The following is a 115,343-nucleotide window of genomic DNA, read 5'->3' as shown; positions in this document are numbered from 1 at the left end:
GAGCATTGTCGTGCCATCCTGGTAGAACAGCGTGTTGTCGATGCCGGCATAGCCGGAGCCGAGCGAGCGCTTGACGAAGAGTTTGCGGCAGGTGCTGAAAAGCGGGTTGTTGTTGTCCCTTGGAGGCTCCGCCCTCGGCGCCTCGGCGGCAGGGATCACCGTCCCCGCGCAATCGAAAGAGCCAACCTGACATTTGGTCCAGAATTTTCTGCTGACGAGCCGGGGAATCCGGACGGTACAGCGGCTGAGGCGGACTTATGATTGTTCATACGGAAACAGATCCCCGCCAAAATAAGGACGAAGCGCATGACCACTTTCCGCCCAAAATACATCACCTTCGACTGCCACGGCACGCTGATCAACTTTCAGATGGCGGAGGCGGCACGCGATCTTTACGGCGACCGCATGAGCGAGCAGAAGATGCTGCAATTCATCGCGGACTTCTCGGCGTACCGACTCGATGAAGTCATGGCCGCCTGGAAGCCCTATGCGGAGGTGGTCCATAACGCACTGGCGAGGACCTGCAAACGCAACGGCGTCGACTTCAAGGACGAAGACGCCCAGATGGTATACGAACGCGTTCCCACCTGGGGGCCGCATCCGGACGTTCCGGCTGGGCTTGCCAAGGTGGCCAAGGAGATTCCGCTGGTCATCCTGTCAAATGCAATGAACTCGCAGATCATGTCCAACGTCGAGAAGCTCGGCGCGCCTTTCCACGCCGTTTACACCGCCGAAGAGGCTCAGGCCTACAAGCCGCACTTCCGGGCCTTCGAATATATGCTCGACATGCTTGGCTGCGGTCCGGAGGACATACTGCATTGCTCCTCCTCGTTCCGCTACGATCTGATGTCCGCTCATGACCTCGGGATCAAGAATAAGGTTTGGGTCAATCGCGGTCACGAGCCGGCCAATCCCTATTACGGTTATACCGAGATCGCCGGCATCTCGGAATTGCCAGGCGTTGTCGGGCTCTGAGGAAGCCTGAATTACATCTGAAAACCTCTCTTCCAGCGGCCCGATAACGAACCTCGGTTTGCCGGAGTGTCGAGGGGTCGAGAAGGACCATTACGGTGCCGCCATGTTCGGCGGTGGCATCACGGGCCCAGCGCGAGCGAGGTAATTCCCAGAGCTGGGACCGAGACAATCGTGCTGAAGGCGGGACGGTGGTCCGCCCGCCTTCAGCAGAAATCGCCCGACCTTATCAGGGCTGGGTGTCGCGGAATGGATGCCATCTCGACGGTCGCTTCTCGGATGCCGCAGAGCATGCCGCTCCAAACAGTGCGAGGTCTCAATCTTGGATGCTTGTAACGATGCGCTTCCGGACGACGGCGAGGGTCATCTCGACGGCACCCAGTCGGTCGGCATGCCTTTCACTGAAGTGTATTTTCGGGCCGCCGCCGCTATTCTGACGACAAAGCCAAGCGCGGCGGAAGCGCGCGTGTCGGGTGAGCTGCTACTACGCCACTACGGTCTGACGGGAACGATCATGGTCCTGTCCTCGGAAGTCGAGTGTACCGCGGACGTCACCCTGTCCAACGGCGGTCGGTTGATCCTCAAAACGTCAGCGCGGCCGGAAGGAAGAGACAGTTTCCGCTTCCAGGTTGCGGCCCTCGCAGGGCTGGAAGGCGCTTCCGGTTTTGCAGCACCTCACATTGTGCGTACCAGCGGCGGTACGCTCATGTTCGAAGAGAAGGAGATTTGCGGCTACCTGCAGACCCGACTTCCGGGGGTGCCGCTGCACCAGGCGAACGCAACTCCGGACGTCCTTTACCGGGTCGGCACGGCGCTCGGCAGGCTCAGTTTGGCTCTCGAGCCTCTGAAGTTGCCCGCCATGCACCGCCCGGTCCTTTGGCATGTCGGATGTTGGCCGAGGCTGATGCAACTGGAGGAGCATCTGCCTTCAGGACCCGTTGCAGATTCCGTGCGTCTTGCCATGCGCAATTATGTCGAGCTTATCGAGCCGCAACTGCGCGAGGTAGCATGGCAGGTCACACACAATGACCCCAGCCCGTTCAACGCGCTCCTGACCGATAATGGAGTCGCGTTCATCGATTTCGGCGACGGTTGCTGGGGCCCACGGATCCAGGATCTCGCGATTGCGGCAAGCCACGTCGTGACGGACCCGTCTTTGGCTCTGGGGGGCGCAGAAAATCTCATCGCTGGTTATGCTTCGGTGCGCCCGCTTTCCGCACTTGAGGCAAAACTGCTCGTCGGGCTGATACAGGCGCGGCAAAGCGCCCTCATCCTGATCAACTACTGGCGAGCCGGGCTGTTTCCGGCCGAGGCAGCATATATCAAGAAGAACGTGGCCCGGGCCGAGCGCGGGCTCGCTATCCTATCGGCGTTAGGCGTCGGGGAGGCGGAGATGGCTGTGCATCGCGCGGTGCCTTAGTTCGGCGTTGCCGAAGGCACTCCGAGTGTTTCGTCACTCGCCTTGGAATGAGTACGGTAACTCGCGACCTTCTCGCGGTGGAAACTTAAGCAGGATCAAAGCTATGTCCACAGATCTCATGCCCAACCGCTTTACCCCCGGGGAAGCCACAATTCCCCCCCGCGAATCTGAGCTGATCGCCCGGCGCGACAGCGTACTCGGAGCCTCCTACAGGCTCCAATACCGCCGACCGGTACATTTCGTTCGCGGCGAGGGCATATGGCTCTACGACCCCGACGGACGTCGCTATCTGGATTTCTATAACAATGTGCCCTCTCTTGGGCATTGCAATCCAGAGATCAACGCTGCCATGGCGGAACAAGCCAGCCGAATTAGCGCAAATACCCGCTATCTCGAGCCGAGGCTTGTCGATTACGCCGAACGGCTCGTGGCCACCTTTCCCGAGGAGCTGAACCGCGTTGTCTTCACCTGCACGGGTAGCGAGTCGAACGATCTGGCGCTCCGGATCGCCCGGCTGACCAGCGGCAGCGAGGGCGTGATTGTCTCTTCCCATGCCTATCACGGCACCAGCGCGGCCACGGCGATGGCGTCGCCCAATCTGGGCGACGCCATCAAGCTCAGTCCTGCCGTTCGTATGGTGTCGCTGCACGGTCCCGCGGGCGTGCCGGACCGGCAAGCTGCGGAATTTTTTGAAGAACAGGTTCGCTCCGCTATCGCCGATTTGAATCGGCGTGGCATTGGCGTCGCGGCCCTCCTCATCGACAGCATTTTCTCCAGCGACGGCGTCTGGGTAGACCCGCCTGGTTTCATCGCCGGCGGAGTCAAGGCGGTGCAGGAGGCGGGTGGCCTCGTGATTGCCGATGAAGTTCAGCCGGGATTCGGGCGGACGGGCACACATATGTGGGGTTTTGAGCGACACGAAGTTGTTCCGGACCTCGTTACCCTCGGCAAGCCCATGGGCAATGGATTTCCAATCGGCGCGGTTGTTGGCCGCAAGGCACCGATGGATCGCTTTGGCGCTACTGCCCGGTATTCAAACACCTTCGGTGGCAATACTGTCGGGATCGCGGCAGCCGACGCCGTCCTGACTATTTTGCATCGGGATCGGATCCCCGAGCATGCGCTTGCCATGAGCGAGCGCCTGCGGGTGGGGTTGGAGCATCTTGCCAAGCTGCACCCCGGTATTCGCGGCGTCCGAAACGCCGGGCTGTTCTTCGGCGTCGACATCGGGTTGGATGGAGCGGGAGAGGCCAGCCGGCGAGCCATGGCTTTGGATATCGTAAACCTGATGCGTGACGATGGCGTTCTCATCAGCACTACGGGCGCCAACGAGGATACGCTGAAGGTGCGTCCCCCACTGATCTGCCAGGCGGAGCATGTGGATCGGTTCCTCGAAGCCATGGAAAGCGCGCTCAAGAAGGCCGTTGCGCAGGTGTAACGTCGGCTGCCTCGGCAGCCGAATACGCTCGCTATTCTCATCAGCGAAAGCTAGGTCCATGAAACTAGATCGGATCGACATCAAGATCCTGCACGTGCTGCAGCAGCATGGCCGAATGACAAATGTGGAGCTTTCGGAGGTGGTGAATCTATCGCCGAGCCCCTGCCTCATGCGCGTGAAGAAGCTGCAGTCGGAGGGCTATATCGAGGGCTATTCGGCGCAGATCAATGTCGGCAAGTTGGGACAGACGTTAACGGTGTTCACCGAGGTGACGCTGAAGAACCACCGGCAGATCGACTTTACACGCTTCCTCGCCGCCGTCGAGAAGATCGATCAACTAATCGAATGCCATGTGGTCTCGGGCGGCTACGACTACCTCCTGAAATTCGTGACCGCCGGGATCGGCGAATATCAAGAGATCATGGAGCGGCTGGTCGAGTTGGAGGTCGGCATAGACAAGTATTTCAGCTTCGTCGTGCTGAAATCGCCGGTCGTGAAGAGGCACCTGCCGCTGACGAACCTGTTTCGGCCATAGAATCTCATCAACACTTCGCCTGCTACGACCGGGCTGAGGGCAGCGAGCAAGCGCACCGCCATGAAATTCCTGTCCTACTGGCACGACACCGCCCCGGCCTTCGCACCCGTCTATGGCTATTACGACGTCGCGGTGATCGGCGGTGGCTTCACCGGCCTCGGCGCCGCCCGGCAGCTCGCTAGGGCACGCGCCAAGGTCGCCGTGCTGGAGGCGAAAAAGGTCGGCTGGGGCGCCTCCGGCCGCAATGGCGGGCATTTGAACAACGGGCTCGCGCGCAGCTATCTTAGGTTCGGGTAGGTACTTCTGCCCCTGTTCGTGAAAACCATCGATGGCGAGGTGGCTCGAACCGTCGACGTGAGGCGAGACGGGGATCCTACTTGCATGCTCAGAGCGCCTGCCACGTGCATTCTCCATTATTGCGCGGCTAACGCTTTCGCCTGGTTCTTTATGGAGTTGATCGCCAGTAGCTGATGAGTCAAGCCTGGAATGACCGCAGGGAAGCGGCCTTCGAGAGCGGCGGTGCCGACCGTAAAGCCGGCGGCCCGGCCGCTGACGACGGCGTGGATGCGCTCGGCGCGGTCGATCGAACCTGCGACGATGACGGGCTTCGCGACGGCGTCGCAGACGGCGCGGATGAGGTCAGCGACATCGACATCGGCGCGATAGGCGAGGAGATCGAGGCCGTGCACGCCCTCGCGGGCGGCAAGCTCTTTTGCGCTTGCAACGATCTCCGCTTGGGAACCCTCCAGAACGCTGGGATGGCCCGCGATGCGGCCGGGGAAGGGGTAGTAGCGGATACCACTTCCCTTGAGGAGGGGAAGGACGTCGTCGACATGGGTGCCGCCAAGCAGATAGTCAACGCCGAGCGTGAGGCCGGCGAGCACCGACTCGATTTCGCTGGCGCGGTCGAGTGAGACCACTTCGAGATAACTCTTCGCGCCTGCGGCCCGGATTTCCCGGTTAAGCTCGGAAAGCACCTCAAAGGGCAGGCCGATATCCTTGAAGCCGATATGACGGACACCCGCAGAAAGCACCAGGGGAAGCTGCGCCAGCGCATCCGGGATCGTCCGGTCATTGCGGGTCAGCATGAAGATGAAATCGAGCGGGGTCATGTCAATCCTCCTGGTCGCACGGTGCCTTCGCCAGTCGGCGGGCGTAGTCGAGCGCTGTTTCGAGACTTCTCGGATCGGCAATGCCACGGCCGGCGATATCGAAGGCGGTGCCGTGGTCGGGGCTTGTGCGCACGAAGGGCAGGCCGAGCGTGATGTTCACGCCCCTTTCCAGACCGAGATATTTGACCGGGATAAGTCCCTGGTCGTGATATTGCGCGACGACCACGTCGAACCGGCCGTTTCGCGCCTGCATGAAAACCGTATCGCCGGGCCAGGGGCCGCTGGCGTCTATGCCTTCCGCGCGGGCGGCCGCGATGGCGGGCGCGATAATGCGGATTTCCTCGTCTCCGAAGAGACCACCTTCGCCAGCATGCGGATTGAGCCCCGCAACGGCGATGCGGGGGCGGGCGATTCCCAACGCACGACCCCCCTGGTGGGCGAGGCGTATCGCGGACATCTGTGCGGGAAGGTCCGCCCGGCGGATCGCGTCTGCCAGCGAACAGTGGATCGTCACCAGAACGGTGCGAATATCGTCATTGGCGAGCATCATCGCCACCCGCCCGGCGCCACCTTTTTCCGCGAGGATTTCCGTGTGGCCGGGGTATGAAAGCCCCGCAGCGGCGAGCGCCTCCTTGTGGATCGGCGCCGTCACGATCCCGGCGACTTTGCCCGCCCTGGCGAGATCGATCGCCGCAACGATGGCATCATAGGCCATACGGCCGCTGGTGGCGCTCACCCTGCCGAGTGCGGGTGGGGTTTCGATGCGGGAGGCGGCGAGGATATTCAGGGCGCCATCCGGCTTCGCGTCGGCGATGTCATGGATCTCGTTCAATTGCAGACCGCCGCCGAGGCTGGCGATGGCCTTCGTCATCACGGCCGGATCGCCAATGACGACACTGCGACGGAGGTCGGTGCGGGCAAGCATCGTCTTTGCCACGATCTCCGGCCCGATGCCGGATGGATCGCCCATGGTGACGGCGAGCGGCAGGGAGGTGTTCATGCGGGCTCCTTTCCAATTCGGCGGATGGCCTCGGCGGCATTGTGCAGCGTCATGGCGGAACCGAATCCGCCTGCTTTCATGGCGAGCAGCATCATTCGTCCATCGGCAAGAGGAGCGCAGCCGAGGGGAAAGCCGGGCTCGAGTTCGCGGATCAAATCGAAAGCGTGAATGGAGAGCCGTTCCAAAAGGGCGTGCATCGTTTCTCCGCCCGTTGCGACGATGGCGTCGTATCGATGCCGGGATAAAGCGATCTCTGCCTCGTCCACCAGTATGGCGAGAGGCTTCGCCGGGTCGCTGGTTCGGATCTGTGGTGTACGGATGCAGACGACAGAAGCTGCCTCGTCGATATCCGTCGCACGCATTGCGACTGAAGCACCTGTCGCGGCCAATGCGTCGCACTGGGAATGGCTGACGGGGTTTGCGCTGCCGACAAGCACGAGAACACGGCGCGGCGTGGCTTCGGGCGTGAAGGTGTGCCGGCCTGTGCACCGCTCGACTACCGTCGCCAGCGCTTCCGCCATGCCCGGCGAGCCGACCCACAGCACCGGGCCGTGTTTCGCGATCTCCGCAACCCGACGATTCAGCATCACCTGGTCGCATGCATCCACGATGACCACCGGAGCGCTGCCAATGGCCTTCCCGATCTCGCCGTCCTCGGTGTGCTCCGAAATTTTAGCGATGCGGCCGAGGCTGGGCTCGATCAAGTCTTCGATGCGAGACGTGTGGGCGGGATGGACAGGGTCGCGGCTGTACGCCGTTTGGGCAACCGGCTCGCCGTGCAGCAACTGAATCCCGTCGATCGTCGTTCGCCCGGCAGCGGGAAAAGCAGGCGCGACGACCAACCGTGCTCGGCCGCTGGCCACAAATGCGGCGGCAATTTCCACGCGGATATGGCCCCGCAGAGTGGAGTCAATCGTCTTATACAGGAACGGCCTGTCTGCGAGCCTGGTTACCGCTTGGCGCGTCACATGCGCGGCATCGGTTTCACCGAGCGTGCGACTGCCGGTGTCGATGGAGACGAGACTGACATGGGTGTTCTCCGATCCCATTCTGCATATACGAGGGATATAGCCGCGTTCCAGGAAAGCGATTGCCCCATCCGCCGCGCTTGTTAGGTCGTCTGCGACGACGCCAACGTGTTTGATCTGGTCAATGGTTTCTGCCATGACCACAAGGCTACTCTCCAAGTTATAAGAGAAAAATCGATATGATCTAACGTGTATTGGTGATAGGTTGTCACCGATGAAGCGTTCGGACCTTCCTTCCCTCGATGATCTGCGGGCCTTTGAGGTCGTTGCCCGCCTGGGTTCCGTGCGTGCGGCCGCGTCTGAGTTAAACCTGACGCATGGTGCCGTCAGCCGGCGCGTATCCAAACTTTCCGAACACCTCCAAACGAGTTTGCTGGAACCCGATGGGCGCGGCCTGAGGCTTACGGGAGAGGGTACGCGCCTCGCGCAGGCGACGACGAACGCTCTGGCGCTCGTTGCGTCGGCGTTGGAGGATATTCGCAAAGTCGACGCGTCACCACCGATCGTCGTTTCCTGCGAACGGTCCATCGCCATGCGCTGGCTGATCCCGCGACTCTCGGAGTTCCAGGATCGCCATCCCGAGATCGACCTTCACCTCTCCGTCGGTGGTGGGGGCTTCGATTTTGCGCGCGACCGTATCACACTCGCGATCCGCAGGCTGGATTTCGCCATCGATGCGAACTGGCAGGTCGAACGGCTGATCGAAGAGCAAGTCGGTCCTGTCATGCATCCCGCCATGACGGATCGGTTTGCGGCCGGTGATTATGTCGCGCTTGCCGCAAACACCCGGCCGGATGCTTGGCGGAAGTGGACCGTCGCCAATCCCGACGCGCCGAAGCCGCGCTCGACGCGCTTTCTCGACCATCATTTCCTGATGGTGGAGGCGGCAGCCGGCGGTCTGGGTGTGGCCATGTGCCCCGAGATCATTGCCCTTGACGATATCCGCAAAGGCCGCCTCGCCGCGCCACTCGGCTTTCAGTCAGATGGCTCACATTACGGCATCATCCGGTCAGCGCTGGCAAAGAAGTCGGCTGGGGTCGACCCATTTGTATCTTGGCTTCTCGCCACCATTCAACAGGATTTCCATGCTGCGTCTTGAGCGGCCTTGCGGCGCGTGGATCGCATTGGAACCCCATCCTCACAACGTGAAGACGCCGCAACACGCTTCAATCAGGATCGCTGTCTGGTGCTCAGGTATTTGGGCCAAGTATATTCGCTCTCGCTTCGACGATGTGGTCGTACATGTTTCGCTCGGCCTCTCTGCTGTCGCGATCTTTGATGGCGTCAAGAGTGGCCTGATGCTTGGCGATATAGGCCTTCATGCGCTCAGGGGTTAGTGACTGCTCCTTCATTTTCCCCCAGAGGTTTCCCGCTCGTACTGTGTGAATGCCCTCATAGAGCGAGGCGAGAAGACCGTTGCGCGCGGCTCCGACGATGATGCGGTGAAAGACGGCGTCCCATTTCTCGAATTCGACCAGTGTTTCCGCCGCGCTGCCCCGATCGATCGATTTCTGCATTTCGTCGATTTCCTGGCTGGTCGCCCGTAACGCCGCCAAGGCGGCGATCTTGGGCTCCATGATCAGCCGAGCCTCGAAGACTTCGGCCGGATAGGTGCGCAACGTATCTCCCGTACTGCCTGGCGGGCGACGCAGGGCCGTCGAGGTAACCCCGCTGCCAGCGATAAAGGTCCCCCTGCCCACGTGCCTGATGAGGCGGCCCTCCTTCTCAAGAGAAGCAAGCATCCGTCGAAGTGCAGTGCGGGGCAGCCCGAGTTTAACCGCCAGATCGCGCTCAGGCGGTAACCGATCCCCGGGCTCCAGACCTTCCGCCTCGATGAAGTCCTTCAAGACCACGCTCATGAGTCCTCGCTAATTATTTTGCCCCAACCAAATTGATCTATATTGACACCAATTGCAATACCAATCTTATATTGATTGCGCGACAAACCAAAATTGGTAGCGAGGGCGCTGAAGTACAGGGAGTGCATGCTGCGCCTGTTTCAGATCGATTGGCGCATAAGCGCGCATAACCGCGAGTAAAATTGCAAGGTAACGGCTCCGTTGAAAAGGGAGGAATCTCGATGGCTGCTGGAACAGAGGCTGTTTCTGGAGAGGACACAGCGCTTTCGGTGCGTGGCCTGACGGTCGACCTGCCGAAAGGCATGGAACGGACCCATGCCGTCGAGAACATCTCGTTTGATCTCAAGCGGGGCCAGATTCTGTGCATTATCGGCGAGTCAGGCTCAGGCAAGTCGGTGACGGCGAACACAATCATGGGGCTTTTGCCGAAGCTGATCCCGGTCTCGTCCGGCGCCATTCATCTCGATGGCACAGCCATCATCGGCGCACCGGCGAAGAAGCTGCGAGGACTGCGCGGCCGCGTCGTATCGATGATTTTCCAGGATCCGCTTTCGGCGCTCAACCCGCTGATGACGGTTGGCGAGCAGATTACCGAAGTTCTGACGGCTCATGGCGTGGGCACCAAGGCGTCGCGGCGCAATCGCGCCATCGAGCTGCTGACGGAAGTCGGGTTGCCCGATCCGGAACTCATGTACTACCAGTATCCGTTCCGGCTGTCGGGCGGGCAACGTCAGCGCGTCATGATCGCCATGGCGCTCGCTCTCGAACCCACCGTTCTGATCGCGGACGAGCCGACCACGGCCCTCGATGTCACCACACAGGCGCAGATCCTGAAGCTGATCCGTGACATTCAGCGCCGCAAGGGCATGAGCGTGATGTTCATCACCCATGACTTCGGTGTCGTGGCTGAGATCGCCGACAGTGTCGTGGTGATGGAAAAGGGCCGCGTTGTCGAGCAAGGTACCGCCGAACAGATTCTCAAATCCCCGACCCACCCCTATACACAGCGCCTGATCGCCGCCGTCCCGCACCTGACGGGCAAGGATCGAGCAGTTCAGGAGAAGGCGAGCAACGAGACGATCCTGAAGGTTGAAGGATTGTCCAAGACCTATCGCAGCGGCAGCGTCCTGTTCGGCAGCCAGCGTATCGTGCCCGCTGTCAAGGATGTTTCGTTCGAACTGGCCGCAGGACGCACGCTCGGTGTTGTCGGCGAAAGCGGCTCCGGCAAATCATCGCTGGGACGGCTTCTGATCAAGCTGCAAGACAGCGATGGCGGTCGCATTCTGTTCGAGGGCCGCGACATCGCCAAGCTTTCGGAATCCGAATTTCGTCCGCTGCGGCCGCGGATCCAGATGATTTTCCAGGATCCCTTCGCGTCGCTCAACCCGCGTTCGACCATTGGACAAATCCTGACCGTAGGCCCCGTCGCGCACGGCATGCCTTATGCTCAGGCGCGTGAGGAGGCGCGAGCGTTGCTGGCCCATGTCGGTCTCGATGCCGGCGCTTTCGGACGTTATCCGCACGAGTTTTCCGGTGGGCAACGCCAGCGCATCGGCATCGCCCGGGCCTTGATGTTCAAGCCCAAGCTGCTGGTTGCCGACGAGGCAGTCTCTGCGCTCGACGTGTCCATCCAGGCCCAGATCCTCAAGCTGCTAGACCAGATCCAGCGGGAAACCGGCGTTTCGATGATCTTCATCACCCATGATCTGCGCGTCGCCAGCCAGATCTGCGACGAAATCGCAGTGATGCAGAAAGGGGAGATCGTCGAGCGCGGCCCGCCATCTCAAATCTTTCTGGACCCGCAATCGGCCTACACGCGCGAGTTGGTGGCGGCGATTCCCGGGGAGCGACCGAGGCACACTCGACCGATTGCCGTTAACTTTTGAGAGCTACGGCCGAAATACAACTAGGGAGGAAATATCATGACGAAAGATTCTACAACGAAATCGGGCTATTCTCGACGCGACGCGCTACGCCTCATGGCAGCGGGCGGCATTGCGTGCTTTGCCGCTCCCAACCTGCTCGGCAAGCCTGCCTTTGCCGATACTGCTAGCCCAACCGGTCGCGTCGTCGTCGGGCTTTCGCAGGAACCCACCGTCTTCCATCCGCTGATGGCCCATATCGAGGTAGACGATGCGGTCCATTTTTCCCTATTCGACGCCCTCTTCCGCATGGATCCGAAGGGTGGTCTTCAGCCCAATCTTGCCGCCGAAGTGCCAACACAGCAGAACGGCGGCATTTCGGAGGACGGTCTGAAGTGGCGCGTCCGCCTGCGTGATGACGTTCGCTGGCACGATGGCGAGCCCTTCACCGCCGAGGATGTGAAGTTCACTCTCGAGCTCATAACCAACCCGAACTTCCGCGCCTGGCGCACGGGCGGGCATTCACTGGTACGAGATATCACGGTGGTTTCGCCGACTGAGCTTACCTGGCGGATGGAGGAGGCTTTCGCCCCTTATCTGTCGTTCCTCACCGAAACCTTTATGGTGCCCAAGCACATTCTTGAGAAAGAGGCCGATCCCAACGCTGCCGCCTTCAATCAGGCACCTGTCGGCACCGGTGCATTCAAATGGGCGCAGCGCGTCGCGGGCGATCATCTCGAGCTGGTCGCGAACCCTCAATATTTTGGGGATGGCCCCTATGTCGAGCGGCTCGTCTTCAAGTACATCCCTGACATGACCGTGCTCTATACCCAATTCAAGAGCGGCGACATCGACCTTACAGACCAGGCATACATCACCGCCGACCACTATGATGAAGCTAAGACATTGCCGGGCCGTGTGGTGACGCTGGTATCTGGGGCATCAGTCGAGTCGATCTATCTCAATCTCGAGAAGCCGCAATTCAAGGACCCGGCTGTCCGCAAGGCGCTCTATGCCGCGATGGACAGAAAAGCAATTATCGACGCGATCTATTACGGCGTCGGCACGCTCACCGAGACGTTCATGCCACGGACGTCCTACTATTACAATCCGAACCTGCCGGCGCAGGAGTTCAACCTTGACCGGGCGCGACAGATCCTCGACGAGGCGGGCTGGGTTCCGGGGCCGGATGGAATACGTGCCAAGGATGGGGTGCGGCTGTCGTTCGCCAATTCGACGACGTCGGGCAACAATCTGCGCGAACAAGTGCAGCAGTTCCTGCAGCAGACATTCGCGGAGATTGGCGTCGAGATGACGATATCCAATCTGCCGGCGGCCGTGATGTTTGGTGAGTTCTGGCTCAAGTCGCAATTCGACTCGGCGATCGCGGGTGTTACCCATCTCATTGCGGCGGATCCGGACGCCACTAACCGCCTCGCTACCAGCGCAATTGCTGCCAAGGGCGGAAAAGGCTCGAATGTCGGCCAGTATTCCAATCCAGAAGTTGACGCGCTGCTCAAGAAAGGTGCCCAAACCTTCGATCCTGAGGCGCGTCGCGAGATCTACTCCCGTATTCAGGAAATCGTTCGTGAGGACCTGCCGTTCCTGCCGTTGTTTGCCGCTACCTATGTCGTCGGTCGCAAGGAAGGTCTCGAGGGGTGGGAGCCCAATTCCAACACCCGCACGGCCTCCTGGCATGCCGCCGGATGGCGTTGGCAAAGCTGACATACGCTGCCGCCGTCGCGAGTTGCGGCGGCGGCATATCCATTGATGCTGTCATGAAGGAGGAGAGCCAATGCGCGGCTTCCTGCTCAATCGCCTTTCACAAAGCCTCGTCCTGCTCCTGATCGTTTCGGTCATCGGGTTCGTCGTCCTGAATCTCATTCCGGGCGGCCCGTTGGCGCAATTCGGGCTTGATCCCAGCATGACCCAGGATGATCTCAATCGTCTGAAGGAGCAGCTGGGGCTCAACCGCCCGCTGTGGATGCAGTATCTCGACTGGGCCTGGCGCCTCGTACAGGGCGACTGGGGTCACTCCTTCCGCGACGGCGCGCCGGTCTTGGATGTGATTGGCCGCCACCTTGTTGCAACGCTGTTGTTGATGGGTTCATCTACCGTCATCGCGATCGCCATCGGCACGTGGATCGGCATCCGCGGCGCCACGCACCGCTATTCTGTTTTCGACTATCTGGCGACGGTCGGGGCGATGGTGGCGCTGTCGATCCCGACTTTCTGGTTCGGCCTTGTCGGCATATATGTGTTTTCGCTCCGACTCGGCTGGTTGCCGGCCGGCAACATGTACACGATAGGCGACGGTTCGGTTCTGAACCATATCCATCACCTGATCATGCCGAGCATCGTGCTGGCGCTGGTACATGTCGCCATCTGGAGCCGTTACATGCGAACGGCGACGCTTGATGTTATCAGCCAGGAATTCGTCAAGACCGCCCGTGCCAAGGGATTGAGCGAGCGCCGGATCTTGATGAAGCATGTCGTCGGCAATGCGCTGCTGCCAATGATCACACTGGCAGGGATGCAGCTTCCCAGTGTGCTGACGGGTGCTCTGGTCACCGAGACGGTGTTTACCTGGCCGGGGATGGGCCGGCTGTTCCTCGACAGCCTCGGCTACAGCGACTACCCGGTGGTGATGGGACTGCTCATGTTCTCGGCCATCCTCGTCGTGCTTTGCAACCTGATCGCCGACATCGTCGTCGCCATCATCGATCCTCGTATTCGTCTGAGCTAAGCGCCTCATGGACGCTCAACAGGAGGCCACCATTATGACCGCCATTGTCGCAAATTCACGCCAGGAGCGTTGGTGGAACAGCCGAACGGCACACCGCTTCATGAACCACCATCTGGCCCTCCTCGGGATGGTGATGATCGCCGTCCTGACGCTGGCGTGCGTCCTGGGCCCGTACCTGCTGCCCTATGATTCACTCTACATCGATCTGCGCGCCCGCTTTGCTCCGCCCTTCACCGGCCACCACTATATGGGCACCGATCCGCTGGGACGGGACTTGGCGGCGCGGCTGTTCATGGCGGGGCGGGTTTCCCTGCTGGTCGGTTTCTCCGCGATGCTGTTGTCGACGCTGATCGGAACCCTTGTCGGCGTGCTCGCGGGATACCGGGGCGGCTGGCTCGGCACGACGCTGATGCGCACGGTGGATGGGTTCCTGTCATTCCCGTCGATTTTCCTGGTGCTGGCGCTTGCCGCAGCGCTGAAGCCCAGCCCGATGATGATCACCGTCGTCATCGCAGCCACCAGCTGGATGGAAGTGGCCAGGATCGTCGAGGCCGAGGTCCGCTCCCTTCGCGAGCGCGAATTCGTCCAGGCCGGTCGCATGCTGGGGTTGAGCGGAACGCATATCATGTTCCGCGAGATCCTTCCCAATGCGATGGGCCCGATCATCGTCGCGGCCACCCTGACCGTCGCCCGCGCCATCCTCATGGAGGCCTATATCAGCTTTCTCGGCTATGGAATTCAGCCGCCGCTGCCCAGCTGGGGCAACATGCTGAACGGCGCGCAGCAATATCTGGGGAGCGCACCGTGGCTGGCAATCATTCCCGGTGCAGCCATTACCATCGCCGTAACCAGCTTCAACTTCATCGGCGACGGGCTGCGCGATGCGCTCGATGTTCGCGGTGATCACACCTGAGGGGAATGCGAGCCCGGGGCCGTGGTCACAACATCAGGGGGAAGACCGTACCCGCTCGTCGATCGTTTTCGAAGGGCGATGTGCGAACCGTAGTTGCCGGCGGTCGTACCCCGTCTCTCATTTTGTCAGTAATCGCAGAAGGCCTGGCCAAGCGCAACGAGAAGTCGGTTCCATGGAAGACTCTAGAATCGCAGACAAGAACACGCCCTATTGGTGGGAAGAGGCACCGGTCAGACCGCTGCCGCGGCAGCCGCTGGCCAAAAAGCTCGACGTGGCGATCATTGGCGCCGGATACACCGGGTTATCGGCGGGTCTCGTTCTGGCGCGCGAGGGCCGTTCGGTTGCGGCCTTCGATGCAATGAACCCGGGCGAAGGAGCCTCGACGCGCAACGGCGGAATCACCAGCGGAAGCATTCGGCCGGATTACGCCACGATTACCCGGCGCTTCGGCGAAGAAAGGGCCATCGCAATCGAGGCCGAGGGCAAGATCGCCCGCGAATTTCTTTACGACTTCATCAGGACCGAAGGGCTCGATTGCGACTTTCAGCTGGTTGGCCAGTTCAAGGGCGTAATCGGCTATGACGATTACGAGAAGACCGCGCGGAGCGCCGAAGTGCTGGCGAAGCGACTGGGGATCGATGCCTATGCTGTGCCGTACGCCGAACAGCACAATTACATCGGCACGGACTTCTATCGCGGCGGCATGGCGCGGATGGATATCGGTGGGTTGCACCCGGCCAAGTTCCACGCTGAACTCCTGCGGGTGGCGTTGGCTTCGGGACTGACCGTCCACGCAGGTACGCGCGTGACTTCGGTAGCGAGGGATGGGGCCGAGTTTCGTGTGGTGACGGAGGCGGGCACCGTGCAGGCCCGCCAGGTGCTGGTCTGCACTGACGGCTATACCGACGGCGCGGTTCCCTTCCTGCGCCGGCGGCTGGTCCCGGTTCGCAGCCGGATCATCGTCACCGAGGAGCTCGCGCCAGAAGTGATGGCGCGGCTTATGCCGAAGCGGATGATGATGATCGAGGGCCGGCAACTTGGGTTCTACTACCGCCCGACACCCGACGGAAAGCGCATTCTGTTGGGAGGCCGCGACAGCTCTCGCGTCGGCGATCCAACCGCGCCGAAGCTGTTTCTGCGTCGGGGCCTAGTGAACCTTTTCCCAGAACTGGAGAACGTTCGCCTGTCGCACACCTGGTTTGGCAATGTGGCGATGCACCGGGACATGCTGCCCCGCATCTTCGAGAAGGACGGCTTGGTCTATGCCACCGGTTTCTGCGGTTCGGGCGTCGTCTGGGCGCCATGGATCGGAACGCGCGCGGCTCACAAGCTACTGGGCCATGCCGCGCAAGCGCGCACGGCGTTCGACTTCCGGCCGCCTGCGTCCATCCCCCTTTACCGGGGCAATCCCTGGTTCATGCCGGCCATCATCCAGGGCTTTCGAATGCAGGACCGCATCGCCCTGTACCGCGCGCGTCGATAGAGCTTAACCGTTTGAGGATTCCAGCGCTCCTGCGGGGGCGCTGTTCGAGAATCTCATGCACTATTGCAGAGGAATACAGATTATGCCGGTCGACGTTCAGAAAGTCCGTGACAGTGCCTCTTTTCCAACCCAGGTGGATGTCGTCGTCATAGGGGCAGGGATCGTCGGTACATGCACGGCCTATGAACTCTCCCGACAAGGGGTCTCCGTTGCTCTGCTCGAAAAGGGCATCGTTGGCGGCGAACAGTCAAGCCGCAACTGGGGGTGGGTGCGTCAGCAGAACCGCGATCTCCATGAGCTTGCCCTTGCCATGTACAGTCTGCGGCGCTGGGAGGAATTGGGCACCGAGATCGGCCGCGATCTCGGGTTTCGTCGAACCGGGATACTCTACTGCACCAAGAACGAGGCGGATGTCGCCCGCTGGCAAAAGTGGGGCCAGGCCGCACGCGTCCAGGGATTTCACAGCGAGATACTCACGGCTTCCGAGGCGAACGAGCGGGCCTCGGGCGGCACATCCTCCTGGGTCGGCGGCGTCTGGTCTCCGACCGACGGGAGAGCGGAACCGAGCCTTGCCGTGCCTGCCGTCGCCGAGGCCGCCAAGGAAAGGGGCGTGTCGCTCCATCAGAACTGCGCCGTTCGCGGCCTCGACATTACCAATGGCCGGGTAACAGGGGTATGGACGGAGCGGGGAATTGTGAAAGCGAGCACCGTTGTTTGCGCCGGCGGGGCATGGGCTTCCCGCTTTTCTCATCGCTACGGCATCGAACTTCCAGTCGCCAACATCGCCGGGACGGCGATCAAGACAACCCCGGCGCCCGAAATCGTTCAGGCAGGATGTCTATCGGCTTCGAACTTCGTGTTGCGGCGTCGGACCGACGGCTCCTACACCATTGCCGTACCCGGGCGCGGTACGCTCGACATCACGCCGCGAGGAATGCGATACGCTTTCAAGTTCTACGAGATGTATCGCAGCAAGATCGGCAAGAAACTCAAATACCGCCTCAACAGCAGCTTCTGGAATGGTCCCGATGCCTTCGGCAGCTGGGAGAACGACGAGATCTCGCCGTTTGAAAAGAGCCGCATTCTGGACCCGGCGCCCGACGCGGAACTCGTCAAGCTCGCAGTGAAGAACCTCGAAAGCGAGTACCCGGCGCTGAAGGGGATCGGGGTCGAACGCGCGTGGGGCGGGCTCATCGATACCTCCCCAGACCTCGTGCCTGTTATCTCGAGAGTGGAGGAACTCCCCGGCTATGTGATCGCCGCGGGCTTCAGCGGACACGGCTTCGCGATCGGACCCGGGGCCGGCCGTCTGGTGAGCGAGATCGTCATGAATAAAGAGCCACTGACCGACATTTCGCCTTACAGGCTGAGCCGGTTCAGCGATGGCTCGGCGATCCGACGGCCGGAAATGATGTAGCCGTCAGATCGGCTGCCGTTTGGAACCCGAGGGATTATTGCCACCGAGCCTCGTCCGCTGACGAAACTCCAATCGCTCATGCAAAGGTCGTGGCAACAACCGGGTGGGCGCACATGAAACTGGACAGAATTGACATCAAGATCCTCTCCGAGCTTCAGAAGAACGGACGGATGACGTATGTCGAGCTCGCCGAGCTCGTGAACCTGTCCGCAACACCTTGTCTCGTGCGGGTGAAGAGGCTGCAGGCAGAAGGCTATATCGGCGGCTATTCCGCGATGATCAACATGGGAAAGCTTGGGCAGGTTCTCACTGTCTTCACAGAGATTACCCTGAGGAACCATCGCCAGGCCGACATCGCCCGCTTCATGTCGGCCATCCAGAATATTGAGCAAGTAATCGAATGCCACGTCGTCTCAGGTGACTACGACTATCTCGTCAAGTTCGTGGCGAGCAGCATAGGAGAATACCAGTCACTCATGGAGCGGCTGATAGAAATGGACATCGGAATCGAGAAATACTTCAGCTTCGTTGTACTCAAATCTCCGATCACCAAGTACCACGTGCCGCTGACTGACCTGTTTGACATTTAGTGTAGCCGTGGACGGACAGCATACAAACTCGCCCGCAAGGCGAAGCCAACCGCCGTACCAGACAGCAGACCTGCTTGCGCTGACCGAAACAGAGCTCAGAAGGCAGCAAGGTCGATTGGCAGCGCAAAGCCGACCTTCACTCTGTCCATTATCACCATTGTCTTGAATCCCTTGATATCCGGATTCTCATAGAAGAACTTTCGCGTGAATATCTCGTAGTCCTCCATGCTTCGTGCTGTCACGATCAAGACAAAGTCCGACTCGCCGGTAATATAATAACCGTTCATCACCTCCGGTGTTTGGCGGATGGATTGCTTGAAGCGGTCCACTATGTCGGCGCGTTCCCGCTCTAAGGACACGAGCACCAGCATGGCGATCGGCCGGCCGATCATCTTCGGCTTCACGATCGAGACATCCGCCTCGATGACCCCCTTCTCCCTCAGGCGTCTTACACGCCTCTGCACGGCCGTCGGCGACAGCCCCACCAGTTCTCCGAGCACCTCATAGTTGTGCCGGTTGTTTGTCTGCAAAACGCTCAGGAGGCGAGCGTCTAGCCTGTCGAGTTCCACCAAACCCTCCCTACGCAGTTTATCTTCGCTTGAGCCCGACAAAAGCAGGATTCCTGCGAGCGGGCACCTTAGTCCGTTAAAATCGATCGCTCGGATGCACATAAGCTCTCGCTCATTGGACACGCCAATCCGAGAGAAAAATGCTGAATAACGGGCTGTCGGCGCGGGACGCGCTGAAAATAAGGAGCAATGCGACGCTTTTCTGCACCCGGGCTTTTGTCGCGGGAAGATGGCATGGGTCGGGTGCCGCCGCGGTCGTCGATCCTGCTGGCGAACGGCAATCACCGATGTCGACGGCTGAGACCTTCGCCTCTTCAGCGCGCGATCGAGCGCGGCCCGCACACGCGGTGCCTCTCTGCAGCAGCACTGAACGGGCGATGGGCCTGTCTTCGGCGAGGTCAGAGTCAACGCGGCGATGCGCGCACCGACCCCTTCAGCTTTTTGAAGCAATCGGGTCCCGGCAGGCATTCATCAAACCTGAATATGTGTGTTTCGGCGGTCGCGCCGCCTGAGGAAGCCGCAATGAAAACTGTTGTCGAAATAAGCGAAATGGATCGGCGATCTGTTCTACATCCATTCACATATCTGAAGGACTACGCCGAAGGTCAGACCGCGCCGACCATTGTGGAAACCGGCAAGGGCGTTCGCATCAAGGATGCGAGTGGGCGCGAATATATCGACGGTTTTGCCGGTCTTTACTGCGTAAACGTCGGCTATGGCCGAACCGAGGTCGCCGAAGCCATTGCTCGTCAGGCGTACAAGCTGGCCTATTATCACTCCTACGCCGCCCATACCACGGAAGAACTCGCCAAGCTTTCCGATCGGCTTGTGAAAATGTCACCCGGGCGCATGTCCAAGGTCTTCTTTGGCCTTTCCGGATCGGACGCCAATGAGACGCAAGCTAAGATCGTTTGGTATTACAACAATCTTCGCGGCAAGCCCGCGAAGAAGAAGATCATTGCGCGCGAACGCGGCTATCACGGATGCTCCGTCGTGTCGGGCTCGATGACCGGGCTCAGCTTCTACCACGACCACATGGACCTGCCGGTCGCCGGCATACTGCGCGCCGGCCTGCCCCATCATTATCGCGGCGCATTACCGGGCGAGACGGAAGAAGCGTTTTCTGAACGTCGCGCGCATGAGCTTGAAGCACTTATTCTGGCCGAAGGCCCGGAAACGGTGGCCGCACTCATCGCTGAACCGGTGCTCGGCACCGGCGGCATTATCCCGCCGCCGTCAGGCTACTGGCCAAAAATCCAGGCGGTGCTGAAGAAGTACGACGTCCTGTTGATTGCGGACGAGGTGATCTGCGGTTTTGGCCGCACGGGAGCAATGTTCGGCTCCGATTTGTACGGCATGGTCCCGGACCTCGTCACGGTCGCGAAGGGGCTGACATCGGCATACGTGCCGCTTTCGGCCGCGATCGTATCCGAACAGGTTTACGACGTCATGCAGGAGGCTACGCCTCAAGTGGGCGCCTTCTCGCACGGCTACACCTATTCCGGCCACCCGATCGGCGCAGCGGCCGCAAACGCGGTTCTTGACATCGTAGAGCGCGACGACCTCCCCGGGCAGGCGGCGAAGAAGGGAGCCTATCTCCTGGGCCGGCTCAAAGCCGAATTTGAACAGAACCCAATCGTCGGCGAAGTGCGCGGCGTCGGCATGATGGCGGCGATCGAATTTGTCCCGGACCGCGGCGCGAAGATGCCATTCAGTCCCGCGTTGAAGGTCGGCGGGCGAATTTCTCAGGCCGCGCGCAACCGAAACCTTATCGCTCGCGCCATGCCCCATGGCGATATCCTGGGCTTCGCACCACCGCTCACGATGAGCGAAGCGGAGATCGATGAGATGGTCTTCATCGCAAAGGCTGCGGTGGATGAAGTTCTACGCGAACTTTTCGCGCAGGGTGCGGTGAAAGGCTGAGGACACGGCATTGGTTATGACAGGAAATGTCCTGAAGGTCCGTGAACTCTGCAAGACTTTTGGGTCGACCAAGGTTTTGAACGGCGTCAGCTTTCGAATGACCGAGGGCGAGGTCATTTCGCTGGTTGGGTCGTCCGGTTCAGGCAAGAGCACGGCGCTACGCTGCGCGAATTTGCTTGAGACGCCGACCTCCGGTGAAATCGAGGTTATGGGTCACACCGTTTCGGCGGTCGTGAACGATCATGGCAAGACCGAGATCCACAGTGCTCACCACATAAAGAACTTCCGTCGCCGCATCGGCATGGTGTTCCAGAATTTCAATCTGTGGCCGCACCAGACTGTCCTCGGCAACGTGACCCTGGCGCTGCTCTACGCCCTGGGAAAGAACAAGCGCGACGCGAAGGAGATCGCGCTCTCGGCACTTTCGAAGGTCGGCATGGCCGATTTTCGCGACCGATATCCCCATCAACTCTCCGGCGGCCAGCAACAGCGTGTTGCGATCGCCCGCGTGCTCGCGATGAGCCCGAAGATCATGCTTTTCGACGAACCCACCTCCGCACTTGATCCGGAGTTGGTGGGGGAGGTTCTGAGGGTCATCAGAGGGCTAGCAGATGAGGGAGCCACCATCCTTCTCGTCACCCACGAGATGCGGTTCGCGAGAGACGTCTCGAACCGAATGATCTTCCTGCACAAAGGTGAAATTGAGCAGGACGGTACGCCGGAAGAATTGCTTCGCAATCCAGCGTCGGACGCTGTGGCGCGATTCCTTTCCAGCGTGATGCCACTGGCCGCCTGACGGCTGTTATCAAACGAAAAAGAGGGGTAACTCCAATGTCGACGATCACGAAACTTCGCTCAATTCTCGCATCCGGCCTCTTCCTGTTCTCAGCCGCGGCATCGCAAGCCGAAGAAGGGGTCCTGCGCATCGGCACTGAAGGAGACGCGCCGCTGTTCAGCATGGCTGACGCTAACGGCAACGTAACCGGTTTCGATGCCGATATAGCCAACAGCATTTGCGCTGAACTCAAGTTGAAGTGCAAGTTCGTCGTCCAATCCTTCAGCACGCTCGTGCCTTCGATGGACAGCGACCGGTTCGACGTCATCATCTCCGGTTTGGGCATCACGGCGGAACGCCAAAAGAAAATCGACTACTCCATTCCGTATGCCACCACGCCCCTCTATTTCGTGGTGGCGAAGGATTCGCCTCTTGCAGGTCTCAAGAGCCTGGACGAGATCGTAAAAGCGCTCGACGGCAAAAGCCTGGGCGTGGTCACCGGAACCACATATGCCAAGTTCATCCAAAAACACGTCCCCAGCGCAGATCTGAAAACCTACGACGCAACGACGCAGCAGACGGCTGACCTCGCTGCAGGCCGCCTTGATGCCGCCTTCGGCGACTCCCCGACCTGGGCGGATTTCCTCGCCACTCCGGACGGAGCAGGGTTCACCCGAGTGAACGTCAAGATCATGGCGACGGACGATCCAGCATCGCTCGGTCACGGCATGGGCGTCGGTATGCGCAAGGGCAATGCCGAACTCAAGGCAAAACTGGATGCGGCGCTCTGCAAGATGATCACAGAAGGCAAGGTGAAGAATGCCAGCCTCAATTGGTTCAAGGACGATTACACCATTCCCTGCACGAAGTGAGGCTGAGATCGACACGTCGTCGCGGCCGGAATCGCGACGACGTCACGGGAGATATGTCCGATGTCTTTTGACCTATGGGTTCTTCTGGTTGAGCGGGGGTGGGGATTTGCCCTTCTCCGCGGCGCTATGGTGACACTGGCGGTCGGCCTGCTCGGGATGCTCGCCGGGGTTATCGCGGCGGTGCCCCTGGCGCTGTTGCGGTGGCGGCGCCTTCCCGTACTCTCGCAGGCGGTGGATGGCTACAGCATTCTAGTGCGCGGGGTTCCCGGGCTGCTCGTCATCTACCTCCTGTTCTTCGGCTCGATCGAGTGGGTTCAAAGGCTGGCAACCGCTTTCGGCTATCAAGATAGCGCCGACAGCGCTTATCCCTTCGTCATCGGCGTTGTTGCGATCGCGGCAATATCATGTGCCTATTCGATCGAAGTGTTCCGCGGCGCGCTTGACGCCGTGCCGGTGGGCTTGCTGGAAGCGGCAAAATCCCTTGCCCTGCCGACCCACGTCACTTTCTTGCGCGTCACTCTGCCTATCGCTCTGCGACTAGCACTCGGCGGCCTCAACAATGTTTGGCAGATGACCATCAAGGACACCTCGCTGGTGTCGGTCGTGGGCATGCAGGAATTGATGCGCTCCGCGGCAATCGCCGCCGGCATTACTCGTTCTCCGCTCTTGTTCTACTGCGCTGCTGCCGGGATGTTTTTTGCGTTGACGGCAATCAGTCAGACGCTCTTCAGTCATACGGAGCGGTTCTTCAACCGTGGCTTCAGTCGGGGATAAGATGGAACTAGACCTTGTCACATATGCGGTTCCGTTCCTTCTGGTAGGTGCCAAAACGACCTTGCTGATCAGCGTCTTCGGCGTTGCTCTGGGATTGCCGTTCGGCATTGCATTAGCTGTCATCCGCACATCCAGGAACCGGATAGTGAGCAGGAGCGCGGATATCTACTGCGCGATCTTCCGCGGCACGCCCATGCTGGTGCAGATCTTCGTGATCTACTACGGACTAGGCCAGCTCAGTGCCATTCGCACTAATCCCGTGATCTGGTGGATCGTCGGCGACAGCCTGCATGCGGCGATCCTGGCCGTCGTACTCAACACCGGTGCCTATACAGCGGAAATCTTCCGGACCGCACTCCTTTCCCTTCCGCGGGGTCTGATCGAGGCGTCGCAAGCCTGTGGCCTGTCGGTGTGGGCCACTTTTCGCCACGTCAAGTTTCCGCTGGCGGTCAGGCAAGCCTTGCCTGCCTATAGCAGTGAAGTTGCCATCATCGTCAAGGAATCAAGCCTCGCATCGACGATCACGGTCCTCGAGATCACCGGCTATGCCAAACGGTTGATGAGCGAAACCTTCGCCATCATGGACATCTTCATTGTCACATCGGCGTTTTACCTGATGATGAACGTAATTAGCTTAGTTTCTCTAAAGTTGATCGAAAGAAAACTGTCTTTCGGAAAATAATCGTCACAGTAGAAAGGTGATCTATGCCAAAACTAACCTTCATCGACCAGAAAAATCTCCCAATGCCGCGGAAGGGCGCGCCGCCTCCCGAGCGGCTGGTCGATGGACTGCCGCAATTTCTTACATGGGACATCGCCGCTACCGCAGACGGAAAGATGCGGACGGGCGTATGGGAGGCAACTCCGGGCGCCTACCGTTCGATCAAGGGTGAGACCTTTGAATTCTGCGTCATTCTCTCCGGAGTGTCCGAACTCACTGAGGACGGAGGCGAGCCCCGCAGGATCAGCGCTGGTGACGCTTTTGTGATGCACCCCGGCTTCGTCGGCACATGGCGGGTTATCGAGACCACACGCAAGCTTTGGGTCGCGCGCGACTGATCGCGCCGACATCCGCGCAAATCGGTGAAGTGCGCGCGACCGCCAGCTTTGTGAAATGGCGGCGCGCGCAATAACCTTACCTGTTTCTGCAGCAGGCTCCTGATTGTGATTCACATAGCATCTGGCTGTTCGACGGTGCCACCAACTCGGTGGCGTACGATGAACTGGGCGGTCGCGCCGAGTTGCTGCGTCATCACCTCCGATGAGGAGCCGGGACCACTCCGCCGATCATGACCGGTTTAAGCAGGTGAAATATAACGGAATGATTAGCCATGACCTGATCAAGCAGGCACGTGAGCGCATCGCCAGTCACGTCCTCCGTACTCCTCTGACGATATCGACATCGCTTTCCGAACGCACCGGAGTGCAGGTCAGCTTGAAGCTCGAGCATCGCCAATCGACCGGTAGCTTTAAGCTCCGGGGTGCAACAAATGCAGTTCTTCAACTCAGCCAGTTGGAGCGCGACCGCGGCGTCATCGCAGCCTCAACCGGCAATCACGGAAGGGCACTTTCCCTTGCTGCCCGGGCAGTCGGATCCGGCGCGACCATTTGCATGTCGCGTCTGGTACCCGAAAACAAGGTCTCGGAAATCCGACGGCTGGGCGCAACAGTACGGATAGTGGGTTCTTCGCAGGACGACGCACAAGCGGAAGTCGAACGGCTGGTTGCAGAGGAAGGGCTCAGCATGATCCCGCCTTTTGATCATCCTCACGTCATCACCGGCCAGGGAACGGTCGGGCTTGAAATCGTCGAGGAGATGCCCGAGGTCGCGACCGTTCTTGTTCCTCTTTCTGGAGGTGGGTTGGCCGCAGGCGTCGCGGCAGCCGTAAAGGCCATGCGACCCCAGGCCAAGGTAATCGGCGTCACTATGGACCGGGGGGCAGCCATGAAGGCTAGCATCGACGCCGGCCACCCGGTGCAGGTGAAGGAGTATCGCAGTCTGGCCGACTCGCTCGGCGGTGGAATCGGCTTGGGTAACGCCTGGACTTTCCCGATGTGCAAAACCCTTCTCGACGACATCGTCCTCGTCAATGAACGCGAGATAGCTGCCGGTGTGCGGCACGCGTACGAGCAAGAGCGTGAGATTGTCGAAGGCGCTGGCGCAGTTGGTATCGCGGCGCTGCTTTCCGGCAAGCTGGCTCATCTTAAAGGTCCGGCAGCAGTCATATTGTCGGGTCAGAATATCGACATGACGTTGCATCGAAAAATCATCAACGGACGCATATAGCAACTGAGGTGGGCTGATGCCTATTATTAGAATACTTACCGAGCCTGAGCTCAGACAGATCATTCCGCTCGACGTCGATGCGGTTAAGTGCACGGAAGGCGCGTTTCGCGCGCTGGCGGTCGACAATGCGGTGGAGATGCCGCCCATTCTGCGTCTGGATGTGCCTGAGAGCAGAGGCGAAGTCGATGTGAAAACCGCGTATATTCCAGGCTTGAGCGGCTTCGCGATCAAAATCAGCCCTGGTTTCTTTGACAATCCGAAGCTCGGCCTTGCGAGTACAAACGGGATGATGGTTTTGCTCTCAAGTAAAACCGGGCTGATTCAGGCACTGCTTCTCGACAATGGCTACCTGACCGACGTCAGGACAGCTGCCGCCGGTGCAGTCGCGGCAAAACACCTGTCGAGACACGATGCTTCCATCGCAACCATCTTCGGCGCCGGAGTACAGGCAAGGCTGCAACTCCAAGCACTCACTCTGGTGAGACCAATCCAGGAAGTCCGTATATGGGCGCGTGATTACTCCAAGGCGGAGGCGCTCGTCGAACAATTGAAACTCGAGCACAGCATGCCGGTTACAGCATTCGCGGATCCAAAGGAAGCGGTGTCGGGTTCCCATATCATTGTGACAACGACACCCGCGGGCCGCCCGATTCTTGATGCCTCCTGGCTCGAACCCGGGCAGCACGTGACGGCCATGGGCTCCGATGCCGAACATAAAAACGAGATCGACCCGGTCTCCATTGCGCGCGCAGACATTTATGTGGCGGACAGCCTGAAACAGACGCGGAGGCTGGGTGAACTTCATCATGCCATGGAGGCTGGGCTATTTGCGAGCGACACGGACTTTCCGGAGCTAGGCCAAATTATTGCCGGCCGGAAGGTCGGACGCACTCGCGATGCAGACATCACAATAGCCGATCTCACCGGTACAGGTGTCCAGGACACTGCAATTGCCACGTTGGCCTTTCAGCGCGCTGAGGAACTCAGTGCAGGCAGGATGTTCGAGTGCTGAGGCGGTTTGTGTCTTAGAGTAGCGCTCATGCTCGGACACCCACCGACCTCGGCCTCAAAGGCTCAAAAGTTGCAGCCACGTTCATGAGCCTCGCAATTTTCAATGCAACCAATTTGATCTATATTGACACCAATCGTGAGACCAATCTTATATTGATCGTGTGTCAACCTGATTGGTAGCAAAGGTGCTGAACGTGAAACCAACTCCCGCGCAAAAAACTACTCCGCTTATCACTCCCGCCTCGGCTGCCGTAGTTCGCGATGCTCCTACGCAACTGTTCATCGGCGGCGAATGGGTTTCGGCAAAAGAAAACCGCACATTTGAAGTGGTCGACCCCTCGACTGGAGATATAGTCGCCAGCGTTTCCGATGGCGATGTTGCCGATGGTATATCCGCGGTCGATGCAGCGGAAAAGGCCTCTGCGGCTTGGAAGGCAACTTCGCCGCGGCATCGCTCGGACGTTTTGATGAAGTGTTTTCATCTTGTGCTCGAAAAGGCGGAATGGCTGGCGCAACTCATCACCGTGGAGAACGGCAAGGCACTTGCGGACGCCAGGTCGGAGGTCGCCTACGCGGCCGAGTTTTTCCGCTGGTACGCCGAGGAAGCTGTACGGACGCCGGGCGAATTCGGACCTGCGCCCTCTGGCGCCAACCATATCATCGTCAACCATGAGCCGATTGGTATCGCCGTATTGGTGACGCCCTGGAACTTCCCCGCGGCAATGGCGACCCGGAAGATCGCGCCCGCACTGGCCGCGGGCTGCACATGCATCCTGAAGCCCGCAGCTGAGACCCCACTGACGGCGCTCGCGGTCGGCGAGATCATGCGGCAGGCCGGCGTTCCGGCCGGGGTGGTCAACATCGTGACAACGAAGAAGGCCGGACCCGTGGTCAGCGCCATGCTGCATGACAAGCGGGTACGGAAGCTGTCGTTTACCGGCTCGACAGGCGTCGGTCGGACGTTGCTGCGCGAGGCTGCGGACCAGGTCGTCAGTTGTTCCATGGAACTCGGCGGCAATGCGCCCTTCGTTGTTTTCGACGATGCCGACCTGGAGACGGCGGTCGCCGGAGCAATGGTTGCCAAGATGCGCAACGGCGGCGAGGCATGCACTGCCGCGAATCGCTTCTATGTGCAGAAGGGGATTCTGGCGGAGTTCACGCGGCGGTTCGCGGAAGAGATGGCCGCACTCAAGGTCGGACCAGGACTGGCTTCGGAGACGCAGCTCGGGCCACTGATCACCGAGGCCGCGGTCGCCAAGGTGGAACGCCTGGTGGACGACGCCATTGCCAAGGGGGCCCGCCTGGTTACCGGCGGCAGCCGCTTGGACCGCGACGGCTTTTACTACCCCCCTACCGTACTGGCTGACGTTTCTCCTGATGCCGAGATCCTTCGCGAAGAAATCTTCGGACCGGTTGCGCCAGTCATTGCATTTGAAACCGAGGACGAGGTCGTCCAGATGGCCAACGACACCGAATACGGCCTGGTTTCCTATGTGTTCAGCAGCGACCTCAAACGCGCGCTTTCGGTCGCCGGACGGCTGGAAAGCGGCATGGTCGGAATCAACCGAGGCGTCGTCTCCGACGCTGCCGCACCGTTTGGCGGCATGAAGCAGAGCGGCCTCGGCCGAGAAGGAAGCCACCACGGCATGCTTGAATATCTCGAAACAAAATACATCGCCGCAAGCTGGTAGGTACCCGGCGCTTCCGACCGCTTCCTTCTACCGCAATGACAATCTCGTAGCGCGGTCGGAGCCGACATCACATCCATCTTGACTAACTTACGACGCGAATTTTCTTTCACTCTGATAAATTGGAGAACTGGATGTCACTACTCAAATCGATCGACCCAAATCCTTCGTTCGAACCGAAGCACGCGACCCCCGCGCCGGATCGCCTTATCGCCGGTGCACCCGCCTTCAAGACCTGGGCGCAGGACAGCGACAAAGAGGGCAAGGTGAATACCGGCGTCTGGGAGGCCACTCCCGGCGAGACGCACTCCATCAAGGGCGAAACCTTTGAATTCTGCCACATCCTGCAGGGAGTGGTCGAGCTGACAGAGAAGGGCAAGGACCCGGTCATTTATCGCGCGGGCGACAGCTTCGTGATGAAGCCCGGCTATGTCGGGGTCTGGAAAACAATCGAGACGGTACGGAAAATCTACGTCACCATCACTTAATTGTTGCACCGAAAAGACCGTTCCGACGCACATTACTCAATTTCCATGCGGGTTGGAGTGCCTTGGCAGGGGAGGTCTGCCGGTCCGCAACGCCCGAAAATGGGCTGGGCGATTATTCGCCCAGCCCAACTCGTGCTTCCAGCAGTATGCCCTTTAACAAAGAGCTTGCGCTTCATTGTTGTCGCAGTACAGCCTGAGATCTCATCGCTCACCCGAGGCGGTAAAACCCTGCCGTTGTTTCCAAGGTGAGCGTGGATACCAATGAAACGGATCAACCCATGCAAACCGAAACGTTCGCTCTCGCGCCTTTCGAGGCTCACCATTTGGATGGTGCTTTGGCTCTGTCACGTGCAGCGGGCTGGGCACACAGGAGAGAAGATTGGGAGATGATATGGTCGCTGAGCGAGGGGCGGGTTGCCCTTGTGGGTGATCGTGTCGTAGGCACAGCTCTCATGACTCCCTTCGGCGACACCTGCTCAGCCATCAACATGATTATAGTCGATGAAAGCCAGCGGGGCCGGGGACTCGGAAGACAATTGACCAGCGCCGTGATGGAACTCGCCGGTGATCGGGAATGCCGTTTGACCGCAACAAGTGACGGCTTACCTCTTTACGAAAAGCTGGGGTTCGTTACGACGCATCAAATCGTCCGCCACCAGGGCGTTATTGGCCGCGTCGATACACCTGAAAATGTCGCGTGGATCGGGCCCGACGCCCTGCCGGCAATCAAAGCGCTCGATCGCGCGGCTTTCGGCGCCGACCGCAATGCGCTCCACGATGCGCTGGTGAAGGAGGGTCCCTTCGCCGTTATCCGGAACGATGGCGATATCGTCGCCTTCGCGGCCACGCGTTTTTTCGGGATGGGTGAAGTCATCGGCCCGGTCGTGGCAGAAAACGCGGCACAGGCGAGGGATTTGATTGCCTTCATCCTCTCCGGCAAGGAAGGTCGTTTCGTGCGCATCGACATCCCTGAACAAAGCGGCCTTTCCTCATTGCTCGAAGGCTGCGGGCTGCCTCACGAGGGCGGAGTCATTGCGATGGTTCGGGGTGCAAAAGGCCGGTCTCAGATATCGGCGGTTCGAACTTTCTGCTTGGCGAGCCAGGCTATTGGCTGACTGCACATTTGAGGAGGCCGTTGTCACTGAAACGGATATTGCGGATTCTGTGGCGGAACAGGGGGCTGGAGGGGAAATCGACAAAATTCTTCGATCGGGGGGAGCGCAGTGGAAACCCTGACTGAACTCTACACGCTACCCCGTCATCTTTGGAGCGGCTGGTAGCGACCCGCTCGCCTGCCTCCATTCGGGAGTTCATGCTGGCGTGCAGTCACCAACCAGCTCAAGGCTTCCGGAGGAGGCGGACGTAGGATTGCTTAGGTATGACCGACGAGCGCCGCTTCCGACTCTCATAGGATCCCAAGAAGGCAGGAATCTGAAATCCATGCTGCTAAACAGGAGGTTGGCAATGGGTTCAGCGGTTTTGTTGCTTTCGACGGTGCAGCTCTTCGGCAACTTGCACGGCAGGCGAAGGATGCCAATCAGTCCTGGCGGTTGCTGGCTCTTGCAACAATTTATGACGGCGGCTCGGGTACTGCGCGGATCGGCAGCGTGGCTCTGCAGATCGTGCGGGATTGGGTCCTGCGCTTCAACACGCGCGGCCCCGACGGACTTGCGTATCGCAAGGGCCCCGCGGTCGGGCGAAGTTGAACCACGCGCAGCGCCAGGCGCTGGCGAAGATCGTCGAGAGCGGGCGGATCCCTCGCTCCGCGGTGTCGTCCGCTGGCGGCGCAAGGATCTGGTGCAGTGGATCTTTCAGGAATTCCGCATCTCGATCGGTGAGACGACGGTCGGGCGTGAGTTGAAGGCGTTCGGCTTCGCCAAGCTCTCGGCCCGCCCAGGCCACAACGCGCAGAACGACATCGAGGCGGCCGCTTCTAAAAAAGACTTCCCCGCCCCTCTGGCAGAAATCAGAGCCAAGCTCCCGCAGGGCACGGACATCGACTGTGGTGGGCCGACGAAGCGCGGATAGGCCGAAGAACTGGATTACGCGGCGTTGGGCGCGTCGCGGAACCCGGCCATCCGCGTCCGCGGACCAGCGAACCATGTGGGCCTACATCTTCGGCGCCATCTGTCCGGGAAGGGCAAGGGCGTCGGCCTCGTGCTACCTTGGCGCGACACCGAAGCCATGCAGGGGCACCTCGCCGAAATCAGCCGGGCCGTAATCTGGCCGGATGGCACGTCACGCCGAAGCTCAAGGTACCCGACAACATTACCATGATGTTCCTGCCGCCGCGCTCGCCGGAACTGAACCCCGTAGAGAACGTCTGGCAGTTCATGCGCGACAACTGGCTCTCGAACCGCATCTTCAAGGACTACAACGATATCGTCGCCCATTGCTGCGCTGCATGGAACAAGCTCATCCAGCCGTGGCGCATCATGTCCATCGGACTGAACCAGCGGGCCCATGGTGCTGCTCAATGCGCCTTGGTATCAGTTCTCGGTCACAATAAACCGTCGCGCCAGTCGTCAATCGAGGAAATACTGATCGCCTCATTGGTGATCCTGCATCACCAAAAGCCGTCAGCAAAATTCGATAGCCCGGCCCAGTCGTTTGGCTGTATCACCAAGACAGCCGCACCCAGGGACCTGGACTATGCAAACACCTGTCATCCGCCTTGATTTCCGTTCCGATACGGTCACCCGTCCAACCCTTGGCATGCGTGCGGCGATGGCTGCCGCCGAGGTGGGCGACGATGTCCTTGGCGACGATCCCACGATCAAGGCGCTCGAGGCCCGACTTGCCGCACTGTTCGGCAAGGAAGCGGGACTGTTCATGCCAACCGGCACCATGTCCAATCTCGCTGCGATCATGAGCCATTGCCAGCGCGGCGAGGAATTTCTCTGCGCAACCGGAGCTCATACCTATCTGTGGGAAGCCGGAGGCGCTGCGGTGCTGGGCTCGGTCCAGCCGCAACCCTTGCCGGTGCGCGCCGACGGGACAATCCCCATCGAGGACCTTCACGCCGCGGTGAAGGACGACGATCCGCATTTTGCGATCACGCGACTGGTCACCATCGAGAACACGTTCGCCGGGCGGGTCCTGCCGCGCGATCATCTGGCCGAGGTCCTCGAATTTGCGCGGGAGCGGAAGCTCGCCACCCATCTCGATGGTGCGCGGCTGTTCAACGCGGCTGCGGCGCTCGGCGTTGATGTCGGGTACCTGGCAGAGGGCTTCGATAGCGTGTCGCTGTGCCTTTCAAAGGGGCTGGGGGCGCCGCTCGGATCAGTGCTGGTCGGCGATGCCCCATTGATCGCCAGTGCGCGCCGGTGGCGGAAGATGCTTGGCGGCGGAATGCGGCAGGCAGGGATAATTGCGGCGGCTGGGCTGTACGCGCTCGACCACCACGTCGACCGGCTGGCCGAGGACCACGCCAATGCTCGGGTGCTCGCGCAAGCATTTGCGGGAATTGAGGGGCTGAAGGTGACCCCGCCGCAATCAAACGTGGTCTTTGTCGAGCTCGCGCCCTATCTGGCGACCCGGCTGTCCGAGGCGCTACGTGAACTCGGCATCGCGGCGAGTTTCTGGCCCGGTGGGCGCATGCGCTGGGTCACCCATCTCGATGTCAACCGTGCCGCTGTCGACGAGGCCATCGCGGCAGTGCGCGAGATCACTGAGGGCCGGACATGAGAGGCGTCATCGATCCACAATTGATCGTCAGAATAACAAGCGCCACTGTCGCACCAAACAGCCCCTGCGCCGCCATAGCCCCATGACTGCGCCGGCCCGAAGGGGTTTTGGAGAGCGTGCAGACCGGAATGGGCGGTCGGGACTGGCGGAAAGAGTGCCAAGGCAGGGGCGCTTCCCATATTTACCTGAAGAAGCGCCGATATTGTAGGTGGGGTCTGGTGCGCCGCCAAGGCGTTCCGCCTGGCGGGTCCGAACCTGAGAAGCTGATGCAATACTCAGGCAAAGTAGACGTGGAGATGCCGTAGGTGGCAGAGACCTTCACCACGTTATTGGACTGATAAACGACGCTGGTTACGCGTCGAAGAAACATGGAAGCAAGGCATGCATCTGTTCGCACGCAAGGACCTCGAGGAAGCCGCCGCACTCGTTTACCGGCATATGTCACCTACACCGCAATACGTGTGGCCGCAGATCTCGGAAATGGCAGGGGCCGTGGTCTGGATCAAGCACGAGAACCATACGCCGGCCGGCGCTTTCAAGGTCCGCGGCGGAATCACCTTTATGGATTGGCTCCGCCGCAGCGGGCGTTCGACCAGGGGAATCGTCACGGCAACGCGCGGGAATCATGGCCAGAGCCAGGCCCGTGCTGCGCGGGCAGCCGGTCTTGCCGCCAAAATCGTTGTCCCGCACGGCAATTCGGTCGAGAAGAACGCAGCCATGCGGGCCTTTGGCGGCGAGGTCATCGAGTACGGCCGCGACTTCGACGAGGCCCGTACCGAAGCCCGGCGCCTTGCCGCCGAAACCGGCCTATTCCTGGTACCGCCCTTTCACGAGGAGATCGTCCGGGGTGTCTCAAGCTATGGGTTGGAACTCTTCACCGCGGTGCCCGATCTCGATGCCGTCTATGTGCCCATCGGCTGCGGCTCGGGGATTTGCGGCGTCATCACCGCGCGCGAGGCCCTGGGCCTGAAGACGGAAGTGATCGGCGTAGTTTCGACGCACGCGCCGGCCGCGAAGCTCTCCTTCGAGGCCGGACGGCTGATCGAAACCGAAACGGCGCTGACGTTCGCCGACGGCATGGCCGTGCGCATTCCCGTCGAAGAAGCTTTCGCAATGTACTCGAAGGGCGCCTCACGGATCGTCGCCGTCAGCGACGAGGAGGTCGCCGAAGCGATGCGCCTCATCTACCGCGCGACCCACAATGTCGCCGAGGGTGCCGGCGCCGCGTCACTTGCGGCGCTGCTTAAGGAAGCCTCTGTCATGCGCGGCAGAAAAGTCGGCCTTATCTTGAGCGGCGCAAATGTGGACGCCGAGGTCTTCCAGAAAGTACTGGGCGGGGAGACACCACCGGTGGCGACGTAAGGAAGTGACAGTCGGCGGCACGAGAGCTTAAGGCAGAGTTTTCACTATGGCTATCTCGTCGAAGCCGGCCGATGGTGTGAAGGGCCTTTACCTGGCCGCGGGCGGCTCCGGCCACGGCTTCGGGCTCGGGCCGGTATCGGCCGCTTGGCTGCCGACCTGGTTGCCAATGATACCCCGTGTGTCGACCCCAGCTCCTTCCGCCTGTCGCGTGTCGTTGATGGTTCAAAAGTCAAAGTCGGCGCAATCTGATCGGGGGGCCAGATCCAGAGGAAGCCGTTGGGGAGACGCGCAGAGGGAAGCTAGCGGAATGGATGACGATGCATCCTTTTTCTAGCGACGACGCGGATATCACTTTCACTCAGGTAAATAATGGAGAACTAGATGTCCTACTGAAAACCGTCGACCGAATCCATCATTTGAACCGAAGCGTAGAACTGCCGACCCGGATCGCCTCACCGCGGGCAGCCCCGCTTTCAAGACCTGGTTGCAGGACACCGCCAAGGAGAGCAGAGTCAACACCGGCGTCTTCGAGGCGACGCCCGGCGAAACGCACTCCATCAAGGGCGAAACGTTTGAATTTTGCCATCTCGTCCATGGCGTGATCGAATTGACCGAAAAGGGTAAGGAGCCGGTTATTTATCGCGCGGGCGACAGCTTCGTCATGAAGCCCGGCGATGTCGGAGTTTGGAAGACAATCGAGACGGTGCGGAAAATCTCGTCACAGTCACCTGATCATTCGAGGGAGCGATGCCGTTTCGAGGTGCATTGTCTCCTCGTTTCGCGGGAATGGAGCGAGCCGGCAGGCAAGCCCTTCCGATCGGCTCCATCCCCGAATTGAATTGGCGGTTTTATTCGCCCGTGGCGACGCGCAGGGCGAAGCTGGCGGACTGGACTACGAGGAAATCGCCATCGGCGGCGAGCTCGCAGGCATGTCCATAGCTTGGCGCCCTTCGAAGGGCCAAAGCGTTGCAGCCGCCGACGAGGCCGATCCGGGCTACACGGCGAGCGCCCGGTCGAATTTCGGTCTCCTATGGAGCTAGAGCAATTGCTGCCGCCAACACCGCCACTAGAGCTTATCCAAGGTGCGTTGATCCCGACCCATTGTCGATACCGTTTGCTGACGAGGAGGAGTGGCGAAGGCGATGTGGTGCATCGTCGGGCGGCTCCGACGAAGGCCAGCGGGCGGAACCGACTCACGCCGTTTCATATCCGAGTTGGCGCCCGCGTCGCTGGCGAACAGGTGACGCTTCGGGCTCCTCGCCTAGGCGATCAAGTCGAAATCTGTTGCGCCGCCCTCACGCGCGTCATCTTATCGGACATCATCAAATCCCGCCCACCTTGATTCTGGAGCCATCAAAGAAGCGCGACAGCCGGAAGGGCGTGGGGTCAACGCAAGGCTTATCGTTAGCAACCAAGTCAGCTGCCAGGCGGCCGATACCCGGTCCGAGTCCGAAGCCGTGGCCGGAGCCACCCGCGGCCAGGTATAGGCCCTTCACACCATCGGCCGGCGAGATGACCGGCACCGCGTCCGGCGTGCAATCCACATAGGCTCCCCAACTGTCGGCGACTTCGATGCCCGCCAGCGCAGGGAACTGCTCCGTGACACCTTTCAGAATAGCCGCGATCGTACGGCGGCTCGGCGTTGGGTCGAGAACGCGCATTCGCTCGAAGGGCGATTGCGTATCCTTGTTCCAACTCGCGAGCGCTTCCGGTCCACGGAACATGGATTTGCCGACACCGATCTGGATCGCTTTCAGACGCGCCAGGAACATCGGCATGAACCAGCGGGCGTAGCGAATGCCTTGCGGGGTGATGTCGAGCATCGCCCTGCCGCTGATCGCAAGCGTGTAGCTGCCATCCAACCGACGGGTCAACGCACACTGCGGCGTATAGATCGCCTCACCCAGATCCCTTGTGGGTCGCGTACGAAGCGCCGTCTGACGCACGCTCGCCTGCGGAAACAGAACTCCGTACTGGCGACAAAACATCGACGTCCAGGCGCCGCCGGCGCAGAGAACGGCTTGTGTCCGGATGGTTCCTTTTTCGGTGATCACCCCGGCCACCGCGCCATTGACCAGATCGAGCCCTCGGGCGGCGCACTCCTGGTGGATGGTCGCCCCGAATTTGCGAGCGCCATCCGCGATCGTCGGCGCGGCGATGGCGGGTTCGGCCTTGCCGTCATCGATCGAATGCACTCCGCCGAGCCATCGGCGGCCGTTCGCCGGAATCGCGGCAGCCGCTTCCTTGGCGCTCAGCATCCTGGTATTGACGTTGAACGGGCGAGCCATGTCACGCCATGCTTCCCATTCCGCCAGCTGCCGCGGATCATCGGTAGCGTAGAGCAGGCCGCATCGGCGGAAGCCGACGTCCTCTCCGATCTTCGCCGCAAACTCATCCCAAACTTGCAAAGCGACGCCCGAGAGCGGCAGCTCGCGCTCGTCCCGGTTCTGCCGCCGGCACCAGCCCCAGTTGCGGCTCGACTGCTCGCCTCCGACATGGCCCTTTTCGACCAGGGCGACGGACAGTCCCCGCTCCGCGAGAAGGAAAGCTGCCGTTGCGCCGACGATGCCGCCGCCGATGACCACGGCATCCGCCTTGGCGGGAAGCTCTTGATCGTTCTGTATGCGTTTGACAATTGGAGACATGGGGCTGACCTGAACTTTGGCGGCCGATTTATACGGCCCTGTTTCCTGCCCCTCCGGCAGGAGCATCTGAGGCAATGACGGCTATCGCATCGACTTCGACGAGATAGCCATAGTGAAGTTCCGGCACCGGAACGACGGTACGAGCCGGACGGGAATCCCCTAGTCGCGCCGCATAAACCTGGTTGAAGCGAGGCCAATTGGCCACGCCGACGATGTAGGCGGTCACCCTAACGAGATCGGCCGCGGTTCCGCCTGCGGCTTCCAGAATCGCCAGCAAGTTGTCGAGGGCCTGCGCCGCCTGGGTCTCGAAGCTGTTATCCGCCAGGGCCTCTCCACCCGTGCGGATCGGGAGCTGACCCGAAATGTAGAGATGCTGACCGACGAGCTTCGCTTGTGAGTAGTGGCCCGCCGGGCTTGGTGCTCGATCGGTATTCACAGTCATGGACTTGGGCATCACCAGCCTCCGAAGCGGGTCCAGCGGGTCTCGACAGCGTGCGAGCGGCCGCGGACCACGTGATAGGTTTCGTGCTGCGCAGCGGTCGCACAGGCGTGGTTTGGCAGGATCCGCACCCGGTCTCCGACCGCCAAATCCGGCAGACGTGCGTTCGATCCGGGACGCACGGCGACGATTCCGTGTTCCTGGTTCGCGTCGGCAACGATGACGTCTTGATAGGGCGTGCCATCCACGTCACAGACCAGACCATAGCCCTGGTCGACGGCCTGCTTACCAGTGCCACGGTCCCGCGACAGCGACATCCATCCGCCATCAGTTATGATCCACCCTTTCTCGCGCTGGTGTCCGATGACGGTCGCAAGCACGCTGAGTGCGATGTCTTCGATTTGGCAGACACCGAGCCCAGCCATCACCAGGTCGAAGAAGACGAAGACGCCCGCGCGGACTTCCGTCACTCCAGCGAGATCCGTCGCGTGATGGGCCGTCGGTGTCGAGCCGACGCTGACGACCGGGCAGGGCAGCCCCGCGGTCCGCAGAATGCGCGCCGCCTCCACGACGGCCGATCGTTCCGTCCCCGCGGAGAGCCGCAGCGCCTCGACACCTCCGCCCTTATAGCTGTCGCCGGCGTGGGTGAGGACTCCACGCAGCTCAGCACCTGCCGTCAGCGCCTGCCCGATTTCCACCAGCTGCGCCTGGTTAGTGGGTCGCACACCGGAGCGGTGGCCGTCGCAATCGATCTCGATCATGGCCGGGATGCGCGTCCCGGACCGCCGAGACGCCTCGGCCACCGCTCGCGCCTGCTGAACAGTATCCAGAGTGACCACGAGATCGACGCCGCTTGCGCGCAGCTCCGCGACACGCGCGAGCTTCGCTGGAGCGATGCCGACTGCATAGATCATGTCCCGGACGCCTGCCGCCGCGAACTGTTCAGCCTCCTTCAGGGTAGAGACAGTTGCCGGTCCCGCCGGCGAGCTCATCACCCGCCGTGCCACTTCGATCGACTTGGCGGTCTTCAAATGCGGCCGGAGTGCCACTCCCATGGCGTCAAGTCGGCTTCTGAGCCGCTGAACATTCCTGTCCATTCGGCCAGCGTCCAGGACCAAGCAGGGTGTTTCCAGGTCCTCAAGGCTGGTCGAGGCGGCCAGCCGGGGTGTGGGCTCGATCGTCGCTTGGACCATGATCTGATCTCCAATTCGGGATTTCACCTTGCAGTCAAACCATAAAGATGACAATTAATGACAAGTGAATGTTTGCTTCAGGTGTTCATTAATGTTGACGTCCGATGACCTTGCCTTCTTTTCGGTGCTGACAGGCTCGAAATCTCTCGCGGAAAGCGCGAGAAAGCTGAACGTCACGCCTCCGGCAGTGACACAGCGCCTGCGAGCGCTGGAAGAGAAGGTCGGGGTGCGGCTGATCGATCGGTCCGGACGGCGGCTGCGCCTCACGGAAGAGGGCTCGTTGGTTGCTTCTCACAGCGTTATCGTCAGCGAGACCATCGATTCGCTTGCCGAAGCCCTAGCTGATCGCAGAGGCGCGGTTCGCGGGCACCTCAGGGTCGCCGCACCACACGGCTTTGGACGGCTCTATGTGGCCCCGGTCGTGGAAGCGTTCGCACGAGAGCACGGCGGCGCGACCGCTACGCTGCAGTTGTCCGATCATCCGGCGGCTCTGCTCGTCGAAAGCTATGATGTCGTTGTTCACATTGGGGCGCCGGGGCATCTGGACCAGGTCGTCACGACACTGGCGCCGAACCCTCGAATACTCTGCGCAAGTCCGAGGTACCTCGACTCGGCACCGCCCATTTCAGCGCCCGCCGATCTTGCTCAACATCGCTGTCTTGCCGTTCGGGAAAACGACGAGGACGTGACGCTGTGGCGCTTCAAGGGGCCGCGACAGGAGATGGCGACGGTGCGCGTCAATCCGGTCATGTCGAGCAACGATGGTGCCGTCATCCGCGAGTGGGCGCTTGCCGGTCAGGGCATCATGATCCGTTCCGAGTGGAACGTGGCAGAAGATCTCGCTGACGGACGGCTGCAGCAGGTGCTGCCCAACTGGAAGCTCCCACCGGCCGACATCGTCGCGATGCTCGGCTCGCGTCACGGGCGAAGCGCCCGGACTACTGCCTTCCTAACGATGCTTCGACAAGCGCTGAAGCCGCCGCCCTGGCAAGCGGCTTGTTCGGAACCGGGTGGTCAATAGCCCAGGATGGACTTCGTCTCGAGATACTCCTCAAGCCCGTGCACGCCATATTCGCGCCCATTGCCCGAGTGCTTGTAGCCACCGAACGCGGCCGTCCCGTCCCACGCCGGATAGTTGATGTGAACCTGCCCGGCGCGGATCCGCGCGGCGACTCGTCGAGCCCGCTCCGGATCCGGGGACTGGACATGGGCTCCCAGTCCATAGACCGTGTCGTTGGCGATCGTGATTGCCTCTTCTTCGTCCCGGTAGGGCATGATCGCAAGGACCGGCCCAAAGATCTCCTCGCGAGCGACGCGCATCTCTGGCCGAACCTCGGAAAAAATCGTCGGCTGCGTGAAGAAGCCTCGATCGAGACCTGCCGGGCGTCCCAGTCCGCCGCACAGGAGCTTCGCGCCTTCGTCGATTCCCGCCCGGATCATGGTCTGCACCCGCTCATACTGGGCGCGATTGGCGATGGGCCCCATCGTGGTCGCCGGATCCCTCGGATCGCCGACGCGGATGGCATGTGCGGTTTTGCTGGCCAGATCCTCGACCTCGGCGAGCCGATGGGCGGGCACGAGCATGCGTGTCGGGGCGCTGCACGACTGGCCGACATTGCGCATTCCGGCAAGGACGCCTTTCGGTACCGCCTCGGCGAAATCAGCATCATCGAGCAGGATGTTGGGTGATTTGCCGCCAAGTTCCTGGACCACCCGCTTGACCGTCGGGGCCGCCGCCTGCGCGACGAGTACCCCCGCACGCGTCGAGCCGGTGATTGAGATCATGTCGACCTCTGGGTGGCTGGAGAGAGCTGCGCCGACACTCTCTCCAGTGCCATTGACCAGGTTGAACACGCCTGGCGGAGTGCCGGCATCATGCATCAGTTGGGCGAAGAGCAAGGCGCTGTAGGGGGACAGCTCGCTAGGTTTGAGGACGACGGTGCAGCCCGCCGCGATGGCCGGGGCGGCCTTGGCGGTGATCTGGTAGAGTGGCCAGTTCCACGGGGTGATCAGGGCGCAAACGCCGATCGGCTCCTTGGCCGTTGCGGTGCGCCCATCGACCGTCACGAACCGGTAGTTCTCGAGCACCTCCATCTGGACACGAATGTGTTCCGCGGCAAAAGGAACCTGCGAGGCCCGCGCAAAGCTGATCGCCGCCCCCATCTCCATCACGAGCGCTTCGGCGAACAGCTCCGCTCTCTCCTTCAGGAGCGAATGCACCCTGCCGAGGAGCTCAAGCCTCTCGGGCACAGATGATTGAGAGAAGGCCGGGAAGGCCTTGCGCGCTGCCGCAACCGCGAGATCGACGTGGTTTGCCTCTCCGGCGGCGATATGTCCGACAATCCGTTCCGAGGCGGGATCAACGACGGGCAGACTCGTTGCGTCCGCGTGTTCTTGCCACTCCCCGCCAATATAGAACTGGGTTCCTCGTTCGGTTATCGTCATTTGAACCTCTTGGTAGTGCCATGCGGCCGGGGCGGGCCTGCGTCAGAAGCATGCCTCATTTCACCTGAAGGCGACAATTTATCTCGCCTGAATGTCGGCTTAAGAAGGGCGTTAACAAACCCATCCACGCGCTCGATGTCGAGGCACAGCTGATCCTTTCGGGCGACGTCAAAACAAGATGTGCCTTTGTTTGCGGCGCTCTATTTTCGGATTACCGAGGAGAGAGCAAAGGCAGTCAGTGTATCGCGCACCCCGGGCATCTCAGCTATCAGCTGCCAAATCTGCCGGATGCGATCAGCCTCGGGAGACTCGACCCTGACGAGGAGATCGAAGTCGCCGGTCATAACGTCGCAAGCGACGACTTCCGGGATTTTCCGCAGCGCCTGGATGACGTCGCCGCCCCTCATGCGATCGTGCCGGTAAACGAAGATCAGTGCGGTCGTAACGTGTTGGCTACTCCCATCGCCGGTCACGATCGTATATCCTTTGATGAAGCCTTGTCGCTCCAGTCGCTCGATCCGCACTCGCACGGCGTTGCGCGAAAGATTCACCTTCGCCGACAACTCCGCGTGCGAGATCCGGGCGTTGGCTTTCAATTCGACGAGTATCTGTTCGTCAGTTCGATCGAGAAGATATTTCATGGGGTTGAAGCCGGTCGATCAGCCTAGAATGTCGGGCGTTACTGACCGATAAGCTACCATGGCGATTTCCGGTAGGAAGGTTTTTTCCTTTTGGCTTGCCAAACGCTTCGATGTTGAAGCCATTATGAAACCCGGCAATGCCTCTTTTTCCGCGCCGGTCAGTCTTCGGACCTCTTCATAACCCTGCAGTAGCGCGCGCGCCCGCTCTTTGTTCAGTTCTCCGTTGGATTCCCCCGCCCAACCGACAATCACATCCGCAACCTCCGACAACAGCGTATCATCGTGCCGCAGTCTGAAGTTAATGACCCCGCTTACTTCATCTCCAAGGAAAAAGATATTCTCGTGGACCAACGCGCCGTGAATAGCCCCAGACGGTAGATCTGTTGATGTGCACTTCGCCTTTCGTTCCAAAACAGTATGGACTTGAGCCATCACACGACCCAGGTTTCGGCATTTTGCCGCGCCTGCAATGCTGGACGAGGAGCCCGGTACGAAGCTGACGACCGCAACCAATCGACCTGCGGCCCGGCACGTGGCGTTGCCGTCGTGGGTGCGCAGCGGCTTGGGGCAGGGGACGCCCTTTCGATAGAGCGCCTCCATCGTTTCGAAAGCTCTTTCCAGATCTAAAGGCTGGGCTCCGTTCTCGAAAAGCGTAACGATGAATTCGCCTTCCTTGGCGCGAAACAGGTAGGTCGTCTCGCTGTCGCCGTCAGCGATCCCAATCACTGACAAAAGCGACCTAAACCCATAGGCTGCAGTGATCGACTGGCGATCTTCATCAGAAAGCTCGGTAAAAACAGCCATTTTCCTACCCTATCAGGCCGACGAACTCAGGGACGTTTTGCGAACGCTGCCTTCAAAGAGCTCGTCAATTTGGCCAGGCGCCAAAATTCCTTCCTCTTCCACAACCTGCCGCAATTCCCGCTTTTCAGTCAGCGCCTTTTTGGAAAGATACGCTGCCTTGCTATACCCGATAAGCATTGCCAACGGCGTCGCGAGCACGAGAGACTGGTCTAGGAGGGCCTTGCAGCGGTCGACGTCGACTTCAATACCCTCGATGCATCGCTGCTTAAAAATCTCCATCCCCCGCGTCAGCATCCGCATGGACTGAAGGATGTTGAGAACCATCACTGGCTCCATTGCATTCAGTTGCAACTGCCCCGCGCTGGCCGCGAGCGTTACCGTGAGATCATTTCCGATAACCTGGAACCCGATCTGGTTCATCATTTCCGGAATGACGGGATTGACTTTGCCGGGCATGATTGAGGATCCCGCTTGCACAGGCGGCAGTCGGATTTCACCCAGGCCCCCGCGAGGCCCACTGCTCAAGAGACGCAAATCATTGCAGATCTTGGTCAGCTTCACTGCAATTCGTTTCAGAACGCCGGAGAACGAAACGAACCCGCCCGCATCAGATGTGGCCTCAATCAGGTTTCGGGCTGGAATGACGTGGATCCCCGAAATCTGCGCCAGGTGCACGCAAGCTGCGGCGGAAAAACCGGGAGGCACGTTGATTGAGGTGCCGATCGCAGATCCACCGAGATTGACTTCTTTCAACAGCTTGGAAGCCGACTGCAGTTGGATGATATCTTCGTCGATGAGCTCCGCGAATGCTTCAAATTCCTGCCCAACTGTCATCGGAACAGCATCCTGCAACTGAGTGCGGCCGACCTTCAGCGCAGTCGCATATTCACTCGCCCTTGCACGGAATGCGTCGCGCAAGCCGACCTGGGACGCTATCAGTCCGTCACAAGCGCGAAGAATAGTCAGACGGAGCGCGGTGGGATAGACATCGTTGGTCGACTGGGAAAGGTTCACATCATCATTGGGATGCAACTTTGCGTAGTCGCCCACATTGGCCCCGAGCTTCAAGAGCGCGAGGTTAGTTACAACCTCATTAACATTCATATTCGTGGACGTGCCAGCGCCGCCCTGCATCATATCGATCGGGAAGTTCTCATCGACACCCTTCAGCTCGATGAGATCATCGCAGGCCTCGGAGATCGCCGATGCTTTTTCCACCGGGAGAAGACCAAGCTCATCGTTCGCGAGCGCTGCCGCTTTCTTGACCATAGCCATAGATTGGATAAGTTCGGGAAAGTCTTTCAGCCGAAGACCCGAAACGTCAAAGTTGAGCTCGGCTCGACGGGTGTGGACGCCGTACAGAACATTGCTAGGGATCGGAAGGGACCCGATCAAGTCGGCCTCTATGCGTTCAGTTCCCATTCTCTACTCTCCCTGATCCAGAATTCCGGCGTGGTGCATTGCATCAGTGATTGCCTTTTGAGCAGGCGGGCTCAACTAGACGCATCGATGAGCTGAGCTGAAGGAAGCGGCGCCTGTCACCGCTTCAGCCGATTGATGCAGACGACCTTCGGCTGGGTCATGTCTTCATAGGCAAACCGAACGCCTTCACGTCCCATGCTGCCGTATTTGAAGCCGCCAAAGGGCATCGCGTCGAACCGATAGTCGGACGAGTCATTGATCATGACGCCCCCGGCGTCGATTTGATTGGCGGCATCGAGAGCCTCCTCCAGATCATTGGTGAAGATACCAGCGTGGAGGCTGTATTCCGGGCTGTTTGCCAGCTGGATTGCCTCATCCAGTTCATCGAACGGCTGCAGGATGACAATCGGTGCAAAGACCTCCTCAATCCACAGGTCGCACGTTGCTGGCGCATTCTCCAGTATTGTTGGCGGGTAGAGAGTGCCGGAGGGCTTGTGCCCGCAAACGAGCGTAGCGCCAGCGGCGATTGCGCGCTCGACCATGGCAGCAGCTCGGGCGACCGCCTTTTCGGAAATCATTGGCCCCACGTCGGTATCTACGTCCATCGGATTACCGGTCTTGAGCTTTGCAGTCCGATCGACGAAGTCTGCCTTGAACCGCTCATAGATGGGGCGCTGGACCAGAATTCGCTGCGTGCCGATGCAGTTCTGGCCGGCCGCCCAGTAGGCACCCGACACGCATCCTTCAACCGCCGCGTCAAAGTCGCTGTTTCCCATAACGATAACCGGTGCATTTCCGCCGAGATCCATCGCGAGCTTCTTGATGCCGGCACTCTTCGCAATGGCCTCGCCGGTCTTAAAACCACCCGTGAAGGAGATCATCCGAACGTCCCTGGCCGAAACGAGCGATTTGCCCAGGTCTGCCCCGCCGACAGCTACCGTGATGACTGCCTCCGGCAACCCACTTTCGAGTAGCACTTCCACCAGCTTGATGGCCGACAAAGGCGTAAGCTCCGACGGCTTCAGGAGTACGGCATTGCCGCCGGCGATCGCGGGCCCGAGCTTGTGGGCCACGAGATTGAGCGGGTCGTTGTAAGGCGTGATCGCAGTGATGATGCCGAGCGGCTCCCGTGTGTACCAGCCCTGACGGGATTCCGACCCGGCATAGGAATCAAAGGGGATCACCTCGCCAGCATTTCGCTTCGCTTCATCCGCCGAAAGCTTCAACGTATTGACACACCGCGTAGCCTCCTTGCGGGCCTGGGTGATTGTCTTCCCGGCTTCCCGCACGATTAGGAGTGCAAATTCCTCCTTTCGGGCTTCAACAGCTGCTGCCGCCTTTTCGAGAATTGCGGAGCGCTCATGGCGGGTCAGGGATCGTGCGATCTGCGCACCCCGATTGGCGCGCTCGAGCAGCAGGTTCACGCTGTCCGTGCTGGTCTCAGAAACCGTTCCGACAAAGCTGCCGTCGAACGGATTGCTGATAATGATCTCGTCTACGGAGGTCTTCTTGCTGAGAGCGAGGCTCTGCATCATGCGGCCTCCTTCGTAGCGGTGCCTGCCTGGGCTTTGTGAATGGCGACGATATCGGACAGCAGCGCATAAGCGGTCTCAACCCGGCCGGCCCCAGGGCCGGTGATGGTGACGCGACCGAGTAGTTCGGTGTCAAGCGATACCGCATTGGACGCGCCGTTTACACCGGCGAGTGGATGCTCGAAGGGAAGCTGCTTCGGAGAAACGCTGCTAGTTACCGTCCCGTCTTCATTCCGAACCGCCGATCCGATTAACTTCCAACGGCTATTTGCTGCGGCTGCGGCTTCGATATCGGAAGGACAAAGCCTGGAGATGCCCGTGCACGTGACTTCTTCGGGCTTGAGGCTTGCCCCCAGCAACTCGTTTGCCAGGATCACCACCTTGAGGCGAACGTCAAAGCCTTCCACATCGGCGGTTGGATCGGCTTCCGCATAGCCGAGTATCTGGGCTTCCCTGACCGCAGTGGCGAAGTCAAGGCCGCATTCCATGCGGCCGAGGACGAAGTTCGAAGTACCGTTCAAGATCCCCTCGAAACCCTTCACCTCTGCGCCGACGAGCGTCTTTTCCGCCATGCGGATGACAGGGGTTCCACTCATGACGGAGCCTTCATATTCGAAATGAACGCCGTTCGCCTTTGCAAGGGCCTTCAGTTCCTGGGCAGCGATCGCGACCGGCCCTTTGTTCGTGGTGACGACATGCTTGCCGGACTGCAGCGCCCAGCGGCAGTGCGAAACAGCTGGCTCGCCGTCCTTCGGGTTTGTAAATGTCGCTTCCACGATGATGTCGGCAGGCGCCGTCTTGATGATGGCCTCGTTGTCGGCTTCCGCGGTGCCGCCAGAAAGCTGCCCGAACCCGCCTTTCGCGAAGTTCGCTTCAACCAGGGTCTTGGCATCGAGGCCGTTCGGCGAAATAACGGACCCGAGATAGAGGTCGCTGACAGCTACGATGTTCAGGCGGAACCCGAGGTCTCGTTCCCAGAGAGGGTTCTTCGTAGCAATGAGTTCGGTGAGAGCGCGATTGACGCCACCAAATCCGATAAGAGCAATGTTGTAGATTGTCATTTGGATTCTCCGGTGAAGCATTGTGTTCCGCAATGATGAGATGCAGACCGCTTCGTCGGAACGGCACAAACAGACCAATCTGCTGTGCGCTTTGCTCATTCCACCGCCGTCTTGCATGATGGCCTGGGGTTGATGATTGAGACACTCAACCCTCAGCCAGGACGGCAAACCCGCAAACGGGCTCAGATCATCGCTGCACCCTCACCACGGGCGACAGTGCCGCGCGAGCGGCATCATCCTCGTACTAAAAGCGGATACTAGTTTCAGCAACAGTATTTCCTGGGCCAGATCATCATCGAGCTTGACGCGTGGAAAAAACTGAAATGCGCTACCCTCCGCGGAGCAAGGCGCCAGTTGGGGTGCTTGTATTTCAGCTCAACGCATGGCCGGCCAAGCCATAGACCCACGGCTCGTTGTCTTTTCGGTTCAGGAACCGGCGGCCCTTGGACATGGTCGTATCCGTCTCGGAAACCGCGAGTCGGCACTGCTGCAGAAATTCGGCAAAGGCCGCCTTGTCACGCGTGTCGATGCGAGCGAACTGTCCTGCAAGCCGCTTCAAATGCACGGCTGTGAGATGGATTGCGTCATGATCATTGCTTGCCACTATTGGGCCGACGACATGGCCGCGCCCGAACTCGTGACGCATGGAATAGCCGACAATTTCGCCACCTCGTCGCAATATAGAAGTTGAAGCATTTTCCGAAAGCAGTGCGAGCAGCTTGCCGCGATCTATGCCGAAGGCCCGCGCATCGAGAGCGGTGATCTCATCGAGTTCGTCGCTTGATGGTTCGCTCAATTCACCGTTCAGGGGCGGCAGAGTCGGAAGCGTCGGTGCGACGTCCCCCTGGTACTGGTATACGATTGCTTCCTTCTTGAAGCCGAGCGACAGGTACAGCTTATAGGCCGCATCGGTCGAGTTTAGGCTTAAGTTGCGGCCGGCGCAGCGTTCAAACACCTGTTCCATGAGCCATCGGGCGTTTCCCTGCGCTTGCGTGCGGGGCGATGTGATCACCAGGCCGACGGTGGCGAAGTCGTCACCGTGCGGAAACCACATCGCGCTTCCGAACACACGTCCGATACCATCCACGGCGACGATGCCGTGGCCGGCGCGGCGCAGGAAATCCCAATCCTTTGGCCGGTGTGGCCAACCAACCCCGATCGACAGCGCGTGAAGCAAGCTCACGTCGACATCGTTGATATCCCGCGCTGTCAATTCAAAGGATTTCAGGCGCACTGATCTTTGCATTTCAGTTCAATCCGCTCCGTTCATCGGAGGCCAACTCTCGAGCAAACAGCGTCTTTGATTCCACCGCCGATTGCAACATAGGTACACTATTGCACGCAGTGGCCTGCAGGTTTCACTTGTTCGCGGCAACTATGCGAAATCTTCAGCCGAACCGAAGCTATGTTCGGCAGAGAAAACTCCTGCCTCGGCTTAACCTGACTGTCACGGGTCAACTCTGAAGGCAAGGTCCCCATGAACGTCGAAGAGATCCTCGCAAGGTTGATCGCATTTCCCTCTGTCGTGGGCACTCCAAACAGCGCGATTGTCGATTGGATTTGTTCGTACTGTCTGGCAGCGGGGGCTGAAGTGACGGTCCACCCCGGCCCCGAAGGTGGCCGGTCTAATCTGTTTGCCACCATCGGGCCGCGCGAGGGCAGGGGTTATATTCTGTCTGGCCACATGGATGTCGTGCCGGCCGGCGAACGGGAATGGAGTTCGGATCCTTTCGTCCTGCGCAGGGGGATAAGCTTTACGGCCGCGGCACGTCCGACATGAAAGGTTTTCTCGCCTGTGCTTTGGCCGCATTGCCGAAGCTTGCAGGCATGAACCTACAGCGGCCGGTCGATCTTGCCTTTTCCTATGACGAAGAGGCGGGCGCCCGCGGTGTGCCACAGTTGACGGGGCACGAGCCGCTTGCGGCAGTGAGCTATGGCACCGAGGCGGGGCTTTATCAGCAGGCCGGCATCGACGCGATTTGCGGCCCGGGGAATATCGACCGCGCCCATCGTCCCAATGAATACATTGAGACCGGCGAACTCGCGGGGTGCCAGAAGATGGTCGAGGATCTCGGCAAGCACCTTGCCGCATGATGAAAGAGGGTGAATTACATGGCATTTCTCTTCAATTCCGATGCCGCACGCGGGGCAGTTTTTCGTGAGCTCTTTGCGCGCGAGCTCCCGGATGTGGAATTTTTTCATCACAGCGAAACCGTAGACCCGGACAAGGTGCGTTATCTCCTGACTTGGACTGTTCCCGCTGACATCTCGCGCTATCGCAATCTGGAAGTACTGTTTTCCATCGGCGCAGGCGTCGACCAGTTCAACCAGGACGGCGTCCCTGATCATGTAAAAATCGTTCGCATGGTCGAGGATGGCATCATTCGGATGATGCAGGAATTCGTTGCCCTCGGTGTACTGACGCTGCACCGGGAGTTGCCTGCCTATCGGGAGCTGCAGAAACGCCATATGTGGCAGGCTCTTGCCGCTCCGCAGGCGACCGAACGACGAGTGGGCTTCCTGGGTCTCGGTATGTTGGCCCAGGCGGCAATCGAACGCTTGAAGCCGTTTCAGTTTCCGCTATCCGGATGGAGCCGCGGCAGAAAGAAGCTGGACGGCGTCACCTGCTTCCATGGAGCAGATGAGCTTGCCCGCTTTCTGATGCAGACGGATATTCTCGTCTGTCTGCTGCCGCTGACCGACGAGACTCGCGGCATTCTCAATGCCGAGCTCTTCTCGCTGCTGCCGGTGGGCGCGCGGCTGCTGCATGTTGGCCGAGGCCCACAGCTTGACCAGACCGCCCTTATCGAGGCGCTCGACAGCGATCATCTGGCCGCAGCAATGCTCGACGTGACGGATCCCGAGCCGCTACCCGAAAACCATCCACTCTGGTCCCATCCGAAGGTGGTGTTAACGCCGCATATCGCCTCCGTGACGCAACCGCATACGGCAGCACAAGCGGTCATAGAAAACGTCCGACGACACCGCGCCGGAGAAAATCTGGTCGGCCTCGTCGATCGGACACGCGGCTACTGAAGTGCACGCCGCGGAGTTTACCCGCAAACAGAAGATCCTGTGGTTTGCGCCACTAAACGCAGGTAGTTGTTGCGAAACAAGAACGTTTGTGCCGCTGCTCATCCGCAGAAGCGGGCGTACACTCTACTATCCGAACCGGGCTTAGATGAGCATGAAGGGTGTGCATCGATGAAATTCGCCTCCTACTGGCATGAAACCTCCGTTCCATTCGCCGGGGGCGTGGTCGGGCCTGTCTCAGGTGACTTCGAGGTCGCGGTGATCGGTGCCGGCTTCACCGGCCTCAGTGCCGCGCGCAAGCTCGCGAAGTCCGGGGTGAAAGTCGCTTTGCTCGAAGCGGAGCATGTCGGCTATGGCGCGTCTGGCCGCAATGGCGGGCACCTCAACAGCGGGCATTTCGCGAGCTTCAGTGCCGCCAAGCGCCATTTCGGGGAAATCCAGGCGCGCCGGTTGTGGCGTGCCTACGATGACTCGATCGACATGATCGAAGCACTCATCGAGGAGGAAAAGATCGACTGCAACTTCCGCAGAGGCGGAAAACTCAAGCTCGCATCCAAGCCTTCTCACGTCGGAAAGCTGCAGGCGATCTTTGAAGAGATCCGCCGCGAGGTCGATCCGTCGGCTGAATGGCTCACTCGTGAGGATCTTCGCAACGAGGTCCGTTCGGGTGCGTTCCACGGAGCGATCCTGTCTCCGAAATCCGCCATGATGCACATGGGCCGCTACGCCAATGGTGTTGCCAATGCCGCCCATCGCTATGGCGCCGCAATCTGGGAGCAGAACCCTGTCATTGGCCGCGAGCGCGCAGCAAATGGTTGGAGGCTCATAACGCCGACCGGTTCGCTTACCGCTCGCCAGGTTATTCTGGCGACTGACGCCTATACATCTGGCGCGTTCGGCTATTTCTCCCGAAGGATGATGCCGATCGCTTCCTTCATCATCGCCACGCGCCCTCTCACCGAACAGGAGATTGCCGCGACTGTTCCGGGAAACCGCAACTTTACAAACTCGCTGAACATCGCGAACTATTTTCGCCTGACGCCGGATAACCGTATGCTGTTCGGCGGCCGGGCGAGATTTTCGGCCGAGTCGAACCAGAAGACCGACGTCAGCTCCGGTCAGCTCTTGCGCAAGCAAATGGTCGGCATATTTCCGCAGCTTGAGAGCGTCGAGATTGACTATTGCTGGGGCGGCCTCGTTGGATGCACCCAAGATCGTTATCCCCGGGCTGGCAGCGCCGACGGTGTGATTTACAGCATGGGCTATTCGGGACACGGAGCTCAGCTGTCGACTTTCATGGGTAACGCCCTGGCCGATATGGCGATGGGGCGAAAGGATGCCAATCCGCTTGAGGGAATGGCTTGGCGCGCCGTGCCGATGCACACCGGCAAGCCTTGGTTCCTGCCAATTGTGGGTGCCTATTACCGGATGAAGGACATGCTTCCCTGAACCATGTTCGCGCCGCGTCAGAGGGCTCGTGGAGCTGGGTTCCGAGAAGATTTTGGCGCGTTCCCCATTTGGAAAGACAAGGGTCTCGAAAACGAGGTTGTCGTCAAAGCTTTGGGCAGATCTGGAATTCGTCGCACAGTTCATCAAAGGCGATCTCGTTGACGCTGTGGCCAAGGTGAGCAGGCAGTGGCTATGCGCAGCGCTAGGCGCTGGCGAAGATCGTCGAGAGCGGGCTGATGCCCGCGATCCATGCTGTCGTCCGCTGGCGGCGCTTGGATCTGGTGCAGTGGATCTTTCAGGAATTCCGCATCTCGATAGATGAGACGACGGTCAGGCGGGAGTTGCCGCCAAAGGTTTGCGTTCGACGCGGTCTGGAGTCTCAGAAAAAATGTGGCTACCGTCGGGGCCAGTTCGACGGCAGCCAGTTTACCCCTGGGAGGAGGGAGAGGGGGCATGCGCGTGGATGGCTTTGATACATTTGGCCTCGGGTCTCCATCCAACGAGTGATATCTTACACAGCTGCATGAGCGGTGGGCTGCGGCGTTTCGGGGGGGTCGCCAGCATGTTGTTCGGTTTGTTGGCCGCTCTGAAGCTAATTTAGCTGAGGCTTGCCTTGTCCGGCTGGCAGCGCGTAGGGGTTCGATCTCCGCCCCACGTTGGAGCGGCCGCAAAATATGCCCGTCAAGGAAGTTCAAAGGCCTGAGCGGCCGCTAGCTAGGCTAGCCAGCAGGGAACTGCGCCAGAAACGGATTGGCGCACGTAACCGCTTTCCACAACGCGTTGCAGCCTTTCCGGATCACGTGCAGGATTGGCCGCTTAGGGCGGTCGTTGCCCAGCTGATCGCCGAATGGCGTGCTTCGAGCCGCATTCCGGACCGGCAGGTTCTTGCTTGGTGATGAGAAGCGCGGACGTTCAACTGCGAACGGGACGCTGAACTGACCGAGGCTGTAACTGATTACCCCGCTGCCTTGTATATCGCGGCAAGATCGCCTAGGTCCCAGTTCCCGCCAGACAACACCGCACAGACTTTTTCGTCGGGCTTGACGTCTATGCTGCCCGCCAACAAGGCTCCAATACCAATCGAGGCGGCTGGTTCAGCGATCAATTTCGCATCCCTGGCAAGAGCACGCATGCCGGCGATGATGTGCTCGTCTTCAACAAGAACAATCTCGTCCACATATCTTTCGATAATCGGGTACGGGTTTTGACCCGGAACACTTAACCTCAAGCCATCCGCAATGGTGTTCTTCAAGGGAAGCGATGTGCGCTCCTTGTTTATCCGGCTGTGAAAATACTTCGGCGTCAACGCAGGCTCTGCCCCGATGACGCGCACCGATGGTTTCGTTTCTTTTATGGCGGTAGCGATTCCCGAGATCAGGCCTCCGCCGCCCACGGGGACAATGACCGTGTCCACATCGTGCAGGTCCTCGAGTATTTCACACCCGATCGTTCCCTGACCGGCCATCACGATGGGGTCCTCAAAAGCGTGAACAGCCGTGTATTTGTTTTCTTCAGCGATTTCATACACCCTTTTCCATCGGGCGGCGGTGTCCCCATCGAAAAGAATGACTTCTGCCCCGAGGGCTTTTGTATTTTCCAGCTTGATTTTGGGCGTGGTGACCGGAAGCACCAATATCGCTTTTACGCCCAGCATCCTGGCGGCATAAGCAAGCCCTTGGGCATGGTTGCCCGACGAGGTCGCGATAATGCCGTTTGCGATCTCTTCTCTCGAGAGCGAGAGAGCCTTGTTCAGGGCGCCGCGGATTTTGAAGGCGCCCGTAATCTGCAGGGTCTCCGGTTTGAGATAGAGCTGACAACCAGCGGCCTTCTCGATTTTCTCCGCACGCAATAGCGGCGTGTGCCTGACGTGCGGCTTCAGCCGTTCCCGAGCTTCACGGATGTCCTGAATGGTGGGGTAATTGCGCATGGTCATTCCTCAAAAAACTGAAAGAAGGTGCCGACGTTATTGGCTATGGCGTTCTGATAGATTTTGCTGGCTGTCGTATTGTCTTGTATGGCCATGCCCGTGGAATCGAAGATCGTGATTTCGTCATCACTTTCTCGTCCGGGCTTCTGTCCCAACAATACCTCGCCGATTTCGCCGTGGATGTCGTTTCTGGTGATGATGTTTCTATCCAATGGGTGCCAGGTCTCGCCCTTTTCTGTGCATTGCGAGATCGAGTCGACGACGAGCTTTGCGTTCCTGAATATCTCCGGATCCAGTTCTTGTTTGCCGCGTTGATCCGTGCCGATGGCAACGATGTGTGTGCCGGGCTTCACCCAATCCGCTTCCACAAGCGACCCTTTCCCGCGGGTCGTCGTGATCAGGATGTCGGCCTGCTCAACGGCTTCTTTCTTGGAGTTGGCCATGATTACAGGAATGCCAAATTCGCTCTCAATATCGGTCTTGTATCTTGAAAGCGTATCCGGGTGATTGTCCCATGCATGGATCTCTTCGATCTTCATGATCTCATTGATCGCCCGGATTTGCATTCTTGCCTGGTTTCCTGTCCCGATCGATGTAATTTTCCTGGCTTCTTTCCTCGCCAGTGCCCTTACGGAAACGGCTCCGGACGCACCGGTTCTGAGACCAAGGATCAAGCTTCCATCCATGACGCAAATCAACGCACCGCTTCTCGCATCAAACAGGAAAATGGTCGCCATGCCATTCGGCACCCCGTGTGCTGTCGGGTTGTCGACGAACCCTCCGGAAGAGGCTTTCATGGAGATCACTTCATTGGCTTTGTAGTACCCAAGCTTGAAGTCGATTTCCCCGCGAGGCGACGGGAGATCTATCCCGATGTAGTCGGGTTGTTCGACCTGATCGCTGTTAAAGCCCTTGTATGCCTCTTCCACCGCGCCGATGACTTCCGTCATGCCGATTAGCCGTCTTACTTCATCCTTCTTAAGCAGCAGCGTTTTCATGCATGACCTCTCTATTTTCTGGCATCGGCACAGCACGCCCAGCACCGTAATCACGATAGTCGGAGAGCGGGGAGATTAGTGGCCGGATTCGCCTCGACCGGAAGCAGATTGTTCTGCGTCGCATAGAAGCTTTGGCAGAGAGTTGCAGCCGGCGCCTTTCCAAGTGCAGGCATCGGCGTATAGATTCCGTCATGGTCGGCACAAGATGCGGCACAGGCGGTAAAGCTTAGCGCGGACGCGTGGCGCATGTCCGTACGTCGGGAGGAACTGCTGTCTTATGCGGGTTACCTTGAACCTTGAAGACACAGGCCGGAACCGCATCATGATCAACCAAGCGATCATTCTCGAGAAGATGACACCAAAGCATCTGGACAGGGCATTGGAATTGTCCCGCCAGGTGCAATGGCCGCATCGGCGCGAGGATTGGGAACTGGTCCAGTCAATCAGCCAGGGAATCGTCGCACTCGAAGAGGATCGCCTCGTCGCGACCATCATGATGACGCCCTATGGCGACGACGCCGCCACCATCAACATGGTCATCGTCGATGCCGCGATGCGCGGCCGCGGCCTCGGCCGGAAGATGTTGGAAGAGGCGCTTGCCAAAGCGGGTGAGCGCACCTGCTATCTGGTGGCGACGCAGGAAGGTCTTCCACTCTACGAGAAAGTGGGTTTTGCTGTGACCGGAGAGACCGTGCAGCACCAGGGCGAGCCGTTGCGGGTCGAGGCACCGGCCCATGTAAAATGGAGCGAGAGCGGCGATCATGCCAGCCTGGTGGCGCTGGATCGCGCGACAAGCGGTCATGACCGTACGGCATTAATGGCGATTCTGCGCGAGCGGGCGAAGTTCGCTGTCATTCGCGATGCCGGCGAGATCCAGGCCTTCGCGGCGATCCGGCCTTTCGGCCGTGGGCTGGTCATCGGACCGGTGGTAGCGAGAAACGCTTCCGAAGCCAGGGCCCTGATCGATTTCCTGCTCGCCCATCACCAGGGCGGGTTCGTCCGTATCGACACGGATGTCTCCACGGATCTTGCAGGATGGCTCACCGCGCGCGGGCTCAACCACGCCGGCTGTGGGATCAAGATGCGACGTCGCGGGGCCGCGTGGGGGCAAAGCAAGCCCACCCATCACCGCAACTACGCGCTGGTCAGTCAGGCACTCGGTTGATCTTGGCGGAAAAAAGGGACTCGCTTGTCGGGTTCGACGGTGCCACCGCTCCATCCGTTCGCCGGCCATTGAAAGCCGTAATGAGACCGGGCTGTCGCAACCGATATAAGGCCGCCGGAACGGTTCCGCGGGTCTGTGGTGTGTCAATGTCGGATATGGGCAGGACGGCATCTCACCCCAACGTCGGGAGCCGCCACTAGAGCGCTTGATACATAACGAAGGCGTCAACATAGCCATGTGTCGGGTGCCTGAACGCGCCGGGCAACGTGCCCACGACTTCAAAACCCATTCTCTGCCATAGCGAAGTGGCGCGCTGGTTGGTGCTCACCACGAAGTTGAACTGCATTGCCCGATACCCGCGGGCGCGGGCGGTTACCAATGAGTGTTCGCACATGGCGCGTGCGACGCCCCTACCGGTCGCATCAGGCGCCGTGACGTATCCGCAGTTGCAAACATGCCGACCACCGCCAGCCTGATTGGGACGCACGTAGTAGGTACCGAGGCTGGCGCCCGCTTGCTCGGCAACGAAGACTTCCTTGTCTGCGCCCAACCAGTAGGCGAGAGCCTCAGCGCGGCTCAGATTGCGATCGAGCGCATATGTTTCTCCCGCTCGGATCACGCGCTCGATGACTGACCAGACTGCGGGCGCGTCAGCGGATGAGGCGGGGCGGATATGCATAGCGGCATGATTACCTTTTGCGGCAGGTGCTGAGAAGCGGGTCATGTTGTTTTTGTCCTTATGGCGGCTCCGCCCTCAGGCCTCGACGGTTGCCTCCGCGCGAAATCGAAAGAGCCAACCTGGCCTTTGGTCGAGAAGTTTCTGCTGACGAGTCGAAGAATCCGGCCGGTTCAGCGGCCGAGGCGCGGCCTACGATTGCTCACAACGGAAACGGATCCCTGTCAACAAAGGGCGAAGCGCATGGCCACTATCCGCCCGAAATTGATGACCTTGGCCTCGGCACGCTGATCAACTTTCAGATGGTGGAGGCGGCACGCGATCTTTACGGCAAGCGAACGAGGGAGCAGAAGATGCTGCAATTCCCCGCTTAGGGCGCTTTGAAATGGCAGGTGCATCTATTCTATAGCCCGCCGGTTCTTCGGTTGTCGTCTCTCATCAATCTACCAGCACGAGATGCCGCCTGCTCATCAATGCGCGGCCGCCACACTGCCCGCATCAAGGTCTGCTACGAGGCTTGGAAAAGGCTTTCCAGCGGCAAATGCGCTTTGACCAGGGGCGATTTCAGGACGACGAAGCTGAAGTACCTGTCAATGCCGATTTCCGAATCGAGGAGCCGCTCCATCAGCGTCTGATACTCTTCGATTCCGGCGGTGACGAATTTTACGAGATAATCGTAGCCTCCGGAAACCAGATGGCACTCGATGACCTGATCGACCTTCTCGATCGCCGTAAGAAATCTCGCGAAGTCCAGTTGACGGTGGTTCTTCAGCGTGATCTCCGTGAACACCGTCAACGTCTGGCCCAGTTTTCCGATATTGATATGGGCAGAATAACCCTCGATATAGCCCTCCGCCTGTAGCTTTTTCACGCGCAACAAACAGGGACTTGGCGAGAGATTGACAATTTCCGAAAGCTCGACATTCGTCATTCGGCCATTCTTCTGCAATGCGTTAAGTATCTTGACGTCGATGCGATCAAGTTTCATTGGCTAGCTCCCGCTGATGAGGATGGCTGACGCCGCGACTCCGCCGAGAAGCAGTCTCTGGCGGAGCCGGAGAGGAAGCTTCCAAGTGGTGCTTGCTCCGCGTCGAACCGGCGGCACCGGCATCGTCAGCGCCGCCTGGCAGGTTATGCTCCCGAGCTGTCAGATTCCGGGGAGCGCTGGTCAACGTTGATCGAGCAACTTGATCTGGAGATCTTCCCAGTGCTCCTGGAACGCCTCCCGCGCCGTATCGTAGTGGCGGCTTCTCAAGCTGTTGATGAGCCGCTCGTGTTCCTCCGCCATTTCTTCGGCAGTGGCGTAGAAATCCTGCCGCTGTGCGAGGAGAAGCTCGATCTCGCCCTCGAGGTCTGAATAGGTTCGCTTCAGTCGAGCGCTGCCGCTAGCCGCGATGATCGCGCGGTGGAAGTCACGGTCCGCGGCAACCAGCAGGGATCTGTCGGAGGAGAGAGTCGACGCGTGCATAACCTCAACCGCCTCCAGCGCCTGAGATGGGATGACGCCGGTCAGCACGATCAGACGAATGGCCTCGCCCTCGATGGCGCCGCGCACGCGTGTGATATCGACAATATCGTCGGGTCCGAATTCGGGCACCACAAAGCCTCGGTTCGGTATCTGACGCAGCAGGCCCTGGGTGACGAGCACCTGGGCTGCTGTACGGAATGTGTGCCGCGAGGTCGAATGCTCCTCGCACATCTTCACGTCGCGAAGGAACTCGCCCGGTCGGAAATCTCCCGACAAGATGCGCCGCCGCAGGGCGTGGGTCAGGATTTCCACAGCGCTAGCGGGCAAGGGCTCGACATTCATCTCAAGATCTTCGGCTTGAGTCTTGGCGTGCAGCGGCGGCATGGCTTTGGCTTTGCTCGTTGTTTTGTTTGCATACCTACGCCACATGCGGCGGCGTAGGGCAAGGGAGACGATATTGCGCCTCCCGGCTGCATGGTGGGTCCTAGATCTGCACGGACCGAAGCGCCTCGTCGACGCCCTCGAGCAGACGCGCCGCATTGGCCGATGTGAAGATGAGCGGGGGCCTAATCTTCAGGATATGCGCGTCCGCTCCGGTCGCGGAAATGAGGATGCGCCGGTCGCGCAAGGCATTAACGGCTGCAAGTGCGCGGTCCATGTCCGGCGTTTTCCGGTCTCTATCCTTGACGAGTTCGACGGCGAAATAGAGGCCGGCCCCGCGAACATCGCCGACGAATTCATATTTCTTCTGTAGGTCCCGGAGGCCGTCGAGGATTTCGCCGCCGACCTTGGCGGCGTTGTCCATCAGGCCCTCTTCGAGGATCGTGTCGAGCACGGCCCTTGCAGCGGCGATAGCGACGGAGTTGCCGCCAAAGGTGTTGAAGTAGCGCATGCTGGATCCGAATTCGGCAACGAGTTCGGGCCGCAGGACTACGCCGGCAACGGGATAGCCGTTGCCCATGGGCTTGCCCATGGTGACGATGTCCGGATCGACCTTGTGGCGGGAGTGACCCCAAAGATGGGTGCCGGTCCGCCCGAATCCGGACTGCACCTCGTCGGCGATGAACAGGCCGCCCGCCTTGCGCACCACTTCCGCCACCGGCGCCAATACGTCCGTCGGATCGACGTAGAGACCATCGGAGGAGAAGACGGAGTCGGCGATGAAGGCCGCTAGGCCGCCGCCATGCCGTTCCATGTCGGCGATCTGCCGCGCGACATCCTCTGCCATCCGCCGGCCGATTTCCTCGGGGGGCAGGCGGTAGGAATCCGGCGCAGCAACTGTGCGAAGATAGGGATCCAGATCCGACTTCTTGCCGAGTGACGGCGATATTGCCGCCACCGCGCCGCTGTTGCCGTGATAGGCTTCGGCCGTAACAATGACGCCGGTCTTGCGTGTGTGGTAGCGCGCGATACGCAAGGCGAGATCGTTGGCTTCCGAGCCGGTGCACGTGAACATCGCGCACCCGGTCCGCCCGAGTTCGCCACCGAACGTATTGATCAGGGCTTCAGCATAGTCCAGCAGGGGCTCCTGCATGTAACGCGTGTGGGTACAGAGTACCTCGAGCTGCTTCTGGATCGCCTCGACGACACGCGGATGAGAGTGCCCCAGGGATACCACGTTGTTGTAAGCGTCGAGATATTCGTTGCCGTGCTTGTCATAGAGGAAGACGCCCTTGGCACGGGAGATCTCAACCGGCGACTTGTAGAAGAGCCGATAAGCGGGCCCGAGCAGCCTTTGCCGCTTGGCGATATGCGCCAGATCTTCACTTGTGAGATGAGACGTGTCCTGAGGATTGAAGCCATTTGGCATGTCGCCACGGAAGCCCTTGGGCAGGGTAGTCGCTTGCTTGGACATTACGGTTCCTATCGTGTCAGAAGATCGGAAATCTGTGCGGTCGAAATCGAGTGGAACCACTCGAGGTGGGCCCAGCCGGCTTCGGTATTGCGCAGGATATAGCGGCTATTCTCGGGGAAGATTTCGGCGCGCCAGCACGTCAGCAGCGCACGGACCGCAAGACGGCCCATCGACAGGAAGGGGATGAGCCGGAGTTCCTCGTCCGTCAGTTCGGCGTGGCGGAGATAGCCGCGCAGAACGTCGCGGGGTTCGTCGAACAGGTCACGCCGGTTCCCATGGTCGAGCGTTTTTGGCATTTGATTCATCAACGCCGTGGAGACATCGACGGCGACAGCGGTACGGACCGCATCGCCGAAGTCGATGACGCCAGTCAGGAACTGCGGGCTGGCATGATCGACGACTAGGTTCGATGTATTGAAGTCGTTGTGGAGCACTTGCCGCCGGCACAGGTCGAGCCTCGGCTTGACTTCGGCAAACCGCTCAAGCGCGCGGACGGTCCAGGCACGCTTGCCGCCCCCGGGGATGAAGCTCAACAGATCGGTGAGATCGAGCAGATGGGTGACGTCCCATGCCAGCGCCCGGCCGTCTGCGGGATGCGAGAAATCGGCCATGGCATGACGCAGCTTTGCCAGGATTTCGCCGATCCGTTCGCGCTGTGGGGCTGTGGCAGATGTCCGGTCGAGCGGAGTACCTTGGAGGAAGGTGATGAGCCGCACCACCCGCCGCTCGCCGGCACTGGTCGTGATGATGGGCAAATCCCCGCCGTCGACGTCGCGAAGTGCACGGGGGACGGGTAGATCTGGCGCCCGCTGCTCGAGATGACGCATCAGCGCGACCTGGAAATCGAGCTCCTCCATCCGCTCGGAAGGATGAGCGATCTTCAGCACAAACTTCCCCCCGGTCGCGCAGTTGAGGAGGAACGTGTCGTCTTTCTCAGTTGCAAAGCGCGTGGCCGAGCCACGCGCGCCATATAGTCGTTCGGCGATTTCTTCGGCTTCCGCTGCGCCCACGGGATGGCACGCCTCGGAAAGCTCAGGGACGCGGGCTGGCCCGCACTGATGCTTGTGACCCATCTTCAACTCATTCAGTTTCTGCCTCGAGAATGGGCAGCTCGATGGCCTCAGTATCTCACGATCCAATTTTTGTACAACAATTTTTTCGATTGGGACCTTTTGCGGTTGGAGGCATCAGTCTTTTTGCTGCCGGATGAACGATTGACGACCGGGCAGAATGCTCCGATGAGCTCTTGTAATCGCTGGAAAAAAGGGAAAACGGGAGGCTTCAGCCGAGAAATTTGTGCTGATGAATAGCGACGTACTCCAGCTGTGGGAAAGTAGCGGGACGACGACCATTCAAAAAATTGTTGGACAATTGCTTGCCATCGCCGCAAAGTTATGCCAGGGTGCTCCCACTGGCCGGAATGCAGTAATCAAGGTGGAGTGCTCCGCCTGGGTGGATTGGCCTGATATAAAAAGGCACAGGAAACGAAACTGATCAGATGCGGACATCTCAAAGATGTCTGCTTCGCTGCCGCATTGCGGTCTATCCGCACCGCGATCTCATGCCCACTACGATGATCTTGTATCGGCACACTGTGCCGTGGAAACTTGGAAGGAATACACGCCATGACCCAATTTCGACCGAAGTACGTCACCTTCGACTGCTACGGCACGCTCACAAATTTCGATATGGCCGGGGCTGCGCGGCGCGTCTACGGCGAGCGTCTCTCCCCAGAAGCGATGGCCGGCTTTGTCGAGGCTTTTAGAGGCTATCGCCTTGACGAGGTGCTAGGGCCATGGAAACCTTTCCTCGAAGTGGTGCACAATTCCGTCGAGCGCAGCTGCAAACGCATCGGTATCCCGTTCAGACCCGAAGACGCGCAACGCATCTATGACGAAGTGCCAACCTGGGGTCCGCACCCGGACGTCCCGGCTGGCCTGTCCAGGGTGGCCGAGGAAATTCCGCTGGTCATCCTGTCGAACTCCATGAACAGCCTGATCATGTCGAACGTGGAAAAGCTGGGCGCGCCCATCCATATGGTCATCACGGCAGAAGAAGTCGGGGCATACAAACCTCTGATGAAGGGCTTCGAATACATGCTCGACAAGCTCGGCTGCGGGCCCGAAGACATTACTCATGTGTCCTCATCCTTCCGCTACGACCTGATGACCGCCTATGACCTGGGCATCAAGAGCAAGGTCTGGGTCAACCGCGGCCATGAGCCGGCCAATCCCTATTACGAATACACCGAGATCAAGGATATCGGCGGGTTAGCCGCCGCTGTTGGCCTGGAGCCAGCCCTCAAGCGCGCCTGAAAAACTAGCGCTCAGGCGCTGTTGCTACGATGAGACCGGGGCGGTTCATTCGCCCCTTCTCCTATAAGGGGAGCAAGCAGGGCCTTTCGGGGAGCACGAGTGACCTGCTCGCGTTAGAGGACGATGTGTTCGAACGTGACGCAACGACACGTTGAACCGCGCTGGCACACCGGCGCCCTCTCTGGTCCTTCGACGCCTAAAGCGGACTCATGGGGCCCACCGCCTTATTTTAAATGTCTACCGTGGGCATGGAGTCCATAACCCCAGCATATAGTCCAACTCGCGCAGCCATACCCACAGCGCCGATGACACACCACGTGGACAGCGACGTGCGGCGCCGAGCAGCATCGCCGTATGGCCGTCATGGCCGCAGGCATGCATGAAGCCGGGATGGCGCGACGCATGGGGCAGGTTCGACTGTTCGGAGATGCGCAGGGCGTCCATGTCGGCCCTGAGCGCAATCGACCGGTTGCCATTGCCCCGCTTCAGTGTCCCGACGACGCCCGTGCCGCCGACTCCTTCGGCGACATCGTCGAGCCCGAACTCCCGAAGCTTTGCGGCGACGAAAGCCGAGGTCTGCCTTTCCTCGAAGCCGAATTCCGGATGGGCGTGAAGGTGGCGGCGCCACTCCCGCATCTCAGAGACCAGTCGCCCGAGATCCATCGCCTATTCCTCCTCCGTCATTTTGCGAACGACATCGAGCAGGATGTTGGCGCCGGCAATCAGGTCATCATCCGCGGTGAAATTCCTTCGGATTATGGCTGATGCCGCCCTTGCTCGGCACGAAGATCATCGCCGTGGGCGCAATCCGCGCGATCATTTGCGCGTCATGGCCGGCGCCCGACGTCATCCGGCGGCAGGGAAGGGCGCGTGCCTCGGCGGCAGCCTCGATGGTCGCGACGATCCTCTCGTCGAACTTCACCGGCTCGAAGCGCGCCAGGCGTTCCACCGATATCGTGACATCCTCTTCGGCTGAAAGCGTTTCGAGGAAGCGGGCAAGGCCTGCTTCTTCCTGCTTCAACCGCTCCTCGTCCGGGTCGCGCAGGTCGACCGTGAATGTCGCGCACGAGGGGATGACGTTGATGGCGTTGGGCTCGAATTCCATGCAGCCGACGGTCGCCACCGTCGGCGTGTTCGACGCCTTCACACGCTCCCGCAGGAAGGTGACGACGCGGGCGGCCGCGTGGCCGGCGTCGCGCCGCATGGAGATCGGCGTCGTCCCGGCATGATTGGCATCACCCTCGATCGTCACCTTCTGCCAGGAAATGCCCTGCAGGTTTTCGACCGCGCCGAGCGGGATGCCCTCGCGCTCCAGGACCGGGCCCTGCTCGATATGCAGTTCGATATAGGCTTGCGGCTTCAAAAAGCCTGGTCCCTTATCACCCGCATAGCCCGTCCGCCGGAGCTCGTCGCCGAGCTTCGATCCGCCGGTTCCGACCGTGGCAAGTGCCGCATCGGCATCGAGTCCGCCGGCATAGACGAGCGACCCCATCATGTCGGGCGCATAGCGCACGCCTTCCTCATTGGTGAAGGTGGCAACGACGATGGGGCGTGACGGCATGAAGCCCGCTTCCTTGAGCGTCTCAATCACCTCGAGGCCCGAAAGCACGCCGTAGCATCCGTCATAGATACCGGCATTGATGACCGTGTCGATGTGCGAACCGAGCATCACCGGCGCGGCATCAGCCATGCCGTCCGCAGCCCAGATGCCGAAGATATTGCCGATCCGGTCGACGGCGACGTCAAGGCCGGCCGCTTCAATCCATGAGACGAGCCGGTCGCGGCCCTCCCTGTCCGCATTGGATGCGGCAAGACGCGTCAGCTGGCCACCTTCGTCGCGGCCGATCGCACCGAGTTCGGAAAGCCGGCCGAGCAGCCGGGCGGAATCGATGGAATGTTTGCTCATGCTGCACCTCGCGTCACGACATCCTCAGGCGAGAGCCCGAGGATCTCTTGGTATTTGCCCGGATCGGTCGCACCCTCCGTATTGACCAGGAAGATGCGCGATTCCGGGCCCATGGAAAGCGCCGCCTTCACTTCGCGATCGGCGACCGCCTTCAGAAAACCGGCGAGGCCGACACCGCCGCTCTCGCCGGCTACGACGGCCGGATCGGTCCCGATCGGATTGGCAAGGCGCCGCATCACCGCAACGGCGTCCTCCTCGTCGACGGTCATGAAGGCATCGGCGACGCGCGACAGGATGCGCCAGGCGACGAGCGACGGCTCGTGGCATTCGAGCATTGCCATGACGGTCGGTTCGCCATGCGGCACCGTCACGGGATGGCCGGCCCGTGCCGTTTCGAACAGGCAGGCGGCGCGGGCGGGATCGACGACGGTAAAGACCGGCCGCCGCTCACCGAGCACGATCGCCAGATGGCCGGCGACCGCAGCGGCGATGCCGCCGACGCCGGACTGGATGAAGACATGGGTCGGCGGCGCCGGCATCTGCCTGAGCGCCTCGCGCACAAGCGCGGTATAGCCTTGCATCACCAGTCCTGGAATGCGCTCGTAACCGGGCCAGGAGGTGTCGGAGACGATCGTCCAGTTGCGTTCATTGGCAACACGCGCGGCCCCCTTGACGGAATCGTCGTAGCTTCCCGCGACACGGATCATCTCGGCCCCGAAGCGCGCAATCGCCGCCACGCGTTCGTCGCTTACGCCGGCATGGACAAAGATCGCCGCCCGCGCGCCGACGAGCTCGGCGCCCTGGGCGACCGACCGGCCATGATTGCCGTCGGTGGCGCAGGCAAAGGTCATGCTACCGGCGATCTTGCGGATCTCAGGGGAATTGAGCTCGGCCATATCGACTGGCCTTCCCAACTTTGCTTCGGCTTCTTCGAGGACGAGACGGATGACGGCATAGGCGCCACCGAGCGCCTTGAAGCTGCCGAGCCCCAGCCGCTGTCCTTCGTTCTTCAGATGAATCGCGGCAACGCCGGTTTCGGCCGCGAGAGCCGGCAGGGAGACGAGCGGCGTCTCGGCATGTTGGTCGCGATAGCCGAGGTGGCGTTCCACGCCCGCCGCCGCGTCCGAGCCGAGGATCGTGGCATGCGCCGTTTCGAGCGGCAGCCGATAATCCGCGTTGCTGTTGGGGATGAACATGAAGACCTCGCTTGTTGTTTGCCGGAAACATATTGCGAAGCGCATGAAAAAGGCGCTGAAAATACGCGCCTCGTTTTGCAAGTTTGTTTCGGGAGTTACCATGCCACCTCCTAACGCGCCGCAGCTCGATGCCTTCGACCGCCAAATCCTCGAGATCCTGCGGCGCGACAACACGACGCCGCAGCGCACGATCGGTGGGGCTGAGCGTTCCGACGTAAAGGTCGCTTTGCACCTCACAAAGTGGGCAAAGCGGCCTCGGTGCAAGCGTGGCGGCCTGTAGGTCTTCCATTGCCCGTCGAGTCAGCTTCGGCGTTCAATGCGGTGCTTGTCAGCCGGCCGTGCTGGGGGGTGTCAGAGCCGCCGCTGGCCTGTTTTTGGCACTGAGGGGAGGCGGAAAGTCTGCGCGGGCGCCGGACGGCCGACATGGAATCCCTGGACCTGGTCGATACGGAATTGTCGCATCAATGCCAGTTGTTCCTCGGTCTCCACGCCTTCCACGAGGATCTTATGGCCGCGATTTCGCACGAGTCCGATAATGTCCTCAAGCATCGCCTTGCCCCGCGGGGTGTCGCAGTCGTGCAGGAAGGAGCGGTCGATCTTCACCGTGTCGAAATCGATCAGCCGCAGCCAGGACAGGCCGGCGAAGCCCGTTCCGAAGTCGTCGAGCCATATCCTGACGCCGAGCGTCTTGAGGTCGCTGATGCAGCGCAGGATATCGGAATGCATCTCCATCTCCAGGCCCTCCGTGATTTCGAGAGCCAGTCGGCCGCCGGCAACGCCGGTTTCGCCGAGAATCGCCGCTACGGAGGCCGCGAAGCCCGGTGATTTCAGCTGGATCGGGGAGACGTTCACACTGACTACGGGCACGTGCTCGGCGGCCAGAAGTTCGCGGCACACCCTCTTGATCGCCCAACGCCCGAGATCCAGGATGGCGCCGGTGCGCTCCGCGACCGGAATGAAGAGGCTGGGGGGCACCGCGGTGCCATCCAGCATTTTCAGCCGCATGAGCGCCTCGACCGCATCGACGCGTCCCGATGCGACGTTTCGAATAGGCTGATAGACGAGCGAGACGAGGTCCTGATCGATGGCAATTTTCAGCAGGGCGGCGATGTTCTCGCTCTCGTCGCTGCTGAGCGGATCATTCGGATCGAAGAGCCGGGCGCAGTTGCGGCCGCTCGCCTTTGCGCCATAAAGCGCCCGATCGGCCTCGTGGATCAGCCTCTCGAGCTTTGAGCCCGTCTGATTTCGGCTGAACGCCGCACCGACGCTGACGGTGACGACCGACATTCCGTCGCGCCGCTGCCCGTGCTCCAGAGCCAGTTTTTCCACGCTGCAACGGATCGCTTCGGCAAGCGCGGCCGCCTCGTCGCTGGTCTCCAGACGGGCGAGCACAATGAACTCTTCGCCGCCGTAGCGGCCGATCGAACCGTTGACCGGCTCGATCGAGTCCTTGAGAGCGCTGGCGACGAGAACGAGACAGCGGTCGCCCTCCTGGTGCCCATAGAAGTCGTTGTATTTCTTGAAGAAGTCCACGTCGATGAGGAACGCGGCGAAACTCGTTCCCTTCTTCTGCCAGTCACTCCAATAGTCGCGGAGCTTCTGGTCGACGGCGCGGCGGTTGTCGAGGCCGGTCAGCGAATCTGTATTCGACAGCCGCAGCAGGGCCCTGCCGCGTTCGGAGGCCTCCTTCTGCTGAATGCGCGCTTCGAAGGCGTTGAGAAAGACCTTGTAGCGCTCCCTGTTGAGCTTCCAGTTCACATAGGAGGTGAAGACGAAGCAGGAGATGTTGAAGGTGCCGAAGGCGAGCCGGTAGGAGACCTCCGCCGGAGAGAAGGACAGCACCGCCGCAAAGAAAATCATCAGGATGGTGACGGATGCGAACAGCGAAACGCGGAACTGGAAGCTGAAGAACAGATTGACGCTCATCATGAAGATCGCGCCGAAGACCATGTAATAGGAGATGCTTTCGGTGTCTGCGGTCATCATCGCCGGATAGAGCCATCCGGCATAGGCGACGACGAGCGCTGCGGCAGCCGTGACGTCGATCGCGTTCGCGCTGGCGTTCAGCCGGATCTGCGCCTCGATCAGCATCAGCGCGACGATCGCAATCGTGAATCGCGCCGCAATCGTATAATGCGCCACATCCGGAACCAGCAGGATGTCGGTAATCGAAAACAACAGATAGACCGCGACAGCGGTCCAGAACCCGTGCCGCGTCGCCTGCTTGCGAGCGCCTTCACCCTCGTTTTCATAGAGCGCGCGCAGCTCGGTCGAGGCCGGTCGCGGCGGCTCTCTGTGAAGGTCGATCTCAACTACGTCGGCCAGCCTGTGCTTCATGCACCGATCCATTGCGTTTGCGTCTTCTTGTAAGCCCGAAGTCTCTCTTCGACGAGTGGCACGGGGGCGTCCTGCACTTGCCGCTTGCTTGGGGAGATACTGAGGGCGCGCAGCATTGTTCGGCACATTAGTTCAGGTCCATTAAGTTTTGCTGAATTGGAAATGGGGCAAAGGTGCACGTAATAGTGTAGCAAAACAGGTCAGTTGGGGCGGTCGTTAACCATAATATTCGAAAGGTTGAAATTGGATTTGGCGCACTCGCGGTTCTTGCGCATAATGTTAACGATCTATTAACGGATGAGTCTCGCGTGACCCAAATTCAGATTGCCTTCGACGGCGAAAGCCTCATTACCCCCACCGCCATCACAACCGAACTCTCGACAGCCAAGACGGATCGCCATGACGAGCAGCTCAGAACCGGCGAAGCCGAGGTCGCTCTGGCGCTGATGATTGCCCAGCAGCAGATCGAGCAGCGCCGCGAGCCGCCGTCGATCATTCACCAGCTGATCGGCGCGCTTCACGAGATACGCCGCAAGTCCGATCCGAGCGTCTGGCAGGAGCTGATCCCGATCGTCCAGAACCATCCGGCGGCGAATTACTTCCATGAGGATCCGTTCACGCGCTGGTCCTTCCGCAAACCGCGCGGCTATTCCGGCGACGCGCAGCTGATCGACTTCATCTACGGCCATCCGAGCGTGTCCGAGGAGATCGCCAAGGCCTCTCCGCTTGGGCGCACGCTTTACGAATACACGAAGAATGCGCCGTCCTCGGTAGCCGTCAGGGAACGCCGCGACCTCTTGACCCGGCATGTCGACGCGATCGCCGCCGAAAAGGGGCCCGAGACGGAAATCCTGACGATCGCGGCCGGTCATCTGCGCGAGGCCGATCGCTCGGTGGCGTTGCAGGAGCGGCGGATCAAGCGCTGGATCGCTCTCGATCAGGACCCATTGAGCGTCGGGTCGATGGTTCGCGACTTCAGGGGAACTTGCGTCGAGGCGATCGACGGTTCCGTTCGCGGCCTTCTGACCAGGTCCCAGGAACTGGGCCAGTTCGACTTCATCTACGCCGCCGGCCTCTATGATTACTTGGCGGACAAGGTGGCGGTGAAGCTCACGCGGCGATGCCTCGAAATGCTGAAGCCGGGAGGGATCTTCCTCTTCGCCAATTTCGCGCAGGACATCAGCGACGACGGTTATATGGAGACGTTGATGAACTGGGCGCTGTTGCTGCGCTCGGAAGCGGACATGTGGAGCATCATCAATGCGAGCGTCGACCGCAACGCGATCGACGCGCGGCTGGAATTCGGCGCCAACCGCAACATCGTCTACGGTATCCTGCAGAAGCGTTCCTAATTACAGCGCCGCGCGTCCTATCAGACGCGCAAAGGTCGCTGTAACACCTTGAAAGGCTGCACGTCTTTGTCCTTAAATCGAGATCGATTCAAGGAGACATGAAGTAGGCGACGCCGAGGGCGTTCGCGGGCTTCAGCCCCGTCGCGACCGGCTTTCGTTTCCGCATCCGGCAGGACGCGCAACAGCACGGAAGCCGCCGTCCCGCTCTGTCGAGCGGGACGGCGAAGCTGATTCCGGGCCCCGCCCGTCAGTGTCTCCGTTTCGAGCCGTGGGGGTCGATCCGGATCGGTCTCGCATGCAGATGGGCGGAGACGCCGGCGGGCACGGAAGGCTTGAGGAGTGCGGCCGGAGGCAGGAGCCGAACGGCTATTGCGGGAGCGGCCGGGGTCTCGCGGGAGCGACGGCCCGCCTGCGCTAGTGGCTTCTGCGGCGTCCGCTTGGTTGCCCTCTGCTCTTCCATCGCCGATCGCAACCGCAGGCGCGACACCGCCTCCCGCGATCTGAGCTTGCATCGGAGATGCTCCGGATCGTCGGAAGCGATGCCTTCGAAACTCAGGAAGGTGGCGATGGCAGCGTCTCTCTGGCCTGCGGCCAGCAGGCAGACGGCCAGTTTGAACCGGACGAGGCCGAGATGCGCGCTTCGGGCAAGCAGATCCTCGAAGGTTTCGCTCGCCTCATGGTAGCGGGCTTGCGCCATCAGGGCGTCGCCCAGCCGGTGCTGGATCTTGTCCGCCTCCGGCATAGCCGAGAGGAGGCCGCGATAAAGATGTTCCGCTTCGGCGTGGTCTCCCCTTTCGGTGCAGAGCTGTGCCAAGCCGTAGCGGGCATAGACATGCTTGGGGGCTGCATGGATCACCTGCCGATACCCGGTCTCCGCTGCGTCCAGCTTGCCTCGGCTGTGCAGCTCCATGGCGCGCTCGAAGACGAAGTCGATGCTGCGCTGATTGAGACAGTCGCGCAGATTGCGGCCGGTGCGCGTCTTGACGAGGAGGCAGCGGACCGGCTGTTCGCAGATATCGGACCCGTCCTCGCCGCCGCCGCCATCCTCGCGGATAAACTGTTCGTCGGCAAAGGCGTCGAGCAAGCGCTCAGTCCGGTCGGAGGCAAGATCGAGATAGTCGAACCGCAGGCTTGCCCAGTTCTCGCGACGAATGATGCTGGCGGATGCATCCGCCGCCTCATTCTCGAGGCCCGGCATGCAAAGCAGGCCGGCGCGGCCGGAGCCGTGATTGCCGATCATCAGAATCTCGTCGCAGAACAGGCCGCTCGTCTTGTCGCGGTAGGTTGCCACGCGAAGCGGCAGAAAGGCGCAGTAATCCGCATCGTCGGGTCGCCTTAGCGCCAGGATAAACCACCGCTCCTGCCGGGGCAGGTACTGGCGCAGCCAATCCCAGGAAAGGCAAGGGTGGGAGTCGGGATCGTTGCGATAAAGCTCGTCCCAGGTTTTGCGGATATTCTCAAAATCCTCAATACGCTCAATAATTTCTGTAAACATAGCTCCTCGCAATGAAATAAGTAATGAAAATAAAATGCGACTATAGGACTTAAATTATCGAAACATAAGCTAGCAATAAGTGAGAATAGTAGCAATTTGCGAGTTATTTTGCAATGGCTAGGCACGTCAAGAGTGTGGACGACTAAGCAAGAATCCGGCCTCCCCGTCCTATCCCTCGGCCGGCAGGCAAGCCGTCCCTTGACTGCCCACAAATGCGGCCGACCCCGGCCAACGCTCGGTGCGTCAGGGGGTCGGCTTCGTGAGGCTTCGCCGGCGTCGACGGTGACTGGCTTAAGGCGGCCGGTTCTAGCGCTCCATGAAGGCGCGCGCCATGCTGTCGCGGATCGGCTTCGTCAGGTAGTCGAAGAAGGTCCGCTCGGCCGTCTGGATGAGAATCTCGGCTGGCATGCCGGGCGTCGGGACGAAGCCGGAGACGCGCGAGACTTCGCTCATCGGCAGGCTCACTCTGGCGAGATAGACTTCCTGCATGCCGTTGGTCGCCGGATCGGGCATGGAGTCGGCGGAGACATAGTAGACCTCGCCGTTCAGCACCGGCGTCGTCCGCTGGTTGAGGGCGGTGAGCCTCACGGTCGCCTTCTGGCCGATCTTGACGCTGTCGATCTGGGTGCGCAGCACCTGCGCTTCGATGATCAGCGGCACGTCCGAAGGAAGGATTTCCATGATCGGCTTGCCGGTTTCGACAACGCCGCCGGGCGTGTGATAGTAGAGCCGCACGACCGTGCCGCTAACTGGGGCGTTTATCGTGGCGCGGCGCAACACGCTGGCGGCTCCCGTCAGCTGCTCGCGAACGGAGTCCAGTTCTGCTTCCACCTTCTGGAGCTCTTCCAGGGCCGCTTCACGATAGCTTTCCTCCGTCTGGCGGATCTGCTGCTCCTGCTTTAGGATTTGCGAGCCGGTTTCGGAGATCTCGGAGCTCAGCCTGCCGACCTGCCCCTCGGCGTCGGCAATCGCCCGCTGAATGCTCTTGATCTCCGTCTTTCGGATCAGGTTCTTGTCGAGCAGCGACTTCTTGCCGGCATATTCTTCCTGGAGGAGCGTATGTTGCTGGCGAACCGCCTCGAGTTGCTGCTGGTAACCTTCGGCACGGAACTGAAAACCCTGGATATTCTGTTTGTACAGGCCGATTTCGCTGTCCAGCTTGCTTTTCCAGGCCCGGAAATTGAGCTCCTGGCTTCGAACCATCGGTTCGACTTCGGGATCCTGCAGATGCGGGGCGAGGATTTCCGGCATTTCAATAGTGTCGGCACCCTCCACCTGAGCCATCAGCCTGGCGACGATCGCCTCGAGCCTGGCGCGGCGCAGAAAGAGCTGGCGTTGATTGGCGAGCGCTGCCGTCTCGTCCAGCCGCATCAGCGGCTGATCGGCGACGACATGATCCCCCTCGCTGACCAGGATGTCCTCGATGATCCCGCCTTCCAGATGCTGGATGATCTTGTTCTGACCGGTGGCGACGAAACTGCCCTGGGCGATGACGGCGGCGGCGAGCGGCGCGGTGAAGGACCAGAGGCCGAAGCCGCCGAATGTGACCGCCATCAGCGCCAGTCCGGCGATTGTCTGTTTCCAGATCGACCGCGGAACCTCTGCATACCATTCGAGATCGTAAACTTTGACTAGGTCCGTCATGGTTTGCCTACGTGAGCTGGTTGTGGTCGAGCGGGTTGCCTTCGAGGTTCATGCCGCGCGAGGCGAGAGCCTTGAGGACGTCCTGACGCATGCCGAAAAGGGCGACGGTGCCGTTCACCAGGAGCAGGACCTTGTCGACGCTGTTGAGCAGCGCGGGCCGCTGGGTGATGGTGATGACGGTGATTTTCTGCTGCTTGGCATGGGCGAGCGCCCGCGTCAGGGCTGCCTCGCCGGCGCTGTCGAGATTGGAATTCGGCTCGTCCAGCACCACCATGCGCGGGTTGCCGAAGAAAGCCCGGGCCAGCGCAACGCGCTGCTTCTGACCACCGGAGAGCGGTGATCCGTCGGCGGCCACGAAGGTCTCGTAGCCATGCGGCAGCAGGGCGATCATGTCGTGCACGTCGGCGAGCTTGGCGGCCGCATAGATGTCGGCGTCGGTGGCGTCTTCCTGCATGCGGGCGATGTTGGCCTTGATCGTTCCCGGAAACAGCTGAACGTCCTGCGGCAGATAGCCGATGCTTTCGCCGAACTGGCGCTGATCCCAGTTCCGCAAATCCATGAGGTCGAGCCGTACGTTGCCGGATGTCGGCAGGATGGAGCCGACGAGCATCTTGCCGAGCGTCGTCTTGCCGGCTCCGGAACTGCCGATCACGGCAAGCGAGTCGCCCGGATTGAGCGCGAAGGTCACGCCGTTCAGGACCACACGCTTGGTGCCGTTGGGCACGAAGAGCAGCCGTTCGACGTCGAGCCGCCCCTCCGGGCGCGGCAGTTTCAGCCGCTCGAAATTCAGCGGCGAGTTCTGGAGCAGCGAAGAGATACGCCCATAGGCGGCGCGCGACTGGACGACCTGGTTCCAGCCTTCGATCGCTCCTTCAATCGGGCCGAGCGCGCGGCCGGCGACAATCGATGCCGCGATGACCATGCCGCCGGTGAGCGCGCCGTCAAGGGCGAGATGGGCGCCCCAGCCGAGCATCATCACCTGGGTGAGCAGCCGAACGGCCTTGGAAAGCGAGGCAAGGGCGATGTTGCGGTCCTGCGCCAGCACTTGAGCTCGGAGCGACCCTGCCATGTCCTTGCCCCAGATGCGGACCGCCTCCGGGATCATTGCGAGCGCGTTGATGATCTGCGAATTGCGCGACATCGAATCCAGATGGAGGTTCGCTTTGCTCTGGAAGCTGTTGGCTTCGCCGAAGGGAGCGGCCGTCGCCTTCTGATTCAAAATGGTGACGACGAGCAGAAGCAGGGCCGAGGCGATGACGATCGAGCCGAGATGCGGGTGGATCAGGAAGACCGCCAGCACGAAGAACGGCGCGATCGGCGCGTCGAGGAAGGAAAGCAGGGTGCTCGACACGAGGAAGGAGCGAAGCTGCTGCAGGTCGCCCAGTGTCTGATACTCGCGCCCGTTGCTGTGGAGCGAGGCTCGGGCGGCCGCACTGAGGATCGGCGCACCGAGTTGGGCGGCAACCTCCACCGCCGTCCGCATCAGGATCATGCGGCGAATTCCGTCGAAAACGGCCTGCAGGATGACCGCACCGACGATCAGCGCGGTCAGCATGACCAGCGTGTCGACCGAGCGGCTGGTCAGCACCCGGTCCGAGATCTGAAACAGATAAACGGGAATAGCGAGCACCAGCACGTTGGTGGCGAGGGTGAAAACCATCACGACCATCAGGTTCTGCTTGATCGCCCTTAGACCGGCCTTGAGGCTGGCCGAAAAATCGACCGGCCCGAGACGTTTATGAAAAACGCCGCCGCCTCCGCCACCATTGCCGCCACCGCCCCCTCCGCCGGAGGAGCCTCCCTTGTCGGGGGACTTGGGCTCGGCCTTGATTGGGCCGCGGTCGCCGTCGATCACCACCATACCCGGGATCGAGGTCTTGTCCTTCATTTCGGCCTTGACCTCGACGGTCGGCTTCTCGAAGCGCGGCTCGGGCTTGCGCGCTTCCTGGACGGGCGGACGCTGGCCGGCGACGCCGCCCTGCGGGCCAGGCACGATTTGCGCGACGTTCGCGTTGTCGGCCGTCAACGGGGGCGTCCGTGTCTGTGGCACGACCTCCGGCGCCGCACGCCGTTCGGATACGGGCGGTGCGGCCTTGTTGACATGATTGGTTTCCTGGCTGGTTCTTGCGGCCGCCGCGCCGCGAAGCTGGTCAATCACCTGGTCGAACTCCTTAACAGTGCGATCCAAAATATCATCCCTGCGGTCTATCCTGCGGAGCAATTGGTGCCCTGCAGCCTCCGCCTTCGGCGTCTGCGGCGAGCTTTGCGCCTCCTCCGCAGCCTCGTTGCCGTTTGTCGTGAAGTGTTTAAAGGACGGATCGCGGTTGTCGGTCATCGTCGCCCCCACGCTCCGCTCAGGCCAGCATGCTGTGCATGGGATCGGCATTCGTCGTATCGAGCGGAGGCGGCGCGTGATCCGCCGGCTGCGGGCCGGGATCGGGCGCCATCATGTCGGCGCCGAGGAACGCAACCGCTTCGCTTACGAGCGCGTCGGGATCCTGGCCGCCAAGGCAAGGTTCGGTCTTGATCAGCTCGGCCTGGACGAGGATTTCGTCCGAATAGGCGGTGCCCCCCGTATAAATGGTCTGGCCGGCGTCGACGTCGATGATCCCGGCGTAGTTGACCAAGGCGTTCGAACCCGTCGAAATCGTCCAGTCCGCATCCGAATTGGCGACAAGCTTGCTCATGGCGAGCGCAATCTGGTCGCTGTCGCCCAGAATGTTGGTTTGCTTGATGTAGTTGAGGTTGACGAGGTCGCCCGAAATATAAAGCACTCGCAGGCCATCCATGCCGGCGAAAGCGCCATCCTTGAGCACGCCGTCCGGCAGCGATTTTTTCCCGCTTGCAAGATCGCCGAGGGCGTCGAGATAGGAATTCGGCATCGGTTTGACGCAGGACGCGCCACCCGCTTCGACGATCCCCGCTTCGTTCCAGAGCAGGTTGCCGTCGGTGGAGACGGAGCCCTTGCCGCTTGTTCCGAAACCCTCGACTGCTCCGACCAGATCGTTGTCGAGCAGGATGTTCATCTGCTGGATGATGTTGGCGTCGTAGACACTGCCGCCGATGAAGATGAGATCGTAGTAATGTCCGAGCTCCGCGAGCGAGACGTTGTTGACCGCCGTATTGTCGCCGGTGATGATCGAAGCCATCGAGCCAGCGGACGCCAAAATGGCCGTGTCTTCATCGGTCATCACGGTGAACTGCTCGAACCAGTTCATGATCAAGAGATCGCCCTTTATCTCGGTGATCGCCCAAGCTGTCGGAAAGCCTCCGGCTCCGGCCTGCTCTTCATTGCTCGGCTCAGGATCGAGATGCTTGAACATCGCGATGTTGAAGGCCTCGGTCGGCTTGCCCGGGTCAAGGTTCCAGCCGTTCAGGGTGGGGCTCAGGAGATCGCTGTCAGACACGACGTTGATCTGAACGACTGCATTGAGTTCGACATGGTCACCGGCAACCGCGAGCACATGCGACTGAAGCCAGTTGTTCGTCAGCTCGACGGAATTGACCAGCGTGTTGCCGCCCGCTTCCAGTTCGACCGATGCCTCGATCGTGACCTTGCCTTGGCCTGCCGCGAACTTGCCGCTGGCTTCGGTGGAGGTGGCTGGTTTCTCTTCCGTCGGTTCTTCCGGTGGAGGCAGGTAGTCATCGAGACTCGGCGCTTCCTCGACGAGTTCTCCGTTGACGAAGGTGCCTTCGACGGTTTCGCTTTTCGCGACGACATTGCCTTCCTGCCCGTCCGGTCCCGAGGCGGCGGCATCAAGCTGCTCGGCGGTCGTGCTGATGAAGGTGGCGATTTCCTCCGACGAACCGGGAATCTCCGCATCGCCGAGCGGCGACAACTGCCGCGCCGCCTCGATGAGATCGTTCATCAGGGCGCTGTTGTCCACCTGCAGGGAAAACTTCAGTCCGTGATCGCCAAGGCTGACGAAGTCGTTGTCCGAAAGCCGGATCTGCTGCGATGCGTAGACCGCCACGGAACCGGGCGGATCGATCTGAAATTCGGGTGCGCTCGCGGATGACGCGCTCGAGCTGCCACGGGTGAATAGGTGGGGGTTGTCGATTTCGGCGGCCGGTTGCGCGATCGGTATCTCCGGGGGACGAAGCCCGGGATAGAAGCTCGGGGTCGGCCCGGTCTCCTCCGGCTCGCCCGAACGGTAGGAAATACCCGGGTCGAAATCCTTGAGCTCGTAGGGTGCCTTCACCGCGACCGGCACGGAAGGGAGCTGCGGCGGTTCCTCCTGCGCTTTCTGATGAGCCTTGAATTCTTCATAGGCGTCGCGCAGGCGAATTTCTTCAAGAGCAATGGCGAACAGGCCGACGAAATGGGCGATCGCCTCGGTCGTCTTGTCGAAATACAGGGTCATTGTCAGCCCCCAATTTTTTTATTTCGGTGCTGTTGGACTGCGCGGGGCGAACCCGCGCAGTCCAGTTCAATGCCCGATTGCGAAGTTGCGAACCGGTAGTGTCGCCTCACCGTTATGCGGCGTCTTCGTCTTCGCCAATGGCCGTCGAGCTGTAATTGCCGCCGACGACCGTCATGTCGATGGTGTTGCCCTGCAGGTTGGCACCAAGCACGATCTGCTGGTTGAAGGCGTTGGTGTCGATCACCGCATCGGCCGATGCCGAGGAGATTCCTTCGAGGAAACTATCATCCCCATTATGGGAACCCCACGTTCCGCCTGAGCCTGCACCGCCGTCGCCGGTCGTAGCGATGCCACCTGCAGCGCCTGCGCCGCCTGCACCGCCTGTGGCTGCACCACCTGCACCGCCGCCAGCAAAGGCATCGCCAGCCCATGCACCCGCGAGAGCAAGGCCGCCATCACCGGCGCCGCCGGTTGCCGCTCCGCCGGTCCCGGCCCCGCCGCCGGCAGCGCCGGTGGATCCGCCGTTTGCAGTGGCACCGCCGCCGCCGCCGCCGCCGCCGCCGTTACCGGCGCCGACACCGGAACCCGTGCCAATGCCAAGGCCTGCACCGAGTGCACCGCCGCCGTCACCGGCATCGTCCGCGCTGCCGCCGTTGGCGTTGCCGGTCTCGCCGACGGCGACGCTGTTGCCGCCGTCGTTGTCGCCGCCGTCGCCGCCGAAGTTCAGGACAGGGATCGCGAAAGCGTCATCTACATCCGAGCCGTCGCCGCCGTCGCCCGCGTCCTCGGCTTCCGCTTCGTCGCTTTCGACGTCACCGGTTTCGCCGCCGTCGCCGGCTTCGTTATCGCCACCTTCACCGCCTTCTGCCGCGCCGACTCCGACGCCGAGACCGAGCCCAAGGCCGAGACCGACGCCTGCACCGCCCGCGCCGCCGGCGCCGCCCGTTGCGATTCCGCCATTAGCGTCGCCGCTGGTGCCACCTGTGCCGACGCCGACGCTTGCAGCGATACCGCCTTCGCCGTCTCCGCCGTCCGCGTCGCCGTCGTTGTCAGCGTCGCCGCCGTCAGCGTCGCCGCCCCCGGCGAAGCCGCCGATCGCGAAGCCACCGTCGCCACCGTCGCCGCCGTCGGCATCGGCATCGTCGCCGCCTTCGCCACCGTCACCGCTGGCGGAAATGCCGTCGTCCGACTTGGCGTAACCGCCATCAGCATCGCCGTTCTGGTAAAGGGTGCCGTCGTTGGAGACGTGGGACAGCTCGTCGTCATCCGACATGATGGCGTTCTGGCTGAAGACGTTACCTACGTCATTGCCGGCGCCGTTGAGCGACTCGTCCAGGATGTCCTTGAAGCTGACGGTCGCCATGCCCTGGATTTCGGAATTGTCGATGTCGACGAAATCGTCATCCGAGGGCTTGTAGCCGTCAAGATCGACGTCCACATCAACTTCGACTTCTGTCTTGCTGTCCACGTCGACGTCAACCTCGGTCTCGTTTTTGTTGACGTTGGCGTTGAGGTTGGCGTTGCCGTTCAGGTTGCCGTTACCGTTCAGGTTGGCATTTCCGTTTCCGTTCAGGTTGCCGTTGCCATTGGCATTGCCGTTCAGGTTGCCGTTGCCGTTCAGGTTGCCATTGCCGTTCAGGTTGCCGTTATAGGATTCGCTGGACTGCTCCTGCTCCTGCTCCTGTTCGGACTCCTGCTCCTGCTCCTGTTCCTGCTCCTGTTCCTGCTCGGACTCCTGCTCCTGATCCTGATCCTGGTATTGATCCTGATCCTGCGATTGGTCTTCCCACGGCCACAAGAAATTCTTGTCCTTACCCATAATGGTCTTCCTCAGTTTGAGGCCGCGACAGCCAAGCCGCCTTTTTCTCTCACGCAGCTAGCGGGTGTGCGGTCCAGGGTTGAAATGAACAAAGCTACTTCAATGAAGAAAATTCGATCTCCGGACGGCCAAGAGCGACCGGGGATCAGGCGTTACAAATATAGTGGTGGATGCCCTCCTCCATGCTGGAGCAACTACTCGGGCCTATCGAAGGGCACCTGCGCATCTGGCGCACTATCGGTCCCAAGGCTCGAGCCTCCCTGCTCGTCGATGCCCGGGCAGTCTGTTGCCAAGTTGAACGAAATGTAAGCTGTCAGTTCGAGCTAGCCCCGTGGGGTAGCTTAGGGCGGCGACGCTCAGTCGAAGGTAGATGGTGCGAAGAAAGAAATTTCGCCGACGGGCCGACGGTAAGAATAGATTTGCAGCTCTACTCCCTTAGGGCTACTTGCAGCGGGCAGGTTTCGGCTCCAAACCTATTCAAAGGGAAACGATGGATTGGAAGCGAGTATGAGCGATGCGGATGGAGGCATTCGGCAACGGCAGGCAGGACCAATGAAGAGATTTCACGAAATCCTTCTTCTGATCGGGCAACTGAACTACACGTGGACGAACACGGAAAGCCTGCTCATCTATCTGATCGCCGGTCTTGCGAACGTGGACAAGGAAACGGCGGTCATTGTTTTCCTGACGCTGAACACGACGCGCGCCCGCATCGAGCTCGTCGAGCGGCTCGCCAAGATGGCCAAGACGCCGGCCGATCGCCGGCAAGAGATATTGGCCGTGACACAGCAGCTCGGGAAACAGGCGAAACTCAGGAACAAGTACAGCCACTGCATCTATTCGTTCGACGAGACCGGGGACCAGGCAAGCACCCAGCTGATGGCCATCTTCGACAGCAAGGAAACCATCAAATACGGCAAGATCGAGCAGATCGACGACGCGGAATTGGCGAGGATCAGCGAGGCCATCGACCATATAATGAAGATCAACAAGGGGATCTGGGATATCGTCGAGCGACATGGCTTTCCGCGATAGCGCGAGGAAGCCATCGGCGTCACGCCCGAGGTCGCGCGCCGTCCGAATGCCGATAACTCCGGCCCACTGCACGCGTCTCCTTAAATCGACTTCGGTTTAAGGACAAAGACATACAGCAATTCAAAGTGCTACAGCGGCCTTTGCGCGTCTGATAAGGCCCGCTGCCCTGCAGTACAGCCGAGCGCGAAAGTCGCGAGGCAATTGTACTTGGTACTGGGTGGAAACCGGAAGGATATGTGAGGAGAGGGAGCCAGCACCGAAACCCTTTCATCTCTTTTAGGATTTTTATGGCGCTGGCTCTTCTTCAATCAGATGAAGGTGATGCCATTCATCTGCGGGTTTCGATGTGTTCTATTTCTTTTTTCAGTATAAATGCGGACAGGGCTTGGGCTCTGTCGTAAATTTCTACGTCAGAATATAAACTGTCATACGCCTTGTCATGCAAACGCAATATAAATACTTCCGAACATACGAAAGACACCATCCGGAACGCATAAAACGCTATGCGATGATTGCAGTGTGATCCGGAATGTGAGGAAGCGATAGATACCAATTATGGTTAGTCTCAGCAGTCGCTCGACGGAGCTGACGCTCTTCGATCCGGCATTGCAGCCGTGGCGGCGAGACCCTCCGGTGGTGGATCAGCTACGGCGGAGAGGGGGCACCGGACCGCCATCTCCGCAATCCCAGGCAGTACTTTCTCCCGTGCGCGTTAAGACAATGTTAATATTGTGAATTCGATACGGCCGCTGCGGCCGGCACGTGGCCGCGCCACGCGCGCCCGCCGGTGCCGATCTTCAGCGTGTGCTTGAGTCTCGGCGGTTGCCCGAGAGGTGCGGGAACCGGCGCAAGGGCCCGCGGATCGCCTGCGTCCCAAGGCTCCGATAACCCTTTCTTGGTATCGCCGTCCATCTGGAACGGGCTAGAACCCGCGGGGCCGCGATCTACATCCTAGGCTTGAATGCCCTCACGGCCCCGCCGGTTGCGCTCCCAGCCCCCTGGGTCCGCCGAACCCCTGAAAAGTAAAGGGTGGGCGAAGCCGGCGGAAAATGCACCGCCGCTTCCCCACTTGTCCCAGGTATTTGCGTGGATATACCCAAAATTGGTTCGATTTCGGACGGTCTAGATCGTCTCGCCCCACCAATCTAACCCATTTGGGCTGTTTCCCATCGCCCTTATTTACGATACATTAGTCATTACGAATTCTACCGCTGTGGGAATTCGCTTTTTAATCGAATAAATTTTTTAATCACAGGCGTTCTTCAAGAGGGGCTTCACACCCATAAGAATTCAGGGAACGCCCAAGGAGGGATAAATGTATCGTGAGAGTTCTACCCTGAGTAATTTTGAAGACAGCAACAAGGTTTTAGCAAAGAAGAACAAGATTGTAATGCTCGCCAAGGCGGATTTGCTCGCCGAATGCCTGACGCAAGCTATTAGCGGCCGCTTTCAAGGCCATGATGTAGTAAGCCTGTCGGAAGCCGACAGTCTGCTCGATGGTAATCTCGTCGATGTTGCCCTGGTTATGCTCTACCGCATGCCGGCAAGTACTTTCCCATCGATCATCAGAATGATCCATGAATTCCACCCCAAGGCTTCGATCGGAGTGGTGGTGGAGAATGCCGACGAGCTCGACACGTCGATCGCCGGTTTTGTCGACGAGGGCCTCATCCATGGCGTGCTGCCCTTGAACCTGCATCTCGATGTCTGCCTGACTGCCATCGATCTGCTCATGAAGGGTGGCGAGCATTTTCCCGCGGCGCTGCTCCGGCGCCTGGCGCCTCGGAGTTTCGCGGCGGGCGGCTCGCCTGTCCAAAGGCAATCCGTCGTCGAAGAGGCCGACCCGGAGCGGCGGGGTGAGAACGACAGGGGCGTGCTGACGACCCGGGAGATCCAGATTCTCGATCTGATCTGCATGGGAACGCAGAACAAGATCATTGCCGACCGGCTCGGGCTCTCGGAAAACACCGTCAAGGTGCACGTGCGCAATATCTACAAGAAGATGAACGTGCGCAATCGCACCGAAGCGGCGTCACGCTATTTCCGGCACGAGGGCGATCTGGGCGCGCCGCGGCGCCGCTGGTCCAACTGAGGGAGCGAACTACAGAGCCGTGCGTCTTATCAGATGCACACTTGACACGGTGGCACTTAGAATTGCCTGCATGTTTTTGTCCTCAAATCGACTTCGAGCGAGGACAAACGCAGTAGAGTTCGCGCTGCGCGCCCGACGGGTGCGCGCAGCGCTTCTTTGCGCGTTGATAGACGCGGCGCCTCAGAACGGCTCCGCCTCTATTCGGCCGCGGCCGGCGGCCTATTCAGCGCACCCCGGCGGATCTGGTCGGCTTCGATCGACTCGAACAGCGCCCGGAAATTGCCCTCGCCAAAGCCTTCGTCTCCCTTGCGCTGGATGAACTCGAAGAAGATCGGCCCGATGACCGTTTTCGAGAAGATCTGCAGGAGGATCTTCGTCATGCCGCCATCCACGACGCCTTCGCCGTCGATCAGTATGCCGTGCTTCTTCATGCGCTCGATCGGCTCGTCATGGCCGTGGACGCGCTCGTGCGACATCTCGTAATAGGTGTCCGGCGGCCCGGGCATGAATTTGAGACCGTTCTCGGCCAGCCTGTCGGTCGCGTCATAGATCGCTTCGGTGCCGACGGCGATGTGCTGGATGCCTTCGCCCTTGTACTTCTTCAGATATTCTTCGATCTGGCTGGTGTCGTCCTTCGATTCGTTCAGGGGAATGCGGATCTTGCCGCAAGGCGAGGTGATCGCCCGGCTCAACAGTCCGGTGATGCGGCCGTCGATGTCGAAGAAATGAATCTGCTTGAAGTTGAACAGCTCGCGATAAAAGGCCCACCACTTGTCCATGTTACCGCGGTAGACATTGTGGGTCAGGTGATCGAGATAGTAGAAGCCGACGCCGGCCGGCTTCGGATTGCGCTCGCCGAGCCACTCGAACTCGGCATCGTAGGCGGAACGCCTGTCCCCATAGGTCTCGACGAAATAGAGAAGCGAGCCGCCGATGCCGACGATCGCCGGCACGTCGAGGCTCTTGTCGTCGCCGGCATAGGGTTCGGCGCCCTTGCCAACGGCGTGCTCGAAGGCATGTTTCGCATCGACGACGCGCCAGGCCATCGATGGGGCGCAAGGCCCGTGCTTGTCGACGAAGCGCATCGCATGCGAGCCCGGTTCGGCATTCAGGATGTAATTGATGTCGCCCTGCCGCCAGACAGTGATGTTCTTCTTCCTATGCTTGGCAACCGGCGTATAGCCCATGCGACGGAAGAGCTCCTCCAGCTTCCTCGGTTCGGGATGGGCGAATTCGACGAACTCGAAGCCATCTGTTCCGGCAGGGTTGTCGGCCGATATGGTTGCAGGCGGTGCATCATGTGGAAACGGGCCCATCGAAACTCTCCTCTCACGCTTCAAAACTTCGTTGGAGTATGGCGCAGATCCGATGCATGATGCTTGTATTCTTGCGCAATTTCGCCAAGATCATGCATGACTTGTGCGGTGAATGGCGTAGGTGTGCATGAATGGAGCAGCTTGATGGATTCGATCTCAAGATCCTCGGCGAATTGCAGCGCGACGGGCATCTGACGAACAATGAACTCTCCGAACGCATAGCGCTCTCGCCGTCGCAATGCTCTCGGCGGCGCTCGCGGCTCGAGGCGGAAGGCTTCATCACCGGCTACCAAGCGCAGATCGACAGGCAGAAGCTCGGGCTCGACTTGATGGTGGTCATCTCGGTCACGCTCGCCACCCATAACCGCGACAATGCCAAGCGCTTCGCCAAGCTCGTCTCCGGCCTGCCCGAGGTGCTGGAGGCCTATGCGCTCACCGGCGAGATGGACTACCACCTGCGCGTCGTGACACCCGACCTTGCCGGCCTTTCGCGCTTCGTCAACGACGTGCTGCTGCCGCATGACAGCGTCCAACATGTGAAGACCTCGATCGTCTTGGAGACGCTGAAGAGTTTCGAGGGCCTCCCGATCCCCGAACGCATGAAGACTTAGCCGAGGCGACCGCTGTTCTTCATCGCCCGCTCCACCGCCCGCAAGCCCGCTGAAAGCGCCTCCATATTTTCCGCCCCGAGAATCGACAGCAATTCGGACTGATAGGCGCTCGCGAGCGCCGTCAGTTCCCGATAGGCCTGCTCGCCCGCGGGCGTCAGCGCCAGGTGCTCGAACCGCCGGTCGCGGCCGTCCTCCTCGCGCTTGAGCCAGCGGCGCTGCTCGAGGCCGAAGACGGCGCGGCTGACCTTGGTCTTGTGCATCGCCGAGTGGGCGCCGATCTCGGTCGCGGTCATCGGGCGTTCCGAGCTGCCGAGGGCGGCCAGCGCTCGCCATTCGGGACGGGTCAACTGGTAGCGCGCCTTGTACTGGGCGGCAAAGCGCAGCGCCACGAATTCTGCCGCCCGGTTCAGCCGGTAGGGGAGGAAGGTCTCCAGTTCGAACCCCTTCGTCTCCATCGCCTTCCTCCTTGATAGTTACAAAATCAATAGTTACGCTTGTAACTAATAAGCCGATCAAAAGAGGAGATGCAAGCCATGTTGGGCAAGGCGGAGGAGCGGCGCGGAGCCGTCGTGGGCGAGGAACAGTCGCTTACTTACATGCCCGGTTTCGGCAACGACTTCGAAACCGAAAGCCTGCCCGGCGCCCTGCCGCAGGGGCAGAACAGCCCGCAGAGATGCAGCTACGGCCTCTATGCCGAACAGCTCTCCGGCTCGCCCTTCACGGCGCCGCGCGGCACCAACGAGCGCTCCTGGCTCTACCGGATCCGCCCGAGCGTCCGCCACACCGGCCGCTTCGCGAGGCTCGACTATCCGCACTGGAAAACGGCACCGCATCTCGGCGAACAGTCGCTGGCGCTCGGGCAATTGCGCTGGGACCCTTTGCCCACCCCGTCCGGTGACGTGAACTTCCTTCAGGGTATCCGCACCATGACGACGGCGGGCGACGTACTCACTCAGGTCGGCATGGCGGCGCATGCCTATGTCTTCAATGCCGACATGGTCGATGACTATTTCTTCAACGCCGACGGCGAGCTGCTGATCGTCCCGGAAACGGGTGCGATCCAGGTCTTTACCGAGCTTGGGAAGATGGATGTGGCGCCGTCGGAAATCTGCCTGGTCCCGCGCGGCATGATGTTCAAGGTCACTCGTCTTGGGGACGAAGAGGCCTGGCGCGGCTATATCTGCGAGAATTACGGCGCCAAGTTCACGCTGCCGGACCGCGGACCGATCGGCGCCAACTGCCTTGCCAATCCGCGCGATTTCAAGACGCCGGTCGCGGCCTATGAGGACAGGGAGGCGCCTTGCCGGGTGCAGGTGAAGTGGTGCGGCTCCTTCCACGTGGTCGAGATCGGCCATTCTCCCCTCGACGTCGTCGCCTGGCACGGCAACTATGCACCCTACAAATACGACCTCAAGACTTTCTCGCCGGTCGGAGCGATCCTGTTCGATCATCCTGATCCGTCGATCTTCACGGTGCTGACGGCGCCGTCCGGCGAGGAGGGGACTGCCAATGTCGACTTCGTCCTCTTCCCGCCGCGCTGGCTGGTCGCCGAGCACACCTTCCGGCCGCCCTGGTACCACCGCAACATCATGAGCGAGTTCATGGGGCTGATCTACGGGCGCTACGATGCCAAGGAGGAGGGCTTCGTGCCCGGCGGCATGAGTTTGCACAACATGATGCTGGCGCACGGGCCGGACGCATCCGGCTTCGAAAAGGCGACGAACAGCGAGTTGAAACCGGTGAAGCTCGACAATACCATGGCCTTCATGTTCGAGACCCGTTTCCCGCAGCAACTGACCCGCTTCGCCGCCGAACTGGAAACGCTGCAGGAGAATTACATCGACTGCTGGGCCGACCTCAAAAAGCGCTTCAACGGGACGCCGGAGGGCGATTGGTCTTGAGTGCACGCCTTGTCTTGCTCGGCAGTAAGGGCGGCCCGGCGATCCGGCCAGGCGGCCCCTGGCCGACATCGTCGCTGCTCGAGATCGCAGGCCGCACGATCGTGGTCGACTGCGGGCTCGGCGTCACCCGTGGGCTGACCGATGCCGGCGTGCCGCTCAAGGCGCTGGACCTGATCATCGTCACCCACCTGCATTCGGACCACGTCCTGGAACTGGGGCCGCTGATCCACACCGCCTGGACTGCGGGGCTCGCGCATCCCGTGTGCGTCTTCGGACCGGCCGGCACACGCGCCTACTGGCAGGGCTTCCTTCAGTCGATGGCCTTCGACGTCGACATCCGCATCGTCGACGAGGGCAGGCCGGATCTCAGGTCGCTTGTTGAGGTCACCGAATTCTTCGAAGGTGAAGTCTTCTCGGAGAATGGTCTCACCGTGTCGGCGCTGCGCGTCGACCACCCGCCGGTCACCGACTGTTTCGCTCTGCGCTTCGATCATCCGGAGGGCACGGTGGTGTTCTCCTCCGACACGGCCTACTTCCCGCCGCTTGCGGATTTTGCAAGCGGCGCCGACATTCTCGTCCACGAAGCGATGCTCGCTGCAGGGGTCGATCGTCTGGTGGCGCGCACCGGAAATGGCGCGCGGTTGAAGGAGCATCTGCTGGCGAGCCACACATTCGCCGAGCAGGCGGGCGCGATCGCAGAGACCGCCGGCGTCGGCCGGCTCGTGCTTCATCACCTAATTCCGGCCGATGATCCGGAGATCTCGCAGGCCGACTGGATCGCGGCGGCGCGCAAAAGCTGGCCGGGCGCCTTGACGATCGCGTCCGACGGCCTTGTTGTGGAGATTGCGGACGATTCGTCCGGGTAGAGGGAGGACTGCATGAAACTGGCGACGCTGAAAGACTCCACACGTGACGGCAAGCTTGTGGTCGTTTCCCGCGATCTCACGCGCTGCTCGGAAGTCGGGCACATCGCCCGCACGCTGCAGGCGGCGCTGGATGATTGGGCGCATGCGGGGCCGCGGCTGGCGCGCGTCGCCCAGGGGATCGAGACCGGCTCGCAGCCGACAATGCGTTTCCATGAGCACGATGCCGCTTCGCCCTTGCCGCGGGCCTTCCACTGGGCCGACGGCTCGGCCTATGTCAATCACGTCGAGCTCGTCAGAAAGGCGCGCGATGCCGAGATGCCGGCGAGCTTCTGGAACGATCCGCTGATCTACCAGGGCGGCTCCGACAGCTTCCTCGGGCCCCGCGACCCGATCCTGATGGCCGACGAGGCCTGGGGCATCGACATGGAGGGCGAGGTGGCGGTGATCGTCGATGACGTGCCGATGGGCGCGACGCTCGAGGAGGCACGCGCGGCGATCCGCCTCGTCATGCTCGTCAACGACGTGTCGCTGCGCGGGCTAATCCCCGCGGAACTCGCCAAGGGTTTCGGCTTCTACCAGTCGAAACCGTCTTCCGCCTTCTCGCCGGTCGCCGTGACGCCCGATGAATTGGGCGATGCCTGGGACGGCGGCAAGCTGCACCTGCCGCTTCGCATCGACTTGAACGGCAAGCCCTTCGGCCGCGCCAATGCGGGGATCGACATGACTTTCGATTTTCCGCAACTGATTGTGCATGCGGCCCGCACACGGCCGCTCTCTGCCGGCACCATCATCGGCTCGGGGACGGTTTCGAACAAGCTCGACGACGGAGCGGGCAAGCCGGTTTCGGAGGGCGGCGTCGGCTATTCCTGCATCGCGGAGCTGCGCATGATCGAAACGATCGAGAGCGGCGCGCCGAAAACGTCCTTCCTGAAATTCGGCGATATCGTCCGGATCGAAATGAAGGATGGCGCCGGCCATTCGATCTTCGGTGCCATCGAGCAGAAGGTGGCAAGTTACGAGCGCGGATGATGGAGAGCGTGACGAACGAAACTGTTCTCTACGACTATTGGCGCTCGTCGGCGAGCTACCGGGTGCGAATCGCCCTCAATCTCATCGGTGAAGATTACCGCTCCGTCCCTGTCGATCTTCTCGCCCGGGCGCATCGAGCACCCGAGCATCTTGCCCGCAATCCCCAGGGGCTGGTGCCGGTCCTCGACATCGACGGCGAGCGCCTCACCCAGTCGCTCGCCATTGTCGAATATCTCGCCGAAACGAGGGCGGCCGGCCTTCTTCTTCCTGCCGATGCAAAGGGGCGCCAGCGGGTCCGGGCGCTCTCCTACGCCATCGCGATGGATATTCACCCTGTCTGCAATCTCGGAGTCGTTGCGCATGTGATGGCGGGTGCGGCGGATGGCGAGGCGGTACGCCTCGCCTGGATGCAGAAGTTCATCGGCGAGGGCATTGCCGCTTTCGAGCGGCTGCTCGATCATCCCTCGACCGGCAGCTTCTGCCACGGCGATAGTCCGAGCCTGGCGGATATCTGCCTCGTGCCGCAGCTCTATAACGCGCGCCGCTGGCAGGTCGACCTTTCCCGCTGCCCCCGGATCGCGGCCATCGATGCGCGCTGCGCCGAGATCGACGCCTTCGCCAGAGCGCATCCGGACCGGGCGAAGCCGTAGGCCCTCAAATCACCACTTCCGGCTGGCTCCACCGTGGCCCGTTCGGTCCATCCGATGTCGCGAATGGATCGGCAGGTCTCACGTGGCCACGGTAGGTTTCCCGTGACTGCCCGTGTAAGGGGCGCGGAAACCTCAAGAACGAGAGACCCATCGATGAAAAGCTATGTGCTGACCGTCACTTGCAAATCCACCCGCGGCATCGTTGCTGCCGTCACCGGCTATCTCGCGGAGAAAGGCTGCTACATCAGCGACAGCTCGCAATTCGACGATCTCGAGACGGGTCTGTTCTTCATGCGCCTCACCTTCATCAGTCAGGAGGGCGCCAAGCTCGAGGAACTGCGCGAAGGCTTCGCTCCCGTCATCAAGCAGTTCGGCATGGCGATGGAGATCCGCGATTCCGAAGAGCGGATGAAGGTGCTGCTGATGGTGTCGCGTTTCGGCCATTGCCTGAACGACCTGCTCTACCGCTGGAAGATCGGCGCGCTGCCGATCGACATCGTCGGCGTCGTCTCCAACCACTTCGATTACCAGAAGGTGGTCGTCAACCACGACATTCCCTTCCACTGCATCAAAGTGACGAAGGAGAACAAGCCAAAGGCCGAAGCCCAGCTTCTGGAGATCGTCGAGCAGACCGGCGCCGAGCTGATCGTTTTGGCCCGCTACATGCAGGTTCTGTCCGACGCGCTCTGCAAGAAGATGTCGGGGAAGATTATCAACATCCACCACTCCTTCCTGCCGTCCTTCAAGGGCGCCAATCCCTACAAGCAGGCCTATGAGCGCGGCGTCAAGCTGATCGGCGCGACGGCGCACTACGTCACCGCCGATCTCGACGAGGGCCCGATCATCGAGCAGGACATCGCCCGCATCACCCATGCGCAGTCGGCCGAGGACTATGTGTCGATCGGCCGTGACGTCGAGAGCCAGGTGCTGGCGCGCGCCGTGCACGCCCATATCCATCACCGCACCTTCATCAACGGCAACCGCGTCGTGGTGTTTCCGCCGAGCCCTGGGAGCTATGCGTCCGAGCGAATGGGCTGACACTTAGGCTTCTCGGTATTGCTTCGCGGTGTTCGGCGGCTATAGTCGCTCTGGAATTGTGACAACGCGCGTGGGGTGGGGTATTTGCCCCTCACCCTAACCCTCTCCGCGTAGGGACGGGGAGAGGGGACGAGTGTGACGCACTTTCGTCCCCCGGGGCCTCCCGCCTGCGAGTTCAAGCGAGGCGGTGCGGCATCTCCCTTCTCCCCGCGAGCGGGGAGAAGGTCGCGGCAGCGGGACGAGGGGCCACCGTTCGCCGATTGGGAGGACCAAGATGAGCATTCGCGATCCGGTGGTTATCGTTTCGGCGGCGCGCACACCGATGGGCGCCTTTCAGGGCGGCCTCAGGGATTTGACGGCGCCGGAACTCGGCGCCGTCGCGTTGAAGGCGGCGCTCGATCGTGCGGGTATTGATGCGGTGGATGAAGTGCTGATGGGCAATGTCCTTCCCGCCGGCCTTGGGCAGAATCCGGCCCGGCAGGCGGCGCTTGGCGCCGGCCTTGGACAGGAGACGCCGTCGACGACGGTTTCTAAAGTCTGCGGATCGGGCATGAAGGCGCTGATGCTCGGCCATGATGCGCTTCTCTCCGGCAGCGCGTCGCTCGTTGCCGTCGGCGGCATGGAGTCGATGACCAACGCGCCCTATCTCCTGCCGAAAGCGCGCGGCGGCTTCCGGCTCGGCCATGGCGAGGTCAAGGACCATATGTTCCTCGACGGGCTGGAGGACGCCTATTCCGGGCGGCTGATGGGCACCTATGCCGAGGATACGGCCCAGCATTATCAATTTTCCCGCTCCGACCAGGACGCTTTTGCCCTGCGCTCGCTCGAGCGGGCACTGAAGGCGACGGAGGACAAGTCCTTCGCCGAGGAGATCGTGGTGGTGACCGATGGCGGCAAGCGCGGGAACGCCAATCTCGACCGAGACGAGCAGCCGACGAAGGCCGATCCGACGAAAATCCCGAAGCTGAAGCCGGCCTTCCGCGACGGCGGCAGCGTCACGGCCGCCAACTCGTCGTCCATCTCCGACGGTGCCGCGGCGCTCATCCTGATGCGCGCAAGCGAGGCGGAGAAGCGCGGGTTGACACCGCTCGCCGTCGTCGCCGGCCATGCCGGCCACGCTCAGGAGCCCGCCTGGTTCACGACCGCACCGATCGGCGCCATCGACAAGCTCACCGAAAAACTCGGTTGGGAAAAATCGAGCGTCGGTCTCTACGAGATCAACGAGGCCTTCGCCGTCGTCGCTATGGCGGCGATCCGCGACCTCGGCCTTTCCGACGCCATCGTCAACATCCACGGCGGCGCCTGCGCCCTCGGTCACCCGATCGGCGCCTCCGGCGCCCGCATCGTCGTGACGCTTCTCCATGCGATGCGCGCCAATAGCGTCAAGCGCGGCATCGCCTCGCTCTGCATCGGCGGCGGCGAGGCGACGGCAGTTGGGTTGGAGCTGTTGCAGTAGGGCAGAAGAACACCCCTCCCCACAGGCGGGGCTAGCCGGCCGCACCGTCCTGCGCATCTCAGCGTCTCCACAAAGTAGCGACGGTGCAAGTCATGCGCCAAGCGAGCCGCGCAGGAAGCCCCTCCCACCTGTGGGGAGGGGTTCAGGAGGGGTCTTTCCGAGCGGCCAATCGCCTCAAATATGAAGCGCGTGCCCTAACCCCTTCAACGCCGCTTCCTGAAAGGCCTCCGACTGCGTCGGGTGCGCATGGATCGTTCCGGCGATGTCCTCCAGACGGGCGCCCATTTCTATCGCGAGCGCGAAAGCGGAGGAAAGCTCGGAGACGGCATGCCCGACAGCGTGGATGCCGAGGACGAGGTGGTTGTCGGCGCGGGCGACGACGCGGACGAAGCCGTCCTCGGCAAGCGTTGTCATGGCGCGGCCGTTCGCCTGGAAGGGGAACTGGCCGATCTTGATTTCGATGCCGGCCGCGCGTGCTTCCTCCGGCGAGAGACCGGCGCTGACGATTTCCGGGTCGGTGAAGCAGACGGCCGGAATGCAGCGCTTGTCCCAGCTTCGCTTCTGGCCCGCGACGATTTCCGCGACCATTTCGCCCTGCGCCATGGCGCGGTGTGCCAGCATCGGCTCGCCGGTGACATCGCCGATCGCGTAGATGCCGCGCATCGAGGTACGGCACTGGTCGTCGATGCGGATGAACTTGCCCGAGCGGTCGAGATCGATTTCCTCCAGTCCCCAGCCGTCCACCACGGGCCGGCGCCCAACGGTGACCAAAACCTTTTCGGCCGGGACCTCGAAGGCGCGGCCGTTTTCCTCGGCAAGCAAGCCGCGCCGGTCGGCCGACAGGCGCTTGGCGGCGGTGCGGGTGAAGACCTCGATCCCGAGTTCGCCGAGCCGCTTCGCCACCGGCTTCGACAGATCGGCGTCATATTGCGGCAGGATGCGGTCCATGGCTTCGAGCACGGTCACCTTCGAACCGAGCTTGGCGAAGGCGGTGCCAAGTTCGAGGCCTATATAGCCGCCGCCGATGACGGCGAGCGTCTCCGGTACCTCTTGCAAGGCCAGCGCCTCGGTCGAGGAGATGATGTTGTCGCCGAACGGCAGGTCGGGAAGTTCGACGGGGGCCGAGCCGGTGGCGATGACGATCGCTTCGGCGCGGATGCGCTGAACGCCGGTTTCCGTATCCACGTCGACCGTCTTGCCGTCGATGAAGCGCGCCTCGCCGAGGACAGCCTTGACGCCGGCCTTCTTCAGAAGCCCCGTCACGCCGCTGTTCAGGCGGCCGACGATCCCGTCCTTCCAGGCGACCGTCCGCTTGAGGTCGATCGCGGGTGCGTCGAGCGAAAGGCCGAGGGGGCTCTTGCCGGAGGCGGCAGCGCTGAGCTTGTGGAATTCCTCGGCCGTGTGGATCAGTGCCTTCGAGGGGATGCAGCCGACATTGAGGCAGGTGCCGCCGGCCTTCGCCTTCTCGACGATGACGGTGTTGACGCCGAGCTGGCCGGCCCGAATGGCGCAGACATAGCCGCCGGGGCCGGCGCCGAGCACCAGGAGCTTGCAGGAGATTTCCTTCATCGTCGCCTCACCCCTCAACGAAAATCAGTGCCGGCGTTTCGAGCAGCGTCTTCAGGCGCTGCACGAAGGTGGCGGCGTCCCAGCCGTCGATGACGCGGTGGTCGAAGCTCGACGACAGATTCATGATCTTGCGCGGCACGAATTGCGTCCCGTCCCAGACCGGCCGGACGGCGATCTTGTTGACGCCGACGATCGCCACCTCCGGGTGATTGATGACCGGGGTCGAGGCGATGCCGCCAAGCGCACCGAGCGAGGAGATGGTGATCGTCGAGCCGATCAGCTCGTCGCGGGTTGCGGTGCCGGTGCGGGCCGCTTCGGCCAGCCGGTTCAATTCGGCAGCGCAGTCCCAGATACCGCGCGCCTCGGCATGGCGTACGACCGGCACGGTCAGGCCGGCCGGCGTCTGCGTGGCGATGCCGATATGGACGGCCGCGTGACGATGGACGATGCCAGCATGATCATCGAAGATGGCATTGACGCCCGGCTGGTCGGCGACGGTCCGGACCAGCGCCCGCATCAGGAAAGGCAGGATCGTCAGCTTCGGCTGATCCGGCTTGCGGTCGCGGTTCATCGTCGCCCGCAGATCCTCGAGCGCCGTCATGTCCACTTCCTCCACATAGGTGATATGGGGGATGCGCGACGTGGAGAGCGACATTTTCTCGGCGATCCGGCGCCTCAGGCCGGCTATCTTGACCTCCTCGACCGCCGTCTTGCGGGCGAGGCCGACCTGGGCCGGCAGCGGTTCGGCCCCGCGGCTGATGAAGAGGTCGAGATCCTCATGGGTGATGCGCCCGGCCGGTCCGGTCCCGATCACCTGCCGAAGATCGACGCCGCTCTCCCGGGCGCGCAGCCGGACTGCCGGCGAAGCCAGCGGCTTCTTCGCGATGTCTGCCGCCTCACGTAGGGCCGGCGCCGGTCGGGACTCGACCTTCTCAAGCTTTGGCGGCGTCTTGGGGGCTTGTGGTGCGGAGACTGCGACAGGCTCTTCCAGCACGGCTTCGGCGAGCGCCTCCGGAACGCTGTCCGGCGGGGGTTCGCCAGCCTCGCCGGCAGTCTCGATCCGTACAAGCGGCGCCTTCACGGCAACCGTGTCGCCGATCTCTGCGCCGAGCCAGAGGACCTTGCCGGAAACCGGCGAGGGGATCTCGACCGTCGCCTTGTCGGTCATCACGGCGGCGAGCACCATGTCCTCGCGGACCGGATCGCCGGGCTTGACGTGCCATTCGACGAGTTCGGCCTCGGCAACGCCTTCGCCGACATCCGGCATCTTGATGATGAATTCGCCCACGGTCAGCCCTCCATAGCTTCGGTGAGCGCGCGACCGACGCGCGCCGGACCGGGGAAATAGTCCCATTCCTGGGCATGCGGGTAGGGCGTATCCCAGCCGGTCACCCGGACGACCGGAGCCTCGAGGTGATAGAAGCAGTGCTCCTGAACGAGGGCGACGAGCTCGCCCCCGAAGCCGGATGTCAGCGTCGCCTCGTGCACGACGACGCAGCGTCCGGTCTTGGTGACGGACCGCACGATCGTTTCGAGATCGAGCGGCAGCAGGCTCCGCAGATCGATGACTTCCGCATCGATGCCGGTCTCCTCCACGGCGGCGAGTGCCACATGCACCATGGTTCCATAGGCGATCACGGTGACTGCCGAACCCTTGCGGCGGATCTCCGCCTTGCCGATCGGGATCGAGTAATGCCCCTCCGGCACGTCGCCGAGCTCGTGCTTCGACCACGGGGTCACCGGGCGCTCGTGATGGCCGTCGAATGGGCCGTTATAGAGCCGCTTCGGCTCCAGGAACATCACCGGGTCCGGATCCTCGATCGCCGAGATCAGCAGGCCCTTGGCATCATAGGGGTTCGACGGCACGATGACTTTCAGGCCGCAGACATGGGTGAAGAGCGCTTCCGGGCTCTGGCTGTGGGTCTGGCCGCCGAAGATGCCGCCGCCGGTCGGCATGCGCACGACGATCGGACAGGTGAAGTCGCCGTTCGAGCGGTAGCGGATGCGCGCCGCCTCCTGGGTGAGCTGGTCATAGGCCGGATACATGTAGTCGGCGAACTGGATCTCGACGCAGGGTTTCAACCCATAGGCCGCCATGCCGATGGCGGTGCCGACGATGCCGGATTCGCTGATCGGCGCATCGAAGCAGCGGGTCTTGCCGTACTTCGCCTGCAGCCCCTGGGTGCAGCGGAAGACGCCGCCGAAATAGCCGACGTCCTCGCCGAAGACGACGACATCCTCGTCACGCCCCATCGAGACGTCCATGGCGCTGCGCACCGCTTCGATCATCGTCATTCTGGCCATGTCAGTACCCTGCCTTCTGCCGCTGACGGCGGATATGCGGCGGCATCTCGGCATAGACGCCCTCGAAAATGTCACGCACGGAGGGTCTGCCGCCGGCATGCAGCGTGCCGTGGCTCTCGGCTTCCTTCTGGGCCTGGATCACCTGATCCATGATCTCCGCCTCCGTCTGGGCATGCCGCTCATCCGACCAGGCGCCGCGCAGGATCAGGTGCTTCTTCAGCCGCAGCACCGGGTCGCCGAGCGGCCAGGCTTCCGATTCCGTCTTCGGCCGGTAGGCGCTCGGATCGTCCGATGTCGAATGGGCGCCGACCCGGTAGGTCACGTATTCGATCAGCGTCGGACCGAGATTGCGCCGCGCCCGCTCGGCCGCCCAGCGGGCGACTGCATAGACGGCGAGGTAGTCGTTGCCGTCGACGCGCAGCGCCGGAATGCCGAAGCCCAGGCCGCGCGCGGCAAAAGTGCCGGAGCCGCCGCGGGCGATGCCCTGGAAAGTGGAAATCGCCCATTGGTTGTTGACGATATTGAGGATGACCGGCGCCTTGTAGGTGGAGGCGAAGACCAGCGCGGAATGGAAATCCGACTCGGCCGTCGAGCCGTCGCCGATCCAGCCGGCGGCAATCCGGGTATCGTTCTTGATGGCCGAGGCCATCGCCCAGCCGACCGCCTGGACATATTGGGTGGCAAGGTTGCCGGAGATCGTGAAGAAGCCGTGCTCCTTCGACGTGTACATGACCGGCAATTGCCGGCCGTGGCAGGGATCCAGCTCGTTCGAGAAGATCTGGTTCATCATCTCGACCATCGGATAGTCGTCGGCGATCAGCAGCCCCGCCTGGCGATAGGTCGGAAAGTTCATGTCGCCCTTGCGGAGCGCTCTTCTGAAGGCGCAGCTCACCGCCTCCTCGCCGAGATGCTGCATGTAGAAGGAGGTCTTGCCCTGCCGCTGGGCCATCAGCATGCGGGCGTCGAAGGCCCTGAGCAGCATCATGTGGCGAAGTCCAGTCAAAAGCTCGTCGTCCGAGAGGAGGCCGGCCCAGGGGCCGACTGCCTCGCCCTCGCGGTTCAGCACCCGAATGATCGAGTAGGCGAGATCGCGGATCGCTTCCGGCTCCACGTCGACCTCGGGCCGCGGCACGGAACCGGCTTTCGGGATCTTGACGTTGGAGAAATCGGGCTGATCGCCGGGCCGGACGGCCGGTTCGGGGACATGCAGGCTCAGTCGGCTGAATTCATCCATGCGGGTTCCGGCCTCCCTTCCGGATTGCGCATCGCACGTGGGTCAACCGCTGAGCGAACGGTCTCGCGGTCGTGCGACGCCGATGACCATCGGCAATTGCCCGGGGCGCTCCTACGCCTCGGGCCGTGCAGGTCATAGACAACCCTCATTCTCCCAAAGGGTTACAGCCACAGACTGCCACGAGTTCGGGGTTTGATGAAGGGATTTCGGCAGCAGGCCGGACGTCCGGATGAAGAAAGACAGATTCGTGCCGGCGCTCGCGCCGGGCCGATTGCGGAGCCGCGACGTGCCCCCGGCGGCGCGTAATTTTCTTTCGTGATCGGCTCGTGGCAACGGACCAGAATCGCCGTCAGACGGGCGGTGCGAGCTCGATCGGCGTCCCGTCGGAGAATCGCGACAGTCGAAATTCGGTGGGATCGACGATCGGTCGGTCGCCGGTGACGAGGTCGGCCACCAGGTGTCCGGCACCGGGTCCGATACCGAAACCGTGGCCGGAAAAGCCGGTGGCGATGAGGAGGCCGGGCACAGCTTCTGCGTGCGAAATGACCGGCACCACATCGGGTGTGACGTCGATCAGCCCGGCCCAGATCTGCACTGGCTCGACCTGCCGTAGCACCGGGAGTGCGAGTCTCGCCGCTTCGAGGGCGGGTAGGACCGAGCGTGCATCCGGTCGCGGATCGAGGATGCGGTGCCGCTCGAAGGCGCCCGGGCGGTCGAGCGGAACGGGCGTGATCTCGAACTGTTCGCGCCAGCTCTGGGCGCTGAAGCCCACCTGGACCGAGTCCGGGTCGGCCCTCCGCACCGGCCGGAAGTCACGGAAGAAAGCCAGGCTGTCCGGGACGAGCGGATGCAGGTTCACACCGGCAGTGGCGATCGTATAGCCACCGTCGAGGCGCTTGCGATAGGCATAGCTTCCCGTTGCGCCGGCGCCGTCCGGCCCGCCTTCGACCGGGGCGGTCCTGAGCACCGTGTTGCGCACCTTCAACTGCGGCAGGCGGATGCCGACCCCCTTGCAGAAGAGCCGCGACCAGGCGCCGCCGGCAAGCACCACCGTCGCCGTTTCGATGCGGCCCTTCTCGGTGACGACCGCGCTGACTCGTCCGCCGCTCCGCTCGATGCCGCGCACGGCGCAACCGGTGACGATGGTCGCGCCGGCGCGGCGGGCTCCGGCCGCGATCGCCGGCACCGCCTTCTGCGGCTCGGCCCTGCCGTCGCTCGGCGTGTAAAGTGCGCCCTTGTAGCGGATAGCCGCGCCGCCCATGACCGCCTGGGTCTCGTCCGGGCCGATCTGCCGGCTGTCGACGCCATGCGGTTTGGCAAGCGCCAGCCAGGCATCGCGATTGGCGAGGTCCTGCTCCGTTTCCGATATGTAGAGGATGCCGCTGCGGCGAAAGCCGGTCTCGCCGCCGATGCGCGCATCGAGCGTGTCCCAGATCTTCAGCGAGGCCATCGCCATCGGGATCTCGCGCCGATCACGGCCCATAACCCGCACCCAGCCCCAGTTGCGGCTCGATTGCTCGCCGGCAAGCACGCCTTTTTCGCAGAGCACGACCTTGACGCCGCGTTCGGCCAGAAAAAGCGCCGTGCTGACCCCGATAATTCCACCGCCGATGATGACGACATCCGCTTTGCGCGGCAGCGACGGGTCGGTGACGACGGGATCAAGGGTGGGGCCGGGCATCGCATTTCTCGCAGAAGGGCAAGGGGCGGTTTTCTATCGCTGCAATTTTCGGCCGCCGAGATCAAGCCAGCAAGAGATCTCGCCAGCCTGCCATGCACAGCTCTATCATCGCCGGTGTTCTGTCTTTTTCCGATAAAAATACGCATTGTCCGGTTGACAGGCCGTCAGGCTTCGATGTCTGTTGAGAAGCGAGATGCGGGGGCGGCAGAGCAGGCGCCCGCTGACAAATCATACCGGATCGATGAGGCGGACAATGAGCGGACTTCTTGCGGGCAAGCGTGCTGTGATCACGGCTGCGGCACAAGGTATCGGCCGCGCGGCGGCCGAGGCGTTCAGCCGGGAAGGGGCGTCGGTGATCGCAACCGACATCAACGAGGACAGGCTCGCCGAGCTGGCAGCCACCGGGATCGAATTGGCGAAGCTCGACGTGCTGAGCGAAGCGGCGATCGCCGATTTTGCGGCGCGCACTGGTCCTGTCGATGTCCTCTTCAACTGCGCCGGCTTCGTCCATGCCGGCACGATCCTGGAAGCGAGCGACAAGGATTACGACTTCGCCTTCGATCTCAACGTCAAATCGATGTTCCGGATGATCCGCGCCTTCCTGCCGGGCATGGTCGAAATGGGCGGCGGCTCGATCATCAACATGTCGTCGGTCGCCGGCGTGCCGATGGGCGTGCCGAACCGCTTCGTCTATTCCGCCAGCAAGGCGGCGGTCATCGGCCTCACCAAGTCGGTGGCGATCGACTTCATCGGCAAGGGCATTCGCTGCAACGCCATTGCGCCCGGCACGGTGCAATCGCCGTCGCTCGAGGAGCGGATGCGGGCGCAGGGCGACTACGAGGAGGCGCGCGCCGCCTTCATCGCCCGCCAGCCGATGGGCCGGCTCGGCACGCCGGAGGAAATCGCCGCGCTCGCCGTCTATCTCGCCAGCGACGCTTCGGCCTATACGACCGGCCATGTGCATGTGGTCGACGGCGGCATGAGCCTCTGAGCGCAGGCCTTTTCGCCGCCTGCCGCAATGTCTATGCTGCGGCGCATGCCCAAAGCCGACAAAGAGCTTCGCCTCGTCCTGCGCATCGATTTCCCGCCCGAGGGTCGCCTCGGGCGCGGCAAGATCATGCTTCTCGAACTGATCCGCGAGACCGGGTCGATCTCCGCCGCCGGCCGCGCCATGGACATGTCCTATCGGCGTGCCTGGCTGCTGGTCGATGCGCTCAACCGGATGTTCGAGGAGCCCGCAGTCGAGTCGCAGCGGGGCGGCAAGCAAGGCGGGGGTGCGGCGCTTACCGTCTTCGGCGAGACGCTGATCGAGCGCTTTCGGGGGATGGAAGCCAAGGCGAGGAGCGCGATCGCAGAAGACCTCGACTGGCTGGAGGCGGCGCGATCGGGCGAAGCAGCGCGCCGGACGGAAAGCTCATCCGCGAAACGACCTGCGCAACCGTCCTAATAGTCCAACGCGACCGTCTTGATGATCGCGTGGACGGGCTTGGCCGGCTCGAGCCCGAGCGTCTCGCGGGAGAGGGCGGTGATGCGGGAGACGATGACATTGCCGCCGCAGTCGACGCGGACGTCGACGCTGCCCTCCTGCGCCGGTGAAAGATCGATGATCGTTCCCTTCAGGACGTTGAGGGCGCTGATCCCTTCCGGTTTCGTGGTGGCGAGCATCACGTCGCGCCCGGCGATGTAAAGGCGGAGGCGATTGCCGGGTGTGGAGACGAGATGCGGTATGCGGATCAGGCATTCGCCGGCCAGCACCACCGTCAGTCGATGCTGGGAATCGTGGCTTACGACCACGCCTTCAACCAAGGCGCCTGTCTCCCGCCGCACGATCGCGGCCGCCGGCTGGTTGAGAATCGCGGACGCCGTGCCGGATGCCTTGACCCGGCCCTCCTCGATCACCACGATGCGCTCGGCCAGCCGCCCCACCTCCGTGACGGAATGGCTGACATAGACGATCGGTATCTTGGTCTCATCGCGGAGCCGCTCGAGATAGGGCAGGATCTCCGCCTTTCTGGCCTCGTCGAGGGCGGCGAGCGGCTCGTCCATCAGCAGCAGCCGGGGTGCTGCAAGCAGCGCCCGCCCAACGGCGACGCGCTGGCGTTCGCCGCCAGAGAGAGTCGAAGGACGGCGCTCGAGCAGATCTCCGATGCCGAGCATTTCGACGACCTTGTGGAACTCGGAGGCGGATTTGCCGGCGCCGGCGAACCAGCGCCCATAGGCGAGGTTGTGGCGGACGCTCAGATGCGGAAAGAGCCGGGCCTCCTGGAAGACATAGCCGAAGTGCCGGCGGTGAACGGGGGTGAAGAGCCGCTCCTCGCTGTCGGCGATCACATCGCCGTCGAGAACGATGCGGCCCCGATCGGGTCGCAGCAGCCCGGCGACGATGTTGATCAGCGAAGTCTTGCCGGAGCCGGAACGGCCGAAAAGCGCCGTCACGCCGCCCTCCGAGCGGAAGGCGGCGTCTATGGCGAATGAGCCAATCCGGTGGCGCGCTTCGACCTCGAGGCTCATGCGGCGACCGTCCGTCGCGCCGCCGCGACGGCGAGGAATTCCGACAGCATCAGCGCCGTCATTGAAAGAATAATGGAGATGATGGCGAGCCGCATGGCGCCGGCGTCGCCGCCCGGCACCTGGGTGAAGCTGTAGATCGCCGCGGAAAGCGTCTGGGTCTCGCCGGGGATGTTCGAGACGAAGGTGATCGTCGCGCCGAATTCGCCCATCGCCTTGGCGAAGGAAAGGATCATGCCGGCGACGATACCGGGCAGAATCAGCGGCAAGGTCACGGTCAGGAACACCCAGATCGGATTGGCGCCGAGCGTTGAGGCGGCGTCCTCCAGCTTCCGGTCGACCGCTTCGATTGACAGCCGGATGCTGCGCACCATCAGCGGAAAGCCCATGACGGCGCAGGCGAGTGCTGCACCCGTCCAGCGGAAGGAAAAGACAAGGCCGAAATTGTCGGCGAGGAAGGCGCCGATCGGTCCGCGCCGGCCGAACAGCAGGAGCAGCACGAAGCCGGTGACGACCGGCGGCAGGATCAGCGGCATGTGCACGAGGCCGTTCAGGATCGACCTGCCCCAGAAGCGACCGCGTGCCAATGCCATGGCGACGAGAAGCGCGACCGGCAGGCTCGAAAGCATTGCGACCGTTGCCACCCGCAGGCTCAAGCGGACGGCCGTCCATTCCGCGTCGCTCAAGACCATCCAGTCCAATTTTATGCTCCCGTCACAGAGGTGCCGCGCCGTGCACCGATTGCATGCACGACGCGAACACGTTCTGCCCGGTCGAAGGCCGGTGGCGCAAGACCCTATTCAAGCACGATGAACCCCTGGGCCTGGAAAAACGCCGCGGCCTTGGGCGACTTGACGAATTCGAGATAAGCAGCCGCGTCCGGGTTCTTGCTCTCTGCGGTGATCGCTATCGGGTAGATGATCGGCGAGTGGCTGTATTCCGGAAAGGTGCCGACAACCTTCACGCCCGGATCGGCGGCCGCGTCCGTCTGATAGACGATGCCATAGGGGGCCTCGCCGCGCGAAACGAGAAGCAGGGCGGCGCGCACGCTTTCGGCTCCCGCGACTTTTGCTTCGACCGTCGGCCAGATGCCGAGCTTTTCGAGTGCGGCCTTGCCGTATTTGCCGGCGGGAACCGAATCGACGGCGCCCATTGCCAGGCGTCCTTCGCCGAGAAGAGCGGCGAGGTCTAGGCCCGGCTTAATCTCGACAGGCGCGGCGTCGGTCTTGCCGGAAACGAGGACGAGACGGTTGCCAAGCAGGTTGGAGCGGATGTCGTCCTTGATCAGCTTCTTCTCGGCAAGGTAATCCATCCAGGCGAGATCGGCCGAGATAAAGATATCGGCAGGCGCGCCCTGTTCGATCTGCTTGGCGAGCGCCGAGCTTGCCGCATAGGAGGCGGTCGTCTCCTTGCCCGTCTCGTCTTTCCATTTGGCGTTGACCGCGTCGAGGGCATTCTTCAGGCTTGCCGCGGCAAATACCGTAACTTTTTCTTCCGCCTGGGCAGGAGCCAATGCTGCGCCAGCCAAAATCAGGCCGAGCGCCAGCATCAAACCCTTAAGCCAATGTCTCCCTCCCCTCATCGCATTTGCCTCCATCTCTCTCGTGATATTTTGCAGGATATAACGGTCTCTCCGTTCTCGTTAGCGCTATATCGGACGAAATACAATGCTCTGCCAGAAGGCTAATCGAAGCAGTGAACGGAACGGGCTAAATCCGGCGCGCATGCTTGCAGTGGGCAATAGCGGGGCTAAATTCCGGAGCGACGAAGAACGAGGCGAATCCATGGATGCGACGATCAGGCTAGAAGAGAGCTGGAAGACGGCGTTGGCGCACGAATTCCTCCACGGCTATATGACCGATCTCAAGCGCTTCCTGTTGGACGAGAAGCAGCAGGGCCGACAGATCTTTCCGAGAGGCAGCGAATATTTCCGGGCGCTTGACCTGACCCCGCTCGACAAGGTTCGGGTCGTGATACTCGGCCAGGACCCCTATCACGGCGACGGTCAGGCGAATGGACTCTGCTTCAGCGTCCGGCCGGGCGTGCGTACCCCGCCGTCGCTGGTCAACATCTACAAGGAGCTTCGCGACGATCTCGGCATTCCGCCGGCCCGCCATGGCTTCCTTGAAAGCTGGGCGCGCCAGGGCGTGTTGCTCCTGAACAGCGTGCTGACGGTCGAGCGGGGCCGGGCGGCGTCGCATCAGGGCAAGGGCTGGGAACGCTTTACCGATGCCGTCATCCGCGCCGTCAACGAACAGGCCCAGCCGGTCGTCTTCATGCTCTGGGGCTCCTATGCGCAGAAGAAAGCGGCCTTCGTCGACCGCTCCCGCCACCTGGTGTTGACCGCGCCGCATCCGTCGCCGCTGTCGGCACATTCCGGCTTCCTCGGCTGCAGGCATTTCTCCAATGCCAATGCCTTTCTCACGTCGAAGGGGCTCGATCCGATCGATTGGCGGCTGCCGGACGATCCTCCTCTCGCCGTCGATCGGCAGGCTGCGGCACCCTGCTGACGCCGTGGTGGCCTCTCCTGTCGTGCCTGGACCTTGCGCGGCCGGTCGCGATCCGCCAAAGACTGGCGTCTAAAGCGGGCGCGCTCAAACATGCGACGCGCTTTAGGGATTTGTTTTGTGCATGTCGGTGCCCCAAAACCGCTGCACACTTTTGGGCGACATGCACTGCGCGTAGCGGGAGAAACGGCATGCGGCATATCCTGATCATCGGGATCGGGGCGGGCAACCCCGAACACATCACGGTCCAGGCGGTCAATGCACTGAACCGCGCCGACGTGCTCTTCATCCCGACCAAGGGTGCGAAGAAGACGGAGCTTGCCGAGGTGCGCCGCGACATCTGCGCCCGCTACGTGACGCGCAGCGACAGCCGGACCGTCGAATTCACCGTGCCGGTCCGCCGGACCGAGGGACGCAGCTACGTCCAAGGCGTCGATGATTGGCATGCGAGCATCGCCGCCACTTATGAGGCGCTGCTCGAGAGCGAACTCGCGGACGGGCAGACCGGCGCCTTTCTCGTCTGGGGCGATCCGATGCTCTATGACAGCACGATCCGCATTGTCGAAAGGGTTCGTGCGCGGGGCAGCGTGGCCTTCGACTTCGAGGTAGTTCCCGGTATCACCAGCCTTCAGGCGCTTTGCGCCAGCCATCGCATTCCGCTCAACCTCGTCGGCAAGCCCGTGGAGATCACCACCGGTCGCCGGCTTGCCGAGAGCTTTCCGCACAAAAGCGAGACGGCCGTCGCCATGCTCGATGGCGAACAGGCTTTTCAGAAGATCGACGATCCGGATGCGGAGATTTACTGGGGCGCCTATCTCGGTACGCCGGACGAGATCGTCATTTCCGGGCGTCTCGCCGACGTAAAGGAAGAAATCCTGAAGGCAAGGGCCGACGCGCGCGAGCGCATGGGCTGGATCATGGATATCTATCTGCTGCGCAAGGGTGCGGACTTCGACGGGTAGACGCCGCTTGCCTGGGCTTTGATCTCTCTCAAGGAAGGCGGCTGTGATATAGGCTTTATCACAGACGCGGAGTGTGTGCCCGCAATGCGCCCCGAGGATATTGGAACAGGATGACGAGCTGCGCTGCGCCCAGGTCACAAACTGAACCCGGCACATCGATGCGCCGCGGCGCCTGTCCGTCGCTCGCAGCGCCGATGCAGACCGGAGATGGTCTGCTCGTGCGGCTGCGTCCGGCGACCGGTGGGTTGACGCCCGCCGAGCTAAGGGCACTGGCTGAAGCGGCCGCAGACTGCGGCAGCGGCATTATCGAAGTAACCGCTCGGGGCAACCTGCAGGTCCGCGGGCTGATCGCCTCAAGCGTTCCGGCACTTGCCGCCGCGATCGGGGAGGCGGGAATCGCCGTTACAGACGGCGTCGCGATCGAGACGCCGCCGCTTGCCGGGTTCGATCCGCGCGAAATCGCCGACCCCCGGCCATTGGCCGCGGCCCTGCGCGACGCGATTGCCGAACGTCGTCCGGCGCTTGCGCTCGCACCGAAATTGTCCATCGTCATCGATGGGAATGGCCGCTTCCACCTGCGGGATGTCGCGGCCGATCTCCGCCTTGAGGCGCGGAACAGCGAGGATGGCCTTCGCTGGCTGCTGTCCTTCGGCGGCGCGGGACGCCCGGAGCGGCCGGTTGCGCTGCTGGAGGCGGAGCGGGTCGTCCCTGCGCTGATGGAAATTCTGGCGGAGCTCGATCATTTCGGCCCAGCCGCACGCGGTCGCGATCTTGATGCGGACGCCATCCGGCAGCGTTTATCCGCCGGCCTCGACCCCTTGCCGGCGGCCGGCGGCACCTCGCCATTCTTGCCGGCGGGCATTCACGACTTCGGCGACGGTCGCACCGTGCTCGGTGTCGCTCTTGCTTTTGCGCAAACCGATAGCGCCAGCCTCATCGCCTTCCTGCAAAGCGCCGGGGAATTGGGCGCAACGGAAATACGCCTCGCGCCGCGCCATGGTCTCCTCGTCCTCGGCCTGTCGCGGGAAGCTGCCGCCCTCGCGCAACAACTGGCGCTTTCCCATGGTTTCCTGGTTTCCGCCGATGATCCGCGAAATCACGTCGCCACCTGCGCCGGGCTTGCCTGCGCCTCGGCGCTGATGGACACCAAGGTGGTGGCCGGGCTATTGCTCGAGGTCGGTGCCGACCTTCTCGACGGCTCGCTCGCAATCCATCTCTCGGGCTGTCCAAAGGGATGCGCCAGACCGGTAGCTTCTCCCCTGACGCTTGTCGGTGCGCCATCAGGATACGCGCTTGTCGTAAATGGGGCTGCTTCCGTCGCGCCGAGCGCCTACACCGATGAGGGCGGGATAAAAGCCGCGCTGGCCGCGCTCAATGCGCTGGTCAGGGAAAACAAAGACGCTGGCGAATCGGCGCGCTCCTGTCTTACACGGCTCGGGACGGCGCACATCGTCGACGCGTTTGAACAGGGATAGAAATGCCTGACTACGATTATATCCGCGATGGCAATGCCATCTACGAGCGTTCTTTCGCGATCATCCGGGCGGAAGCCGATCTTTCCGGCTTCTCGGACGAGGAGGCCGATCTGGCGGTGCGCATGGTGCATGCCTGCGGTTCGGTGGAAGCGGTGCGTCAGTTCGTCTTCTCTCCCGACTTCGTCTCTGCCGCACGCGCGGCACTCAAGAACGGTGCTCCAATCTTCTGCGATGCGGAAATGGTCGTCCATGGCGTCACCCGGGCGCGGCTGCCGGCCGGTAACGAGGTGATCTGCTCGCTTCGCGATCCGCGCACGGCGGAGATCGCCGCCGAAATCGGCAATACGCGCTCGGCGGCGGCGCTCGAGCTCTGGGGCGAGCGGATGGCGGGCTCGGTCGTTGCCATCGGCAATGCGCCGACGGCGCTCTTCTATCTCCTGGAAATGCTACGCGACGGCGCGCCGAAGCCGGCGGCGATCCTCGGCATGCCGGTCGGCTTCGTCGGCGCGGCGGAATCGAAGGACGCGCTTGCCGAGAATTCCTATGGCGTTCCCTTCGCGATCGTTCGCGGCCGCCTCGGCGGCAGTGCAATGACGGCGGCGGCGCTGAATTCGCTGGCGAGGCCGGGGCTGTGAGCGCGTCGGGCCGACTGATCGGCGTCGGGACCGGTCCCGGCGATCCGGAGCTTCTGACCGTCAAGGCGGTGCGGGCGCTCGGCGAGGCGGATGTCGTCGCCTATTTCGCCAAGGCGGGGCGCAATGGCAACGGCCGCGCCGTCGTCGAGGGACTTTTGAAGCCCGACCTGGTGGAACTGCCGCTCTACTATCCGGTGACGACCGAGATCGACAAGGGCGACGAGGCCTACAAGCGGCAGATCACCGACTTTTACGATGCCTCCGCGGAAGCGGTAGCCGTGCATCTCAAGGCCGGTCGGACCGTCGCCGTTTTGAGCGAGGGCGACCCGCTGTTCTACGGTTCCTACATGCACCTGCACGTGCGGCTCGCAGGCCGGTATCCGGTCGAGGTCATTCCCGGGATCACGGCGATGTCCGGCTGCTGGTCGGTTGCCGGCCTGCCGCTGGTGCAGGGGGATGACGTTCTCTCGGTTCTTCCCGGCACGATGGGCGAGAAGGAGCTTCAGCGCCGCCTCGCCGACACTGAAGCCGCTGTGATCATGAAGGTCGGGCGCAACCTGCCGAAGATCCGCCGCGCCCTTGCGGCGGCAGGCAAGCTCGAAGCTGCCGTCTATGTCGAGCGCGGCACGATGACGAACGCGGCGATGATTCCGCTCGGCGACAAGCCGGACGACGAGGCGCCATATTTTTCGCTGGTCCTGGTTCCCGGTTGGAAGGATCGGCCCGGCTGGAAGGATAGGCCCGGTGCGGAGGGCAGGTCATGACCGGCAAGCTCTTCATCGTGGGCACCGGCCCTGGCAATCCGGCGCAGATGACGCCGGAGGCGCAGGATGCGATTGCCGTTGCGAGCGAATTCTTCGGCTATGGCCCCTATCTCGACCGGCTGCATCTGAGAGCCGACCAGCGCCGGATCGCCTCCGACAATCGCGAAGAGCTGGACCGGGCGAGAGCCGCGCTGACGCGCGCCAGCGCCGGCGTCGATGTCTGCGTCGTCTCCGGCGGCGATCCGGGCATATTCGCGATGGCCGCCGCCGTCTGCGAGGCGATCGACACGGGGCCGGAGGCGTGGCGGCAGGTCGATCTCACGATCACCCCTGGCGTCACCGCCATGCTCGCGGTGGCGGCGCGGATCGGTGCGCCCCTCGGCCACGATTTCTGCGCCATGTCGCTGTCGGACAATCTGAAGCCCTGGGAGGTCATCACCAGGCGGCTGCGGCTCGCGGCGGAAGCGGGACTGGTCATCGCCCTCTACAACCCGATCAGCAAGGCGCGTCCCTGGCAACTCGGCAAGGCCTTCGATGTCCTTCGCGAGGTCCTGCCGCCCCGCGTGCCGGTGATCTTCGGCCGGGCGGCCGGGCGGCCGGACGAGCACATCGCGGTGATGCCGCTCGGCGAAGCCGATGCCGACCGCGCCGACATGGCAACCTGCGTGATCATCGGCTCGCCGGAGACGCGGATCGTTGCCCGTAGCGGCAAACAGGATCTCGTCTACACGCCGCGGTCCTTCACCGGGGATAGGAATTGATGAATGCGTTCGAGCGCCTCATCGCAGGTGGAGACCGTCGGCACATCGGCGGGCTTGTGGCGCTCGACCATCACCACCTCGAGCCCGAGCTTCCGGGCGGCGGCGATTTTGCCGTAGGTGGCGGTGCCGCCGCTGTTCTTGGCGACGATGACATCGATCGCATGCTCTCGGAGCAGCTTGAGCTCGTCCGTCTCGGCGAAGGGGCCGTGCGCGAGGATCGCGGTAGCATCGGGAAGGCTCAGCGGCGGCGTCACCGGATCGACGCTGCGGACGAGATAGCTGTGCTGCGGCGCCTTTTCGAAAAGGAAGGCCTCTTGGCGGCCGATCGCCAGAAAGACGCGGCGCGGCAAGGCGCCAAGGGCCGACACCGCCTCGGCGACGCTTGCGACACGCGCCCAGCGATCGCCCGGTTGTGCCTCCCAGGCGGGCCGGCGCAGCGCGAAGAGCGGCGTTCCGGTCGCCGCCGCGGCGGTCGCTGCATTGTGGGAGATCCGCGCCGCAAAGGGATGGGTCGCATCTACCAGCAGGCAAACGTTTTCGAGCTCCAGGAAGACGGCCAGCCCTTCGGCGCCGCCGAAGCCGCCGACGCGCGTTGGCAATGGCTGCGGCCGCGGATCGGCGGTTCGGCCGGCGAGCGAGATCACCGCGTCGTAGCGCGGATCGGCCGCAAGGCGCTCGCCAAGGTGCCGCGCCTCGGTCGTGCCGCCGAGGATCAGGATGCGAGGTCTGCCCGTGGCTGACATGTCGAATAGCGGCTCGGCCATTGTCGCTCCCTGGTTGACCGTCATCGGGATCGGGGAAGATGGTGTAGCCGGTCTCGGCGACGAGGCCAAGCGGCTGATTGCGGCAGCCCCCGTCGTCTTCGGCGGCGTCCGTCATATCGAACTCGCCGCGTCCTTGATCCAGGGCGAGAGCGAAGCTTGGCAAAGCCCCTTTGAGAAATCGGTCGAGGCGATCGCTTCGAGGCGCGGCAGTCCCGTCGTGGTGCTCGCCTCCGGCGATCCCTTCCTCTACGGTGTTGGCGCCACGCTGGCGCGCCGCATCGACGCGAGCGAAATCCGGACGATCCCTGCGCCCTCGGCCTTCAGCCTTGCAGCCTCGCGGCTCGGATGGCCGCTGCAGAACGTGGCAACCGTCTCGCTGCATGGCCGCCCGCTCGACCTCATCCGGCCGCAGCTGCAGCCGGGCGCCCGCGTGCTGGCGCTGACCTCGGACGGGAACGGCCCGGCGGCGCTCGCCGGACTGCTCTGCGAAAGCGGTTTCGGTCGGTCGCCGCTTACCGTGCTCGAAGCGCTTGGCGGGGAACGGGAGCGCATCTCTCGGCACCTTGCCGCGAGCTTCGCGCTGGAAAACATCGCTGCTCTGAACGTCTGCGCGGTCGAGGTCGTCGCCGATGGAAGTGCGCGCGTCCTGCCGCTTGCCGGCGGGCTCGACGATGCGCTGTTCGAGCATGACGGCCAGATCACCAAGCGCGAGGTCAGGGCGCTGACGCTCTCGGCGCTGGCACCGCGCAGGGGCGAGCTTCTCTGGGACATCGGCGCTGGCTCCGGCTCGATCGCCATCGAATGGATGCTGGCGAACCCGGCGATGCAGGCGATCGCCATCGAAGCTTCGCCCGAGCGGGCTGCGCGGATCGGCCGCAACGCCGCTCGCTTCGGCGTGCCCGGCCTGACGGTGATCGAGGGGCAGGCGCCGGAAGCGCTTCGCGGGCTCACCCGTCCGGATGTGATCTTCATCGGCGGTGGCGGCAGTGATGCCGGCGTCATGGAGGCGGCGATCGCCGCGCTTCCCTCCGGCGGCCGACTGGTCGCCAACGCCGTGACGACGGAAATGGAAGCGGTGCTGCTTGCCCATCACGCCCGGCTCGGCGGCTCTTTGATCCGGATCGACATCGCCCGCGCGTCGCCGGTCGGCACGATGACGGGCTGGCGCCCGGCCATGCCGGTGACGCAATGGTCCTGGGTCAAGGACTGAGCCGGGAATACTCAAGAGGATAGACAATGACCGTTCACTTCATCGGCGCGGGACCGGGCGCAGCAGACCTCATCACGGTCAGGGGGAGGGACCTGATCGGCCGCTGCCCCATTTGCCTCTATGCCGGCTCGATCGTCTCGCCGGAGCTCCTGCAATTTTGCCCGCCCGGCGCCCGCGTCATCGACACGGCGCCGATGTCGCTCGACGAGATCGAGGCGGAATATGTGCGCGCGGCCGAAGCCGGCGAGGATGTCGCGCGGCTGCATTCCGGCGACCTCTCAGTCTGGAGTGCGGTGGCCGAGCAGATACGGCGGCTAGAGAAACACGATATCGCCTATACGATGACGCCGGGCGTGCCTGCCTTCGCCGCCGCCGCGGCGACACTCGGCCGCGAATTGACCATTCCGGCGGTGTCGCAAAGCCTGGTGCTGACGCGCGTTTCCGGCCGTGCATCACCGATGCCGAACAGCGAGACGCTCGCCGCCTTCGGCGCCACCGGCTCGACGCTGGCGATCCACCTCGCCATCCATGCGCTCGACCGCGTCGTCGAGGAACTGACGCCGCTCTACGGCGCCGATTGCCCGGTGGCGATCGTCGTCAAGGCGTCCTGGCCGGATGAGCGCGTGCTGCGCGGCACGCTCGGCGACATTGCCGACCGGGTCGCCGCCGATCCGATCGAGCGCACGGCGCTGATCCTTGTCGGACCGGGGCTGGAAGCATCGGACTTCCGGGAGAGCTCGCTCTACGATCCTGTCTATCAGCGCCGCTTCCGCGGCCGCGAATAGAGCGGCATCATTCGCAGTCCAGTTCCGCGGCGGGCTTCGGCTTGCGCGGCACGTCCTGGCGGTTCTCGACGCGGTCGCGGTAAAGAGCCGCCTGGCCGAGCAGCATCAGCGTCACCGGCGTCGTCACCGTGACGAAGAAGATGATCAGCAGTTCGTGGAAGATCCAGCGGCTCTGCAGCACCGCGAAGCAGAGCATCGAGGCGAGGCAGGTAAGAATCGTGCCGCCGCTGGTCGCGATTGTCGGGGCGTGCAGACGGTCGTAGAAGCTCGGCAGGCGCAACAGGCCGAGCGAGCCGATGAGCGTCATCGCGGCTCCGAGAAGCAGCAAGCCGCAGACGGCGATCGCCGCCCAGGCGGGCAGGTCGGCCAGATGGTTCATTCGATCACCTCGCCGCGCATGAGAAATTTCGCGAATGCGATGGAGGAGACGAAACCGATCAGAGCGATGATCAGCGCGGTCTCGAAATAGATCGAGTTGGCGGTGCGGATGCCGAAGGCAAGCAGCATCAGCATCGCGTTGATATAGAGCGTGTCGAGCCCGAGGATGCGGTCCTGGGCGCGGGGTCCCTTGATCATCCGGTAGAGCGCGAAGGCCATCGCCAAAGTGAGCATGACCTGGGCGAGCAGGATCGACCAGACGATTGCAAGCGCGATCATTGAAGTATCTCCTTCAGTCCTGCTGCGTAGCGCTTGACCGTTCGCCGCCACAGATCCTCGTTGTCGATATCGAGCACATGTATGAGCAGGCTCTTGCGGCGCCGGTCGTATTCGAGCCAGGCGGTGCCAGGCGTCGCCGTCAGGATGCAGGCGAGCAGCGCCAGCGCGTTCTCGTTTTCCAGATCGACGTCGACGCTCATGAAACCGGTGTTCGCCGGCCTGCCCCGGGCCCGCAGGATGATCCCCGCAACGGCGATGTTCGAACGAACAACGTCGGCGACGACCGCGAGCGCAAGGCCTCCCATGAGGCTTAGACGGTGCAGCCGCGATCGGGTCGGCTGCAGCTTCACCAGGACCCAGCCGAGCAACGCGCTCAGGAAGCCGCCGACGATGATCGAGCCCGGCGCAACCGATTGGTTGAGCAACAACCACATGAAGAAGAGGGCAAGCGAAAACAGCGGGTAGGGAAGCCAGGCACGCATCGCTACTCTCCTCCCGCCCGGGGCGCGGAAAGGACCCGCTCGCTATGGACGAGGGGAGCAAGCAGATCGTCGGCGGTCGCCTGCATGTATCGCATCGCGGGGCCGGCCTGAAAGCTCAGGAAGACGCAGGCGGCGAGCAGGATGGCAACTGGCGTGATCTCGATGACGACGACGCGCGGTATGGTTCCCTCGATCGACGCCCAGAAGGTGCGGATGCCGACACGGTTCAGGGCGATCATGGCGGCGAGGCCCGAAAGGATGAGAAGTGCCACATAGATCCAGTCGGCGGCGGAAATCGCGATCGCCTGGTTCGCCTCGGGCACGTTGAAGAGCCCTCGCAGCAGTGCGAATTTGGCGATGAAACCCGAAAGCGGCGGCAGGCCTGACAGGAGAATGGCGCAGAGGCAGAAGCAGAGGCCGAGAATGGCCATCGTGCCCGGAATGGCGACGCCCACTTCCTCCTCTTCCTCATTCTCGTCGAAGTCGCCATAGGCTTCCATCGTCACCGCCAGAACGTCGGCGCCGGCATCGCGGCCGCGTTCGACGAGTTCGATGAGCAGAAAGAAGGCGGCGATCGTCAGCGTCGAGCTGACCAGATAGAGAAGCGCGCCGGCGAGCATTTCCGGTCGTCCGAGGCCGATCGCCGCAAGCAGCGTGCCCGAAGAGACGAGCACGGAATAGGCGGCGAGCCGGCCCATGGCCTGCGAAGCCAGCACGCCGATGGTGCCGAAGGCGATCGTCAGCATGCCGCCCGTCAGAAGCCAATCCTGGCCAAAACCGGCCGATGCGCCGGCGGCCGTGCCGAAGACGAGCATGTGCAGGCGGAGGATGACGTAGATGCCCACTTTCGTGAGTATGGCGAACACAGCGGCGACCGGCGGGGTCGCCGCTGCATAGGCCGCCGGCAGCCAGAAGCTCAGCGGCCACATGCCGGCCTTGACGAGAAAGGCGACGCCGAGCACCGCGGCGCCGGTTTCGACGAGCCGCCGGCTTTCCGGCGCGAGCGTGGCAAGCTTCGTCGCGAGATCCGCCATATTGAGCGTACCAGTGGTACCGTAGATCAGGCTGACGCCGATCAGGAACAGCGAAGAGGCGGCGAGATTGATGGCGACATAGTGCAGCCCGGCTTTGACGCGCAACGGGCCCGAGCCGTGCAGCAGCAGTCCGTAGGAAGCCGCCAGCATCATCTCGAAGAACACGAAGAGGTTGAACAGGTCGCCCGTCAGGAAGGCGCCGTTGAGACCGGCGACGAGCAGCTGGAACAGCGAGTGGAAATGGTGACCGGCCGTGTGCCAGCGGGCCATCGAGTAGGCCTGGGCGGCAAGCGCCAGACCGCTCGCAAGGCAGAGCATCAGCGCCGACAGCCGGTCGAGGACGAGGACGATGCCGAACGGCGCCGGCCAGTTGCCGAGCTGGTAGACGCCGGCGCCCGGCAGGCTGCCTTCGCCTGCCGCCGCAAGCCGCATCAGGATCATCGTGACGATGAAGACGACGAGCGTCGATGCGAAGCCGATCGCTCCCTTCAGCGTGCGCTCACGCTCGTCGATCGGGATCAGCATCGCCGCGACGCCAAGCGGCAGCAGGATCGGCAGGATCAGAAGATGGTGCAGCCAATCAGTCACCGCGCGGCGGCTCCCTTCCGTCGACATGGTCGGTGCCGGTGAAGCCGCGTGACGCGAGCAGCACGACGAGAAAGAGCGCGGTCATCGCGAAGCCGATGACGATCGCGGTCAGAACGAGGGCCTGCGGCACGGGATCTGTGTAGCGCAAGAGGTCGCCCGCGCCGCCGGGTTCGAGCACCGGCGGCGCGTTTACCCGGAGCCTCCCCATGCTGAAGATGAAGAGGTTGACCGCATAGGAGAGCAGCGCAAGCCCGACGATCACCTGATAGGTGCGTGGTCGCAGCAGAAGATAGACGCCCGATGCGGCGAGGGCGCCGATGCCGGCGGAGAGAATGAGCTCCATTATTGTGCCGCCTCCCTTTCAGGTCGCGCGGCCCGCGCATGGGCGCGCGCTGCGCGGCGGACCGACTGGTGCGCCAGCGCGATAAGCATCAGCACCGTGGCGCCGAGCACCAGAGAGAAGACGCCGAGGTCGAAGAGGATGGCGCTTGCGAGCGGAACCTTGCCGATGACCGGCAGGGTGGCATATTCGGCGCGCGATGTCAGGAACGGATAGCCGAAGAGCCAGGATCCGACGCCCGTCGCCAGGGCGACGAGCAGACCGATGCTCATCCAGCGAAGCGGGTGGATGCGCAGCCGCTCCTCCACCCAGCGGGTGCCGCCCGACATATATTGCAGGATGAAGCCGATCGACATGGCAATTCCGGCGGCAAAGCCGCCGCCCGGCAGGTCGTGGCCGCGCAGGAACAGATAGGCGGCGAGCATGCCGGTGACCGGGAACATCCAGCGCATGATCACCGAAGGGATGTGTAGATATTCAGCGACGCTGTCGCCCGCGGTCCGCTCCGGATGATCGTCGTCATAGGCGTTCTGCACTCGTTGCTGTTCGGGCGATTCCAGACTGTCCAGGTGCGGGCGGAAGCGCAGCAGCAGCGCAAAGACCGTGAGCGCGACGATGCAGAGGACGGCGATCTCCCCGAGGGTGTCGAAGCCGCGGAAATCCACCAGGATGACGTTGACGACATTCGTGCCGCCGCCCTCGTGGTAGGCCTGTCCGAGGAAGTAGCCGGCGATGGTCTCCGGTACCAGGGGCCGGGTCATCACCGTGTAGGCTACCAGCGCCACGCCGCCGCCCGCCATGGTGGCGAGCAGGAAGTCGCGCAGGCGCCGGAAGCGGACCTTCAGCGGAATATCCGCCGTCGCGGGCTCCTCGATGCGCTTCGGCAGCCAGCGCAGGCCGAGCAGGATGAGCACCGTGGTGACGATCTCGACGAGAAGCTGGGTGACGGCAAGGTCGGGAGCAGACAGCCAGACGAAGGTGAGGCAGGTGACGAGCCCGGCACCGCCGAGCAGTACGAGCGATGCCAAACGGTGGAATTTCGCCAGGATGGCCGAGCCGACTGCGCAGGCGATGCCGACACCCCAAAGCAGGGCGAAGGCCGGATCGATGCCGCGGACGACGAGCGGCGGCAGCCGAAAGCCGCCGATCGCGAGGGGCAAGGCACCGGCGAGGAGCGCCAGGAACACCAGGAGCCGCATCTGCGGCTGCAGATGGCGGGTGCCGAGGCGCTGCTCGAGCGAGCGGGCCCATTTCCACGACAGCGTCACCAGGACACGCTCAAAGACGCGCTGTCCCTGGAGCAGGCGGAAGACCGGCGGACCCTCAATGCCCGTCGCGAGATAGGAGCGCATCAGGAAATAGAGGCCGACGCCGCCCGACAGCGCCACGAAGCTCATGATCAGCGGGATGTTGAGGCCGTGCCAGACGGCAAGGCTGTAGCTGGGCGTATTCTCGCGCAGGATCGAAACCACGGCGGCGTCGAGGAAGGGCCCGATCGTTTGCGCCGGAATGATCCCGACGACCAGGCAGGCGAGCACCAGGAAATCGACGGGGGCGCGCATCCAGCGCGGCGGCTCGTGCGGTTTCTTCGGCAGGTCGGACGGCAGCGGCCCGAAGAAGACGCTGTGAATGAAGCGCAGCGAGTAGGTGACCGCAAACATGCTTGCAATCGTCGCGACATAGGGCGTTGCGGTGTCGAGCGCACTGACGAGATGCGTTTCGATCGCTTCAGCGAAGAACATTTCCTTCGACAGGAAGCCGTTGAGCAGAGGCACGCCGGCCATGGCGGCACTCGCCACCATGGCGAGCGTCGCGGTGATCGGCATGTAGTGAAAAAGTCCGCTCAGCCGGCGCATGTCGCGCGTGCCGGTTTCATGGTCGATGATGCCGGCGGCCATGAATAGTGAGGCCTTGAAGGTCGCGTGATTGACGATATGGAAGACCGCGGCGACGGCGGCCAGCGGGCTGCCGAGGCTCAGGAGAACGGTGATCAGCCCGAGATGGCTGATCGTCGAATAGGCGAGCAGCCCCTTCAAATCCTGTTGGAAGATCGCAAAATAGGCGCCGAGCAGCAGGGTCGTCAGTCCTGCAAGACCGACGATCCAGAACCAGGCCTCCGTGCCGGCCATCACCGGCCAAAGCCGCGCCAGCAGGAAAACCCCGGCCTTCACCATCGTCGCCGAATGCAGATAGGCGGAAACCGGCGTCGGTGCGGCCATGGCATGCGGCAGCCAGAAATGAAAGGGAAATTGCGCGCTCTTCGTCAGGGCGCCGAGCAGGACGAGAACCAGGATCGCGTTGTAGAGCGGATCGTTGCGGATCGCGTCGCCCGCGGCGAGCACGGTGTCGAGATCGTAGCTGCCGACGGCGCGTCCGATCAGGAGCAGGCCGACGAGCATCGCAAGGCCGCCCATGCCTGTCATCGTCAGTGCGATACGCGCGCCATCGCGGGCATGCGCGTTGTGATGCCAGTAGCCGATCAGCAGGAACGAAACGATACTCGTCATTTCCCAGAAGACCGCGAGCAGGATCAGGTTGCCGGAAAGCACGACGCCGAGCATCGATCCCATGAAGGCGAGAAACAGCGCGAAGAAGCGCGGCACCGGGTCTTCCTCGGCCATGTAATAGCGGGCGTAGAGGACGACCAAGAAGCCTATTGCGGTAATGAGCGCCGAAAAAAGCCAGGCAAACCCGTCCATGCGCAATTTGAAGTTCAACCCGAGTTCGGGGATCCAGTCGATCTCGAAGCGAAGCACGCCGCCGGTGGCGACGAAGGGATAGAGGCCGGCGGTCACCAGGAAGCAGATGAGGGCGATCGCGCCAGCGAACCAGGCCGTGGCGCCGCGTTGATCGGACGGAAAGAAGATTGCGAGGAGGCTTCCCCCGAATGGGGCGAGAATGAAGACTGACAGCAATTTTTCCGCGTATTCGATCGTTCAGCCCTCTCGGTCTCGGGGTCTCGGAGATTGGAACGGCTGGTTCCGATGGGACGGCCGCCGAAGCAACGGTCACCAGGCATGCCCGGATGATCCGCGAAGCGGCAGAGGCATATGTTTTTATGACTTTTTTGCGCTCTACTGCCAAGCCTTCCGGCAGAGAAAAACACGGCCGTCCGGCGAGACAAATGCCCCGGAGCAGAGCGCCGCGTTTCCGAGGGAGCCCTAGGCGGCGCGCCACTTCCGCTCGAAGACGAAGGCCGCGAGATCGTTGGCGCTCATCGGCCGGGCGAAGGCATAGCCCTGCAGCCCGTGGCAGCCGAGTTGTTTGAGGATGGCGGCGTGTTCGAGCGTCTCGACGCCCTCGGCAATCACTTCTATGCCGAGCGAGGTGCCGATATCGATGATCGATTCGACCAGCCGGCGCTCCTGGGGTGACACGAGAATGGGCAGCACCAGTTGCCGGTCGATCTTCAGGCGGCGCGGCGTCAGCTTCAACAGGCTGAGGATGGAGGCGTAGCCGGTGCCGAAATCGTCGATCTCTATGTCGATGCCGAGTTCTTTGATGCGTCTGATGTTCGACAGCAGCGTCGTGTCGTTCTCGTCGAAAGAGATCGATTCGAGCAGTTCGAAGGAAAGCCGGCCCTCGGGTATCCGCATCTGCTCCAGCCGCTCGATCAGCCCCTCGTCGCGCAGGCGCGAATAGGAAAGATTGACCGACACCTTGGGGATGCGGATGCCGTTTGCCTCCCAGCGGCAGATCTGGAACAGCGCCTGTTCGAGGATCGCCTGGTCGATGGCTGCGACCACGTTGATGTCCTCGGCTGTCTTCAGGAAGTCATGCGGCCCGATCAGCCCCTTGGTCGGATGATCCCATCGCGCCAGCGCTTCGACGCCGATGACCTCCAGCGTCGCCGGGCAAAATTGCGGCTGGAAATGGGCGACGAATTCGTTCTGCGCAAGACCGCGAAGGATCTCATCGGCCGTCTGCTTCGTCTGGAACACGGCGGTCTTGAGCGCGCCGGTGAAGGTTTCGTGCCGGTTGCGGCCGCGCCTCTTCGCCTCGTAGAGGGCGATGTCGGCATTGACGAGGATGTGGGCGAGCTCGTCGGTCGCGGCGGCCTGGGCGGCGATGCCGATGCTGACGCCGATGCGGCATTC

The 115,343-nt window shown here is 61.9% G+C and carries 98 protein-coding genes and 10 pseudogenes (2 of these 108 only partly in view); 58 read left to right on the top strand and 50 right to left on the bottom strand.

Going from position 1 to position 115,343, the window contains the following annotated elements:
• Positions 1–81 (bottom strand): annotated as a pseudogene (locus tag NXT3_RS32410) (NAD(P)(+) transhydrogenase (Re/Si-specific) subunit beta) (its annotated part extends 26 nt beyond the left edge of the window); the annotation flags it as partial.
• A gap of 225 nt (positions 82–306) precedes the next feature.
• Here NXT3_RS32410 and NXT3_RS15345 point away from each other — a divergent pair.
• From NXT3_RS15345 to NXT3_RS15325, 5 genes and pseudogenes are all read left to right on the top strand, one after another.
• Positions 307–975, top strand: coding sequence for a haloacid dehalogenase type II (locus NXT3_RS15345; protein WP_104839625.1), 669 nt, complete (start codon positions 307–309; stop codon positions 973–975).
• 388 nt (positions 976–1,363) lie between these two features.
• Positions 1,364–2,392 (top strand): phosphotransferase enzyme family protein, encoded by a 1,029-nt coding sequence (locus NXT3_RS15340; RefSeq protein ID WP_234828052.1) that lies wholly within the window; start codon positions 1,364–1,366, stop codon positions 2,390–2,392.
• A gap of 103 nt (positions 2,393–2,495) precedes the next feature.
• Positions 2,496–3,830: an aspartate aminotransferase family protein gene (locus NXT3_RS15335; RefSeq protein ID WP_037426666.1), complete on the top strand. Its 1,335-nt coding sequence runs from the start codon at positions 2,496–2,498 to the stop codon at positions 3,828–3,830.
• Positions 3,831–3,888: 58 nt separating this feature from the next.
• Complete coding sequence (locus NXT3_RS15330; protein WP_097537828.1) at positions 3,889–4,365, top strand: Lrp/AsnC family transcriptional regulator; 477 nt, start codon at positions 3,889–3,891, stop codon at positions 4,363–4,365.
• A 60-nt stretch (positions 4,366–4,425) separates the two neighbouring features.
• Positions 4,426–4,650 (top strand): annotated as a pseudogene (locus NXT3_RS15325) (FAD-dependent oxidoreductase); the annotation flags it as partial.
• A gap of 128 nt (positions 4,651–4,778) precedes the next feature.
• Here NXT3_RS15325 and NXT3_RS15320 read toward each other — a convergent pair.
• The 3 genes from NXT3_RS15320 to NXT3_RS15310 are packed head-to-tail and all read right to left on the bottom strand — an operon-like array spanning position 4,779 to position 7,643.
• Positions 4,779–5,477: a beta/alpha barrel domain-containing protein gene (locus tag NXT3_RS15320; protein WP_104839624.1), complete on the bottom strand. Its 699-nt coding sequence runs from the start codon at positions 5,475–5,477 to the stop codon at positions 4,779–4,781.
• A gap of 1 nt (position 5,478) precedes the next feature.
• On the bottom strand, positions 5,479–6,477 hold the full coding sequence (gene pdxA / locus NXT3_RS15315) for a 4-hydroxythreonine-4-phosphate dehydrogenase PdxA (RefSeq protein ID WP_104839623.1): 999 nt from the start codon (positions 6,475–6,477) through the stop codon (positions 5,479–5,481).
• On the bottom strand, positions 6,474–7,643 hold the full coding sequence (locus NXT3_RS15310) for a four-carbon acid sugar kinase family protein (protein WP_104839622.1): 1,170 nt from the start codon (positions 7,641–7,643) through the stop codon (positions 6,474–6,476). The genes pdxA and NXT3_RS15310 overlap by 4 nt, the downstream gene beginning before the upstream one ends.
• A gap of 76 nt (positions 7,644–7,719) precedes the next feature.
• Between NXT3_RS15310 and NXT3_RS15305 the strand changes: the two genes are divergently transcribed.
• The gene (locus NXT3_RS15305) at positions 7,720–8,604 is read left to right on the top strand and encodes a LysR substrate-binding domain-containing protein (RefSeq protein WP_199773294.1); all 885 of its coding nucleotides are present in this window, start codon (positions 7,720–7,722) and stop codon (positions 8,602–8,604) included.
• A gap of 91 nt (positions 8,605–8,695) precedes the next feature.
• On the opposite strand, the gene NXT3_RS15300 is transcribed toward NXT3_RS15305, so the two are convergent.
• Positions 8,696–9,364, bottom strand: coding sequence for a FadR/GntR family transcriptional regulator (locus NXT3_RS15300; protein ID WP_037426681.1), 669 nt, complete (start codon positions 9,362–9,364; stop codon positions 8,696–8,698).
• 221 nt (positions 9,365–9,585) lie between these two features.
• On the opposite strand from NXT3_RS15300, the gene NXT3_RS15295 reads away from it, so the two are divergent.
• From NXT3_RS15295 to NXT3_RS15265, 7 genes are all read left to right on the top strand, one after another.
• On the top strand, positions 9,586–11,250 hold the full coding sequence (locus tag NXT3_RS15295; protein WP_104839620.1) for an ABC transporter ATP-binding protein: 1,665 nt from the start codon (positions 9,586–9,588) through the stop codon (positions 11,248–11,250).
• Between the two features lie 36 nt (positions 11,251–11,286).
• Positions 11,287–12,951 (top strand): peptide ABC transporter substrate-binding protein, encoded by a 1,665-nt coding sequence (locus tag NXT3_RS15290; protein WP_104839619.1) that lies wholly within the window; start codon positions 11,287–11,289, stop codon positions 12,949–12,951.
• Positions 12,952–13,021: 70 nt separating this feature from the next.
• Positions 13,022–13,972, top strand: a complete 951-nt coding sequence (locus NXT3_RS15285) for an ABC transporter permease (RefSeq protein ID WP_037426694.1) — start codon at positions 13,022–13,024, stop codon at positions 13,970–13,972.
• 34 nt (positions 13,973–14,006) lie between these two features.
• The gene (locus NXT3_RS15280; protein ID WP_037426696.1) at positions 14,007–14,885 is read left to right on the top strand and encodes an ABC transporter permease; all 879 of its coding nucleotides are present in this window, start codon (positions 14,007–14,009) and stop codon (positions 14,883–14,885) included.
• Between the two features lie 172 nt (positions 14,886–15,057).
• Positions 15,058–16,368: an NAD(P)/FAD-dependent oxidoreductase gene (locus tag NXT3_RS15275; RefSeq protein WP_097527110.1), complete on the top strand. Its 1,311-nt coding sequence runs from the start codon at positions 15,058–15,060 to the stop codon at positions 16,366–16,368.
• Positions 16,369–16,450: 82 nt separating this feature from the next.
• Positions 16,451–17,785 carry an NAD(P)/FAD-dependent oxidoreductase gene (locus tag NXT3_RS15270; RefSeq protein WP_037426707.1) on the top strand — a complete coding sequence of 445 codons (1,335 nt, stop codon included), beginning with the start codon at positions 16,451–16,453 and terminating at the stop codon, positions 17,783–17,785.
• 113 nt (positions 17,786–17,898) lie between these two features.
• Complete coding sequence (locus NXT3_RS15265) at positions 17,899–18,375, top strand: Lrp/AsnC family transcriptional regulator (RefSeq protein ID WP_037377440.1); 477 nt, start codon at positions 17,899–17,901, stop codon at positions 18,373–18,375.
• A gap of 95 nt (positions 18,376–18,470) precedes the next feature.
• Here the strand turns inward: NXT3_RS15265 and NXT3_RS15260 are convergent, their stop codons facing one another.
• The gene (locus tag NXT3_RS15260) at positions 18,471–18,944 is read right to left on the bottom strand and encodes an Lrp/AsnC family transcriptional regulator (RefSeq protein WP_165914152.1); all 474 of its coding nucleotides are present in this window, start codon (positions 18,942–18,944) and stop codon (positions 18,471–18,473) included.
• A gap of 522 nt (positions 18,945–19,466) precedes the next feature.
• Here NXT3_RS15260 and NXT3_RS15255 point away from each other — a divergent pair.
• The 17 genes and pseudogenes from NXT3_RS15255 to NXT3_RS31665 all read left to right on the top strand — a co-directional run bounded on the left by NXT3_RS15255 (position 19,467) and on the right by NXT3_RS31665 (position 34,851).
• Positions 19,467–20,867, top strand: coding sequence for an aspartate aminotransferase family protein (locus NXT3_RS15255; protein ID WP_097527112.1), 1,401 nt, complete (start codon positions 19,467–19,469; stop codon positions 20,865–20,867).
• A 16-nt stretch (positions 20,868–20,883) separates the two neighbouring features.
• Positions 20,884–21,663: an amino acid ABC transporter ATP-binding protein gene (locus tag NXT3_RS15250; RefSeq protein ID WP_097527113.1), complete on the top strand. Its 780-nt coding sequence runs from the start codon at positions 20,884–20,886 to the stop codon at positions 21,661–21,663.
• Positions 21,664–21,698: 35 nt separating this feature from the next.
• Positions 21,699–22,514 (top strand): transporter substrate-binding domain-containing protein, encoded by an 816-nt coding sequence (locus NXT3_RS15245; protein WP_037425863.1) that lies wholly within the window; start codon positions 21,699–21,701, stop codon positions 22,512–22,514.
• 60 nt (positions 22,515–22,574) lie between these two features.
• Positions 22,575–23,288, top strand: a complete 714-nt coding sequence (locus NXT3_RS15240; RefSeq protein ID WP_097527114.1) for an ABC transporter permease subunit — start codon at positions 22,575–22,577, stop codon at positions 23,286–23,288.
• 1 nt (position 23,289) lies between these two features.
• A complete protein-coding gene (locus tag NXT3_RS15235) occupies positions 23,290–23,970 on the top strand; it encodes an ABC transporter permease (protein WP_037425857.1) in 681 nt (226 codons plus the stop codon).
• A 23-nt stretch (positions 23,971–23,993) separates the two neighbouring features.
• Positions 23,994–24,347: a cupin domain-containing protein gene (locus NXT3_RS15230; protein WP_097527115.1), complete on the top strand. Its 354-nt coding sequence runs from the start codon at positions 23,994–23,996 to the stop codon at positions 24,345–24,347.
• Between the two features lie 262 nt (positions 24,348–24,609).
• A complete protein-coding gene (gene eutB / locus NXT3_RS15225) occupies positions 24,610–25,575 on the top strand; it encodes a hydroxyectoine utilization dehydratase EutB (RefSeq protein ID WP_097527116.1) in 966 nt (321 codons plus the stop codon).
• Between the two features lie 16 nt (positions 25,576–25,591).
• Positions 25,592–26,587: an ectoine utilization protein EutC gene (eutC, locus tag NXT3_RS15220; protein WP_104839618.1), complete on the top strand. Its 996-nt coding sequence runs from the start codon at positions 25,592–25,594 to the stop codon at positions 26,585–26,587.
• Between the two features lie 193 nt (positions 26,588–26,780).
• A complete protein-coding gene (locus tag NXT3_RS15215; RefSeq protein WP_104840011.1) occupies positions 26,781–28,277 on the top strand; it encodes an NAD-dependent succinate-semialdehyde dehydrogenase in 1,497 nt (498 codons plus the stop codon).
• A 131-nt stretch (positions 28,278–28,408) separates the two neighbouring features.
• The gene (locus NXT3_RS15210) at positions 28,409–28,762 is read left to right on the top strand and encodes a cupin domain-containing protein (RefSeq protein WP_104839617.1); all 354 of its coding nucleotides are present in this window, start codon (positions 28,409–28,411) and stop codon (positions 28,760–28,762) included.
• Positions 28,763–29,040: 278 nt separating this feature from the next.
• A complete protein-coding gene (locus NXT3_RS15205; protein WP_097527118.1) occupies positions 29,041–29,877 on the top strand; it encodes a GNAT family N-acetyltransferase in 837 nt (278 codons plus the stop codon).
• Positions 29,878–30,198: 321 nt separating this feature from the next.
• Positions 30,199–31,230: pseudogene (locus NXT3_RS15200) on the top strand (IS630 family transposase); the annotation flags it as partial.
• Between the two features lie 259 nt (positions 31,231–31,489).
• Entirely contained in the window at positions 31,490–32,449 is a 960-nt protein-coding gene (gene ltaE, locus NXT3_RS15195; protein ID WP_234828051.1) for a low-specificity L-threonine aldolase, read from the top strand.
• Between the two features lie 381 nt (positions 32,450–32,830).
• The gene (locus tag NXT3_RS15185; RefSeq protein ID WP_037425819.1) at positions 32,831–33,811 is read left to right on the top strand and encodes a threonine dehydratase; all 981 of its coding nucleotides are present in this window, start codon (positions 32,831–32,833) and stop codon (positions 33,809–33,811) included.
• Positions 33,812–33,878: 67 nt separating this feature from the next.
• Positions 33,879–34,060: pseudogene (locus tag NXT3_RS32405) on the top strand (D-amino-acid oxidase); the annotation flags it as partial.
• 154 nt (positions 34,061–34,214) lie between these two features.
• Positions 34,215–34,526 (top strand): annotated as a pseudogene (locus NXT3_RS33090) (cupin domain-containing protein); the annotation flags it as partial.
• Between the two features lie 124 nt (positions 34,527–34,650).
• Complete coding sequence (locus tag NXT3_RS31665) at positions 34,651–34,851, top strand: hypothetical protein (protein WP_097527121.1); 201 nt, start codon at positions 34,651–34,653, stop codon at positions 34,849–34,851.
• A gap of 282 nt (positions 34,852–35,133) precedes the next feature.
• On the opposite strand, the gene NXT3_RS15165 is transcribed toward NXT3_RS31665, so the two are convergent.
• From NXT3_RS15165 to NXT3_RS15155, 3 genes are read right to left on the bottom strand one after another with little or no spacing between them, the layout of a single operon-like run.
• Positions 35,134–36,456 (bottom strand): NAD(P)/FAD-dependent oxidoreductase, encoded by a 1,323-nt coding sequence (locus tag NXT3_RS15165; RefSeq protein ID WP_037425815.1) that lies wholly within the window; start codon positions 36,454–36,456, stop codon positions 35,134–35,136.
• A gap of 28 nt (positions 36,457–36,484) precedes the next feature.
• Positions 36,485–36,910, bottom strand: a complete 426-nt coding sequence (locus tag NXT3_RS15160; protein ID WP_097527122.1) for a RidA family protein — start codon at positions 36,908–36,910, stop codon at positions 36,485–36,487.
• Complete coding sequence (locus NXT3_RS15155) at positions 36,910–38,088, bottom strand: DSD1 family PLP-dependent enzyme (RefSeq protein WP_104839616.1); 1,179 nt, start codon at positions 38,086–38,088, stop codon at positions 36,910–36,912. The genes NXT3_RS15160 and NXT3_RS15155 overlap by 1 nt, the downstream gene beginning before the upstream one ends.
• Positions 38,089–38,179: 91 nt before the next feature.
• Here NXT3_RS15155 and NXT3_RS15150 point away from each other — a divergent pair, with 91 nt between their 5' ends.
• Positions 38,180–39,109 carry a LysR family transcriptional regulator gene (locus tag NXT3_RS15150; protein ID WP_037425807.1) on the top strand — a complete coding sequence of 310 codons (930 nt, stop codon included), beginning with the start codon at positions 38,180–38,182 and terminating at the stop codon, positions 39,107–39,109.
• On the opposite strand, the gene NXT3_RS15145 is transcribed toward NXT3_RS15150, so the two are convergent.
• The 7 genes from NXT3_RS15145 to NXT3_RS15115 all read right to left on the bottom strand — a co-directional run bounded on the left by NXT3_RS15145 (position 39,103) and on the right by NXT3_RS15115 (position 47,239).
• Positions 39,103–40,533, bottom strand: coding sequence for an aldehyde dehydrogenase family protein (locus NXT3_RS15145; protein ID WP_104839615.1), 1,431 nt, complete (start codon positions 40,531–40,533; stop codon positions 39,103–39,105). The genes NXT3_RS15150 and NXT3_RS15145 overlap by 7 nt on opposite strands.
• Before the next feature lie 200 nt (positions 40,534–40,733).
• Entirely contained in the window at positions 40,734–41,174 is a 441-nt protein-coding gene (locus tag NXT3_RS15140; protein ID WP_037425803.1) for an Lrp/AsnC family transcriptional regulator, read from the bottom strand.
• Between the two features lie 18 nt (positions 41,175–41,192).
• Positions 41,193–41,978, bottom strand: coding sequence for a homoserine kinase (locus tag NXT3_RS15135; protein WP_097527125.1), 786 nt, complete (start codon positions 41,976–41,978; stop codon positions 41,193–41,195).
• A 12-nt stretch (positions 41,979–41,990) separates the two neighbouring features.
• Positions 41,991–43,400 carry an aspartate ammonia-lyase gene (locus NXT3_RS15130; protein WP_104839614.1) on the bottom strand — a complete coding sequence of 470 codons (1,410 nt, stop codon included), beginning with the start codon at positions 43,398–43,400 and terminating at the stop codon, positions 41,991–41,993.
• A 116-nt stretch (positions 43,401–43,516) separates the two neighbouring features.
• Positions 43,517–44,932, bottom strand: coding sequence for an aldehyde dehydrogenase family protein (locus NXT3_RS15125; protein WP_097527158.1), 1,416 nt, complete (start codon positions 44,930–44,932; stop codon positions 43,517–43,519).
• Positions 44,932–45,993 (bottom strand): homoserine dehydrogenase, encoded by a 1,062-nt coding sequence (locus tag NXT3_RS15120; RefSeq protein WP_179864823.1) that lies wholly within the window; start codon positions 45,991–45,993, stop codon positions 44,932–44,934. Before NXT3_RS15120 ends, NXT3_RS15125 begins: the two co-directional genes overlap by 1 nt.
• Before the next feature lie 370 nt (positions 45,994–46,363).
• Positions 46,364–47,239 (bottom strand): GNAT family N-acetyltransferase, encoded by an 876-nt coding sequence (locus NXT3_RS15115; protein ID WP_097527128.1) that lies wholly within the window; start codon positions 47,237–47,239, stop codon positions 46,364–46,366.
• A gap of 231 nt (positions 47,240–47,470) precedes the next feature.
• Here NXT3_RS15115 and NXT3_RS15110 point away from each other — a divergent pair.
• The 3 genes and pseudogenes from NXT3_RS15110 (at position 47,471) to NXT3_RS15100 (ending at position 50,475) form a co-directional block, all read left to right on the top strand.
• Positions 47,471–48,087 (top strand): annotated as a pseudogene (locus NXT3_RS15110) (M20/M25/M40 family metallo-hydrolase).
• 18 nt (positions 48,088–48,105) lie between these two features.
• A complete protein-coding gene (locus NXT3_RS15105) occupies positions 48,106–49,029 on the top strand; it encodes a 2-hydroxyacid dehydrogenase (protein WP_104839613.1) in 924 nt (307 codons plus the stop codon).
• Between the two features lie 168 nt (positions 49,030–49,197).
• Positions 49,198–50,475 (top strand): NAD(P)/FAD-dependent oxidoreductase, encoded by a 1,278-nt coding sequence (locus NXT3_RS15100; protein ID WP_037425787.1) that lies wholly within the window; start codon positions 49,198–49,200, stop codon positions 50,473–50,475.
• 955 nt (positions 50,476–51,430) lie between these two features.
• On the opposite strand, the gene NXT3_RS15090 is transcribed toward NXT3_RS15100, so the two are convergent.
• Together NXT3_RS15090 and NXT3_RS15085 are read right to left on the bottom strand one after the other, a co-directional pair.
• Entirely contained in the window at positions 51,431–52,408 is a 978-nt protein-coding gene (locus tag NXT3_RS15090; protein WP_199773293.1) for a threonine/serine dehydratase family protein, read from the bottom strand.
• Positions 52,405–53,400: an ornithine cyclodeaminase family protein gene (locus tag NXT3_RS15085; protein WP_104839611.1), complete on the bottom strand. Its 996-nt coding sequence runs from the start codon at positions 53,398–53,400 to the stop codon at positions 52,405–52,407. Before NXT3_RS15085 ends, NXT3_RS15090 begins: the two co-directional genes overlap by 4 nt.
• A gap of 322 nt (positions 53,401–53,722) precedes the next feature.
• On the opposite strand from NXT3_RS15085, the gene NXT3_RS15075 reads away from it, so the two are divergent.
• Entirely contained in the window at positions 53,723–54,565 is an 843-nt protein-coding gene (locus NXT3_RS15075; protein ID WP_234819549.1) for a GNAT family N-acetyltransferase, read from the top strand.
• Between the two features lie 196 nt (positions 54,566–54,761).
• On the opposite strand, the gene NXT3_RS15070 is transcribed toward NXT3_RS15075, so the two are convergent.
• Positions 54,762–55,244: a GNAT family N-acetyltransferase gene (locus tag NXT3_RS15070; RefSeq protein WP_199773354.1), complete on the bottom strand. Its 483-nt coding sequence runs from the start codon at positions 55,242–55,244 to the stop codon at positions 54,762–54,764.
• A gap of 240 nt (positions 55,245–55,484) precedes the next feature.
• On the opposite strand from NXT3_RS15070, the pseudogene NXT3_RS15065 reads away from it, so the two are divergent.
• Positions 55,485–55,606, top strand: a pseudogene (locus NXT3_RS15065) (haloacid dehalogenase type II); the annotation flags it as partial.
• A gap of 143 nt (positions 55,607–55,749) precedes the next feature.
• Here the strand turns inward: NXT3_RS15065 and NXT3_RS15060 are convergent.
• The 4 genes from NXT3_RS15060 to NXT3_RS15045 all read right to left on the bottom strand — a co-directional run bounded on the left by NXT3_RS15060 (position 55,750) and on the right by NXT3_RS15045 (position 59,574).
• A complete protein-coding gene (locus tag NXT3_RS15060) occupies positions 55,750–56,229 on the bottom strand; it encodes an Lrp/AsnC family transcriptional regulator (protein ID WP_097527137.1) in 480 nt (159 codons plus the stop codon).
• Between the two features lie 180 nt (positions 56,230–56,409).
• Complete coding sequence (locus NXT3_RS15055) at positions 56,410–57,093, bottom strand: GntR family transcriptional regulator (protein WP_097527138.1); 684 nt, start codon at positions 57,091–57,093, stop codon at positions 56,410–56,412.
• A gap of 100 nt (positions 57,094–57,193) precedes the next feature.
• Positions 57,194–58,564 (bottom strand): aspartate aminotransferase family protein, encoded by a 1,371-nt coding sequence (locus NXT3_RS15050; protein WP_104839609.1) that lies wholly within the window; start codon positions 58,562–58,564, stop codon positions 57,194–57,196.
• An 8-nt stretch (positions 58,565–58,572) separates the two neighbouring features.
• Positions 58,573–59,574 carry a phosphotransferase gene (locus tag NXT3_RS15045; protein WP_104839608.1) on the bottom strand — a complete coding sequence of 334 codons (1,002 nt, stop codon included), beginning with the start codon at positions 59,572–59,574 and terminating at the stop codon, positions 58,573–58,575.
• A 615-nt stretch (positions 59,575–60,189) separates the two neighbouring features.
• Between NXT3_RS15045 and NXT3_RS15040 the strand changes: the two genes are divergently transcribed.
• Positions 60,190–60,879 (top strand): haloacid dehalogenase type II, encoded by a 690-nt coding sequence (locus tag NXT3_RS15040; protein WP_037425763.1) that lies wholly within the window; start codon positions 60,190–60,192, stop codon positions 60,877–60,879.
• Positions 60,880–61,206: 327 nt separating this feature from the next.
• Here NXT3_RS15040 and NXT3_RS15035 read toward each other — a convergent pair.
• From NXT3_RS15035 to NXT3_RS15025, 3 genes and pseudogenes are all read right to left on the bottom strand, one after another.
• A pseudogene (locus NXT3_RS15035) lies at positions 61,207–61,542 on the bottom strand (M20/M25/M40 family metallo-hydrolase); the annotation flags it as partial.
• A 3-nt stretch (positions 61,543–61,545) separates the two neighbouring features.
• Positions 61,546–62,785 (bottom strand): annotated as a pseudogene (locus tag NXT3_RS15030) (Zn-dependent hydrolase).
• Positions 62,782–63,981, bottom strand: coding sequence for a diaminopropionate ammonia-lyase (locus NXT3_RS15025; RefSeq protein WP_104839607.1), 1,200 nt, complete (start codon positions 63,979–63,981; stop codon positions 62,782–62,784). The pseudogene NXT3_RS15030 and the gene NXT3_RS15025 overlap by 4 nt, the downstream one beginning before the upstream one ends.
• A 100-nt stretch (positions 63,982–64,081) precedes the next feature.
• Between NXT3_RS15025 and NXT3_RS33250 the strand changes: the two are divergent.
• Positions 64,082–64,183: pseudogene (locus NXT3_RS33250) on the top strand (AsnC family transcriptional regulator); the annotation flags it as partial.
• Positions 64,184–64,332: 149 nt separating this feature from the next.
• On the opposite strand, the gene NXT3_RS15015 reads toward NXT3_RS33250, so the two are convergent.
• Positions 64,333–66,318 (bottom strand): putative bifunctional diguanylate cyclase/phosphodiesterase, encoded by a 1,986-nt coding sequence (locus tag NXT3_RS15015; RefSeq protein ID WP_037425751.1) that lies wholly within the window; start codon positions 66,316–66,318, stop codon positions 64,333–64,335.
• A 308-nt stretch (positions 66,319–66,626) separates the two neighbouring features.
• Between NXT3_RS15015 and NXT3_RS15010 the strand changes: the two genes are divergently transcribed.
• Positions 66,627–67,670, top strand: a complete 1,044-nt coding sequence (locus tag NXT3_RS15010) for a class I SAM-dependent methyltransferase (RefSeq protein WP_104839606.1) — start codon at positions 66,627–66,629, stop codon at positions 67,668–67,670.
• A gap of 247 nt (positions 67,671–67,917) precedes the next feature.
• Here NXT3_RS15010 and NXT3_RS15005 read toward each other — a convergent pair whose 3' ends face one another.
• The 5 genes from NXT3_RS15005 to NXT3_RS14985 all read right to left on the bottom strand — a co-directional run bounded on the left by NXT3_RS15005 (position 67,918) and on the right by NXT3_RS14985 (position 76,992).
• Positions 67,918–69,165, bottom strand: coding sequence for a tetratricopeptide repeat protein (locus tag NXT3_RS15005; protein WP_104839605.1), 1,248 nt, complete (start codon positions 69,163–69,165; stop codon positions 67,918–67,920).
• A 306-nt stretch (positions 69,166–69,471) separates the two neighbouring features.
• On the bottom strand, positions 69,472–70,809 hold the full coding sequence (locus NXT3_RS15000; RefSeq protein WP_104839604.1) for an HlyD family type I secretion periplasmic adaptor subunit: 1,338 nt from the start codon (positions 70,807–70,809) through the stop codon (positions 69,472–69,474).
• Positions 70,810–70,816: 7 nt separating this feature from the next.
• The gene (locus tag NXT3_RS14995) at positions 70,817–73,144 is read right to left on the bottom strand and encodes a type I secretion system permease/ATPase (protein WP_104839603.1); all 2,328 of its coding nucleotides are present in this window, start codon (positions 73,142–73,144) and stop codon (positions 70,817–70,819) included.
• Between the two features lie 19 nt (positions 73,145–73,163).
• Positions 73,164–75,173, bottom strand: coding sequence for a type I secretion protein (locus NXT3_RS14990; protein WP_104839602.1), 2,010 nt, complete (start codon positions 75,171–75,173; stop codon positions 73,164–73,166).
• Positions 75,174–75,285: 112 nt separating this feature from the next.
• On the bottom strand, positions 75,286–76,992 hold the full coding sequence (locus NXT3_RS14985) for a hypothetical protein (RefSeq protein ID WP_097527144.1): 1,707 nt from the start codon (positions 76,990–76,992) through the stop codon (positions 75,286–75,288).
• A 507-nt stretch (positions 76,993–77,499) separates the two neighbouring features.
• Between NXT3_RS14985 and NXT3_RS14980 the strand changes: the two genes are divergently transcribed.
• Both NXT3_RS14980 and NXT3_RS14970 read left to right on the top strand, forming a co-directional pair.
• Entirely contained in the window at positions 77,500–78,027 is a 528-nt protein-coding gene (locus NXT3_RS14980; RefSeq protein ID WP_037425727.1) for a hypothetical protein, read from the top strand.
• Positions 78,028–79,342: 1,315 nt separating this feature from the next.
• Entirely contained in the window at positions 79,343–80,119 is a 777-nt protein-coding gene (locus NXT3_RS14970; protein WP_104839600.1) for a helix-turn-helix transcriptional regulator, read from the top strand.
• 197 nt (positions 80,120–80,316) lie between these two features.
• Here NXT3_RS14970 and hppD read toward each other — a convergent pair whose 3' ends face one another.
• On the bottom strand, positions 80,317–81,435 hold the full coding sequence (hppD, locus tag NXT3_RS14965; protein ID WP_097527145.1) for a 4-hydroxyphenylpyruvate dioxygenase: 1,119 nt from the start codon (positions 81,433–81,435) through the stop codon (positions 80,317–80,319).
• 131 nt (positions 81,436–81,566) lie between these two features.
• Between hppD and NXT3_RS14960 the strand changes: the two genes are divergently transcribed.
• Complete coding sequence (locus NXT3_RS14960; RefSeq protein ID WP_037425718.1) at positions 81,567–82,046, top strand: Lrp/AsnC family transcriptional regulator; 480 nt, start codon at positions 81,567–81,569, stop codon at positions 82,044–82,046.
• Here NXT3_RS14960 and NXT3_RS14955 read toward each other — a convergent pair.
• A complete protein-coding gene (locus NXT3_RS14955) occupies positions 82,043–82,501 on the bottom strand; it encodes a MarR family winged helix-turn-helix transcriptional regulator (protein ID WP_037425715.1) in 459 nt (152 codons plus the stop codon). The two genes, NXT3_RS14960 and NXT3_RS14955, sit on opposite strands and share 4 nt — an antisense overlap.
• A 78-nt stretch (positions 82,502–82,579) precedes the next feature.
• On the opposite strand from NXT3_RS14955, the gene hmgA reads away from it, so the two are divergent.
• The 6 genes from hmgA to NXT3_RS14925 all read left to right on the top strand — a co-directional run bounded on the left by hmgA (position 82,580) and on the right by NXT3_RS14925 (position 88,986).
• Complete coding sequence (gene hmgA, locus NXT3_RS14950) at positions 82,580–83,947, top strand: homogentisate 1,2-dioxygenase (RefSeq protein ID WP_104839599.1); 1,368 nt, start codon at positions 82,580–82,582, stop codon at positions 83,945–83,947.
• A complete protein-coding gene (locus NXT3_RS14945; protein WP_097527147.1) occupies positions 83,944–84,813 on the top strand; it encodes an MBL fold metallo-hydrolase in 870 nt (289 codons plus the stop codon). Before hmgA ends, NXT3_RS14945 begins: the two co-directional genes overlap by 4 nt.
• Before the next feature lie 12 nt (positions 84,814–84,825).
• Positions 84,826–85,842, top strand: a complete 1,017-nt coding sequence (locus NXT3_RS14940) for a fumarylacetoacetate hydrolase family protein (RefSeq protein WP_097527148.1) — start codon at positions 84,826–84,828, stop codon at positions 85,840–85,842.
• Positions 85,839–86,492, top strand: a complete 654-nt coding sequence (maiA, locus tag NXT3_RS14935) for a maleylacetoacetate isomerase (protein WP_179864822.1) — start codon at positions 85,839–85,841, stop codon at positions 86,490–86,492. Before NXT3_RS14940 ends, maiA begins: the two co-directional genes overlap by 4 nt.
• A 153-nt stretch (positions 86,493–86,645) precedes the next feature.
• Entirely contained in the window at positions 86,646–87,530 is an 885-nt protein-coding gene (gene purU / locus NXT3_RS14930; protein WP_095677994.1) for a formyltetrahydrofolate deformylase, read from the top strand.
• A 274-nt stretch (positions 87,531–87,804) separates the two neighbouring features.
• On the top strand, positions 87,805–88,986 hold the full coding sequence (locus NXT3_RS14925) for an acetyl-CoA C-acyltransferase (RefSeq protein WP_104839598.1): 1,182 nt from the start codon (positions 87,805–87,807) through the stop codon (positions 88,984–88,986).
• 174 nt (positions 88,987–89,160) lie between these two features.
• On the opposite strand, the gene lpdA is transcribed toward NXT3_RS14925, so the two are convergent.
• From lpdA to NXT3_RS14900, 5 genes are all read right to left on the bottom strand, one after another.
• Positions 89,161–90,555, bottom strand: a complete 1,395-nt coding sequence (gene lpdA, locus NXT3_RS14920) for a dihydrolipoyl dehydrogenase (protein ID WP_037414266.1) — start codon at positions 90,553–90,555, stop codon at positions 89,161–89,163.
• Between the two features lie 7 nt (positions 90,556–90,562).
• Positions 90,563–91,843 (bottom strand): dihydrolipoamide acetyltransferase family protein, encoded by a 1,281-nt coding sequence (locus tag NXT3_RS14915; protein ID WP_037414268.1) that lies wholly within the window; start codon positions 91,841–91,843, stop codon positions 90,563–90,565.
• Between the two features lie 2 nt (positions 91,844–91,845).
• Positions 91,846–92,859, bottom strand: coding sequence for an alpha-ketoacid dehydrogenase subunit beta (locus tag NXT3_RS14910; RefSeq protein WP_097527632.1), 1,014 nt, complete (start codon positions 92,857–92,859; stop codon positions 91,846–91,848).
• A gap of 1 nt (position 92,860) precedes the next feature.
• Positions 92,861–94,093 carry a 3-methyl-2-oxobutanoate dehydrogenase (2-methylpropanoyl-transferring) subunit alpha gene (locus NXT3_RS14905; protein ID WP_104839597.1) on the bottom strand — a complete coding sequence of 411 codons (1,233 nt, stop codon included), beginning with the start codon at positions 94,091–94,093 and terminating at the stop codon, positions 92,861–92,863.
• A 349-nt stretch (positions 94,094–94,442) separates the two neighbouring features.
• Positions 94,443–95,774 (bottom strand): NAD(P)/FAD-dependent oxidoreductase, encoded by a 1,332-nt coding sequence (locus NXT3_RS14900; protein WP_037414274.1) that lies wholly within the window; start codon positions 95,772–95,774, stop codon positions 94,443–94,445.
• A 253-nt stretch (positions 95,775–96,027) separates the two neighbouring features.
• Here NXT3_RS14900 and NXT3_RS14895 point away from each other — a divergent pair, with 253 nt between their 5' ends.
• On the top strand, positions 96,028–96,765 hold the full coding sequence (locus NXT3_RS14895) for an SDR family oxidoreductase (RefSeq protein ID WP_104839596.1): 738 nt from the start codon (positions 96,028–96,030) through the stop codon (positions 96,763–96,765).
• 45 nt (positions 96,766–96,810) lie between these two features.
• Positions 96,811–97,221: a winged helix-turn-helix domain-containing protein gene (locus tag NXT3_RS14890; RefSeq protein WP_104840010.1), complete on the top strand. Its 411-nt coding sequence runs from the start codon at positions 96,811–96,813 to the stop codon at positions 97,219–97,221.
• On the opposite strand, the gene modC is transcribed toward NXT3_RS14890, so the two are convergent.
• From modC to modA, 3 genes are all read right to left on the bottom strand, one after another.
• Complete coding sequence (modC, locus tag NXT3_RS14885; RefSeq protein ID WP_104839595.1) at positions 97,218–98,285, bottom strand: molybdenum ABC transporter ATP-binding protein; 1,068 nt, start codon at positions 98,283–98,285, stop codon at positions 97,218–97,220. The two genes, NXT3_RS14890 and modC, sit on opposite strands and share 4 nt — an antisense overlap.
• Positions 98,282–98,974, bottom strand: a complete 693-nt coding sequence (gene modB / locus NXT3_RS14880) for a molybdate ABC transporter permease subunit (protein WP_162109070.1) — start codon at positions 98,972–98,974, stop codon at positions 98,282–98,284. Before modB ends, modC begins: the two co-directional genes overlap by 4 nt.
• A 104-nt stretch (positions 98,975–99,078) precedes the next feature.
• Positions 99,079–99,864, bottom strand: a complete 786-nt coding sequence (modA, locus tag NXT3_RS14875; RefSeq protein ID WP_097538567.1) for a molybdate ABC transporter substrate-binding protein — start codon at positions 99,862–99,864, stop codon at positions 99,079–99,081.
• Between the two features lie 202 nt (positions 99,865–100,066).
• Here modA and ung point away from each other — a divergent pair, with 202 nt between their 5' ends.
• From ung to NXT3_RS14845, 6 genes are all read left to right on the top strand, one after another.
• Complete coding sequence (gene ung, locus NXT3_RS14870; RefSeq protein ID WP_104839594.1) at positions 100,067–100,792, top strand: uracil-DNA glycosylase; 726 nt, start codon at positions 100,067–100,069, stop codon at positions 100,790–100,792.
• A gap of 188 nt (positions 100,793–100,980) precedes the next feature.
• Positions 100,981–101,751 (top strand): precorrin-6A synthase (deacetylating), encoded by a 771-nt coding sequence (cobF, locus tag NXT3_RS14865; RefSeq protein ID WP_104839593.1) that lies wholly within the window; start codon positions 100,981–100,983, stop codon positions 101,749–101,751.
• A 110-nt stretch (positions 101,752–101,861) separates the two neighbouring features.
• Positions 101,862–103,226 (top strand): precorrin-3B synthase, encoded by a 1,365-nt coding sequence (cobG, locus tag NXT3_RS14860; protein WP_097527628.1) that lies wholly within the window; start codon positions 101,862–101,864, stop codon positions 103,224–103,226.
• A 2-nt stretch (positions 103,227–103,228) separates the two neighbouring features.
• Complete coding sequence (locus NXT3_RS14855) at positions 103,229–103,861, top strand: precorrin-8X methylmutase (RefSeq protein WP_104839592.1); 633 nt, start codon at positions 103,229–103,231, stop codon at positions 103,859–103,861.
• The gene (locus NXT3_RS14850; RefSeq protein ID WP_104839591.1) at positions 103,858–104,625 is read left to right on the top strand and encodes a precorrin-2 C(20)-methyltransferase; all 768 of its coding nucleotides are present in this window, start codon (positions 103,858–103,860) and stop codon (positions 104,623–104,625) included. Before NXT3_RS14855 ends, NXT3_RS14850 begins: the two co-directional genes overlap by 4 nt.
• The gene (locus tag NXT3_RS14845) at positions 104,622–105,386 is read left to right on the top strand and encodes a precorrin-3B C(17)-methyltransferase (RefSeq protein ID WP_104839590.1); all 765 of its coding nucleotides are present in this window, start codon (positions 104,622–104,624) and stop codon (positions 105,384–105,386) included. The genes NXT3_RS14850 and NXT3_RS14845 overlap by 4 nt, the downstream gene beginning before the upstream one ends.
• On the opposite strand, the gene NXT3_RS14840 is transcribed toward NXT3_RS14845, so the two are convergent.
• Entirely contained in the window at positions 105,350–106,150 is an 801-nt protein-coding gene (locus tag NXT3_RS14840; protein WP_104839589.1) for a cobalt-precorrin-6A reductase, read from the bottom strand. The two genes, NXT3_RS14845 and NXT3_RS14840, sit on opposite strands and share 37 nt — an antisense overlap.
• On the opposite strand from NXT3_RS14840, the gene cbiE reads away from it, so the two are divergent.
• Together cbiE and cobM are read left to right on the top strand one after the other, a co-directional pair.
• Positions 106,128–107,360, top strand: a complete 1,233-nt coding sequence (cbiE, locus tag NXT3_RS14835; protein WP_199773353.1) for a precorrin-6y C5,15-methyltransferase (decarboxylating) subunit CbiE — start codon at positions 106,128–106,130, stop codon at positions 107,358–107,360. The two genes, NXT3_RS14840 and cbiE, sit on opposite strands and share 23 nt — an antisense overlap.
• Before the next feature lie 26 nt (positions 107,361–107,386).
• Entirely contained in the window at positions 107,387–108,145 is a 759-nt protein-coding gene (gene cobM, locus NXT3_RS14830) for a precorrin-4 C(11)-methyltransferase (protein WP_037414296.1), read from the top strand.
• Between the two features lie 7 nt (positions 108,146–108,152).
• On the opposite strand, the gene mnhG is transcribed toward cobM, so the two are convergent.
• The 7 genes from mnhG to NXT3_RS14795 all read right to left on the bottom strand — a co-directional run.
• Positions 108,153–108,524 (bottom strand): monovalent cation/H(+) antiporter subunit G, encoded by a 372-nt coding sequence (mnhG, locus tag NXT3_RS14825; RefSeq protein WP_104839587.1) that lies wholly within the window; start codon positions 108,522–108,524, stop codon positions 108,153–108,155.
• Entirely contained in the window at positions 108,521–108,802 is a 282-nt protein-coding gene (locus tag NXT3_RS14820) for a K+/H+ antiporter subunit F (protein WP_037414300.1), read from the bottom strand. Before NXT3_RS14820 ends, mnhG begins: the two co-directional genes overlap by 4 nt.
• The gene (locus NXT3_RS14815; RefSeq protein ID WP_104839586.1) at positions 108,799–109,284 is read right to left on the bottom strand and encodes a Na+/H+ antiporter subunit E; all 486 of its coding nucleotides are present in this window, start codon (positions 109,282–109,284) and stop codon (positions 108,799–108,801) included. Before NXT3_RS14815 ends, NXT3_RS14820 begins: the two co-directional genes overlap by 4 nt.
• 2 nt (positions 109,285–109,286) lie before the next feature.
• Positions 109,287–110,933: a monovalent cation/H+ antiporter subunit D gene (locus NXT3_RS14810; RefSeq protein ID WP_199773292.1), complete on the bottom strand. Its 1,647-nt coding sequence runs from the start codon at positions 110,931–110,933 to the stop codon at positions 109,287–109,289.
• Positions 110,899–111,249, bottom strand: a complete 351-nt coding sequence (locus NXT3_RS14805; RefSeq protein ID WP_037414305.1) for a Na+/H+ antiporter subunit C — start codon at positions 111,247–111,249, stop codon at positions 110,899–110,901. The genes NXT3_RS14810 and NXT3_RS14805 overlap by 35 nt, the downstream gene beginning before the upstream one ends.
• Complete coding sequence (locus NXT3_RS14800; protein WP_104839584.1) at positions 111,249–114,161, bottom strand: monovalent cation/H+ antiporter subunit A; 2,913 nt, start codon at positions 114,159–114,161, stop codon at positions 111,249–111,251. Before NXT3_RS14800 ends, NXT3_RS14805 begins: the two co-directional genes overlap by 1 nt.
• Before the next feature lie 246 nt (positions 114,162–114,407).
• A protein-coding gene (locus NXT3_RS14795) for a bifunctional diguanylate cyclase/phosphodiesterase (protein WP_104840009.1) crosses the window boundary here: on the bottom strand, positions 114,408–115,343 show its 3' portion. The gene runs 1,731 nt beyond the window's last position; the window shows 936 of its 2,667 coding nt (coding positions 1,732–2,667); its start codon lies off the right edge, out of view; its stop codon occupies positions 114,408–114,410.

This window comes from Sinorhizobium fredii, assembly GCF_002944405.1.
GTDB classification, from domain to species: Bacteria; Pseudomonadota; Alphaproteobacteria; order Rhizobiales; family Rhizobiaceae; genus Sinorhizobium; species Sinorhizobium fredii_C.
The sequence above is the reverse complement of the archived record's forward strand: the minus strand, read 5'-3'. Positions and strand labels throughout refer to the sequence as shown.

Coding starts and splice junctions, on each gene's coding strand:
- NXT3_RS15345 (WP_104839625.1), top strand. CDS start 307: ATGACCACTTTCCGCCCAAAATACATCACCTTCGACTGCCACGGCACG.
- NXT3_RS15340 (WP_234828052.1), top strand. CDS start 1,364: ATGCCTTTCACTGAAGTGTATTTTCGGGCCGCCGCCGCTATTCTGACG.
- NXT3_RS15335 (WP_037426666.1), top strand. CDS start 2,496: ATGTCCACAGATCTCATGCCCAACCGCTTTACCCCCGGGGAAGCCACA.
- NXT3_RS15330 (WP_097537828.1), top strand. CDS start 3,889: ATGAAACTAGATCGGATCGACATCAAGATCCTGCACGTGCTGCAGCAG.
- NXT3_RS15320 (WP_104839624.1), bottom strand. CDS start 5,477: ATGACCCCGCTCGATTTCATCTTCATGCTGACCCGCAATGACCGGACG.
- pdxA (WP_104839623.1), bottom strand. CDS start 6,477: ATGAACACCTCCCTGCCGCTCGCCGTCACCATGGGCGATCCATCCGGC.
- NXT3_RS15310 (WP_104839622.1), bottom strand. CDS start 7,643: ATGGCAGAAACCATTGACCAGATCAAACACGTTGGCGTCGTCGCAGAC.
- NXT3_RS15305 (WP_199773294.1), top strand. CDS start 7,720: ATGAAGCGTTCGGACCTTCCTTCCCTCGATGATCTGCGGGCCTTTGAG.
- NXT3_RS15300 (WP_037426681.1), bottom strand. CDS start 9,364: ATGAGCGTGGTCTTGAAGGACTTCATCGAGGCGGAAGGTCTGGAGCCC.
- NXT3_RS15295 (WP_104839620.1), top strand. CDS start 9,586: ATGGCTGCTGGAACAGAGGCTGTTTCTGGAGAGGACACAGCGCTTTCG.
- NXT3_RS15290 (WP_104839619.1), top strand. CDS start 11,287: ATGACGAAAGATTCTACAACGAAATCGGGCTATTCTCGACGCGACGCG.
- NXT3_RS15285 (WP_037426694.1), top strand. CDS start 13,022: ATGCGCGGCTTCCTGCTCAATCGCCTTTCACAAAGCCTCGTCCTGCTC.
- NXT3_RS15280 (WP_037426696.1), top strand. CDS start 14,007: ATGACCGCCATTGTCGCAAATTCACGCCAGGAGCGTTGGTGGAACAGC.
- NXT3_RS15275 (WP_097527110.1), top strand. CDS start 15,058: ATGGAAGACTCTAGAATCGCAGACAAGAACACGCCCTATTGGTGGGAA.
- NXT3_RS15270 (WP_037426707.1), top strand. CDS start 16,451: ATGCCGGTCGACGTTCAGAAAGTCCGTGACAGTGCCTCTTTTCCAACC.
- NXT3_RS15265 (WP_037377440.1), top strand. CDS start 17,899: ATGAAACTGGACAGAATTGACATCAAGATCCTCTCCGAGCTTCAGAAG.
- NXT3_RS15255 (WP_097527112.1), top strand. CDS start 19,467: ATGAAAACTGTTGTCGAAATAAGCGAAATGGATCGGCGATCTGTTCTA.
- NXT3_RS15250 (WP_097527113.1), top strand. CDS start 20,884: ATGACAGGAAATGTCCTGAAGGTCCGTGAACTCTGCAAGACTTTTGGG.
- NXT3_RS15245 (WP_037425863.1), top strand. CDS start 21,699: ATGTCGACGATCACGAAACTTCGCTCAATTCTCGCATCCGGCCTCTTC.
- NXT3_RS15240 (WP_097527114.1), top strand. CDS start 22,575: ATGTCTTTTGACCTATGGGTTCTTCTGGTTGAGCGGGGGTGGGGATTT.
- NXT3_RS15235 (WP_037425857.1), top strand. CDS start 23,290: ATGGAACTAGACCTTGTCACATATGCGGTTCCGTTCCTTCTGGTAGGT.
- NXT3_RS15230 (WP_097527115.1), top strand. CDS start 23,994: ATGCCAAAACTAACCTTCATCGACCAGAAAAATCTCCCAATGCCGCGG.
- eutB (WP_097527116.1), top strand. CDS start 24,610: ATGATTAGCCATGACCTGATCAAGCAGGCACGTGAGCGCATCGCCAGT.
- eutC (WP_104839618.1), top strand. CDS start 25,592: ATGCCTATTATTAGAATACTTACCGAGCCTGAGCTCAGACAGATCATT.
- NXT3_RS15210 (WP_104839617.1), top strand. CDS start 28,409: ATGTCACTACTCAAATCGATCGACCCAAATCCTTCGTTCGAACCGAAG.
- NXT3_RS15205 (WP_097527118.1), top strand. CDS start 29,041: ATGCAAACCGAAACGTTCGCTCTCGCGCCTTTCGAGGCTCACCATTTG.
- ltaE (WP_234828051.1), top strand. CDS start 31,490: ATGGCTGCCGCCGAGGTGGGCGACGATGTCCTTGGCGACGATCCCACG.
- NXT3_RS15185 (WP_037425819.1), top strand. CDS start 32,831: ATGCATCTGTTCGCACGCAAGGACCTCGAGGAAGCCGCCGCACTCGTT.
- NXT3_RS15165 (WP_037425815.1), bottom strand. CDS start 36,456: ATGTCTCCAATTGTCAAACGCATACAGAACGATCAAGAGCTTCCCGCC.
- NXT3_RS15160 (WP_097527122.1), bottom strand. CDS start 36,910: ATGCCCAAGTCCATGACTGTGAATACCGATCGAGCACCAAGCCCGGCG.
- NXT3_RS15155 (WP_104839616.1), bottom strand. CDS start 38,088: ATGGTCCAAGCGACGATCGAGCCCACACCCCGGCTGGCCGCCTCGACC.
- NXT3_RS15150 (WP_037425807.1), top strand. CDS start 38,180: ATGTTGACGTCCGATGACCTTGCCTTCTTTTCGGTGCTGACAGGCTCG.
- NXT3_RS15145 (WP_104839615.1), bottom strand. CDS start 40,533: ATGACGATAACCGAACGAGGAACCCAGTTCTATATTGGCGGGGAGTGG.
- NXT3_RS15140 (WP_037425803.1), bottom strand. CDS start 41,174: ATGAAATATCTTCTCGATCGAACTGACGAACAGATACTCGTCGAATTG.
- NXT3_RS15135 (WP_097527125.1), bottom strand. CDS start 41,978: ATGGCTGTTTTTACCGAGCTTTCTGATGAAGATCGCCAGTCGATCACT.
- NXT3_RS15130 (WP_104839614.1), bottom strand. CDS start 43,400: ATGGGAACTGAACGCATAGAGGCCGACTTGATCGGGTCCCTTCCGATC.
- NXT3_RS15125 (WP_097527158.1), bottom strand. CDS start 44,932: ATGCAGAGCCTCGCTCTCAGCAAGAAGACCTCCGTAGACGAGATCATT.
- NXT3_RS15120 (WP_179864823.1), bottom strand. CDS start 45,993: ATGACAATCTACAACATTGCTCTTATCGGATTTGGTGGCGTCAATCGC.
- NXT3_RS15115 (WP_097527128.1), bottom strand. CDS start 47,239: ATGCAAAGATCAGTGCGCCTGAAATCCTTTGAATTGACAGCGCGGGAT.
- NXT3_RS15105 (WP_104839613.1), top strand. CDS start 48,106: ATGGCATTTCTCTTCAATTCCGATGCCGCACGCGGGGCAGTTTTTCGT.
- NXT3_RS15100 (WP_037425787.1), top strand. CDS start 49,198: ATGAAATTCGCCTCCTACTGGCATGAAACCTCCGTTCCATTCGCCGGG.
- NXT3_RS15090 (WP_199773293.1), bottom strand. CDS start 52,408: ATGACCATGCGCAATTACCCCACCATTCAGGACATCCGTGAAGCTCGG.
- NXT3_RS15085 (WP_104839611.1), bottom strand. CDS start 53,400: ATGAAAACGCTGCTGCTTAAGAAGGATGAAGTAAGACGGCTAATCGGC.
- NXT3_RS15075 (WP_234819549.1), top strand. CDS start 53,723: ATGATCAACCAAGCGATCATTCTCGAGAAGATGACACCAAAGCATCTG.
- NXT3_RS15070 (WP_199773354.1), bottom strand. CDS start 55,244: ATGCATATCCGCCCCGCCTCATCCGCTGACGCGCCCGCAGTCTGGTCA.
- NXT3_RS15060 (WP_097527137.1), bottom strand. CDS start 56,229: ATGAAACTTGATCGCATCGACGTCAAGATACTTAACGCATTGCAGAAG.
- NXT3_RS15055 (WP_097527138.1), bottom strand. CDS start 57,093: ATGCCGCCGCTGCACGCCAAGACTCAAGCCGAAGATCTTGAGATGAAT.
- NXT3_RS15050 (WP_104839609.1), bottom strand. CDS start 58,564: ATGTCCAAGCAAGCGACTACCCTGCCCAAGGGCTTCCGTGGCGACATG.
- NXT3_RS15040 (WP_037425763.1), top strand. CDS start 60,190: ATGACCCAATTTCGACCGAAGTACGTCACCTTCGACTGCTACGGCACG.
- NXT3_RS15025 (WP_104839607.1), bottom strand. CDS start 63,981: ATGTTCATCCCCAACAGCAACGCGGATTATCGGCTGCCGCTCGAAACG.
- NXT3_RS15015 (WP_037425751.1), bottom strand. CDS start 66,318: ATGAAGCACAGGCTGGCCGACGTAGTTGAGATCGACCTTCACAGAGAG.
- NXT3_RS15005 (WP_104839605.1), bottom strand. CDS start 69,165: ATGTTTACAGAAATTATTGAGCGTATTGAGGATTTTGAGAATATCCGC.
- NXT3_RS15000 (WP_104839604.1), bottom strand. CDS start 70,809: ATGACGGACCTAGTCAAAGTTTACGATCTCGAATGGTATGCAGAGGTT.
- NXT3_RS14995 (WP_104839603.1), bottom strand. CDS start 73,144: ATGACCGACAACCGCGATCCGTCCTTTAAACACTTCACGACAAACGGC.
- NXT3_RS14990 (WP_104839602.1), bottom strand. CDS start 75,173: ATGACCCTGTATTTCGACAAGACGACCGAGGCGATCGCCCATTTCGTC.
- NXT3_RS14985 (WP_097527144.1), bottom strand. CDS start 76,992: ATGGGTAAGGACAAGAATTTCTTGTGGCCGTGGGAAGACCAATCGCAG.
- NXT3_RS14980 (WP_037425727.1), top strand. CDS start 77,500: ATGAGCGATGCGGATGGAGGCATTCGGCAACGGCAGGCAGGACCAATG.
- NXT3_RS14970 (WP_104839600.1), top strand. CDS start 79,343: ATGTATCGTGAGAGTTCTACCCTGAGTAATTTTGAAGACAGCAACAAG.
- hppD (WP_097527145.1), bottom strand. CDS start 81,435: ATGGGCCCGTTTCCACATGATGCACCGCCTGCAACCATATCGGCCGAC.
- NXT3_RS14960 (WP_037425718.1), top strand. CDS start 81,567: ATGGAGCAGCTTGATGGATTCGATCTCAAGATCCTCGGCGAATTGCAG.
- NXT3_RS14955 (WP_037425715.1), bottom strand. CDS start 82,501: ATGGAGACGAAGGGGTTCGAACTGGAGACCTTCCTCCCCTACCGGCTG.
- hmgA (WP_104839599.1), top strand. CDS start 82,580: ATGTTGGGCAAGGCGGAGGAGCGGCGCGGAGCCGTCGTGGGCGAGGAA.
- NXT3_RS14940 (WP_097527148.1), top strand. CDS start 84,826: ATGAAACTGGCGACGCTGAAAGACTCCACACGTGACGGCAAGCTTGTG.
- maiA (WP_179864822.1), top strand. CDS start 85,839: ATGATGGAGAGCGTGACGAACGAAACTGTTCTCTACGACTATTGGCGC.
- purU (WP_095677994.1), top strand. CDS start 86,646: ATGAAAAGCTATGTGCTGACCGTCACTTGCAAATCCACCCGCGGCATC.
- NXT3_RS14925 (WP_104839598.1), top strand. CDS start 87,805: ATGAGCATTCGCGATCCGGTGGTTATCGTTTCGGCGGCGCGCACACCG.
- lpdA (WP_037414266.1), bottom strand. CDS start 90,555: ATGAAGGAAATCTCCTGCAAGCTCCTGGTGCTCGGCGCCGGCCCCGGC.
- NXT3_RS14910 (WP_097527632.1), bottom strand. CDS start 92,859: ATGGCCAGAATGACGATGATCGAAGCGGTGCGCAGCGCCATGGACGTC.
- NXT3_RS14905 (WP_104839597.1), bottom strand. CDS start 94,093: ATGGATGAATTCAGCCGACTGAGCCTGCATGTCCCCGAACCGGCCGTC.
- NXT3_RS14900 (WP_037414274.1), bottom strand. CDS start 95,774: ATGCCCGGCCCCACCCTTGATCCCGTCGTCACCGACCCGTCGCTGCCG.
- NXT3_RS14895 (WP_104839596.1), top strand. CDS start 96,028: ATGAGCGGACTTCTTGCGGGCAAGCGTGCTGTGATCACGGCTGCGGCA.
- NXT3_RS14890 (WP_104840010.1), top strand. CDS start 96,811: ATGCCCAAAGCCGACAAAGAGCTTCGCCTCGTCCTGCGCATCGATTTC.
- modC (WP_104839595.1), bottom strand. CDS start 98,285: ATGAGCCTCGAGGTCGAAGCGCGCCACCGGATTGGCTCATTCGCCATA.
- modB (WP_162109070.1), bottom strand. CDS start 98,974: ATGGTCTTGAGCGACGCGGAATGGACGGCCGTCCGCTTGAGCCTGCGG.
- modA (WP_097538567.1), bottom strand. CDS start 99,864: ATGAGGGGAGGGAGACATTGGCTTAAGGGTTTGATGCTGGCGCTCGGC.
- ung (WP_104839594.1), top strand. CDS start 100,067: ATGGATGCGACGATCAGGCTAGAAGAGAGCTGGAAGACGGCGTTGGCG.
- cobF (WP_104839593.1), top strand. CDS start 100,981: ATGCGGCATATCCTGATCATCGGGATCGGGGCGGGCAACCCCGAACAC.
- cobG (WP_097527628.1), top strand. CDS start 101,862: ATGACGAGCTGCGCTGCGCCCAGGTCACAAACTGAACCCGGCACATCG.
- NXT3_RS14855 (WP_104839592.1), top strand. CDS start 103,229: ATGCCTGACTACGATTATATCCGCGATGGCAATGCCATCTACGAGCGT.
- NXT3_RS14845 (WP_104839590.1), top strand. CDS start 104,622: ATGACCGGCAAGCTCTTCATCGTGGGCACCGGCCCTGGCAATCCGGCG.
- cbiE (WP_199773353.1), top strand. CDS start 106,128: ATGTCGAATAGCGGCTCGGCCATTGTCGCTCCCTGGTTGACCGTCATC.
- NXT3_RS14840 (WP_104839589.1), bottom strand. CDS start 106,150: ATGGCCGAGCCGCTATTCGACATGTCAGCCACGGGCAGACCTCGCATC.
- cobM (WP_037414296.1), top strand. CDS start 107,387: ATGACCGTTCACTTCATCGGCGCGGGACCGGGCGCAGCAGACCTCATC.
- mnhG (WP_104839587.1), bottom strand. CDS start 108,524: ATGAACCATCTGGCCGACCTGCCCGCCTGGGCGGCGATCGCCGTCTGC.
- NXT3_RS14820 (WP_037414300.1), bottom strand. CDS start 108,802: ATGATCGCGCTTGCAATCGTCTGGTCGATCCTGCTCGCCCAGGTCATG.
- NXT3_RS14815 (WP_104839586.1), bottom strand. CDS start 109,284: ATGCGTGCCTGGCTTCCCTACCCGCTGTTTTCGCTTGCCCTCTTCTTC.
- NXT3_RS14810 (WP_199773292.1), bottom strand. CDS start 110,933: ATGTCGACGGAAGGGAGCCGCCGCGCGGTGACTGATTGGCTGCACCAT.
- NXT3_RS14805 (WP_037414305.1), bottom strand. CDS start 111,249: ATGGAGCTCATTCTCTCCGCCGGCATCGGCGCCCTCGCCGCATCGGGC.